Below are 113,513 nucleotides of genomic sequence, written 5' to 3'. Positions count from 1 at the left end.
CGGCGGGGTCCACAGGTGAGCCCGGATCCCATGGCTCGGCGGGACAGTCCCGGTAGCCGGGCACGATCATCAGGCGCCTCCGGAGGTGTCGAGCGACGAGGGATACCGGAGGTTCGCACGGCCATGCATGGGCCGAATCAGACAGGCTGTGCGACAAAAACGACGCAGCCCACCCGATTGGGTGGGCTGCGTCGTTTTTATTCGTTTATTCGCCAGGCGTGGACTTGGCGATCTGCATCAAGAACTCGATGTTGGTCCGGGTCTGCTTGAGCCGGTCCATCAGCAGGTCCAGGGCGGCGCCGGACTCCAGCGAGCTGAGCACCTTGCGGAGCTTGTGGATGATCGCCAGCTCCTCCTTGCCCAGAAGGATCTCTTCCTTACGGGTGCTGGAGGCGGAGACGTCCACGGCCGGGAAGACCCGCTTGTCGGCGATCTTGCGGTCGAGCTTGAGCTCGGCGTTACCCGTGCCCTTGAACTCCTCGAAGATCACCGTGTCCATCATCGACCCGGTCTCCACCAGCGCGGTCGCGAGAATGGTGAGCGAGCCACCGTTCTCGATGTTGCGCGCGGCGCCGAGGAAACGCTTCGGCGGGTAGAGCGCGGTCGAATCGATACCACCCGACATGATGCGGCCGGAAGCCGGCGCCGCCAGGTTGTACGACCGGCCGAGACGGGTCACCGAGTCGAGCAGCACGACCACGTCGTGACCCAGCTCGACCAGCCGCTTCGCCCGCTCGATGGCGAGCTCGGCGACCGTGGTGTGGTCCTGCGGCGGACGGTCGAACGTGGCCGCGATGACCTCGCCCTTCACCGTGCGCTGCATGTCGGTGACCTCTTCGGGCCGCTCGTCCACGAGCACGACCATCAGGTGGCACTCGGGGTTGTTGCGGGTGATCGCGTTGGCCAGGGCCTGCAGCACCATCGTCTTACCGGCCTTCGGCGGGGAGACGATCAGCGCGCGCTGGCCCTTACCGATCGGCATCACCAGGTCGATGATGCGGGTGGTGAGGATGTGCGGCTCGGTCTCCAGCCGCAGGCGCTCCTGCGGGTAGAGCGGGGTGAGCTTGTAGAACTCGGGACGACGACGGGCTTCGTCCGGCTCCATCCCGTTGATGGTGTCCAGACGGACCAGCGGGTTGTACTTGTCCCGCCGCTGTCCGTCGTTGCCACCGTCACGCGGAGTGGACCGCACGGCGCCGGTCACCGCGTCACCACGGCGCAGGCCGTACTTCTTGACCTGCGACATCGAGACATAGACGTCGTTCGGGCCGGAGAGGTAACCGGTGGTCCGCACGAACGCGTAGTTGTCCAGCACATCCAGGATGCCGGCGACCGGGACGAGCACCTCGTCCTCGGACACGTGCGGCTCCCGGCCCTCACGCTGGCCGCCACTGCGTTCCTCGCGCGGGTTGTCGTCACGGTCGCGGCCGCGACGACGGTCCCGGAAACGGCTGCGCCGGCTCCGGCGGCCGCCGTCGCCGTCGTCGTCACCGTCGTCGTGACCCTGCCCGTCACGCGGGCCACGGTCGTTACCGCGGTCGTCGCGCTGCTGGTTGTTGTCACGCTGCTGGTTGTCGCGCTGACCGTCGCGCTGCTGGTTGTCGCGCTGACCATCACGCTGGTTGCGCTGCCGGTCCCGGTTGCGCTCGGGACGCTCGCCCCGCTCGGGACGCTCGGCCCGCTCCGGGCGCTCGGTGGGCTCGGCGGCGGGCGCGGACGCCTCGGCCGTCACGACGGCGGCGGGAGCCTCGGCTGCCGGAGCGGCCACGGTCTCCTGCTGGCGCGGAGCACTTTCCCGGGAGCCCCGCTCACGGCGGCTCCGGGACGGGCGCTCGGCCGGCGCGGTCTCGGCCGGGGCCGCTGCGGTCTGCGGCACCTCGACCGGAGCGACCTGGGCGGGAGCCTGGGCGACGGCGTCGGAGCCGTTGGTGCGCGGGCGCGGCGCCGTCTCGGCGGCAGCGGCGGCGGGGGCGCCGCCACTCTGGCGCTCGGTGATCGCGGCGATCAGCTCGCCCTTGCGCATCCGGGCGGTGCCGGAGATGCCGAGGGAGGCGGCGAGGCTCTGCAACTCGGGCAGCAGCATCGCGGACAGCCCGGTGCCGCCCCGGCGACGCTTCGTAGCGGTCGCGGTGGTGCCTGCGCCGTCAGCGACGTCAGAAACACCCGACGTCACGTCGGTGGTGTCGCTCAATGGATTCCTTCCGTCGGAAAAAGCCCGAGTCCACCCGGAACTTCAGCCTTGGGCCGGGTGCCCTCGGAACCCGCTTCGCAACAGCGGCGCGGGAGTTCGTGCAGCACGGCAGCTCGACGGTATCCCTGCCCGTCGACTGCCGGCGGGTAGGTCTCGGCGAGTGCAGCGATCCATGGATGCTGCCCGGCGTTTGCCTTGATGAGAGTTGAGAAAGGCCAGAAGGCCCAGAAATCTCGGGGGTGCGCCGAACCGCAGAGATCGCTTGCTTCGCGGCTGTGCTAGGTCTTGAGCGTAGTCAACTCGTGCGACCTGCGGCAACAGGACCCCGCTCGGCGTGTTCCACCATACCCCCTTTCACACGAGCACCGGCGTCATCCACGCCCAGCACTTCGCTGTGCCAGTGCGCACCGGGTGCGAAATCGCCCGGGACCTCGGTCAACGCCAGCACGGAGGGACCGGCACCGCTGACCACGGCGGCCACCCCGGCCGAACGCAACGCCGTCACCAGGGCCGCCGAGGCCGGCATCCCCGGGGCACGGTAGCCCTGGTGCAGACGATCCTCGGTGGCCGGGAACAGCAGCGACGGATCGCTGGTGAGAGCGTGCGTGAGCAGCGCGGCCCGCCCGGCGTTGAACGCGGCGTCGTGATGCGGCACCTCGGCCGGCAGCGCGGCGCGAGCGGAAGCCGTGAACCCCAGCTCGGCGGGAACGAAAACCGTCGGGCGCACACCCTCGGCCGGCGTCAGCTTAACCGCCCGCGCTCCACCCGGCTCCGTCCAGGCCACCGTGAACCCGCCGAGCAGGCATGGAGCGACATTGTCGGGGTGGCCCTCGATGCGGGCCGCGATGCGCAGGGCGGCCTCGTCGTCGATCAGATCGAGACCACCGGCGATCAGGCCCCGGGCCAACTGCACGCCACCGACGATCGCCGCCGACGAACTGCCCATGCCACGCGCTTGCGGGATCCGGTTGACGCACTCGACGGCCAGACCCGGCGGGCGCACGCCCACCTCGTCGAAGGTGGTCAGCATGGCCCGGACCACCAGATGGTCCTCGCCGGTCGGCAGATCCCCGGCACCCTGACCGAGCACCGTCACGGTGAAACCGCCGTCGGTCACCCGCGCCGACAGGTCGTCGTACAGAGTCAGCGCCAGGCCGAGAGCGTCGAAGCCGGGGCCCAGATTGGCGCTGGTCGCCGGCGTGCTGACGGAGACCGGCCCGGTGACGAAGGTCAAACCCATCGTCACATGCTAGGGCGTGATCATTTCGGGGAAGCTCCCCGGTACCGGTAATCCCGAATGTCGGCTCGGCCGAGGGACGAAGCCGACGGGTCGCGATCCGCCACCCGATCGCGTAGGTGAGAGTGATCGACGCGCAGCCCGCGATGATCCAGCGTGGCTCGACCCGGTCGATGGCCGCGCCCGCGACCAGCTGACTCACCGCGATGGCGAGCGTCGCCAGCATCATGTCGGTGGCGAAGACCCGGCCGCGCAGCGCGTCCGGAACCTCGCCCTGAAGGGCGTAGTTGGACAGCACCCAGTTACTGCCACCGGCGAAGTGCGCGACGAAGACCAACCCGGCCACCAACGGAAACCACTGCGTGAACGCGACACCCAGATAACCGAGACCGTACAGCCCCATCGACAGGGCCAGGCCGGGCAGCAGCCAGGACGGGCGGTTCAGCACCGGGCGCATCACCAGCGGGCCGACCAGCGCGCCCGCGCCGCGCAGCGCGAACAGCAGCCCGGCCCCCAACGCGCCCACCCCGTGCGCCGCCGCGATCAGTGGGAACACGGTCAGCACCCCGTTGCCGAGCCCGACCGCGGACTTCACCGTCACCAGGGCGCGCAGGCGCGGGCGGGCGCCGATGTAGCGCAGCGACTCCATCAGTGCGGCCAGAGCCCGGACCGGCTCGCCGCCACCGCTGCGCGGTGCCTGCATCGGCCGTCGGATCAGGGCGGTGAGAAGGCTTCCGGTGAGCAGGCAGACGGCCGTCACGGCGAAGCAGACGTACGGGCTGAAAGCGCTGCTCACGACTCCACCGAGCGACGCGCCCACCACTGTCATGGTGCCCCAGGCGGACCCGGCGACGGTGTTCGCCGCGGCCAGGTCCGCCGGGTCCACGAGGTTCGGCAGCGCGGCCGACGCGGCCGGTGAGTAGAACGCCTTGGACACCGCGATCGCCCCGACCGCGACGAGTGCCAGCGGGGCGGTGGCCGCCGACCGGACCCCGAACAGCAGCAGCACCGACAGGAAGGCCGCCGCGTTCGAGACGATCAGGATCTTCCGGCGGTCCACCCGGTCGGCGACCGTGCCCGTCCACGGGAGCAGCAGCGCCAGGATGCCGGTGTCCACGGCCAGCACCATCGCACCGAGGGTGCCGCCGCCGGTCAGCTCCGGGAGCAGCACCAGCAGCGGGACCATGACGAACCAGTCGGCGCCGAAGACCACCAGCTCGGCCGCGAACAGACGGCGGAAGTCACGGTTACGGGTAAGGACCGGGAAGGCTGCTGGCACGTACCTGACCATATGACGATGCCCGGCCCCACCGGGGACCGGGCATCGATTCGGTACCGCTTACTCAGCCGGATTGGCCGGCTTACGCGGCATCTTCAGCACTTCGAACTGATCGGTGAAGCCCCGCAGCGCCGATCGACCGCCCTCCGGCCGGGCCTCGTGGGCGCCGCCGCTGGAGTCCGGCGCCACCCCGGCCGGCACCAGGTCGTCGGCCGGCTCGTCGGCGGCGTGCTTCGGCGTCCCGGCCGCCTGTCCCTTGCGCAGCCGCCTGGCCTGACGCTTGGCCCGGCTCTTCTCCTTGCGGTTCTCCACCATGGTGTAGAGCGTCGGGACCAGCACCAGCGTGAGCAGCGTCGAGCTGACCAGACCACCGATCACCACGATGGCCAGCGGCTGCGAGATGAAGCCGCCCTCGCCGGTGAGACCCAGCGCCATCGGGATCAGAGCGAAGATGGTCGCGATCGCGGTCATCAGGATCGGGCGCAGCCGGTGCCGGCCGCCCTCGATCACGGCCTCCTGTACGCCGTACCCCTGGGCCCGGTAATGGTTGATCAGATCCATCAGCACGATGGCGTTGGTCACCACGATGCCGACCAACATCAGGACACCGATCAGCGCAGGTACGCCGAGCGGGGTGCCGGTGATCAGCAGCAGGCCGATCGCGCCGGTCGCCGCGAACGGGATCGACACCAGCAGGATCACCGGCTGGAGCACGCTGTGGAAGGTCGCGACCATGATGATGAAGACGATCGCGATCGCGGCCAGCACGGCCAGGCCGAGCTGCTCGAACGCCTCCGCCTGGTCGGCACCGACGCCGGCGACGGTGATCTCCGCGCCGGGCGGGGTCTGGAGGGCGTCCAGCGCCTTGGTGAGGTCGGCGTTGACCTGGCGCAGGTCGGAGCCGACGACCGCACCGGTGACGCTGGCGATCCGGTTGCCGTCGCTCCGGCTGATCGTGGGCGGCCCGCCGACCTCCTTGACGTCGGCGACCTGGTCCAGCGGCACGATGCCGCGTGGGGTGGTCAGCGGCAGGGCCCGCAGCGCGGCCGGGTCGGCGGGCGCCGAACCGAACGAGATCACCACGTCCTCGCTGTTGCCGTCGACGCTGATCCGACCGGCCGGGACGCTGCGGAACATGCCGGCCACGGTCTGGCCGATCTGCGCCTCGGTGAGCCCGGCGGACGCGGCGGCCTTGCGGTCCACCTCGACCTCGAGCCGCGGCACGGTGGCCACCAGGGTGGTGTCCACGTCGGTGACACCGGCGATCCCGGCCATCGCGGCCCGCACCTGCTCGGTGGCCGAGGCGAGCACGTCGTTGTCGGCCGCCGAGACCTGCACCGAGAGCTGGCTGCTGCCCAGCCCCGAGCTCTCCTGGCCGATCTTGATCTCGCCCTTGTCGGTCAGCTGGGCGAACTGCTCGCGCAGCGCGTCCGAGACCTGCTCGGCGTCGGCGTCCTCCTTCAGCGCCACGTTGTAGGTGGCGGTGCCGGAGCCGCCGCCGCCGGCGAACGGGTTGGCCGAGTTGCCGCCGACGTTGACCTGGTAGGTCTCGATCTCGGCGCGGGCCGCGAGGACGCCCTCGACCTTCTTCGCCGCCTCGTTGGTGGCCTCCAGGCTGGTGCCGGGCGGCATCTCCTGGGTGATGGTCAGGCTGTCCTGCCCCGACTCGTCGAGGAAGTTGGTCTCCAGACGGGTGGAGAGCGCGAACGTCCCGATCAGCACGCCGATGCCGATCAGCACGGTGGTCCAGCGCCAGGTGGTGGCGAACCGGATCACCGGCAGGTAACCGCGCTGAAGCGGGTTGCGCAGTTCCTTCTCCTCGGCGGCCCGGCGGACCGCCTCGTTGTCGGCGCCCGCGGGCTGCGGCTTGAGGAACCAGTACGCCAGCACCGGCACGATGGTCAGCGAGACGAACAGCGAGGCCAGCAGCGCCACCGTCACGGTGATCGCGAAGGACGAGAAGATCTGCCCGACCAGACCGCCGACCAGGGCGATCGGGGCGAATACGGCGACCGTGGTGAGCGTCGAGGCGACCACCGCACCGGCCACCTCCTTGACCGCGCCGAGGATGGCGTGCACCTTCTCCTCGCCGTACTCGAGGTGGCGCTTGATGTTCTCCAGCACCACGATCGAGTCGTCCACCACCCGGCCGACCGCGATCGTCAGCGCGCCCAGGGTCAGCAGGTTGAGGGTGTAGTCACCGACCCACAGGGCGATCAGCGCGACCAGCACGGAGAGCGGGATGGAGACCGCGGTGACCAGGGTGGAACGGACGCTGAGCAGGAACACCAGGATCACCACGACCGCCATCGCGAGGCCGAGCAGGCCCTCGGTGGTCAGGCTCTCGATGGACCTCTCCACATACGGCGCCTGGTCGGTGATCACGGTGAGCGTGGCGCCGGAGTTCTTCTGCAGTTCGTCGAGCATGTCCCGGACCTCGTGGGAGATCGAGACCGGGTTGCCGTCGGGCCGGGCGGTGACCGCGATACCGAGGCTGTCCACCCCGTCGGTCCGCGTGTACGACTCGGCGGGCGGCAGCTTGCTCTCGACGGCGGCCACGTCACCGAGTCGGACCGGGCCGCGGGAGCCGGTCAGGTAGACGTCCTTGAGCTGGTCGACCGAGGTGAGCGGGGTGCCGACCTGCACGGTCAGCGACTTGTCGTCCCGAGTGACCGCGCCGGCCGGGATCGAGACACCGTTGGCCTGCAGCACCGTGGTCAACGAGGACGGGTTGACGCCCGCCGCACCCATCTTCGGCAGGTCGGGCGTGATCACCACCTGCTTGGCGCGGGCCCCGGTGACCTGGGTGTCACGGACGCCCTCGATCCCGTTGAGCTCCGGCACGACCGTCTCGTTGAGCCGGCGGAGCAGGTCGGCCTCGTCGGAACCGCCGGACGCGGCGAGCACGATGGCCGGGATGTCGTCGGTGCCACCGGCGAAGACCTGCGGGTCGACGTTCTCCGGGAGCTGCGCCTGGATCCGGTTGATCGAGGTGGTGACCTGGTTGACGGCGGACTCGATGTCCGTACCGAATTCGAACATCACCACGACGCTGGAGACGTTCTCGCGGGAGGTCGACGTCACGGTGTCGATGCCGTCGATGCCTTTGACCGCGTCCTCGATCGGCTTCGTCACCTGCTCCTCGACCGTCTCCGGCGAGGCTCCGGGCAACACCGCGCTGACGAACGCGGCGGGCAACTCGATCGAGGGGAAGAGCTGCTGCTTGAGGGACGGGATCGCATAGAGCCCGAAGCCGCTGATCACCAGAGCGATCAGGGCGACGAGACCTCGGTTGGCAAGGCTGAGCCGTGTCAGAGCTGACATGGGCGCTCCCCCGAGATTGGTTCGGTCGATACTGATAGTTTGCATGACACGAACAAATGGTTTTTCACCGGGCCCCCTGGTACCGTCCAGCAACAGGAACGTCACAAAAGGAGCGGGCGCTGGGCCAGAAAGAGAAGCTCATCGCGGACATCATGGGTTCGTCGATCCAGCTCGAGCACCTGTTCGCCGACGACCGGTCGGACCCGCTCTTCTCGTCACATCTGACGATGTCGCAGCTCAAGATCATGCTGCTGCTGTCCCGGCACGGGACCCTCGCCGGCGGCGAACTCGCCCGGATGCTCGGTGTCGGCGCCGCGGCGCTCAGTGGCATGGTCGACCGCCTCGTCGTGCAGGACCTGATCACACGCACGGAGGACGTGAACGATCGGCGGGTACGCCGGATCGGACTCACGAGGGCGGGCACCGAGGTCATCGATGGCATCATCACGGCAGGAGTGGCGAAGCAGCGCGAACTCCTCAGCCGGCTCTCAGCGGAGGAGCTCACGATCGTGGCCCAGGCCATGGAGTTGCTGGTCCGCGAAGCGGGATGCCAGGCAGCCGAAGAGGCCGCAGCCAGTCTGTCAGACCACGCTGCGGCCGATCCGGGAACCGGGGAAAACTAGGCCAGGTCGAGGGCCTTCGCGGCGAGCAGTGCGTCGTTCGCGATGACGGTCGGCGACGGGGCCGTCGAGATCGCCCATTCCGGGTCCTTCAGGCCGTGCCCGGTCACCGTGCAGACCACCCGCGAGCCGGCCGGGATCTTCCCCGCCTCGGCCTGCTGAAGCAGACCCGCCACGCTGGCCGCGCTACCCAGCTCGACGAAGACGCCCACCTCACGGGCCAGCAGCCGGTACGCGTTCAGGATGTCCCGGTCGGTGACCGCCGAGATCAGGCCACCCGACGCGTCTCGCGCGTCCAGTGCCTTGGTCCAGCTGGCCGGGTTGCCGATCCGGATCGCGGTGGCGATCGTCGACGGGTGCTCGACCACCGCCCCGTTGACGATCGGGGCCGCACCGGAAGCCTGGAAGCCGTACATCTTCGGCAGCTTCGAGCTGTTCCCGGCCGCCTTGTCCTCCTGGTAGCCCATCCAGTAGGCGGAGATGTTGCCGGCGTTGCCGACCGGCAGGCAGTGGATGTCGGGCGCGTCCCCGAGCGCTTCGACGATCTCGAAGGAGGCCGTCTTCTGCCCGTGCAGGCGGAAGATGTTCACCGAGTTGACCAGCGCCACCGGATAGTCCTGGGACAGCTTCGAGGCCAGCGCCAGGCAGTCGTCGAAGTTGCCGTCCACCTGGAGCAGGCGGGCGCCGTGCACCAGAGCCTGGGCCAGCTTGCCGAGCGCGATCTTGCCCTGCGGCACGAGCACCGCACAGGTGATGCCGGCCCGGGCCGCGTAGGCGGCCGCGGAGGCGCTGGTGTTACCCGTGGACGCGCAGATGATCGCCTTGGCGCCCTCCTCGACCGCCTTGGAGACGGCCATCGTCATGCCGCGGTCCTTGAAGGAACCGGTCGGGTTGGCGCCCTCCACCTTCAGGTAGACGTCCGCGCCGACCCGCTGGGACAGCACCGGCGCGGGCACCAGCGGCGTGTTGCCCTCGTGCAACGAGACCACCGGTGTGGCTTCGGAGACCGGCAACCGGTCCCGGTACGCCTCGATCAAACCCCGCCACATGGCGGTACTCCTCACTCGCATGTCAATCTTCGGGATTTGCAGGCCATTATTCAGGACGGTGGCAGACGGCCTCGACGTTGTTCCCGTCCGGATCGCGGACGAAGACGCCGTAGTAGTGCTCGTGGTACTCCGGGTGCAGGCGGGGTTCGTGCAGCACCTCGGCCCCGGCCGCGACCGCGGCCCGGTGAAACTCGTCGACCGCGGCGCGGTCGGTGGCGGCGAACGCGATGTGGGCCTCGACGAAACCCTCGCCCTCGTTCAGCTCACCGATCCAGAAATCGGCGTGGTCGGTGCCGTACCCGATGGCGACCTTGAAGTCCATCAACCGGGAGCCGCCCAGCGGCGCCAGCACCGCGTCGTAGAACGCGGCGCTCGCCGCCAGGTCGCGGCACTGGAAACCCACGTGATCGATCACTGGCCCGCGCCGCCCTCGACGCGTAGCACGCTCGCGATCGACCGAACGATGTCGAGAGTCGACAGCGCCTCCACGGTGGCCGCGAGAGCCGCGTCCGGAGCGCTGTGCGTGACGATGACCAGCTTCGCGTCGTCCTCCCGGCCGGACTGCCGGACCGTCGCGATCGACACCTCGTGCTGGGCGAAGACACCCGCGACGGTGGCCAGCACACCCGGTTTCTCGGCCACGTCCAGGCTGATGTGGTAGCGGGTCATCGACTCACCGATCGGGCGGACCGTCAGCTCGGCGTAGTTGCTCTCGCTCGGCGCACGGGTGCCGGTCAGCTTGTTGCGGGAGGCCGCGACGATGTCGCCGAGCACCGCGCTCGCGGTCGGCCGGCCACCGGCGCCCCGGCCGTAGAACATCAGCGGGCCGGCCGCCTCGGTCTCCACGAACACCGCGTTGAAGGCGTCACCGACACTCGCCAGCGGGTGGGTCAGCGGGATCATCGCCGGGTGCACGCGGACGCTGACCGAATCGGCCGTGCGCTGCGCGATGCAGAGCAGCTTGATCGTGCAGCCCATCTCCTTGGCGCTGGCCATGTCACCGGCGGTCACCCCGGTCATGCCCTCACGGAACACGTCGGCGGCGGTCACCCGGGTGTGGAAGGCGAGCGAGGCGAGGATGGCGGCCTTCGCGGCGGCGTCGAAGCCCTCCACGTCGGCTGTGGGGTCGGCTTCCGCGTACCCCAGCTCGGTCGCCTCCTCCAGGGCCTCGTTGAAGCCCGCGCCGGTCGACGCCATCGAGGAGAGGATGAAGTTGGTCGTGCCGTTCACGATGCCGGTGACCGCGGTCACGCGGTCACCGTGCAGCGACTCGCGTAGCGGGCGCAGCAGCGGGATCGCGCCGGCCACCGACGCCTCGTAGTAGAGATCCGCACCGCCCTCGGTGGCGGCGTCGTGCAGCGCGCCGCCGTCCTCGGCGAGCAGCGCCTTGTTCGCCGTGACCACGCTCTTGCCGGCTCGCAGCGCCTCGATCAACCACGTCCGGGCCGGCTCGATGCCGCCGACGACCTCGATCACCACGTCCACGTCGTCGCGCTTGACCAGGCCCAGCGCGTCGGTGGTGAACAGCGACGGGTCGACCGGGAGGTCACCACGCTCGCGGCCGGCCCGCCGCACCGCGATGCCGACGAGCTCCAGCGGGGCGCCGATCCGGGCCGTCAGGTCGTCGGCCTGTTCGTGGAGCAGCCGAACCACTTCAGTACCGACGACACCGCAGCCGAGGAGGGCGAGGCGGATCGGCGATTTCGAGACGGGGCTCATCCCACATCCAATGCAAGCAGGTCGTCCTCGGTCTCCCGGCGCACGATGACGCGGGCGGCGCCGTCGCGAACCGACACCACGGGGGGCCGAGGAACATGGTTGTAGTTGCTGGCCATGCTCCGGCAATACGCGCCGGTCCCGGGGACCGCAATAAGATCTCCGGGCTGCACGTCGCTGGGCAGGAATTCATCCTTCACGACAATGTCCCCGGACTCACAATGTTTTCCCACAACGCGGGCGAGCAACGGCTCGGCGTCACTACGCCGGTTGGCCATCGTCGCCGAGTAGGACGCGTCGTAGAGAGCGGTCCGGATGTTGTCGCTCATCCCGCCGTCCACGCTCACGTAGGTGCGGATGCCGTCGACATCCTTGACCGTCCCCACCTCGTAGAGGGTGAAGACGGCCGGCCCGACGATGGCCCGCCCCGGCTCGATCGAGAGGTGCGGCTTACGCAGCGACGCCAGCTCGCACTCCGACTCGACGATCTTGTTGATCCGCTTGGCCAGGTCACCAGGCGTCGACGGGTCGTCCTGCGTGGTGTACGCGATACCGAAACCGCCACCCAGGTCCAGCTCGGGCAACTCCACCCCACGCGCGTCCCGGATCTGCGCCTGCAGCTCCAGGATCCGCCGGGCGGCCACCTCGAACCCGCTGGTGTCGAAGATCTGCGAGCCGATGTGCGAGTGCAGGCCGCGCAGGTCGAGCACACCCTCGTCGAGGATCTGCGCGGCCGCCGCGAACGCCGCCCCGCCGGCCAGCGAGAACCCGAACTTCTGATCCTCGTGCGCGGTCGCGATGAACTCGTGGGTGTGAGCCTCGACACCCACGGTGACGCGGAGCAGCACGCCGGGCCGCTTGTTCAGCTCGGTGGCCAGCTCACTCAGCCGGGCGATCTCGTGGAACGAGTCCACGATGATCCGGCCGACGCCCGCCTCCAGAGCCCGACGCAGCTCGGACACCGACTTGTTGTTGCCGTGGAAACCGATCCGCTCGGGCGGGAACCCGGCCGCCAGCGCCACCGCCAGCTCACCACCGGAGCAGACGTCGAGGAAGAGCCCCTCCTCGTCGATCACCCGGACCACGGCCTTGCAGATGAACGACTTGCCGGCGTAGTAGACGTCCGCCTCGGCGAAGGCCGCCTTGAAGTCGCGGCAGCGGGCCCGCAGGTCCTCCTCGTCGAGCAGGTAGGCGGGCGTGCCGTGATCGGCCGCCAGATCGGCGACCGACACGCCGCCGATCTCCAGACCCCCGGCCTCCGACCTGGTCACGGTCCGCGGCCAGAGCTGCGGCACCAGGGCGTTCACATCCTCGGGGGTACGCAGCCAGGCCGGCCCGCGGCTGCCGAGGTCACCGTGCAGGGCCCCGGCCTCGTGTGCGCGCATGCCTTACATCCTCTCCGGCGCGGAGACCCCGAGGAGGTCCAAACCGTTGGCCAGCACCGTACGAGTGGCCTCCATCAGCCACAGGCGGGGTCCCGCGAACTCGGAGGCCGGCTCGTCGCCCTTGGGCAGCACCTGGCAGGCGTCGTAGAACCGGTGGTAGTCGGTCGCCACCCGCTCCTCCAGGTAGACCGCGATCCGGTGCGGCTCGCGCAGCTCGGCGGCGGTGGCGACCACCCCGGGGAAGTCGCCCAGAGTCTTGAGCAGGTTCCGCTCGCGTTCGTGCGAGAGCAGTGCGGGGTCGTAGTCCTCGCCGCGGGCGACCTTCTTGTCCTCGGCGTTCTTCAGCAGTGAACAGATCCGGGCGTGTGCGTACTGCACGTAGTGCACCGGGTTGTCGTTGGAATGCTTGGTGATCTCTTCGATGTCCAGCGTCAGCATGGAGTCGGTGGAGGACCGGGCCAGCGAATACCGGGCGGCGTCCGGACCGACCGCCTCGACCAGCTCGTCCAGCGTGATGATGTTGCCGGCCCGCTTCGACAGCCGCACCGGCTGCCCGCCACGGACCAGGTTGACCATCTGGCCGATCAGGATCTCGATGTTCTTCGCCGGGTCGTCGCCGGCGCACGCCGCGATCGCCTTCAGCCGGCCGATGTAGCCGTGGTGGTCGGCGCCGAGCAGGTAGATGCAGCGGTCGAAGCCACGCTCGCGCTTGTTGATGTAATACGCCGCGTCGGCCGCGAAATAGGTCTTCTCACCGTTGGACCGGATCAGCACCCGGTCCTTGTCATCGGTGAAGTCGGTGGTACGCAGCCAGATCGCGCCGCCGTCCTCGAAGATGTGGCCCTGCTTGCGCAGCTCGTCGATGGCGTGCTCGACCGCGCCGCCGTTGTGCAGCGTCTGCTCCGAGAACCAGACGTCGAAGTGCACACCGAAGCGCTCCAGACTCTCCCGGATCTCCTTGAGCATCAGCTCGTAGCCCCGGGCCAGGAAGATCGGCAGCGCCTGCGCGGCCGGCTGCCCGACCAGACCCGGGTCGGCGTCGGTGATCTCCTTGGCGATCTCGGTGATGTAGTCACCGACGTAGCCGTCCTCCGGGGTGGGCTCGCCGTTGGCCGCCGCGAACAGCGACCGGGCGAACCGGTCCACCTGCGCGCCCGCGTCGTTGATGTAGTACTCGCTGGTCACCTCGGCGCCGGCGGCGCTCAGCACCCGGCGCAGCGAGTCACCGACCGCGGCCCAGCGGGTGTGGCCCAGGTGGATCGGGCCGGTCGGGTTCGCCGAGACGAACTCCAGATTCACCTTCTCACCGGCCAGGGCGGTGTTCCGCCCATACTCGGCACCGGCCGACAGCACCAACCCCGCGAACGCGCCGAGCGCGGCGTTCTCCAGCCGGATGTTCAGGAACCCCGGACCGGCGATCTCCACCGCCGCGATCTCGTCCCGTCGGCCCAGCTCCTCGGCGAGAGCCGTGGCGAGCTCGCGCGGCGCGACCCCCGCCTTCTTGGCCATCTGCATGGCAAGGTTGGAGGCGTAGTCGCCGTGCTCGGGGTTGCGCGGCCGCTCCACCGTCGTCGCGGCGGGCAGCAGCGCGACGTCGAGTCCGCGCGTCTCGAATACGGCACGAGCGGCTGAGAGAACGGTGTCAGCAAGGTTGGCGGGAGTCACCCAGCCATGCTATCGGGGGTAGACTTCGGCGTTCGGCGGCCACCCGAGCCCCGCCCCTTCCCGTTTTGACGAATCGACGAGGCACGATGAGCATGAGCACCCCGGGGCCCGAACGGGTCCCGTCCACCGTCAAGGTCGGCAAGACCACCGGCCAGGGCAAGCCCCCCACGGGCGGCTCCGGCGCCAACAAGCCCGGCGGCTCCCGGCCGACAGGCAAGGGCGGTAAGGGCGGCAAGGGTCGCAAGCCGGTCACGCCGGTCAAGGTCGCCGGCGGGCGCAACTGGGGCCCGATCGCCGTCGCCGGCCTCGTCGTCGTCATCGCGGTCGGCATCATCGGCTGGGGCGTCTACGCCTCGGTCAAGACCGACAAGCAGAACGCCGTGCCGTGGGCGGAGCGGGCCGCCGCCATCACCGGCCTGGTCAACTACCGCGAGTCGAACCCCGACCTGGTCAAGGGCAGCCAGCACAAGAGCGGCGTGCTGAAGTACGACCAGTCCCCGCCGGTCGCCGGTGAGCACAACCCCACCTGGGAGAACTGCAACGGCGTCGTCTACACCGAACCGATCCCGAACGAGCATGCGGTGCACAGCCTCGAGCACGGCACGGTGTGGCTCGCCTACCGACCGGACCTGCCGGCCGACCAGGTCGCCACGCTCGCCGCCAAGGTCGAGGGCAAAGAGAAGACCATGATGAGCCCGTTCCCCGGTCTCACCAACGCCGTCTCCCTCCAGGCCTGGGGCTACCAGCTCAAGGTCGACACGGTGGACGACCCGCGGATCGACGAGTTCATCAAGGCGCTGCGGGTCAACGCCTCGATCGAGGGCCCGACCGCGCTGTGCGACCGCGGCGTCTCGGTCACCGGCAGCACCCCGCAAGGCTGACCCGTGCCCGACTCCCCGTCAGCGGACGACCCCACGCCCACGCCGTCCCGGTTCAGCTACTGGATCCCGGTGGCGCTGGTGGTGGGGCTCGTCCTCGGCGTCGCCATCGGCTTCCTCGTCCCGCGCGGCGAGACGCTGCCGGCTGACGACTCCGCCGAGGCCGGCTTCGCCCGGGACATGACGACCCACCACACGCAGGCGGTCGAGATGGGGCTCATCGCGTACGCGCAGGCCTCCGACCCCGAAGTGCGGACCATGGGTGTCGACATCGCCCTCAACCAGCAGGGCCAGATCGGCATGATGCAGGCCTGGCTCCGCGAGTGGAACCTCCAGCCGACAGGCGACCAGCCCGCCATGGCCTGGATGCCGGACGGCGCGGCGAGCGTGGTCAACGGACTGATGCCCGGCATGGCCACCCCCGAGGAGATGACGAAGCTCCGGGAGTCGAAAGGCATCGAGGGCGACCGCCTCTTCCTCCAGATGATGATCAAGCACCACCTGGGCGGCGTGCACATGGCCCAGGAGGTCGTCGAAGTCTCCACGGACAAAGAGGTCGTCGAAGCCGCACAGCTGACCATCAACAGCCAGCAGCGCGAGATGACCGACATGAAAGCCCTCCAGGAAAAGCTCGGCGCAGCTTCCTGACCAGGCACTATCGACGGGCCGCCGGGATTTTCCGGCGGCCCGTCCGTTTTCGGCGATACCGGTTGGCCGGGTCGCTGGGGCCCCTGCTAGGCTCATCATCACTGAGCCCCCGTAGCTCAGGGGATAGAGCGTCGCCCTCCGGAGGCGAAAGCGCAGGTTCGAATCCTGCCGGGGGCACGAGTCGACGGGTGGCCTCTGTCCGCGGGGAACGCGGACCTTGGTCGCTCGTTTTTCTTTTCTCCTGGGGCCCGAGGCCCCAGACCCCGCGTCACGAATGCTTGCGGTGGTTGCGGCGGCGCCTGCTTAGATCTCGCGTCACGAGCGCTTGCGATGACTGCGGCGGTGCCTGCTCCGACCCCGCCCCACGAACGCTTGCGGTGACTGCGGCGGCGCCTACTTAGACCTCGCCTCACGAATGCTTTCGGTGAGTGCAGCGGCGCCTACTCAGACCCGGGTCATGAATGCTTGCGGTGGTTGTGGCGGCGCCTACTCCGACCCGCGGCACGACATCTGCGGGGGCTGCCGCCAGGCCCGGCTGAAACCGCGCCACGAAGCCCCTCGATGGGCTCCCGCTGGGCCCGGCCCGACCTGCGGCACGGATCTTGCGGTTGCTGCGAGGGCGCGCGTTCGACGGCCCGTCACGGACCTTGCGGGGGCGCCGTGGGCCTGTGCGTGGCGTCGGGTGCGGCGATCGGTTACCGGTCGGCCCGCACGCCGTGGTCGCCGCGGATGATCCGGGCCAGGTAGGACTCGCTGCCGCCGAAGCCGGACGGGAGTTGGTGCCGCAGTTTGTGCACGAACGCCCCCTCCGTGATCGTCTGGAACATCTCCTGGTCGTACGGCCGGAGGAGCACCGACTGGAGCGCATGCGGCGGTGTCGCGTTGAGCCGCAGGCCGGCGTCCCATTCGGTGCGGAACCGGTCGTCCAGCCGATGCAACAGTTCGAAGATGTGGTGGTGCAGGAGCACGTCGACGATCTCGCCGCGCTTCTCCCACCACAGGAACGACGCGGCCCGCCACAGGTGCATGACGTAGCTGTCCGGGCGGCTCGCCAGGAACCAGTTGACCAGGTACGGACCGGTGTAGGTGAAGGCGAACACGCTGCCCTTGGCCAGTGCCCGGTCGATGTGTGGGCGCAGCGGCTCGGTGACCAGGCAGGTGGCGTCGACCCAGATGCCGCCGAACTTCTCCAGCAGCAGCATCCGCAGCAGGTCGGAGAAGTGGTAGTGGTCACCCTCGAGCGCGGCCGCCAGGTCCTCCGGCACATCGACGTAGGCGCCGATGTTGGCCAGTGACAGTTCGTGCACCCGGGAGTCCGGATTGTTGGCCCGCAGCGCGGCCAGACAGGCCGTCACCACCGGGGGCGCGGCGTCGAAGCCCTGCGCCCAGTAGATGAAGATCGGCTGGTCGAACGTGCTGTCCACCGGCCGGTCCAGGCGGTGCCCGGCCTGCACGCGGATCTGGGCGAGATGCTCGGCGAGGAAGATGCCCACCTCCCGGCGGGCGCCGAAGGACGTGACGTCGGAGTCGAGCAGGGCCGTACCGTCGAAGGGCAGTTTCGTGTCGTGGATCAGGGCGGCGGCCGAGGCCTGGCGGCTGTCGTCCCGGCGTTTGAGCTTGTCGTAGGCCAGGGCCAGCGCGTAGCCGCGTTCGAAGGCTTCCGGGCGTTTCGCCACCGCGCCGCGCAGGAGTTGTTCGGCGGCGGCCCAGCGTTCCTCGGCGAGCGCGAGTCGGCCCAGCTCCCAGGCCGCCTCGCCGTCCGGGTCGCCGGCTTTCACGACCTGCCGCAGCGCGCCGACGGCGGCCGCGGTGTCGCCGAGCGCGAGCGCGAGCCGGGCCTCGGCCAGTAGGTCACCGGCGACCATCGCGCCCAGCGCCACCGCCTCCTCCGGCGTCTCGGGAACGAGCGATGCGGAACCGGTGACCGGTACCGAACCGATGACTGCGGCGAGGGTCCGGCGGGAGGGTGAGGCGTTCGGCGCGCCCGTCCAGGCATAGGTGTAGCCGGCGTCATCGGGCGTGAACCCGTCGAAGTGCCGCAGCGGCCGTTCGGTGGCGGTGAGCGCGAAGTCGTACCAGATCGCGTCGCCCGGTCCGGCGCCGAGCCGGATCCGCGCCTCGCGGGCGCCGTCCGGAATGGTGAACGTGACCGCGATCCGGTGGTGCCCGTGCTCGTTGCGGGCCGGCATCGAACGGACCGAAGCCGGTTCCTCGAGCGCCCATTCGGCGGCCACCCGCGGCGGCGGGCCGTCCAGCGGCGTGGCGAGGTAGACCGACACGCTCGCGGTGTAGGTGCCGGCGGACAGGGCGGTCAGGGCGGGTGTCACGGCGGCACCGCCCCCGCCGGGCACGGTGACCTTGAGGCCGGTCACGCCGGGCCGGCCGGGCACCTCGACTCGCTCGGCGGAGACCGGATCGGGCACGTCGACGCCGTGCGGCGCGACCCGGAAGCCGGGATCGGGGGCGAGGTTGAGCACCGACGGCGGGGCCGCGGCGGGCGCGGACTGTGGCTGCGGGGCACGGCGGAGCACCGCCCGGAACCGGGTGAGCCATTCGTCGGGTGCGGTCGCCGTCATCGATGTCCCTTTCGCAGCGTGCCGCCGCAGTTTAGTCGGACATCCGGCACGGCTCGGCAGTGCGCGGACGAACCGACCTACAACGGCAGGACCACCCCGGACGGCCGTCCGCTGACGCAGTTCACGGTCATCCGGTAGCGCGCCAGGTCGCCGGTGAAGACCACGTCCACGGTCAGGTCGGGGCCGGGGTAGGCGCGCTCGGTGACGAATCCGGGGCGCGGTTCCCAGGCCAGCAGTTCGGCGCCGGCGGTCACGCACTTCGCGTAGACCGACCCGCCCGCCGAGTCCAGGCGGGTGCCCTGCGGCACCGGCACGGTGCCGGATGGCGAGGCGGACACGGTCACGCTCGGTTTCGGACCGGGCTTCGACGGAACCGCCGGCTCCGGCACGGGCGGTGGGACACTTCCCGCCGAGACGGTATTCGCGCTGGTCGGCTGGATGCGGTCGGGGTGGCTGATCGCCTCGGTGGGCCGGTCTCGGGCCGGGGCGGCCGACCCGCTTCTGGTCACCTTCGGTGAGGCGGCGGGCGGGGCGGCCACACCGGGTGATCCGGCCGGGTCATCGTCGCCGGCGGCGAGCGAGAACGGCACGGCGAGGGCCAGGGTCACCACGACGGCTGCGGCGGCCAGCCTGGCCTTCTTCGAATCTCTCGGTACGGCCACCCGCCCCGTGCCGATGCCGGCAGCCGTCCCGCGCGGCCCCGGTGTGAGCGATGTCATGCCCTGGATCACGGGGTCGGTGCCGGCCCCGGATCCCTCGGAGGTTCCGCCTGAAAAGCGAGAGCCGTTCGACGCCTCATGTGCGAAATCGGGCGCGTTCGGCCGTACCAGATCAAGGGTTGCCGCCTCGGCCGCGTCGCCCAGCAGATCCGCCACCTCCGCCGCGTCCGGCCGGATGGCCGGGTCCTTGGCCAGGCACCGGGTGACCAGGTCGATGATCTCGTCGGGCACCCCGGTCTGGCCGGCCAGCGGAATGGGTTCCTGGTAGATGTGCGCCTTGAGCATCTGCGTGGTGGTCTCGACGCTCCACGGCTGGACGCCGGAGAGGAGCCGGTAGAGCAGCACACCGAGCGCGTAGATGTCGGAGGCGGGCTCGATGGCGCCGCCGGTGAGGCGTTCCGGAGCGAGGTAGGCGGGCGTGCCGAGCAGGGCGTCCTCGGGTGCCGCGGGTCCGGCGACGGCGGCGATGCCGAAGTCGACGACCTTGGCCCCGGCCGGGGTGACCATGATGTTGCCGAGTTTGATGTCGCGGTGCACGAGCCCGTCCTCGTGGGCGACGGCGAGGGCGGTGGCCACCTCGCCACAGATCCGGAAGACGGTGCGCGGCGGAATCGGCCCACGGTTGACGCGCTGCTGAAGGGTGGGGCCGTTGACCAACTCCATCACCACATAGGGGACCGCCGGCCCGTCGTCGTCGCACTCGCCGAAGTCGTAGATCTGCGCGATGTTCGGGTGCGACAGGGTGGCCGCGGTCCGTGCCTCGTGCAGGATCCGGGCCCGGAACCGGTCGTCACCGGCGTAGCGCCCGGCGAGCACCTTGACCGCGACCGGGCGGTCCAGCACCTCGTCGAGGGCACGCCAGACGACCGCCATACCGCCACGGCCGAGTTCGTTCTCCAGCCGGTACCGGCCGCCGAGTTTCCGATCCGCCTCCACTCGACGAAGTTTGCCGAAATGGCGGCGAATTCGCACATCCGAGCTCCACTCGAATTCCATTCATGTTTCACATTCACATTTATTCGGACGGTTCCTGCATCCACCATTCAGTGAATTGCCGGGCCTGACACGTGAGGTCCAGGCGCAGCACCCACAGGTTGCGGAAACGTCGCCGCGGATAGCTGGTGGACGCCTCGATCACCGACATCTCCTCGGTGACGATCAGCGGGTGCCAGGCGAAGCCGATGCTGTGCGGGCGGTCCTGCCGGGCCGGCCAGTTGGAGACGATCGCCTCCCGGCCGATCCACGGTTTCGCGTAGGGCGCCGTGAAATAGGCGGCGTCGTCGGCGAACAGTTCACGGATGTCGTGCGGGTCGTTCGACTCCCACGCCTTGCGGTACTTCTCCACCCAGGCGGTCACCGCGTCCAGGCTCGTCATCCCCGTCTCCCTCCCGGTACCCATCCCACCCTGCCAGTCGGACGGCCGTAGGGTCTCCTCCATGACGGATAGCCAGCGGCATCTACCCGCACCGGCCCGCCCGATCGCGGCCGCGGCCACCGCCGGGGTCGCCGCGGTCCGGGCCGCCGACCATGCCGCACTCGACGAGGCGACGGCGGATCTGGCGGCGCTCGACCCGGCCCGGACCGGCCTGGTCCTGGGTACGGCGGTTCGGCTGCTGCTGGAGGACGGGCATCCGGACGGGCTGACCGCCGATGACGTGCGCGCCGCGCTGGCGAGTTGTGTGCGGTCGTGGCCGGAGGCGGATCCGCAGGTGGTCCTCTGGCTGCTGGCCGCCGCGCTGGGCGTGCTCGACGAGGACGGGACGACTCCGCCGAAACCGAACGCGCTAGCCCGTAACGCCGTGGTGTTGCTCACCGACCTGCTGGCCGGCCGGGAGGTCGGGCCGTGGTGGACCGCGTCGCTGGCCGAGATCGAGCGGGCTCAGCTCAACGATTAAAACTTTGCAGAAACTGCAAGCTCGCATCTAACCTCGCGGGGTGGACGCGGACCCGACCCTGCCCGGACGCCGGGAACTCAAACGCCGGCAGACCCGCCTGGCCCTGATCACGGCCGCCCTCCGGCTCGCCGACGAGCGCGGCGCCGACCGGGTGACCACCGACGAGATCAGCGCGGCCGCCGAGGTGTCGCCGCGTACGTTCTTCAACTACTTCGCCACCAAGGAGGACGCCCTCGTCGGCGATCCCCTGGCCGACTGTGGCGACCCGCTCCTCCCGGCCGGACGGCCGCTGCTGGACGCCCTTCTGGAGGCACTGGCACCGGCCTTCGAGCAGATCCAGCGCGATCGTGACCTCTGGCTGCTCCGGATGCGCGTGATCGCCGCCAATCCACAGCTGCTGCCGCTGCTCATCGCCGCCGCGGCCTCGGCCGAACAGCGGCTGTCCCATGCCGTCGCCGAGTTCTGCGGTTGCACCCCGGACCACACCCGTCCGCAGGTCGTCGCCGCGGTCGCCAACGCCGCCGTCCGGGTCGCGCTGATCCGCTGGGCCGAGGCGGGCGACGCCCGCCCGCTGATCGAACACGCCCGTGAAGCCTTCGCCATCCTCCACGATCTGAAAGAAAGCCGATGACCGCAGTAGAACCCGAAACCGCCGAAGCCTCCGGCCGGATGTCCCACAAGGAGGTGGTGCAGGCCCTGTCCGGCCTGATGCTCGGCATGTTCGTCAGCATCCTGGCCTCCACCGTGGTCGCCAACGCGCTGCCCCGGATCATCGCCGACCTGGACGGCAGCCAGTCCGTCTACACCTGGATCGTCACCACCGAGCTGCTCGCCATGACGGCCACCGTCCCGCTCTGGGGCAAGATGGCCGACCTGTACAGCAAGAAGCTGCTGATCCAGCTCTCCCTCGGCCTGTTCGTGGTCGGTTCGCTGGTCGCCGGCTTCACCCCGAACGTCGAGGTGCTCCTGGTCAGCCGGATCATCCAGGGCGTCGGCGCGGGCGGCATGACCGCGCTCGCGATGATCGTGATGGCCGCGATGATCCCGCCGCGCGAGCTGGGCCGCTACTCGGGCATGTTCGGCGCGGTGTTCGGTGTCGCGACGATCGCCGGTCCGCTGATCGGCGGCGTCCTGGTGGACACCTCATGGCTCGGCTGGCGCTGGTGCTTCCTGGTCGGCGTCCCGTTCTCGCTGATCGCGATCGCGCTGCTGCAGAAGACCCTGCACCTGCCGGTGGTCCGCCGCGAGGTGAGCATCGACTGGCTGGGCGCACTGTTGATCACCGTGGGCGTGAGCACTCTGCTGGTCTGGTCCACCCTGGCCGGTCAGCACTTCGACTGGGCCTCCTGGCAGACCGCCGCGCTGGTGAGCGCCGGTGTGGTGATCCTCGCGCTGGCCGTCTGGGTCGAGTCGAAGGCCACCGAGCCGATCATCCCGCTCGGCATCTTCCGGCACCGCACGGTCACCCTGGCCATCGTCGCCAGCGTGCTGGTCGGTGTGGCGATGTTCGGCGGGACCGTCTTCCTCTCCCAGTACTTCCAGGTCTCGCTGGGCAAGTCGCCGACCGTGGCCGGGCTGATGGGCCTACCGATGATCTTCGGCCTGCTCGTCTCCTCCACCGTAGCCGGTGCGCTGATCACCAAGTTCGGGAAGTGGAAGGCGTACCTGGTCAGCGGCTCGATCGTGATGACGGCCGGAATGCTGCTGCTCAGCACGATCGACGCGCACACCGCCGTGCCGGTGATCTCGGTCTACATGGCGGTGCTCGGCGTCGGCGTCGGCCTGCTCATGCAGAACCTGGTCCTGGCCGCCCAGAACGACGTGCCGGCGGCCGAGCTCGGCGCCACCACCTCGGCGCTGACCTTCTTCCGCAGCATGGGCGGTTCGATCGGGGTCAGCGCGCTCGGCGCCGTCCTGACCAACCGGGTCACCACGCTCTTCGCCGAGAAGTTCGGCGCCGCCGCCGGTGGCGGCGAGGCGAAGGTCCCCGACCTGGAGACGTTGCCGCCCGAGATCCTTACGGTGATCAAGGAGATCTACGGTACGGCCACCGCCGACCTGTTCCTCGTCGGAGCACCCATCGCGTTCCTCGCGGTGATCGCGGTGCTCTTCATCAAGGAGAAGCCGCTCTCCACCCTTTCCGGTGACGAACGGCTCAAGCAGGAGTCGACCCTGCACTGATCCGTTCCGGAGGCCGGTCGATTTCGGTCGACCGGCCCTCCCCGGACGGGTGAAACAGACCTGACAAAGGTCAGGACGGGCGCAGGCCCACCGACGTGCGCGGGGTGGGCGGCTCGGCACACCCGAGCAGGCCGACCAGCCCGGACACCCAGAGCTGCCGGTAGACCGTGGCACTCGGGTGGCTGACCACCAGCTTCACGCCGCTCGCGGCGGCCGTGTGGAAGCAGGCGACCAGAATGCCGATCCCGATGCTGTCGATCAGCATGACCCGTTGCAGGTCCAGGCAGATCCGGCTCGGCGTCATACCGGTCAGGACGTCGTTGACCGCGTCCCGCATGACGTGAGCGTTGTCCAGATCGATCTCGCCACTCGGGGCGATCTCTACGGTGCCGTCGGCCAGCTGGCGGGTCGTGATCGGCAGATACACAGCTGCCCTCTTCCTGGCGTCCCAGCCTTCTGAGCCGACGCCGATCCTGCCGCGGGACACGGTGGCGCCGACCGAAGAAGTGGGGTCGTGCGCTGAGCGGCGTTCGCTGGGGACGCCGACCGGGAACCCGCGTTCCTACAACAATCCGCTGGTCTGCAAGTTACGCCACGTAGGCGCGGAACGCCAGAGTAGTTCATATGGCCGGAATGTGCTGGAACGGTCAGTGCGTGGCGGGCACGTTGACTGTCCACCCACCTGACCGAATACTCACCGTATGCCTTGGAGCGCCAGGCGGCATGGTTGACGCCCTGCCGCGCGCCACACCGGCGCCGGACACCGTCTACTTCGACAGCGTCGACGGCGATCGGGCCCGACAGGTCCTGAATCGTTTCTACCCCCCGGTGTCCGCCTCCGGAGATCTCAAACTCGGGGTGGAGGTGATCCAACTCGGACCGCTGACCGTCGGCCACCTCACGTTCGCCGCCAGCGCGACCCTGGACTTCCCGGCACTGTCCGCCTACCACCTCACCCTGCCCACCACCGGGCTGGTGCGCGCCTGCCGGGGCGGGCAGGAGGTGGTCGCCACGCCGGCCACCGCGCTCGCCTTCCGGCCCGGTGACCGGGTCCGGCTGCGCCAGGAGCCGAACACCGCGGAGCTGGCTGTCCGGATCGAGAGCTGGGCGCTGGAGGCGGAGCTGGTCGCGCTCCTCGGCCATCCGATCGACGGCCCGATCGACCTGCCGGCCGCCTTCGATCTCACCGAGGGACCGGCACACAGCTGGAGCCGCCTGATCCGGCTGCTCCGCGACGAGCTCGAACACGAGAGCAGCCTGATCTTCGAGCCGCTGATCGCCGAACAGCTGTGCAGCAGTGTGCTCAGCGGGCTGCTGTTGAGCGTTCCGCACCGGTACGCCGCCGAACTCGTGGCGCCGCCCACCCCGGGACCGCCCCGACCGATCCGCCGGGTCCTGGACGCGATCAGCGGCGAGCCGGAACACGCGTTCACCGTCGGCGAACTGGCGGCCATCGCCGGGACCAGCATCCGCTCGCTGCAGTCCGGGTTCCGTCGGCACATCGGCAGCGCGCCCATGGCGTACCTGCAACAGGTCCGGCTCACCCGTGCGCACGAAACGCTCCGCACCGGCGACCCGGCCATGATCACCGTGGCCGATGTGGCGCACCGATGGGGATTCGCACACCTGGGTCGGTTCGCGTCCGCCTATCGGAAACGCTTCGGAGAGTCACCGTCGGAGACCCTGCGGACGACCACCTGAACGGGTGTCACTCCCCCGGGTCACCACAGCGCCGCGGCTGGGCCACATCGTCGGACTGACGGTCCGCGCCCGGCACCCCGAACAGGTGGCCGCGTGGTGGAACCCAGTCGCGCCAGGCCGCCAGCCGTGGCGGCACGGTGGCCATCTCACCGTCACCGGGAGCGCATTGCCGGCGCAGGTACGCCACCACACGCTCGGCGGCCGCCCCGCCGTTCTCGGCCAGGCTCCGCAGCACGCGGGGGTCGGCGGGCGCCTCTTCCCGCAGCAGGGCGGCCAGGCCGGCCAGCGCCTGCGCGACCTCGGAGGCGTCTCGCTCGGCATCCCACAGGCCGGTCACGACCGCGCTCCCCCGCGACGGACCGGAACGTCCATACCTCTGGCTGTGCGGTCGGTCATGCAGTGCATCCCCTCACCCCGACACGTACTCGGCAGCGTTCGCGGGCCCGCGGACGCCACCGCCGGGCGATTCGGCCCCCGGTGCACGTGACAAGGCGAAAATGTATTCGGCTCGCTACTATGCGTCCATCCGTAACGCGCAGGTTCTGTCCAGTTAGCGCTCAGTTCGGCTAAGGAGCGATCAATACGCCCATTACACCGCGTGTCCGCCGGGCCGCCACGACCGTGTCGCGGCAGCACCCACGACCAGCCCGGTCAGATGGTGACCGTGGCGCCTTCGGCGAGGGAGCGCTCGGCGGCGGCCAGGACCGCGGTCACGGCCGCACCGAAACGGACGTCGACGGCGGACGACGGGCCACCACCGGCCGCGACGAGCAGCTGGTCGATGGCCCGGCCCAGCGCGTCAGCCGGATCCCACCGGCCGCGCGGCACCTCCCGGACTCCGGCGTCCCCGGCGAAGACGGCCTCCTCGCGGGCCGCCGCGGGCGGCGCGTCCACCGCCAAGGTGAACCGGCTGACCGCCCCGCTCACGTGCTTGAGCAGCACGAACGTCAGGTCACGAGGCCCTGCCACGGCGGTCACCTCGGCCACCGGCCCGAGCACCGGCAGCACCACGGCGAGCGCGTGCGGACCGACATCCCAGAGACCGCCGCGTTCCCGCCGCCACGGTGACGCGCCGAACGGATTGTCCGGCACGAAGATCGAGCCGAGGTGGTCGATCCGGGCTTCGGCCCAGCCGCCGGTGGCCGCCGCCTCGGTGACGAAGCCGTCCAGCTCGGGCGTGAACCGGCGGGTGAAGAAGACCACCGAAGCCACCTCACCCGCCGCGTCGGCCAGGGCTTCGGCGTCCTCGGTACGCAACGCGATCGGCTTGTCCAGCAGGAGGTGCCGGCCGGCCCGGGCCGCCCGCAGCGCGAGTGGCGCCTGCACGTCCGGCGGGAGCGCGATCGCGACCGCGTCGACGTCGGCGATCAGCGCGTCGGCGTCGCTGTACGCCGGAACGCCGTAACGGTCGGCCAGGTCGGCCGCCTTCCGCGGGTCCCGCCCCCAGACGCCGGCGAACTCGACGCCGGAATGCGCGGCCAGCCCCGGCGCGTGCGCCAGTTGAGCCCATGGTCCCGTACCGAATAGTCCGAAGCGCACCGGTTAGCCCCGCCCTCGCGTTCTTGATCTCCCGGGCCGGAAGTTACCAGGCCGGAACGGCCTCAGTAACCTGGCCGGGTGAACGGACCCCTGTCGACGGCGACAATCGTCGCCGCCCTCGTCCTGGCGGCGTGGTATCTGATTCGGACAGCACTCGACCGGGCGCCGAGCCGCATCGACATGATCGCCGGCGCCGCGCTGACCGTACTGGCCACGATTCTCATCGTGGTCGCGGTGGCCGGCCTGTTCGGCGACGAGCAGCCCGCCGACATCGGCACGTTCGCCGGCTATCTGGTCACCACGATCGGGTTGATCCCGACCGGGATGATCCTGGCCAAGATGGAGCCGACCCGCTGGGGCAACCTGACCCTCGGGATCGCCTGCCTGATCCTGCCCGTCCTCGTGCTGCGCCTGCAGCAGATCGCGTCGGTGACCGTTGCCTGAGAACACCACCGTCCGTCCGGCCGACGCCGCTCTCGGCTCCGGCGTCGGCCGTGTCCTGCTGCTCGTCTACGGCGTGTTCGCGCTGTCCGCGAGCGCCCGCGCCCTGGTGCAGATCACCACGCACTTCGCCGAGGCGCCGCTCGCCTACCTGCTCTCCGCCTTCGCCGGCCTGGTCTACATCGCCGCCACCGTGGGCCTGGCCCGGGGCGGCCCCAGCGGTCGCCGGATCGCCCTGGTCAGCTGCACCATCGAGCTGATCGGCGTACTGGTGATCGGCACGCTGAGCATCGTGGACGCGGTGGCCTTCCCGGACGACACGGTCTGGTCGCACTTCGGCAGCGGGTACGGCTACGTGCCGCTGGTCCTGCCGTTCGTGGGCCTGTGGTGGATCTGGCGGCACAAGCCGGTCAGCTGATCACGTGGGGTAGGAAGTTGCAGGTGTTCGTGGTCACCAGGCCGGCTGTGCCCAGGCCCTCTCGGATGCCCATGCCGGCCGGTTCGCCGTCGATCAGCCAGGCGCCGATCACCGGGTGCACCGGCCCTTCCAGGCCGTCGAAGGTGGGCAGTTCACACAGCTCCTGGACGACGTAGCGCCCATCCGAACCGTACTCGGAGGGCACGTCGGTCACCGGGACGCCGTCGCGGACCAGCGTGACCGAGCCGCCCTCGCGGCCCCACACCGGTTTCTTCGCGTAGGACGTCAGTTTCGCCGCCCCGGACGACTCGGCGAAGTAGGCGGGCAGGAGGTACTTCCCGCGCTCGGGGTCGTCGCCGAAGAGCTTCCACAGCACCGGCAGCAGCGCCTTGTTGCCGAGCAGTGCCGCCTTGTAGGGCGGCTCCATCCAGACGGTGCCGCGTTTCTGCGGGTCGGCCATGTTCCGGAAGAAGGCCTTGCCGCCCTCCTCGTGCCAGAACCACTCCCACGGGTAGAGCATGAAGATCACGTCGATCGGCTCGGCGCGGTGCTCCTGACCCGGCGCCGGGACGAAGAGGACCCGGTCCCCGGCGACGTCCCAGCCGATCTGGCTCATCGCGATCAGCTCGACCGGGAACCCGGCCTCCTCCGCGGTGGCCATCAGGTACGCGACGTTCATCCGGTCCTCACCCGAGGTCTCGGACGTCTCGTACGCAAAGAAGATCTTGGGTTTCTCCGGCAGCCACGGCCGTGCCTCGCGGAGTTTGCCGATGTTGCGGCGCCAGGCGCCCGGATCACCGGGCTCACCCGGGGTGGCCTCCCAGCCGACCAGGCGCTCGTGGATCGAGTTCCACTGGCGCCACTCGTGCCGGGCCACCCCGGTCTGGTCCATCCAGTGCCACTGGATGACCGCGGCCTCGATCAGCGAGGTGGGAGTCTGCGCGTTGAACTCGAGCAGCCGCGGGACGGTGCCGGCCCCGTTGTACCAGAGATCGAAACGCCCGTAGACGGTCGGCGAATAGTCCGGCGTCTGCATCGGCAGCCGTCCGTCCGGGTCCTTGTCCTGGTGGGTCCAGGTCTCGGCGTCGCCGTCGAACCAGGTACGCAGGATCTGCTCGTGGGTGTACTCGGGGATCCCGATCCGGGTCAGGAAACACGACTCGGCGGTGCAGATCGAGGTGAAGTATCCCTGCCTACGGCCTTCGACGGTACGCCGTGGGCACTGACCGGCCATCCAGTCGCCGGCCTCCAGGCACATCGCGTAGAGGGTCGAGCTCGCCGTCTCCAGTTCCTCGATCTCGGCCGCCGTGAAGTCGTAGTACGGCCCCTCCTGCCAGTACGAATACGTCGTCCCGTCGGGCAGGACGTCGTCGTTGTAGGTCAGGCCGAGGCTGTAGTTGGTGAGCCGCCACCCGTCACGCACCGGCCCGTGCGGAATCCGCCGCAAATGTCAGCCCCCCGACGACGATCCGCTGCCGCCCTTACCCACGACACTCGTCTTCACCGTGCCGTTGCTGATCTTCCCGCTGGACGGGAGACCGAACTTGGATCGGGACGCCGCGTCGTTGTAGGCGAATTTAGTGCCACCGGCGGGCAGTTTGGAGCCGACCGGGTAACCCGACCGGTACCCCGACGAGTGCCAGATGAAGAAACCACCGCCACCGCCGCCGCCGCCGTCGTCGTCGCAGAGGTCCTCGTCGACGATCGTCCCGTCGGCGTCGGCACAGTAGAAGCCCTCGTCCACATATTCGTCGGTGTCGCACGCGGCCAGGCCACCCGCTGCCAGCAGCAGGAACGTGCTGGTGAGCGACACGGTCCGGGAGCTCATGCGTCGGTTCATGATTTCTTTGTAACTCTTCTCAGCAAGTTGCCAGTAACCATTAACCTGTCAGTCCCTCGGCCCGCCCGCGACATATACGACCTGTCCGGAAACGAACCCGGCGCCTTCGCTCACGAGGAACGACACGGTATTGGCGACGTCCTCGGGGCGACCGGCCCGGGCGACCGGAATCTGACTCACCGTCGCCTTCTCGAAGTCGTCGAAGTCGACCCCGATGCGGGCCGCGGTGGCCCGGGTCATGTCGGTCACGATGAAGCCCGGCGCGACCGCGTTCGCCGTGATGCCGAACTTGCCGAGCTCGATGGCGAGCGTCTTGGTGAAGCCCTGCAGGCCGGCCTTCGCCGCGGCGTAGTTGGCCTGGCCCCGGTTGCCGAGCGCGGACGTGCTGGACAGGCTGACGATCCGGCCGTACTTCGCGGCGACCATGTGCTCCTGGACGGCCTTGCTGAACAGGAAGGCACCGCGCAGGTGGACGGCCATCACGGTGTCCCAGTCGTCCTCGGACATCTTGAAGAGGAGGTTGTCACGCAGCACCCCGGCGTTGTTGACCAGCACGGTCGGCGCACCCAACTCGGCCACGGTCCGGTCGACGGCCGCCCGCACCTGATCGGAGTCGGCCACGTCCGCACCGATCGCGATGGCGGAGCCGCCCGCCGCCGCGATCGCGTCGACGGTCTCGGTGCCGGATTTCTCGTCCAGGTCGACGACCGCGACCGCCATGCCGTCGGCGGCTAGTTTGCGGGCGACCGCCGCGCCGATGCCGCGCGCGGCTCCGGTCACGATGGCGACACGAGGTACGGACTGCGACATTGCGGCCTCCGGAAGTTGTCCACGCTGCTGGAAGGTGGTGATCCACGCTGCTGGAAGCCGATGCTAAACCGGGTCAGGCGGTTCTGCGCATCCGGATCCACCGGTATCCGTACCCCGCAACGCTGATCTTGTCGAATTTCCCCGGTTCCGGATACTCCTGGTCGGCCAGCACGTCGTTCGGGAACTCGGCCTCGGCGGCCAGGCTGCTCAGGTCGACCTCGCCCGCCTCGGTACCCAGATTGTGCACGAACAGCATGGTTCCGGTATCGGCGTCGGCGCGATGCACCAGGATGCCCCTCGGTGCGGGGACGTCGACGTGGGTGCAGGCGCCGCTGCCGATCTCGGGCGCCTCGCGGAGGGTACGGATCATCCGCTCGAACCACGACAGCAGCGATTTCGGATCGTGCCGCTGGAGCGTCGCGTTGACCGTCTCGTAGCCGTATTCGCCACCCGAGATCACCGGCCGGATCACCTGTTTCGGATCCGCGCTGGAGAACCCGCCGTTCGGCAGGTTGTTCCACTGCATCGGGGTACGGATGGCATAGCGCCCGTCCAGCTCCAGGTTCTCCCCCATCCCGATCTCCTCGCCGTACCGCAGCACCGGCGTGCCACGGAGGCTGAACTGAAGCGCGTACGCCAGCTCGATCCGCCGACGGTCGTTGCCGAGCATCGGAGCCAGGCGACGACGGATGCCGCGGCCGTACAGCTGCATGCTCTCGTCCGGTCCGAACTGGTCGAGGACGTCCTTGCGCTGCTCGGCGGTGAGCCGGGACAGGTCGATCTCGTCGTGGTTGCGCAGGAAGGTGGCCCACTGGCCGCCGTCCGGCAGTTTCGGCGAGTCCCGCAGCGCGTCGATGATCGGCTCGGTGTCCTGCCGGGCCAGACCGAGCACCAGCCGCGCGTTGAGCATGAAGTCGAACAGCATGTGGATGCGGTTGCCGGACCCGCCCTCGTCGCCGAAGTAGGTCACCAGCTTGTCCGGCTCGACATTGGCCTCGGCCAGCAGGACCGCGTCGCCCTTGCGCCACTGCACGTGCTGGCGCAGCTCGCTGAGGAAGCCGAAGTCCATCGGCGCGGTCGGGTTGCCCGGCTCGGTCTCCTCGATGATGAACGGCACCGCGTCCATCCGGAACCCGGACACCCCGAGCTGCAGCCAGAACGCGCAGATCTTCTTGATCTCGGCCCGCACCTCGGGGTTCCGGATGTCCAGGTCCGGCTGGAACTTGTAGAACCGGTGGTAATACCAGAGCTTCGCCGTCCGGTCGTACGACCACGTCTCGGCCTGCTCGCCGGGGAAGACCATCCCCTGGTTGCGGTCGGCCGGCGCGGTCTCGCTCCAGACGAACCAGTCACGGTACGGCGAGTCCGGCGACGATCGTGCCGACTGGAACCACGGGTGTTGATCGGACACATGGTTGACCACCAGGTCGATGATCACCTTGATGCCCCGGTTGGCGGCCTGGTGCAACAGCTCGGCGAAGTCACCCAGCGTGCCGAACCGGGGATCCACGTTATAGAAATCGGACACGTCGTAGCCGTCGTCCTTACCCGGCGACGGGTGGATCGGGTTGAGCCACAGGCAGTTGATCCCGAGCCGGGACAGGTAGTCGAGCCGCCCGATCAGGCCGCGGATGTCACCGCAGCCGTCCCCGTCGGAGTCGGCGAACGAGTCGATGTCGAGGCAGTAGACGACGGCCTTGGAATACCACCGGTCACTCATGCGCCCTTACATGTCCGGCTCTGGTCGAGGCGAAACGCGTCCAGCCCCGTAGCAGGCCGACACCGGCGACGAGGACCACGATCGGGATCAGCGCCGCCGGCACCACGTCGATCAGATAGAGCGACGGCGGCGGCACCACACAGACCGTGGCGAGCACCGCGGTCAGCACGCCGATCCGGCCGAACACCCCCGGACCGGGGCGGCGTAGCACCGCACGAGGGGTACGCCCCCGCGCGGCGACGACGGTGAGCGCGAGGGTCGCCGCCCCTGCGGCGAAGGTCCAGCTCACGCTCAGATACCACCACGGGAGCGAACTCGCCCACAGTGGACCCGCCCACAGGGCCACGACGATCGTCTGGGCCAGCACGCCGCCGGCAGCGAGGCCGACGGCGGCCCGGCGCATGCCGAGCACCGCGGCGACCACGAGCAGCGACCAGGCCAGGGTGCGCAGCGCGGGGTCGAGCAGGATCAGACCCTCGACGCCGCGCAACCGCATCGGGTCGCCGTCGGCCCACAGCGTCAGGCCGGCGACCAGGCGATTGATCGCGGTGCCGGCCAGCAGCATGGCGCCCAGCAGGGCCGTCACAGCGGCGGCGTCGCGCCAGCCCGTACCCCTCTGGAGGTGGACGGCCCGGCCGAATCGGGCGGTGAGGCCCGCGCGGACCAGGTCGATCGCATCGGCCGGGGAGGGAAAGCGGCGGCCGGGCTCGGCACCGGACATCAGGACGCCGATCATCTCCTCCTCGTAGGCGGCCCGGTGGCCGGCCGGATAGATCCGCATCAGGCGGCGGTAACGAATCTCCAGGCTGCTCACGTGGTGGCTCCCCCGAGTCGGGTCTGGCGGGCGTGCAGGCGGCGCTCGGCGATGGTCGCCTGGGCGCGTAGGCGGGCGGTCTCGGTGGCCAGGCTCTGCTCGCCGGCCCCCGTGAGCCGGTAGTAGCGCCGCAGCCGGGACTGCACCACCTCTTCGCGGTCGACCTCGATCAGGCCCTCGGCGCGTAGCCGGTCGAGGGCGGCGTAGAGGGTGCCTGCGCGCAGCCGCACCCGCCCACCGGTCATACCGGCCACGTCCTCGATCACGGCGTAACCGTGGCGTGGCTCCTCGGCCAGGGCGGTGAGCACGAGAAACGTCGGCTCCCGCATCGGCGTCTCAGTCATAGCCGAAGCATATACCGATGATCGGTATATACGGGAGGGGGTTCGAGAGGCCGCTCACGGGTAACTCTCAGAAACCGCCTGCACAGTGTGTGGGGACTGGTTGGCGACATTTCGAAGGGCGGGCGCATGGCCGACGGCGATCTCAGCAATCTCGGTGGACTGACCGGCTGGGTGGCCTCGGTGATCGACTCGCTCGGCGAGGTCGGCGTCGGGATGCTGGTCGCGCTGGAGAACCTGATTCCGCCGATCCCGAGCGAGATCGTCCTGTCGATGGCCGGGTTCCTGGCCGGCGAGGGACGGGTCAACCTGGTGCTGGTCTGGGTGACCGCGACGATCGGCGCCCTGGTCGGCGCGGTGGCGCTCTACTGGCTGGGCCGGGGGCTCGGCGAGGAGCGGCTGAAGCACTGGCTCGACCGGATCCCACTTGTCGACGCGGACGATCTGAACAAGGCCGACCGCTGGTTCGAGAAGCACGAGCGGGCGGCGGTGCTCTTCGGGCGCTGCGCCCCCGTGGTGCGCAGCCTGGTCTCCATCCCGGCCGGCGCCAACCGGATGCCGATGGGGCAGTTCATGCTCTACACGACGATCGGCAGCGGGGTGTGGAACGCGCTGTTCATCGGCGCCGGTTACGCGCTCGGTTCCCGCTGGTCGGACGTGGAGCAGTACGCGCAGTGGTTCGACTACGCGATCATCGCGTTCTTCGCGCTCGCGATCGGGTCCTGGGTGGTGAAGAAGGTGCGCAAGCGGCGGCAGCGCGCCGCCGCCCGCGCACGCTGACTCACTTGCGGAACTGGATCCAATTGACGTTCACGAAGTCGGCCGGCTGGCCGCTGGTGAAGGTCAGGTAGACGGTGTGCGAGCCGGTCACGTTCGACACGTTGGCGGGGACCGAGGTCCAGGTCTGCCAGCCGCCGGTGTTGGCGAGGGCGAAACTGCCGATCGGGGCGTTGCTGCGACTGTCCAGGCGTACCTCGACCAGACCGCTGATCGCGGTTCCGGCACCGGACGCGACCCGGCCCACGAAGTCCTTCACCCCGCCGGTCCCGAAGTTGACGTTGTTGAACTGGAGCCAGTCGCCGTTCGCGATGTAGCTGACGTTCTGGCCGCCCTCGGAACAGGTCTCCACCTGCACGCCGGCGGAGCCGTTGAACGACTCGGCCTCGATCCGGGAGTACGCGTCCCGGCTGGTCCCGCCGGTCGCGGTCGGGGTCGGGCTGGTCGGCGTGGTGCCACCACCGGACTGGTAGACGGCCACGTAGTCGATCACCATCGGCACGCCGGACTGGGTGGCCGAGGTCGGACCGCCGCCGAACGCCGCCGGGAACCCGCCACCGATCGCCACGTTGAGGATCATGAAGAACCCGTGGTGCAGGGCGTTGTTCCAGGTGGTCGAGTCGACCGCGTTCGAGGTGAGCGTGAAGTAGTTGTTCCCGTCCAGGTAGAAGCGCAGCTGCTCGGGCGAGGTGCTGCGGTCGTACTCCATGGCGTACGTGTGGAAGGCGCCGAGGCAGCCGCTGCAAGCGCGTTCGCCGCTGGTCAGACCGGTGGTCTCGTTGCACGGGCCGCCCGGGTTGCTGCCGCAGTGCAGGGCCGAGAAGACGCTGGACCGGCCGTTGATGTTCTCCAGGATGTCGATCTCACCGATGCTGGGCCAGTTGGTCGCGCCGACCGGGCGGGCCGCCGCGCCGAGCGCCCAGAAGGCCGGCCAGTAACCGGCCGCGGCCGCGCCCGTCACGTTGGGCTGCTGGATGCGGGCCTCCATCCGCATCTTGCCGCCGGCCGGGGCGGCGAAGTCGGTGCGCTGGGTCTCCACCCGGCCGGAGGTCCAGCGGCCGGCCGAGTCCCGGATCGGTTTGATCACCAGGTTGCCGGCGCCGTCCTGGTAGACGTTCGCGGTCGAGTCGGTCATCGTCTCGATCTCGCCGGTGCCCCAGTTGGCGGCGCCGCCGGGATATCCGGTGCCGGTCGAGTAGAGCCAGTTGGACCGGTTGAGGCCGGTACCCGAGGCGCCGGTGAAGTCGTCGCTGAAGACGAGTGACATGCCGGCCGGTGCGGCGGGGACCGCGGCGTCGGCGTTGGCCACGAAGGTCACCGAGGCGCCGACGGCGAGTATCGCCGTGGCCACGGCCAGCAGTTTTCGGGGGATTCTCATGGGGGACGCGCCTTTCCTGGGGAGTCGAGAGAGCGCTCTCACAGATTGCACGCTTGTTTCCAGGGGTTGTCAATATGGAAGTACGCCGATCGTTTCCGAAGAGATCAGCTCGGGTATCCCGGCCGCATGGAGACCGCCATCTCGCCCGAGCTCGCCGCGAAAGCCGAGCGTGACGACCTTCTCACCCTCGGCGTCGAAGAGGAGTACCTTCTCGTCGACCCGGTCGAGCCCCGGGCGGCGGAAGCGGTGGACGCGGTCTTCGCCGAGCTGCCCGGCGACCTGCGCGAGGGAGTGCAGCACGAGTTCTACCGGACCCAGATCGAGGTGGCCAGCCCGCCACAGCTCGAACTGGACGGCCTCGCGACGTCCCTGCGCCGGCTGCGCACCGGGGTGGCGGCCGCGGCACGGCGGGCCGGCGCCCGACTCGTCGCGGTCGGCACCGGACCGGCCGCCGGCCACAACGCACGGATCGTCGACGACGAGCGGTACCACCGGATGCGGGACCGGTTCGGTGACCTCTCCCCCGGCCAGGGCATGTGCGGCACCCACGTGCACGTCAGCATCCCCGACCCGGAGACCGGTGTGCGGGTGCTCAACCACCTGCGCCCGTGGCTGCCGGTGCTCCAGGCGGCCACCGCCAACTCGCCACTGTCCGGCGGACGCGACACCGGCTACGCCAGCTGGCGCTCGATGCTCTGGGAACGCTGGCCGACCGTGGGCCCGACGCCGTACCTGCGCTCGCACGAGCACTACCTGACCCTGATCAGCGACCTCGAGGCGAGCGGCGCGATGCTCGACGCGGGGATGCTCTACTGGTATGCCCGGCTGTCGGCGAACTATCCGACGGTGGAGATCCGGATGGGCGACGTGATGCCCACCGCCGACGACGCGGTGCTGCTGGCCGCGCTGACCCGGGCACTGGTCGGCACCCTGCTGCGCGAGGTCCGGGCCGGGACCGAGGCGCCGGACGTCGAGCACCCGCTGCTCATGGCGGCACACTGGCGGGCCGCACACGACGGCCTGGAGGGCTTGAACATCGACATGGCGACCCGCGAGCCGCGCCCGGCGTGGCGGCTGATGCGGCAGCTGTTCGACTACGTACGCCCGGAGTTGGAACGTCACGGCGACCTCGCCACCGTGACCGTCCTGTTGGAACAGCTGCGGGAACGGGGCACCGGCGCGGCCCGACAGCGGGCACTGCTCGCCGGCGGGGCATCGATAGGTGACGTGGTCGATTGGCTGGCCCGCACGACGGCCGGTGAGCACGCTCCCACGGATTAGGTGACGCCCGAAGCGGCTTCAATCACAAATTGCACTTATCGGTATCACTGCGGGTGAGCAGGGGGTATCGCCCTATGTGATCAGTCGGTGACCTATTCGGTATCGCGCGAGATCTTGCGGCACGGTAGGCATGACGAATGTCGCCGCACGCCCCCCTCTCACCTGCGCCGACGTCCCGCGCGATCAGCCCGGCCACCGGGCGGCACCGAGCACCCGATCCGGTCGCCGACGACAACCCGGCTCCGTCCACGGCGTCCAGGCTGAACAGCCTGCGCGCCGCGATCGTCACCGCCTCCGGCGCGACCATCCCGGCTCCCCGGTCGGCACGGCACCGCGCGGGCGCGTACGAATCGTATGGAACCGCCCGGACCGTCGTCCGCGTCGACGAAACCGGCCGCGCCGCCCGCCGTCGTTCGCAGAACCGCCGGTCCCCATCGGACCGGTCCGCCGGAGGCGCGCACCGCGCGCCCTCGACCATGCCGGTCGAGGCCTGGGTCGCCGCCGCGAAGAGCCGGCCACAGGTGCTGCTCGGCACTCTGGTCGCCGCCGGCCTGCTGCTCACCGCCGTGCCCACGATCCCGCAGGAGGACGGCGGCAGCGCCTCGGTGATGACCGCCGCCGCCGAGGCGGTCGGTGTGATCAGCAAGCCGGAGCGGAAGAAGCCCGCGCCGGACCGCGAGCCGGACCCGGTCGCCGCCGCACCGGCCGCCACCCGCACGGACGAGCCCGAGTCGCCGGATCCACAGTCGACACCGACCGCCAAGCCCACCGAGAAGGCGCAGCAGGTCGTGGTGCCGGCCGGTGACGGGCCGTTCAACTCGTTGCGGACCACCGGTTCCGACGTGGTGATGCTCAGCTTCGACGACGGGCCCGACCCGGTCGAGACACCGAAGATCCTGGCGATGCTGGACAAGTACCAGGTGAAGGCGGTGTTCTGCCTGGTCGGCACGCAGGCCCGGCGGCACCCCGACCTGGTCCGGCAGATCGTCGAGGGCGGTCACGTGCTGTGCAACCACACGTGGAACCACGACCTGAAGATCGGCGGCAAGAAGGCGAACCAGATCAAGGCTGATCTGGAACGGACGAACGCGGCCATCCGTGCGGCGGTTCCGGACGCCGAGATCCCGTACTTCCGGGCACCCGGCGGCAACTTCACCGACCGGCTGGTCAAGACCGCCTACGTCGACGGCATGACCTCGCTCTACTGGGAGGTCGACCCGCGTGACTGGGAGCACCCGGAGGGCGAGACCTCGGCGGAGCACATCAAGCGGGTGATCGCCCAGGTCAAGAAGGAGACCCGGCCCGGCGCGATCGTGCTGTCGCACGACTTCAACCAACCGGACACCACCGCGGCGTACGAGGAACTGCTGCCCTGGCTGGTGGCGAACTTCAAGGTCGGCATCCCCGGCGCCGAGACTCCGGAGCCCACCCCGTCGACGCCCACGCCGGATCCGACGCCGTCGGTCACCCCGTCGACCGAGGCACCCGCGGCCACCCCGAGCGGCGCCGCGACCGTGTGACCGGCTGGCAGACCGGGCACCAGTAGAGGTTCCGGCCGGCCAGCTCGTCCCGGGCGATCGGGGTGCCACAGACCAGGCAGGGCCGGCCGGGGCGACGGTAGACATACACCTCTCCGCCGTGCCGGTCGACCCGCGGCGCCCGCTGCATCACCTCCGGGGTGTGCTGGGTGTGCACGGTGTCGATCCGGCCGCGCAGCACACCCTCCTTCATCAGCGACCGCAGATCGTCCCAGATCGCCGTCCAGCGGTCGGCGTCGATCGCGGCACCGGGCGTCTCCGGCGACAGCCCGGCCCGGAACAGCGTCTCGTTGGCGTAGATCAGGCCGCACCCGGCGACGATGGACTGGTCCATGAGCAGGGCGAACAGCGGTTTGGTGCTGGCACGGACCCGGGCGAAGGCGGCGGCCGGGTCGGCGTCGTCACGCAGCGGGTCGGCGCCCAGCCGGGACCGCAGCACGTCGACCGCGCCCGGGTCGAGGACCTCGCAGGCGGTCGGGCCACGCAGCTCCAGCCAGTGATCGGAACCGGTCAGTGCCATCCGGACCTGACCCACCGGCACGGGCGCGGGCAACTCCCCGTCGGCGAACTTGCCGTAGAGGCCGAGGTGCACGTGCAGGGTGCGCTCGCCCTCGTAGTGGTGGAGCAGATGCTTGCCGTACGCCTCGGTGTCGAGGAGTCGCCGCCCGTCGATCAGTGCGGCGCCCGCGGTGAAGCGGCCCTGCGGGCTGACCGCGGTGACCGGATCCCCGGCGAAGAGCTCACGATGGCGGATCGCGAGGCGGTGAATGGTATGTCCCTCCGGCACGCACCAAAGGTAGCCGGGCATTATGCCGTGAGCGGATTCGCCCCTGAGGCGAATCGCTGGGATCCGCGGCCCGGCTGGGAGAAAGTGTTCCCATGAGCATTGAGACGACCATGCGGGGCGGCGGCGCGTCCTTCGACGATCAGGTGTTCGACCGGCTGCTGCGCGAGCGGATCATCTTCCTCGGCAGCGAGGTGAACGACGAGGTGACCAACCGGATCTGCGCGCAGATGCTCCTGCTCGCCTCCGAGGACTCCGAGCGGGACATCGCGCTCTACATCAATTCGCCGGGTGGTTCGATCAGCGCCGGCATGGCGGTGTACGACACCATGCAGTACATCAAGAACGACGTGGCGACCATCGCGATGGGCATGGCCGCGTCGATGGGCCAGTTCCTGCTCTGCGCCGGCACCCCCGGTAAGCGGTACGCGCTGCCGCACGCCCGGGTGATGATGCACCAGCTCTCCGGCGGCATCGGCGGCACCGCGGCCGACATCGCCATCCAGGCCGAGAGCATGCTGCACATCAAGCAGGTGATGAACGAGCGGATCGCCTTCCACTCCGGCCACACCCCGGAGGAGATCGAGCGTGACTCCGACCGTGACCGCTGGTTCACCGCCCAGCAGGCCAAGGACTACGGCCTGGTCGACCACGTGATCAGCAAGGCCACCGATGTGAACGCGGTGAACTCGCTGGTCTGACCCGTTCTCGAAAGGGCACGTCCCCCTCGGGGGCGTGCCCTTCGTGTCGTTTCCGGGCAGTGGGGGTATGTACCTCGGTCAAACCTGACAAGGAGGTTCAGACGTGAGGCTCCCTACCTTCCCCCGCCAGACGACCGTCGACGACGCGAACACCGAGCGGACTCCCGTGGTGCCGCGACGCGACGAACCGACCACCGCCTCTCTCACCCCGGTCCGCCCGGACACCTCGGTCACTCCGCCGCCGGCCCGTCCGCAGACGTTCCAGCCCGCCCCCCTTTCGGAGACCCAGCGTGCCAAGGCCGTCTCCGAGCCGGTCGCCGTTCCGGTCAACGCGCCCGCTCCGCGGGCCCGGGCGAGCCTCGTCGCGACCCTCGGCCTGGTCCTTTCGGTCGCCGGTGCGCTTCTCGTGCTGTCCGGACCCCTTCTCGGGTACGGCGTGGGCGTGTCCGCGGTGGCGCTGGTCCTGTCTCTCGCCGGCGTCTTCGCGACCCGCAAGCGCCATGTGGCGGGCAAGACCGGCGCACTGATCGGCGTGGTCCTCTCGCTGGCCGCCGTGGTGATCGGTGTGCTCGCGCTGGCCGGGCAGCTGTGGTGGCTGGGCACCGACACGCAGACGGTCTCCGAGTTCCGGACGTGGCTTGACACACAGTTTGAAACGCGGATTTGACGGGTATCTGACATTCACCGCCGATGATGTGGCGGCGGACATACCCATCGGAACCGGGTCGGCGCAGGCCGACCCGCCCCGAAAACCCTCCGGCGGTGCGCCGGAGATCGTCGAGGCCCCGGCAAGGGCGGCGGTTCGCCGTCCCGCCGGGGCCTTTGCAATGAATCGCCGCGGACCTCGGAGATCACGCAACGATCCGCCGGTGCACGCATGGTTACGCCCTGGGGATCGTCGGTCACCCCCGCATACCGTTTTTCTCCATGAGCCTGAAGCGCCGCTACCTGATGTGCCGGCCCACCCACTTCGCCGTCACATACCGGATCAACCCGTGGATGGACCCCACGGCGCCGTACGACAACGCGCTGGCGGTCAGCCAATGGGAGAACCTGCGGCAGGCGTTCCTCGGACTCGGCCACACCGTCGAGCTGATCGACCCGCTGCCCGGGCTGCCCGACATGGTGTTCGCCGCGAACGGTGGCACCGTCGTCGACGGCCGCGTCCTGGGCGTGCAGTTCCGCGACGCCGAGCGGGCCGACGAGGCCCCGGCGTACGCGTCCTGGTTCCGGGAGCGCGGCTTCGAGGTGCGCGAGCCCAAGCACACCAACGAGGGCGAGGGCGACATCCTGCTCGCCGGAGACGTGCTGCTGGCCGGCACCGGGTTCCGGACCGCGCACGCGTCGCACGCCGAGACCCAGGAGTTCCTCCAGCGCCCGGTGATCTCTCTGCAGCTCGTCGACCCGGCCTACTACCACCTGGACACCGCGCTCTGCGTGCTCGACGAGCGCACCATCGCGTACCTGCCGCAGGCCTTCTCGCCGGGTTCACAATCCGTGCTCCGGCAGCTCTTCCCGAATGCGATCATCGCAACGCCGGAGGATGCCGCCGTGCTCGGCCTGAACGCGGTCAGCGACGGCGAGACCGTCGTGCTGCCCGAGCAGGCCACCCACCTGGCCGGGGCGCTGCGCGCGGCCGGCTATCAGACCATCGGGGTCGACCTGTCCGAGCTGCGTAAGGCCGGCGGTGGTCCCAAGTGCTGCACGCTGGAGGTCCGGTCATGATCGACTGCACCGAGCGACGCGAGAGCCGGGAGAGCATGACGAGGAGGCACAGTTCGTGACGACCGTGGAATTCCGTACCCCCGAGGCCCTCGCGGATGCCGAACGCTGGACCGCCCACAACTATCACCCGCTGCCGGTGGTCGTCACCGAGGCCGAGGGCGCCTGGGTCACCGACGTCGACGGGGTCCGCTACCTCGACTTCCTGGCCGGGTACTCGGCGCTCAACTTCGGGCACCGACACCCCGGACTGATCGCCGCCGCGCACGCCCAGCTCGACCGGGTCACCCTGACCAGCCGGGCGTTCGTGCACGACCAGTTCGGCGCGTTCTGCCGCGGGCTCGCCGAGCTGTGCGGCAAGGACATGGTGCTGCCGATGAACACCGGCGCCGAAGCCGTCGAGACCGCGATCAAGGTGGCCCGCAAGTGGGGTTACCGGGTCAAGGGGGTGGCCGACGGGCAGGCCGAGATCATCGTCGCGGCGGACAACTTCCACGGGCGCACCACGACCATCGTCAGCTTCTCCACCGATCCCGACGCTCGGGCGGACTTCGGGCCGTACACGCCCGGGTTCGTGGTGGTGCCGTACGGCGACCTGGACGCGGTCCGGGCGGCGATCACCCCGAACACGGTGGCCGTGCTGATGGAACCGATCCAGGGTGAGGCGGGCGTGCTGGTGCCGCCGGCCGGATTCCTGGCCGGGGTCCGTGAGCTGTGCACCGACCAGAACGTGCTGATGATCGCCGACGAGATCCAGTCGGGTCTGGGGCGTACCGGCAAGACCTTCGCGATCGAGCACGAGGGCGTCGTCCCGGACATGTACGTGCTCGGTAAGGCGCTCGGCGGCGGCATCGTGCCGGTCTCCGCGGTGGCGGCCGACCGGGCGGTCCTCGGTGTGCTGAAGCCGGGCGAGCACGGCTCCACCTTCGGCGGCAACCCGCTTGCCTGCGCGGTCGGGGCCGAGGTGGTCAAGCTGCTGGAGACCGGTGAGTTCCAGGAGCGGTCGGCGCGGCTCGGCGCCCGGTTGCACGCCGGGCTGGAGGCGCTGATCGGCCAGGGCGTGATCGCGGTCCGCGGACGGGGCCTCTGGGCCGGCGTGGACATCGACCCGGCGCTGATGACCGGCCGGCAGGCCTGTGAGCGGCTCGCCCGGCGCGGGGTGCTGGCCAAGGACACCCACGGCTCGACGATCCGGCTGGCCCCGCCACTGGTGGTCACCGAGGAGGACCTGGACCACGCGCTGGCCCAGCTCGCTGTGGTCCTGCGCGGCTGATCGGTTGTTGCGAGGGGCGCCGCCTGCGGCGGCGCCCCTCGACGTCAGCGGCCGACCGGGCGGAACGCCATCGTCGGGGCCTCGCCCATCACCGACTCGGGCTGGACGTTGCCGCCGCTGGCCCAGAGTTTCGACCGGCCGATCAGCACGGCGTGGTAGAGCTCGACGATGTCGTCCTCGGCCAGCACCCGGCTCTCGTCACGCCGCAGGGTGATCCGCGCGTCGTCGTCCATCGACCCACCCGGCCGGACCCCGGACCCGTTCATGCTGATGTCGGTCACCGTCACCTGACCACCGCGCAGGGTGAACTGCACGTGGCCACGGCTGATCCATTTGCGGGCGTCGTCGGTCAACCACTGGCCGAGCATGACCCCCGAGCCGCCCTCCGGTGCCCGGCCGACGACCATGCCCCGGTCCTCGGAGACCACGAACCGCTGCCGGATCACGCCGTCGATGCGGACCGAGAAGACCTCGGTCGCCGGGCGCGGGCCGACATCCTTGAGCCGGTCACCGTGCCGGGGACAGGTCGGCGCGCCGGCCCGCAGGGTGGGCGGCGGCTGCGAGACGGGGCTCGTGTATGTCCGCATGTCCGCGAACGGGCTGTCCGAGTCACCGCCGTCGCCGTAGCTGTTGCAGCTCAACGACGGGCAGCGCCACACCCGGGCGAGCAGGCGCTCACCCAGCGGCGAGCGCGGCACCGGCGGTGTCGCCTCACCCCGGCCCACCCGGGCCACCAGGGTCGGGCCGCCCTGCGCCGACACCAGGGCCAACAGCCGGCCCGGCTCGGCCACCCACGGACGGGTGGCCCGGAACCGATCTTCCCGGTCACGGGTCAGCACCGGCAGGCCGAGCATCTCGGCCACCTCCAGCACCCGGTCCTCGACCTGGGGCACGACCTCGACCTTGCCGTCGTCGGCCCAGCGGCGGACCACCATCCGCTCGTTGGACGTGAGATCGGTGTCGGAGAGCAGGCCACGCGGTGTCACCACGTAGACCGGAACATTCTCCTCGGAGACATAGCGCCCGAGCGCGTCCACCAACAATCCGAGGCGGACCAGGCTGGCCGGACGACCACCATCGAGATCCGCATAACGGACTACTTCTGCCAGATCCACCACAGCCCGGGCGAGGGCCGGGTCGGTGGTGAGCCTCGCCTCGATGGCGTCGAGGACCTTGCTGACCTCGAATCTCACGAGCCCTCCCCCTGTAGATACGCGTGCGGACTCCTCCGATCCATCATGCCCCTCTCATGATCGCCCAGGAAATCGGCCCGGGATTTGTCGCACCTGCCCGCTATGGTGGGCCCCGTTCATAACATTGACGAGGAGATACACATGAGTTTCCAACGCGTGGCCGTCGCATCGGTGACGATCGCCGCCATCGTCGGGCTCGGTGCGTGCAGCTCCGGGTCCCAGAATTCCGGCTCCACGGGAGCCGCACCGGTCGCCACCACCACGGCCGCGGCCACTCCGCTCGAGGATTTCGTCGCCGCGTCGAAGAAGCTCGGCACCGAGACGATGAAGATGAAGATGGCGATGCCCGGTGGCATCGAGGCCAACGGCTCGGCCGACCTGGCGAACAAGAAGCTCGACATGACCATGAAGATGAGCATGGGCACCGAGTCGCTGGACATCGCGGTCCGCCTGGTCGGCCAGACGATGTACATGAAGATGGGCCCGACCGGCGACAAGTGGATGTCGCTCGACGTGTCGAAGCTCCCGGCGGGCAACTCGCTCAACCCGGAGAACATGGCGAACGCCGAGGCGTTCGCGGCAGCCGCGGTCGACGTGAAGCGTGACGGCGACAACTTCAGCGGCACGCTCGACATGACCAAGTCGCCGACCGCCGACCCGCAGTCGCTGAAGGCTCTGGGCGCCAAGGCGACCGCCGTGCCGTTCACCGCCAAGCGTGACAGCGAGGGCCGACTCACCGAGATGGTCATCGACATGAGCGGGATGGGCGCCGGCGCCGGCAAGATCACCACGACGTACTACGACTTCGGCACCAAGGTCGACGTGGCGGCCCCGGCCGCGGGCGAGGTCACCCCGATGCCCGAGGAGATGCTCAAGGCGTTCACCTCCCAGGGCCAGACCGCCGGGGCGTAACGGCTGATCCTGGTGGGCCCCTATCGTGCGCGAGCCGTCCACAACGGACGCGGCGCGGGCCGGTTCTCATCGATCCACGCGTCGATGCGGGCCCACCAGTCGTAAAGCCACTCGGTCCGTTCCTGCTCGCCGGTGGGCACCTCCTCCGGCGGCACACTCCAGAAACGCATCACCAACCGCTTGTCCATCGGCAGCTCACGCCACACGTCGGCGACGCTCACCATCCGGTCCAGCCCGGTGTGCGCAACGAAGATCACCCCGGCGTCCGGAGCGGCGTCGATCGCGGCGAGCAGGCCGCCCGGTTTCGGTGGCAGCAGATTCCGCAGGTTCTCCGCTCGGACCGCCATGTCGTGCAGGCCACGGGCCCGGAGCCGGGCGATCGCGCTGATCTTGCGGCGCGGGGTGAAATTGCCACCCTCCGGGAAGATCACGAAGGCGTCGTTGTCGTCCAGGCCGGTGGCCAGGTCACCGATCTGATCCTCCAGCGTCGCCGTCCGGGTACGCCCGGGCGAGATGAACCGGTTGGGCAGACGGTTGAGCAGCACGTCGACGGCCGGATCCCACTGCAGAGCGGCCTTCAGCACGATCCGCGGCTCCCGGGCGAACCAGTTGACCAGCGCGTGGATCAGGGTGAACGAGTCACCGGGGCCGGCGTGCCGACTCACCACGATCTCCGGCCGCCCCGGCTGCGCGGTGTCCGGATCGGTGCCCACCACGTCGATCTCCAAGTGCAACGACCAGCGCGCGAACCAGAACAGCACACTCAGGAACCGGCCGGTCACGACGTAGTGGGCACGCTGGAACCACGAACCGCGGATCCACAGACCGAACCCGGACACGATCCAGAGCAGCCCGAGCGACACCAGCGCGACCGCGTCCCACACCAGGTAGACGATCACCAGGAAGACCAGCCGCGGCACCCGGAGCCGACCCGGCACCAGCGGGGAGACCGCGAGCGCCAGGATCAGCCAGATCGGCAGGGTGGTGAGCAGCGTGACCGCCAGCAGCACCACGGCCGGCGCGATCACCAGGCGCCGGACCCAGACCGGAGGCAACCCCATCACGGCCCCGGCAGCGGATGCACGTTGGCGGCCAGATAGCGCCGGGAGGCGGTGTAGGCGCGGCTGATCCGGCGACCCACCGCGGCCATGTCCCGGTACGCCCACGGCGAATCGTCCCGTCCCTCACCACCACCGCTCGGCAACACGTGCACACGGACGTCGTCCGGCAGGGACGCCATCTCACGCGCGAATCGGTGCCGGCGGGCGATCTCGAACGCCACCTGCGCCACCTCCCACGGTCGTTTCGGCACGCTGAGCTGCCGTTCCACCCGCCCGACCTGGAGCACGAAGATCAGTTTCGCGCCGATCCGTACCGCCTCGCCGATCGGGATCGAATTCACGATGCCACCGTCCACATAGTGCTCGCCACCGATCTCCATCGGCGGCAGCAGACCCGGCACGGCCGACGACGCGAGCACCGCGTCGACGAGCGGTCCACTGTCGAACCAGTGCTCGGCGGCCCGCTCGATGCTCGCCGCGCAGCAGTGGAACGGCACCTTCAGATCGGCGAACGTCGCCGCCTCGCCCAGCTCGCCCTCCAGCAGGCGGCGCAGCGGACGAGGCGAGTGCAGGTGGGTGCGGGCGGCGAACCGGCGCATCTGGCGGCCGATCGAGTCGCCGTAGACCGCCGCGGCCTCCGGCGACGTCCAGAGCCGGACCAGGCGCTCGGTGACCGGCTCGGACGGATCGGACGCGACCAGGGCGCCGTTGACCGCGCCGATCGACGTGCCGACCACCAGGTCGGGCCGGAACCCGGCCCGGAACAGCGCCCGCAGCATGCCGACCTCGACCGCACCGAGAACACCGCCGCCGCCGAGCACGAACGCCACCGGACCGTCGACCATGTGTCCATCCTCGCACGATCTTGGGCCCGTGCCGCAGGTCACGGCCTTGCCTTGACGCCGGTGTCAGGGCCTACCGTCGAACCCATGCTGATCGGAGAGCTGGCCGAACGGGCCGGCACCAGCCCGCGCACGCTGCGCTACTACGAGGAGCACGGGCTGATCCACCCGAGCCGGGACGCCAACGGCTACCGGCAGTACGACGACGGCGAACTCCGCGTCGTGCACGAGATCCGGGCCCTGCTCGCCGACGGCTACGGCGTGGACGACATCAAGCCGTTCGTCGCCTGCCTGCGGGCTGGAAACAGCTCCGGCCACGTGTGCCCGGACTCAGCCGCCGTGCTGCGTCGCCGGCTGGCCGAGGTGGACGGCTTCCTCGATCAGCTGACCGCGGTCCGGCACCGCCTGCAGACCCAGTTGGAGGAGATCAAATGCCAGATGACGCCCTGATCACGGTGACCGACGCCACCTTCGCCGAGATCGTGCTGGCCTCGCCGACACCGGTGCTCGTCGACTTCTGGGCGACGTGGTGCCCGCCGTGCGGCCCGGTCGCCCGGATCCTGGGCGAGCTGGCCGAGGAGTTCACCGGCCGGATGCTGGTCGCCAAGCTGGACGTGGACGCGAACCCGGCGACCACCATCGCCTACCGGGTGCACTCGATGCCGACCCTGCTGCTCTTCAACGGCGGCATGGTGACCTCGACGATCGTCGGCGCCCGCCCGAAGACGATGCTGCGGCAGGCCATGACGAACGCCCTCAGCCCGTACGTGAACTCCTGACCGTCTAGTCCAGTTCGGGCATGGCCACCGGCTGTGGCCGGGGATGGCAGGCGCCGCACTGCACCGCGTCCTCGACCACCAGCGCCTCGGCCCGGTCCCGCCGCACCGACCTGGTCACCTCCAGGATGTACGGCCCGAACCGCGCGTGCTCGGCGCAGACGCCACGCCCGCAGAACCGGCACGTCGCGCGTGCCCCCTCGGCACAGAACCAGCAGAGCATGGGCGGCCACTCCTCGTTTCTCGTCGGCGTGGCCGCCCGCTGTCACTCAGTGGACGGATCCGCCGATTGCTCCGGGATGCTCGGGGACGGGGACGGAGGGTCGGTAGACGGCGACAGCGACGCGCTCGGCGAGTTGGCGGACGGAGACGCCGCTTTCGAGGGACTCGTGCTCACCGACGGCGACGGCGTCCGGCTGCGGCTCGGACGGATACTCGGCGTCGTGCTGGTCGAGGTGCCGTTGGCCGGCTCGCTCGAGGTCTCGGTGGCCGGGGAGGACGATTCCACGTTAGTCGGAGACCCCGACGGATCCACAGAGGGCGGAAGGCTGGATTCCTCGATCGGGGTCGACTCCTCGGTCGGTTCCTCACTCGGCTGGGTCTCGGTCGGCGGCTTGACCGTCACGCCGTCGCCGCAGTTCAGCTCCTTGCCGTCGGCCGGGCTCTCGGCCCCGCCGACGGTGACCGCGCCGGACGAGACGGCGACCGCGCCCGGGTCGACCGAATACCAGGCCCGGCCGCTGCTGACGACGTCGCCCTGCCCGCGCAGCACGGTCAGGTCGAGCGGCGCGAACGCCCCGCTCGGGCTGCTCGTGTCGGCCAGCAGCCGGCCGTTCTCCAGGGCCAGATTCGCGGACGGGGTGGACGTACGGCCGTGCTCGACCCCGACACCGTTGACCGCGACCCGCGAGTTGCCGCACAGCACGACCGCGGCACCGCCGGGGAAGGTCAGCAGGGCCACACCCTTACCCGGCACCTCGATCTTCGAGCCGGACTTCAGATAGCGCTGCTCACCGACCTGGAGCGAGAACGCGGTACGGTCCGCATCCGCCGTGACGGCGCCGCGCTGAACGCTCAGCAGGACCCGCTCGGCGGGCATCTCGGCCCAGGCCGGGCCACTGCGCACGTTGATCAGCAGGCTGCCGAGCGCGAACACCAGCAGCATGCTGACGAAGCCCCACATCCGGCGTTCGAAGTGCCGGTCCACGTCGTACTGCTCGTCGGCGTCCGGCGGGCCGGGGGGAACCGCGAGCGGTGGGTGCGCGGATCCGGGGCGGGCCACCGCCGGGGTGCTCGGGCGCAGCGCCGGCATCGGGACGCCGGGGCCGTACGAGCCGATCAGGGGTGGTAGGTCGGAGGCGTCCGGGATGACCCAGAGCCGCACCGGGGTGCGCGCCTGCGCCACCATGCCGGGGCTGCCGTCACCGACCGGGCCGACCAGGGTGCCCCGGCGCAGCTCGACGCCGTCCGGCATGGCGATCACACCGGATTCGACGACCACGGCGTGCGTCGGGCCGGGCAGGATCACCGGCGCGCCCGGGTCCAGATCGACCGGGTGCGCGGCGGCGATCAGCGCGAGCCGCTGGTCCTCCTCCAGCGCGGCCAGCGCCGGGGTGTCGGCGAACAGCGCCTCGCCCTCGGCCCGTTCCTGCGGCGGCGGCCCGGGCATCGGCCCGACCACGGTCGTCACCGTCGAGGTGGGAATGGCGAGCAGGGTGACACCGGCGGTGTGCCAGTCGAGCTGGGCGCTGCGCCCGGTGAGCGCGGTGGCCAGACCGACGACCCCACCCGGGCCGACGTGGTGCCGGATGGTGCCGCCCGGGTCGCCCGGGCGACGGCCGTGCAGCGCGCCCTCGACCACCACGTGCACCGCGCTGTGCGTCTCACCGGCGAGTACCAACTGGCGACCGGTCGGCGGACGCATCCAGCGGGCGCGAGCGGCCAGGGCCTGCAGTGACGGCTCGGGCAGGCCGCCCAGCTCGGAGGCGCGCAGGGCGGCCACCCGGCGGGGTAGGTCGGCCTCCCGGTCGCGTTCGGCGGCCCGCTGCCGCATCCGGCGGAACGCCCGGGCCAGCCGGCCGAGCAGGAACCACATCGGCGGGGCGACCACCCCGAGGACGATCACGATCAGCAGTAGGCGGGACCCGAGCCCCTCGTACCAGAGACCGACGGCCAGACCGTGGATCCGGTCGGTCCACAGGCGGTAGCCCAGGCCGGCCGCGCTGACCAGCCAGAGCAGGCCCAGCACACCGTAGAGGGCGACCAGGCGGCCCTCCCGGTCCAGCCGCCGCCAGCGGGGGCCACGGCGGCGCAGGCGGCCGGACAGCCAGGACAGGCCACGGGCCCGGACGTCCGGGATCTCCAGCCAGTCCATCAGCAGGTACTTGCCGTCCAGCGGCAGCAACGGGCTCAGGTTGAAGAAGGTGTGCAGGTAGAAGAGGAAGGCCAGCTTGAAGGCGAGCCCGGCGAAGGTCGGCACCAGGAAGCCGGTGACCTGGACCAGACCGGCGAGGCCGAGGGCGGTGGCCGGCCCGGCCGCGGTGACCGCGATCCGGGCGCGTCGACCGGCCATCCAGACGTCGCTGGTGTCGACGAAGACCGAGGGGACGCCGAAGCGCAGCATCAGCCCGGCGGCCGGGACCTCGCGCCCGACCCGTTTCGCCGCGAGCGCGTGGCCGAACTCGTGCACTCCGAGCACCAGCATGTTCAGCAGTACGAGCGAGACGGCGCCGAGCAGGTAGGAGTCGCCGACCAGGAAGAGCGACTCGCCGCCCTGCTGCCAGGCGCCCGCGAACAGGAGCAGGCCGGCCGCCGACAGCAGTGCGCCGATCCAGACCGCGACCCGGGTGAAGAGGAATCGCCCCACGGTCCGGTAGAGCGTGGCGACCAGCCCGTCGACCGGCACGGAGAGCACCACGCGGCCACTGCCGGCCGTGGCCAGGGGCTCGTTGCGCAGCTCACGCAGCGGGCGGAAGGCGTCCATCGGGAGCTCTTCGAGCATCCGGTTGGCGGCCAGGTCGGCGACGACCCGGCGGACCTGGTCGGGAGCGAGGCGGCCGGCGATCCGGGCGAACTCGGCGACCAACCGGGCCACCGTGCTGTCGCCGTCCATCATCAGGGCGAGCTGGTACTCCTCGGGGGTGAGCCGCAGGTACGAGCTGCGACCGCCGTCCTCGGGTGAGCGGAGCATCACATAGCGGCCGCCTCGGACCGCGGTCCGGTGCCGGACCTCGATGCCCGAGCGCAGGACCGGGCGGGCGCTGGCCGGGTTCAGCCGGTCGGCGACGGTGTGCCAGAGCCCGGTGTCAGCCGGGCCCGACGGGACTCCCGGAGCCCGTCCGGCCAGGGCTTCCCAGACGTTCGTCCGGGTCTCGACGTAGGTCAACTGAGGGGGCCTTTCACTCCGCCGTGGCGAACACCGCGCGACCGCACCGACGGACGATGGCTTCGCCGATGGCGAATGGAGATTAGGCGCTTGCCTGCGTGAACGCGAGTCCTGCGCGCTAAATCCGTCCCCTTCCCCCGAAAGGTCCGGAATCCCAGGCACACATGATCACGGCGGGTGACGCGCCCACCCCCGGGCACGTCACCCGCCGTAGCGGAAGGGGAATGTCTACTCGGACTCCTGGAGCGTGACGGTGACCGTCTGCTCCGCGCCGTTACGGGTGAAGGTGAGGGTCATCTGCTGGCCGACGGCGCCCGCCTGAACGGCTGCCACCAGGTCGTCCGAGTCGCCGATCGCCTTACCGTCGACCTTGGTGACGACGTCGCCCCGCTGAAGCTTGGCCTTGGCGGCGGCGCTGTCCTCGACCACCGCACTGACCGCGGCCCCACCGTTCTCCGCGTTGGTGACGCTGACGCCGAGGGCCGGGTGGCTGACCTTCTTGCCCTGCATCAGGGCGTCGGCGACCTGCTTGGCCTTGTTACTCGGGATGGCGAAGCCCAGGCCGATGTTGCCGGTGTTGGAGCCGGAGGTGGCGATCGCCGAGTTGATGCCGATCACCTCGCCGTTGGTGTTGACCAGGGCGCCACCCGAGTTGCCCGGGTTGATCGGGGCGTCGGTCTGCAGCAGGCCGGTCATCGTGGTCGGCGCGGACTGCTGCTGCTGGCCACTGCCCCAGGGGGTCTGCTGCTGCTCCTGCTCGCTGGACGACTGGATGCTGCGGTCCTTGGCACTGATGATGCCGGCGGTGACCGAGCCCTCCAGGCCGAGCGGGCTGCCGAGGGCGAGCACGGTGTCGCCGACCTCGATCTTGGAGCTGTCTCCGAAGGTGGCGGCCTTGAGGCCGGACACGTTCTCCGCCTTGATCACGGCGAGGTCGGTGCGCTCATCCGTGCCGACGATGGTGGCCGATGTCTTGGTGCCATCGGCGAAGATCACCGTGACGGTCGAACCCTGCGCGGTCGAGACGACGTGGTTGTTGGTGACGATGTAGCCGTCGGTGGTCAGTACCACGCCGGAGCCCTCGCCCGAGCCGGTGGTGATCGACACGACGTTGTCCTGCACGGCGGCCGCGATCTGGGCCAGCGACGAACGGTCCACGACCCGGGTGACCGAGGAGTTGCCGGTCTGCACGGCCGCGGTGGGGTTGTCGGAGTCCATGGCCACCGCGGTGGCGGCGCCGATCCCGCCCGAGACGAGCGCGATGAGCAGGGCCGCGGCGCCGGCCAGGAAGACCTTCCGCCCGCGGCCGGGGGGACGCCCGGAGCCGCCGGCGCCGGGGACCGGGGTCCAGCCGGGCGGGACGTTGCCGCCGCCGGCCGCCTGCGCCGCGGCGGCCGCGTGCCAGGCCTGGTACGCCGCCTGCTGCTGCGAGTAGTCCGGGTACTCCCCGGTGGCCTGCTGCCCGTAGCCGGCCTGCGGGGCCTGGTACGCGTAATGCGGGTGGCTGTAGGGGACACCGCTGGCGGGCTGGGCCGTCACCGGCTGGCCGGACACCGGATGGGCGGCAGCGGGCTGGGCCGACACCGGGTGGCCGGCCGACGGCTGCTGCCAGGGCGACTGCTGCGCCCAGGGGGTCTGCTGAGTGGGTGCCGCGGACTGGGGAGCACCCGACTGCGGGGCAACCGGCGGCTGCGCAAGCGTCGGCTGCTCAGACTCCACCCGCTCCGCGCTGGTGTTGTCAGCGGCGGCGTCCGCGGGCCGCGGGTTGGTCTCGTTCTCGTTCATGCGACTAACTCTGCCCCGTCGGACTCGTACCGAACTGTGTTACTCCTGGACGTTTTCTGTGAACCCTTTATCCGGATTTATGGTGGGCAAAGAGACGCGGAATGTCGCGCCCTGGCCCGCCTCGGAGATCACCTGGACGGAACCTTCGTGCGCCCGCACGATGGCCGCCACGATCGCCAACCCCAGACCGGTACCGGTGGCCTCCCGCTCGGTGTTCCGGGTCCGCGCCTCGTCCGCCCGGTAGAACCGCTCGAAGACCCGCTGGGTCTGCGCTTCGCTCAGGCCGGGGCCGCTGTCCGACACCTCGACCACCCCGACGTCACCCTCACCGGCGTACAGCCGCAGGGTCACCGACGCGTCCGGCGGGGTGTGCACCAGGGCGTTCGTCATCAGGTTGCCGATCACCTGACGCAGGCGGGCATCGTCCCCGTACGCCACCAGGCGCTCCGCGGAGTCGCGGACCTCCAGCTCGATCGTCCGGTCCGGGGCGGTGGCCTGGGCCGCCTCCACCGCGTCCATCGCGAGTACCGGCAGCTCCACCGGAGCCAGGGTGAGCGGACGTTCCCGGTCGAGGCGGGCCAGCAGCAGCAGATCCTCGACGAGCAGCCCCATCCGGGCCGCCTCGTCCTCGATCCGTCGCACCAGCGAGGCCACCTGCTCCGGGTCGGAGACCGCGCCCTGCCGGTACAACTCGGCGAAACCGCGGATGGTGGTGAGTGGGGTACGCAGCTCATGCGAGGCGTCCGCGACGAACTGCCGCATCTTCCCCTCGGACTGGAGTGCCCGCGACTCGGAGGCCAGCGCCCGCGCCTCGGACTGCTGCGCCGCGTCGGCCGCGAACCGGGCCGCCTGCTCGGAGTCGGCCCGGGCCTGGAAGGCGGCCTCGATCTGGGCGAGCATCGCGTTCAGCGCCTCGGAGAGCCGGCCCAACTCGGTGGTCGGATGGCCGCCGGACTCCTCCGGGTCGGGCACCCGCCGGGTCAGGTCACCGGCCGCGATGGCCGCCGCCGTCCGCTCCACCTGGCGCAGCGGGATCAGGCTCTGCCGGACCAGCGCGGCACCGACCGTGGCCAGGGTGATCAGGACACCGACCCCGACCAGCACGTCCACCAGGACGAGCCGGGCGATCACGTCGTCGACGCCCTTCAGCCGCTGACCGACGTGCATGACGGTGTCGTCGGGCAGGCGGAACACCAGCATCCGCCACATGTACTTGTTGTTCCGGCTGGGCGCGGTGTACGCCGTCCGCTCCTTCTTGGAGACCTCGCTGGCGCCCTTGATCAGATCCGGAAGGTCGTCCTTGGACAGACTGGCGGCCGGGAACGCGAACCCGCCGCCCTCGACCGCGGTGAACGCGACGAAGTAGTCGGCCGGCGTGAAGACGTAGTCGTAATGGATCTTGTCCAGATTGGCCTCGGCGTTCCGGGCCATGTCCCAGAGCTGGGTGTCGACCCGGGCGACCATGTACTGGCTCAGGAAATACGTACTGGCCGCGCTGATCAGCGTCAGGGCGGCGAACACCAGCACCAGGACGGACGCGACCAGCTTGGTCTGCAGCGAGATCCGGCGCAGCCCCGCATTGCGCGGCATCCGCTCGCGGACCCGCTCGGTCAGTGTCACCGCCGGGCCTAGACGGCTGGCTTGCGGAGCACGTAGCCCACGCCACGCAGAGTGTGGATCAGCCGCGGCTGCACGTTGTCGACCTTGCGGCGAAGATACGAGATGTAGGACTCGACGATGTTGTCGTCACCGCGGAAGTCGTACTTCCACACGTGGTCCAGGATCTGCGCCTTGGAGAGCACCCGGTTGGCGTTGAGCATCAGGTAACGCAGCAGCTTGAACTCGGTCGGCGAGAGCTGCACGCGGGAGCCCGCCCGGTAGACCTCGTGGGTCTCCTCGTCCAGCTCCAGGTCGGCGAAGACCAGCCGGGAGGGCTGCTCGTCACCGGCGTTGGTCCGGCGCAGCACCGCCCGGATCCGGGCGGTGAGCTCCTCCAGGCTGAACGGTTTGGTCACGTAGTCGTCGCCACCCAGGGTCAGGCCGCGGATCTTGTCGTCGGTGCCGTCGCGGGCGGTGAGGAAGACCACCGGCGTGCGCTGCCCGCCCTCCCGCATCAACCGGATCACCTCGAAGCCGTCCAGGTCGGGCAGCATGACGTCGAGAACGACCAGGTCAGGGGTGGAATTGCGAGCGGCGCTGACGGCCGCGCTGCCGCTCATCGCGGTGGTCACCTCGAACCCGGCGAAACGCAGGCTTGCGGAGAGGAGCTCGAGAATGTTCGCATCGTCTTCGACGACGAGCAGCTTCGCTTCGCTCTGCTTGGGCTGGGTCTGGGTGGCCATGGCGCCATTCTTCTCCGGCCCGCTGCGCCTTGCCTGCACACTCGCTGAAAATTTTCTGTGAGACATCCCGGCATGGTCAGGCCGCCAGGTGATAGCCCCTCCCGGCCAGGCTGGACTGAGCCGCCCGGGCCAGCGCCCGCCGGTCCGCGCCCGGGTCCGGCCGCAACGCCGGGGCCGCCGCCAGGGTCACCGTGAGGCCCCGGGTCCGGGCGATCCGCAGAATCGACTCACCGAGCGTGTCCTCGCCGACGAACGCCGCCTCGGTCGAGTCGTAGCCGACCGAGATCGGCACCACCGGGGCACCGGCGTCGATCGCCGCCTGGAAGAGGGCCGACCGGAAACGCCCGCTCTCGGTGCCGCAGTACGTCGTACCCTCCGGAAAGACGACGACCGAACGCCCGGCGCGCAGCGCGCCGGCCACCTCGGCCACCGTCTGCGGCAGCGCCCTCGGCCGCGTGCGGTCGATGAAGATCGTGCCGGCCCGCTCCGCGGTGCCGCCGATCGCCGGCCAGGCCTGGACGTCGTGTTTGGCCACCATCCGCATCGGCCGGACCGCGGTCAGCGCGACCACGTCCAGCCAGGAGACGTGATTGGCGACGAGCAGGCTGCCCGGGCGCGGCTCGGCGCCGCGCCAGACCAGACGAACTCCGAGGACCGCGAGGATCCCCCGGGACAGCGTCCGCAGCGCGGCGCTGCTCACCATCACCACCAGGACACCACCGAGGAGTACGGCGGCGAGCGCCACCACCCGCACCACGACGCCCACCGGGCCCCGTCGGCCGGTGGCCTCGTCACGGCAGCGGTCACCGCACCCCGAGGCGGGCTGCCACAGGGTGCCGGCGGTCGGGACGGACGCGGTCATCGGGACGCGCCGAGGAAGTGCCGGCGGTACCGAGGGTCCAGCCGGTCCATCGAGAAGAGCACGTAGAAGTCGGCGCACCCGAAGTCCGCGTCGTAGGCCGGCTCGCCGCACACCCAACTGCCGAGCCGCAGGTAGCCGCGGAGCAGCGCGGGCGGGAGCGCCTTGGGGTCGGCCTCGACGCCCTCCGGCGGCGTCCACGGGTTGCGCGGCCGGACCCGCAGCGCGGGCGGGGAGAGATGCTTGGCGTTGACCCGGGCCCGGACACCGGCGGCCAGCCGGCCACCGTCGCCGAGCGGCACCGAGGCGCAGCCGCCGAGCCAGCGCAGGTTGTTGAGGTGCAGGTAACGGGCGATGCCGGCCCACATCAGGTTGACCACCGCGCCGGACCGATGGTCCGGGTGCACGCAGGAGCGGCCGATCTCGACCAGGTGATCGCGCAGCGGGCGCAGCGCGCTCAGGTCGAACTCGGAGTCCGCGTAGCGGCGGCCGGCCAGTTCCGCCGCGCGCGGCGGCAGCATCCGGTAGGTGCCGACCACCTCGCCGGTCGCGTCGTCGCGCACGATCAGGTGGTCGCAGTAGGCGTCGAACTCGTCCGCGTCGATACCTTCGGCGGTGGAGGTGAGCCGGGCTCCGAGCTCCCCGGCGAAGACGTCGTGGCGCAGGCGCTGCGCGGCCTCGACCAGACCGGGTTCGTCGGCGAGGAGGAGCGTGTAGCCGCTGGTCCCGGTGGGTGCGGCGGCCGTCATGAGAACTGCCATGTGATCTGTGTAAGGCTGATGTCTGCCGATGGCGTGTCGCTGTAGGTGGCGATGTGTGACCGGTTGATGAACGACGTGTGCGAAGGTCGGGCAATGCTCATCCCCGCTCGCTTCAACGGCCCGCCCGGCTCCGGAAACGGGGGCTGGTGCTCGGGTGTCTTCGCCGCCGCGTCGGGTGCCCGGATCGGCGGGCCGCCGGTTCAGGTGACCCTCCGGGTGCCACCTCCGCTCGACACCGGGCTGGAGCTGGTGAACGGCTCGGTCCGGGCCGGTGACACCCTGGTCGCCGAGGTGACCGAGGCCGCGGACACGGGCGTGCCGGTGCCGCCGGTCCCGCTCGCCGAGGCGGCCGCCGCGTCGAAGGGCTATCCCGGCTTCGTCACCCACCCGTTCCCCGGCTGCTTCGTCTGCGGCCCGGACCGCGCGCCCGGCGACGGTCTGCGGATCTTCCCCGGCCCGCTGCCCGGCGACCGGACCGCGGCGCCGTGGACCGTGCCGGACGACGTGGCGGCGGAGACCCTGTGGGCGGCGCTGGACTGCCCCGGCGGCTGGACCGCGATCGGCTCGTCCGGCCGTCCCTTCGTGCTCGGCCGGATCACCGCGACGGTCGCCGCGCTGCCCGCCCCGGGCGACGAGTGCGTGGTGGTCGGCGCGCTGTCCGGAATGAGCGGGCGCAAGGCCGTCGTGGACTCCTCGGTGTACGGGCCGGACGGCCGTCACCTGGCACAGGCTCGGGCCACCTGGCTCTCGCTCGTCCAGTAAGTTGATCGTTTCGAGCGGACGGGGGAGGGAGCCGTGACGATGAGCCGGCCCAGCTACGCGGAGATCAGCGTCGACCGCCTCACCAAGCACTACACCACGGTGCGGGCGGTCGACGATCTCTCCTTCACGGTGCACGGCGGCCGGGTCACGGGATTCCTGGGCCCGAACGGAGCGGGCAAGACCACCGCGCTGCGGATGATCCTGGGCCTGGTGACGCCCACCTCGGGCACCGCCACCATCGGTGGGGTGCGGTATGTGGACATGCCCGACCCGATCCGGCAGGTCGGCGCGGTCCTGGAGGCGTCCAGCGCACACCGCGGCCGCAGCGCCCGCAACCACCTGCGGATCATCTGCCGTGCGGCCGGGCTGCCCGATCAGCGCGCCGACGAGGTGCTCGCGATGGTCGGCCTGCACACCGTCGGGACCCGCAAGTTCAAGGGCTACTCGCTCGGCATGAAGCAGCGGCTCGGGATCGCCGCGGCGATGCTCGGCGACCCGCGGGTGCTGATCCTGGACGAGCCCACCAACGGTCTCGACCCGGAGGGCATCCGGTGGATGCGTGACCTGCTCAAGGCGCTCGCCGCCGAGGGCCGCACGGTGCTCGTCTCCAGTCATCTGCTGGGCGAGATGCAGCAGCTCGCCGATGACGTGGTGATCATCGCGGCCGGCCGGCTGATCCGGCAGGGCCCGGTCGCCGAGGTGCTCGGCGCGACCGCCGGGACGGCCCGGGTGCGGGTCCGCACGCCGCAGGCGGAGCAGTTCGCCGCCACCCTGCGCGACGAGCGGCTGGAGGTGGTGGTGTCGGCGGACGGCCTGCTCCAGGTCTCCGGCGCGGACGCGGCCCGGGTCGGGCACCTCGCCTTCACCGCCGGGATCGAGCTGCACGAGCTGACCGGGGAGAGCGCCGACCTGGAACGGGCCTTCCTCGACCTGACTGCTGGAAAGGCGGGGCACGATGAACCTGATCAGTGCCGAGCTGCTGAAACTCCGTACCACCTCGCTGTGGTGGATCTTCGCGATCACGCTGGTGCCGTTGTACGGGCTGGCGATCGGCTACAACTGGCTCACCGCCAATGTGTTCCTCGAGATGGACGTGCCGGACGAGGGCCCGTTCGGGTTCGTCAGCCTGCAGTCGATCGTCAGCAACCTCTACACCAGCGGGCAGTTCGCCGGGGTGCTGCTGGTGCTGCTGCTCAGCGCGATCCTGGTGACCAACGAGTTCTTCCACCTCACCGCCACCGCCACCTTCCTCACCACCCCGCGCCGGGAGCTGGTGATCCTGGCCAAGATGGCGGTCTCGGTGCTGATCGCGGTGACCGTCTGGCTGTTCACCACCGTGCTCAGCCTGGTCCTCGCGCCCCTGGCACTCAGCTCGATGGGTAAGGAGACGTATCTCGGTGAGACGTTCGTCTGGCAGGCGATCTCGCTGAACCTGCTGGTCCACGTGCTCTGGGCGCTGGTCGGCATCGGCTGTGGTGTGCTGATCCGCAGCCAGATCGGCACGACCATCACGCTGGCCGTGCTCTACGTGGTCGGCACCCAGATCTTCACCGCGGTCTTCGCCGTGCTGGCCTCGCAGGTCGACGAGGTCTTCTCGAAGCTGCGGGTGCTGGTCCCGACGCTCGCCTCGGACCTGCTGGTCTCCGGCCCGCAGGGTCCGGACGACCTGCCCCGCTGGGTGGGTGCCGTGGTGCTGCTGACCTATGCCGCGGTGGCCGGGGTGCTGGGCACGCTCATCACCAGGCGGCGGGACATCGCCTGAGGCTCAGAGTATGGGCAGGCTCCGGGCCTGATTGGCCACAGAGCGGACGTCCGCACCGACAGCGCCTGCGCACGGCGTAGCCTGGACACCGAATCCTACCCGTCCCGCGTGACGGAGCAGTCACGTGATGACAAAAACGGTGAAAGAGGCGAACGCGGCAGTGTCGACGCAGCAGACTTCGCAGGACAATCCACTCGCGGACTTCGGTCCCAACGAGTGGATCGTCGATGAGATGTACCAGCGATACCTGGCCGATCCGACCAGTGTCGACCCTGCCTGGCACGATTTCTTCGCCGACTACAAGCCGGCGACGTCCCAGGGCTCGATCGCGACCCCGGACGAGGCCACCGCGGCCAACGCGACCGCGACGGCGGCCAAGGCCGGCACCGACGCCCCGGCCGCCGCCACGGTCGCCCCGGCCAAATCGGTGACCCCGCCCGCCGCGAAACCGGCCGCTCCGGCCGCCAAGCCCGCGGCCAAGCCGACCGCCGCCGCCGAGGCTCCGACCGGCGCCAAGACCGTCACCCTGCGCGGCGTGGCCGGCAAGATCGTGCAGAACATGGAGGCCTCCCTCCAGGTTCCCACCGCCACGTCGGTGCGCGCGGTCCCGGCCAAGCTGATGGTCGACAACCGCATCGTCATCAACAACCACCTCTCCCGGGGCCGGGGCGGCAAGGTCAGCTTCACCCACCTGATCGGCTGGGCGCTGGTCCGCGCGGTCGTCGCCCACCCGGAGATGAACAACACCTACGCCGAGATCGACGGCAAGCCCACCCTGGTGCAGCCGGAGCACATCAACCTCGGCATCGCGATCGACCTGGTCAAGAAGGACGGCTCGCGCACCCTGGTGGTGCCCTCGGTGAAAAACTGCGAGACGCTCGACTTCCGCGGGTTCTGGCAGGCCTACGAGGACATCGTCCGGCGGGCTCGGCGCAACGAGCTCACCATGGAGGACTACGCCGGGACGACGATCTCTCTGACCAACCCCGGCGGCATCGGCACCGTCCACTCCATCCCGCGGTTGATGAACGGGCAGAGCGCGATCATCGGTGTCGGCGCCATGGAGTACCCGGCGCCCTACGCCGGGATGAGCGACGAGACCCTCACCGAGCACGGCGTGAGCAAGGTCACGACGCTGACGAGCACCTACGACCACCGGGTCATCCAGGGCGCGCAGTCCGGCGAGTTCCTCAAGGTGATGCAGGAGCTGCTGCTCGGCAACCACGGCTTCTACGACGAGATCTTCACCTCGCTGCGGATTCCGTACGAGCCGGTCCGCTGGGTGCGCGACGTGGCCCGGACCTCCGAGGGGCAGATCAGCAAGGCGGCCCGCGTCGTCGAGCTGATCCACGCGTACCGGGTCCGCGGTCACCTGATGGCCGACACCGACCCGCTCGAGTTCACCATCCGCAAGCACCCCGACCTGGACGTGCTGCAGCACGGGCTGACCCTGTGGGACCTGGACCGCAGCTTCCCGGTCGGCGGTTTCGCCGGCAAGGAGAAGATGCGGCTGCGCGACGTGTTGGGCGTCCTGCGCGACAGCTACTGCCGCCGGATCGGCATCGAGTACATGCACATCCAGGACCCAGAGGAGCGCCGCTGGGTCCAGGAGCGCATCGAGGTCAAGTACACCAAGCCGGACGCCGACGAGCAGAAGCACATCCTGCACCGGCTGAACGCGGGTGAGGCGTTCGAGACGTTCCTGCAGACCAAGTTCGTCGGTCAGAAGCGGTTCTCGCTGGAGGGTGGCGAGTCGCTGATCCCGCTGCTCGACGCGGTGCTCCAGTCCTCGGCCGAGGCGGGGCTGGACGAGATGGTGATCGGCATGGCCCACCGTGGCCGGCTGAACGTGCTCACCAACATCGTCGGCAAGCCGTACGAGAAGATCTTCAACGAGTTCGAGGGTCAGATGGACCCGAAGACCGCGCACGGCTCCGGTGACGTCAAGTACCACCTGGGCCAGACCGGGAAGTACACGACGCCGGACGGCCAGTTCTCGACGACCGTCAGCGTGGTGGCCAACCCGTCCCACCTGGAGGCCGTCGACCCGGTCCTGGAGGGCATCGTCCGCGCCAAGCAGGACCGTCTCGACCTGGGCCTGCACGGCTACACGGTGCTGCCGGTGCTGGTGCACGGCGACGCCGCGTTCGCCGGTCAGGGTGTGGTCGCCGAGACGCTGAACCTGTCGCAGCTGCGCGGGTACCGTACCGGCGGCACGGTCCACGTGATCGTGAACAACCAGGTCGGCTTCACCACCGCCCCGGAGTACAGCCGTTCCTCGATGTACTCGACCGACGTGGCCCGGATGGTCGAGGCGCCGATCTTCCACGTGAACGGTGACGACCCCGAGGCCGTGGTCCGGGTCGCGAAGCTGGCCTTCGAGTACCGGCAGGCGTTCAACAAGGACGTCGTGATCGACATGATCTGCTACCGCCGCCGTGGTCACAACGAGGGCGACGACCCGTCGATGACCAACCCGCGGATGTACCAGATCATCGACACCAAGCGCAGCGTGCGGAAGCTCTACACCGAGGAGCTGATCGGCCGCGGTGACATCACCGTGCAGGAGGCCGAGGAGCAGCTGCGTGACTACCAGGGCCGGCTCGAGGAGGTCTTCAAGGCCACCCGCGACGCCGCCGGCAGCCCGCCCCGGCCGCACATCATCGCCGAGGAGCCGGAGCCCCAGGTGGATTCGGCGATCGACCCCAGCGTGGTCCGCGCGATCGGCCAGGCGCACGTCGAGCTGCCCGAGGGCTTCACCCCGCACAAGCGGGTCCAGCAGCTGCTTGACCGGCGGGCCAAGATGTCCACCGACGGCGGCATCGACTGGGGCTTCGGTGAGCTGATCGCCTTCGGCTCGCTGCTCAACCAGGGTGTCACGGTCCGGCTGGCCGGCCAGGACTCGCGGCGTGGCACGTTCACCTCGAGGCACGCGGCCATCGTGGACTCGAAGACCGGCAAGGACTTCCTGCCGCTCAGCTCTCTGGCCACCGGCAGCGCCCGGTTCTTCGTGCACGACTCACTGCTCAGCGAGTACGCGGCGATGGGTTTCGAGTACGGCTACTCGGTGGAGAACCCGGACGCGCTGGTCCTCTGGGAGGCCCAGTTCGGTGACTTCGTCAACGGCGCCCAGTCGATCGTGGACGAGTTCCTCTCCTCCGGCGAGGTGAAGTGGGGCCAGCAGTCGTCGCTGGTGCTGCTGCTCCCGCACGGCATGGAGGGCCAGGGCCCGGACCACTCGTCCGGCCGTCCGGAGCGGTTCCTGCAGCTCTGCGCACAGGACAACATGCGGGTGGCGAACCCGACCACTCCGGCGAACTACTTCCACCTGCTGCGCCGTCAGGCCCTGTCGACCAAGCGCAAGCCACTGGTGGTCATGTCGCCGAAGTCGCTGCTGCGGCACAAGCTGGCGACCTCCGCGGTGAACGACTTCACCGAGGGCACGTTCCAGCCGGTGCTGGGCGATGCCGGCGTCAACGGCCAGCCGCTCGACGGCGACTCGGTGAAGCGGGTGCTGCTCTGCTCGGGCAAGGTCTACTACGACCTGTTCCAGGCGCGGGCCGACCGGGGCATCACCGACACGGCGATCATCCGGATGGAGCAGATCTACCCGCAGCCCGTCGAGCACCTGAAGGCGGAGCTCGCGAAGTACCCGAACGCCGAGGACTTCGCGTGGGTCCAGGAGGAGCCGGCCAACCAGGGTGCCTGGTCGTTCGTGGCGCTCAACCTGCTGGAGCACCTGGAGGGTGTCCGGCTGCGCCGGATCTCCCGCCCGGCCGCGGCCGCCCCGGCGGTCGGCTCGGCCAAGATGCACGACGCCGAGCAGGCCGCGCTGATCGAGGCCGCGCTGCCGCGCCCGTGACGCGCTGATGCGAAGAGGGCCGCTCCGGGTTTCCCAGGGCGGCCCTCTTACCATCCAGGGCATGTACTTCACCGATCGTGGTATCGAGGAACTGGTCCAGCGGCGCGGCGAGGAGACCGTGACCCTGGAGTGGCTCGGTGAGCAGCTGCGCACCTTCGTCGACATGAACCCGGAGTTCGAGACTCCGATCGAACGGCTCGCCACCTGGCTGGCCCGCGACGACGAGGACGACGAATGATCCGGTGACCCGGCTCGTCCGGTGACCCGGGTCATCCGCGGATCGGGACTTTCGGCCCGGCCGCCCCGGTTCCCGGCCGGTAGGTTGAAGGCGTGGCACGCAGTGTGTACGTCGCGGGTTTGGGTCCGTCCGTCGGCAAGGGGACAGTCGCACTCGGCATCGTCGAGGTGCTGTCCCGTCAGGTGGCGAAGGTTGCCGTCTTCCGGCCGCTGGTCGCCGGGGCCGGGCCCGATCCGCTGATCACCGTCCTGCGCGAGCGCTATCCCGGGCCGGTCGGCGTCGAGGAGTCGTCCGGTGTCACCGTGGCCGAGGCGTCCGCTCTGGTCGCCGACGGCCGGCGGGAGGAGCTGGTCGGCCGGATCGTCGAGCGCTACCGCGAGGTCGAGCGGCGCAGCAGCGCGGTCGTGGTGATCGGCAGCGACTTCAGCGACAAGCCCGAGGAGGGCCGCGAGGAGCTGCCCCGGGAGCTGGCCTTCAATGCCCGGCTGGCGACCGAGTTCGGCAGTGTGGTGATCCCGGTGGTCAGTGGCGAGGGGCGGTCGGCGGAGTCGCTGGCGGCGGCCACCCGCAGCGCGTACCACTCGCTGGTGGATCTCGGCGCGACGGTCGCCGCCGTGATCGCGAACCGGGTGCCGCAAGGGATCGCGATGTCCCGGCCCGAAGGGCTGCCGGTGCCGTTCTGGGCCATGCCGGAGGTGGCGGCGATCGCCGCGCCGACGGTGGGTGAGGTGGCCGCCGCGTTGGACGCGACGGTGCTGGCCGGCTCGCCCGGTGCGCTGGAGCGGGACGTGCTCGATTACGTCGTGGGCGCCGGGCAGGTGCCGACCGTGCTGGGCGCGTTGACCGACGGGGCGCTGCTGATCACCGCGGGCGACCGAGCCGATCTGCTGGTGGCCGCGAGCGCCGCCCACGCGGCCGGGAGTGTCACGCTGGCCGGGCTGGTGCTGACTCTCGGCGAGCCGGCCGACGAACGCGCGGTCCGGGTGATCGAGCGGCTCAACACCGGTCTGGCGATGCTCGTCACCCGGACCGACAGCTATCACACGATCGCCGCGGCGGACCGGATCACGGCGCAGCTCAGCACCCCGCGCAAGATCGAGGCGGCGCTCGGCGTCTTCGAGGAGAGCGTCGACACGGCCGAGCTGTCCCGGCTGCTCGACGTGGCCCGGTCCAGCCGGGTGACGCCGCTGATGTTCGAGAACGATCTGATCGACAAGGCCCGCACCGACCGCCGGCACCTGGTGCTGCCGGAGGGCACCGAGGAGCGGATCCTGCGGGCCACCGAAACGCTGCTGCGGCGTGGTGTGGCCGAGCTGACCCTGCTCGGCGACCCGTCCGAGATCAACCGTCGGGCCCGTGAGATCGGCGTGGAGATCGGCGGGGCGCACCTGGTCGACCCGGCTTCCAGCGAGTTGCGGGAGCGGTTCGCCGAGCGCTATGCGGAGATCCGCAAGCATCGTGGGGTGACGCTCGATCTGGCGTACGACGTGGTCCGCGACGTCAACTACTTCGGCACCCTGATGGTCGCCGCGGGGCTGGCCGACGGCATGGTCTCCGGTGCCACCCACACCACCGCGGCCACCATCCGCCCGGCCTTCGAGATCATCAAGACGGTGCCCGGCCTGACCGTGGCGTCCAGCGTGTTCTTCATGCTGCTGGCCGACCGGGTGCTGGTCTACGGCGACTGCGCGGTCAACCCCGACCCGGACGCCGAGCAGCTCGCCGACATCGCGCTCTCCTCAGCCCAGACCGCGGCCGCGTTCGGCATCGAGCCGCGGGTCGCCATGCTGTCCTACTCGACGGGCAGTTCCGGGGCGGGCGCCGATGTGGACAAGGTGGCCGCGGCCACCGCACTGGTCCGCGAGCGACGGCCGGATCTGCCGGTCGAGGGCCCGATCCAGTACGACGCGGCGGTCGACCCAGCCGTCGCCGCAGCGAAACTGCCCGGCAGCGCGGTCGCCGGGAAGGCCACGGTCTTCGTCTTCCCCGACCTGAACACCGGCAACAACACCTACAAGGCCGTCCAGCGGTCGGCGAACGCGGTGGCGGTCGGGCCGGTGATGCAGGGCCTGCGAGCGCCGGTCAACGACCTGTCCCGGGGCGCGACCGTGAAGGACATCGTGAACACGGTCGCCATCACGGCGATCCAGGCGGGAGCGAGATGAGCAGGGTACTCGTGCTGAACAGCGGCTCGTCGTCGCTGCGCTACCGGCTCTTCGACGGCTCGGAGGTGCTGGCCAAGGGTCTGATCCAGCGGATCGGCGAGGCCGGCGGCGACGCGGCCGACCACGGGGCGGCGCTACAGCGCCTGATGGACGAGCTGGACCTGTCCGGGCTGGCCGCGGTCGGGCACCGGGTGGTGCACGGCGGCGACCGGTTCACCGCGTCGACGGTGGTGGACGACGAGGTGCTGGCCACCATCGAGGAGCTGATCCCGCTCGCCCCGCTGCACAATCCGGCCGCTCTGACCGGGCTGCGGGTGGCCCGACGGCTGCTGCCCGAGGTTCCGCAGGTGGCCGTCTTCGACACCGCGTTCCACTCGACGATCCCGCCGGAGGGTGCGCTCTGGGCGATCGACCGGGCGGTGGCCGGCAAATGGGGGCTGCGGCGCTACGGGTTCCACGGGACCTCGCACGCGTACGTGTCCCGCGAGACCGCCCGGGTGCTGGGCCGGCCGGTCGACGAGACGAACGTGATCACGCTGCATCTGGGCAACGGCGCGAGTGCGACAGCGGTACACGGCGGCCGCAGCGTGGCCACCTCGATGGGGATGACACCGTTGCCGGGGCTGGTGATGGGCACCCGGTCCGGTGACATCGACCCGAGCCTGATCTTCCACCTGCACCGGGTGGCCGGGATGCCTATCGACGAGATCGAGGACCTGCTGACCAGGCGCTCCGGGCTGCTGGGGCTGGCCGGTGACAACGATCTGCGGTCGGTGCAGGAGCGTTACGAGGCGGGCGATCCGGACGCGACAATGGCCTTCGACGTCTACTGCCGGCGGATCCGCGAGTACACCGGCTCCTACCTGGCCGTGCTGGGCCGGGTGGACGCGATCACTTTCACCGGCGGGGTCGGCGAGAACTCGCGACCGGTCCGGGCGAACACGCTCGCCGGTCTGGAGCCGCTCGGGATCGCCGTCGACCCGGACCGCAACGAGCGCAACGCCACGATCATCTCGCCGGACGGGTCACCGATCGCGGTGTGCGTGGTGCCGACCGAGGAGGAGCTGGAGATCGCCTCGGAGGCGCGGAAGGCGATCGGGTCAGCGGACTAGCAGCACCACGACGAGCGCGATCACCACGACCGCCACGAGGCCGCCGATCACATACGGGATCTTGGAGGGCGTCTCCGCCTCCGGTCCCGTGCGGGTGAACGCCCGGAACGCCTCGGTGTTGCCACTGGGGTCGACCTGGTTATCTGACATGGGCACGACCCTAGCCAACCGGTTGCGGATGCGCTAAGCGCAGCACCTGTTCGGCGGACCCCGTGTGATGTCGGCAACGCCCCTCTACCAGGGATTTCTGATCTTCGGGCGGCACAATGGCCCGGGTGTTACGCCGTTCGTTCCTGACCCTGTTCGCCGCCGCCGGGCTGAGCGCGTGCTCCAGCTCGCCCTCGCCGGCCTCACCCGCGTCATCGGCTCCGGCCTCGGAGTTCGTGTTCGACCGCGGCGGTGACCGGCCCCTGCCGACGAAAGTCTGGCTGCCCGCCGGAGACGGTCCGCACCCGCTGATCTATTTCAGCCACGGGCTGACCTCTCAACCCGACGACTACGCCGAGCTGCTGGCCGCCTGGGCGGCGGCGGGTTTCCTGGTGGCCGGACCGAGATATCCACATACCTGGTACGAGGCACCCGACTACGACGCGGACGACGTGGTCAACCAGCCCGCCGACGCGCAATATGTGATCACCGAGCTGCTCAGGTCACTCGGCGGCCGGGTCGACTCGCAGCGGATCGCCGCGGCCGGGCACTCGGCCGGCGCCATCACCACGGTCGGCCTGTTCAGCGGCACCCGGGACGACCGGCTCAAAGCGGGGCTGATGATCGCCGGGCGCCAGATGCCCCAGCCGGCCCCGTTCACCGGCCCGGCCGCGCCGGTGCTGTTCGTTCAAGGCGGCAAGGACGACACGGTCACCTACGAGGAGGCGTTCGGGGCGTACAACGAGGTGCCCTGGCCCAAGGGTTTCCTGGAGATTCCGAAGGCCGGGCACCTGCCGCACCGCGACGAGCCGGCGCTGGTGGCCGCGACCACCACCGACTTCTGGCGCTGGACCCTGAACGGTGATCAGGCCGCCCGGCAACGACTCCCGCAGGACGGCCTGACCAGCACTTTCTAGGGCTCGATCACGATCTTGCCGAAGATGTCGCCGCCGGCCAGTCGGGCGAACGCCTGATCGGCCTCGGCCAGCCGGTATGTCGAGTCGATCACCGGGCGCGCCTTGCCGGACGCCACCAGTTCCAGCAGACCGGCCAGTTCGTCCGGGGTGCCCATGCTGCTGCCCAGGATCTCCAGCTGCATGGCGAACACCCGACGCAGGTCGATCTCGGCCCGATGACCGGCCGTCGCGCCGCACACCACGATCCGGGCGCCGGGGGCCGAGCACTTCATCGAATGGTCGAAGGTGGCCGCACCGACCGACTCGATCACCAGGTCGACCCGCTCCGGCAGCCGTGCGCCGGGTTCCACCGCGGTCGCGCCGAGCTCGGCGATCCGCTCCCGCTTACCCGGGTCGCGGCTGGTCGCGTACACCCTCTTGCCCAGACCTACGGCGAGCGCGACCGCCGCGGTGGCGACGCCGCCGCCGGCGCCCTGGACCAGCACCGCTCCGGCTTCGGCGACCCGGCCGCGGGTGACCAGCATGTGATAGGCCGTGAGCCATGCGGTCGGCAGACAGGCCGCCTCGGCGAAGGACACCCCGGCCGGCTTGGGGATCAGGTTCTCCCGGGGCGCGGCCAGACGCTCGGCAAGGGTGCCCGGGTGCCGCTCGGAGAAGAGCGAGAAGCCCCGCGGATCGGCCTTGTCCTCGACCACCGGGTAGACGACCACCTCGTTGCCGTCCGGGTCGACGCCCGCCGCGTCGCAGCCGAGGATCATCGGCAGCCGGTCGGCGGGCAGGCCGACGCCCCGCAGGGACCAGATGTCGTGGTGATTGAGGGAGGCGGCCCGCACGTCGACGGGCACCCATCCGTCCGGGACGGCGAGCGGCAGCTCGCCCAGGGCCAGGCCGCTGAGCGGCTCCTCCGGATTCAGGGCGGAAGCATAGGCAGCGCGCATCTCCCGACCTTAGCGACCGTTAACGCGGCACGCCGCCCGCACCGGTTCCGGCGAGGGCGGCGTGACACGTGTCGATCGGTCAGGCGCGCTGCGCCTCAACCGCCGCCTGCGCGGCCGGCGACGCGGCCGGCGCGGTGACCGGTGCCTGGGTGGGTGCGACCGGTCGGCGCGCCACCCCGTCCTCGATGGCCGCGGCGGCGACCGCGGCCGCGACCGCCGGAGCGACCCGCGGGTCCAGCGGCGACGGCACGATCGCATCGGCCCGGAGCTCGTCGGCGACGATCGCGGCGATCGCGTCGGCCGCCGCCACCTTCATCCGGTCGGTGATCGTGGTGGCCCGGACGTCGAGCGCTCCACGAAAGATCCCCGGGAACGCCAGGACGTTGTTGATCTGGTTGGGGAAGTCGCTGCGCCCGGTCGCGACGATCGCCGCGTACTTGTGCGCGATCGTCGGGTGGACCTCCGGCGTCGGGTTGGCCAGCGCGAAGATGATCGCGCCGGGCGCCATGCCGGCCAGGGCCTCTTCCGGGACGTTGCCGCCGGAGACGCCGACGAGCACGTCGGCGCCGATCAGCGCCTCGGTGATCCCCCCGGTACGTCCGGAGACGTTCGTGGCGGCCGCGATCTCCGCCTTCATCCCGCTGAGGTCGCCGCGCTCGGCGTGGATGATGCCGCGCGAATCGACGACGATCATGTTGGCGCCCTCGACACCGGCCGCGATCAGGGTGTTCGTGATCGCGACCCCGGCCGCCCCGGCACCGCTGATGACCACGCGCAGGTCACCGAAGGTGCGACCGAGCAGTCGGGCGGCGTTGCGCAGAGCGGCCAGCGTGACGACCGCGGTGCCGTGCTGGTCGTCGTGGAAGACCGGGATGTCGAGCTCGGCGTCCAGCCGGCGCTCGATCTCGAAGCAGCGCGGCGCGCTGATGTCCTCGAGGTTGATGCCACCGAACGACGGGGCCATCGCCTTGACCGTCGCGATGATCCCCTCGACGTCCTGGGTGTCCAGCACGATCGGGATCGAGTCGACCCCGCCGAACTGCTTGAACAGGACCGACTTGCCCTCCATGACCGGCATGGCGGCCTTCGGGCCGATGTTGCCGAGCCCCAGGACGGCGGATCCGTCGGTGACCACGGCGACCGTGTTCGACGTCCAGGTGTAGTCGGGGTAGAGCCCCTCGTCCTCGGCGATCGCCTCACAGACCCGGGCGACCCCCGGGGTGTACGCCAGCGACAGGTCGTCGCGGCTGGCCAGCGGGACGGTCGCGCTCATCGTCATCTTGCCCCGGCGGTGCAGGTCGAAGACGGGATCGGCGGCCAGGGCGGGATCGAGTTCGAAACTGAAGAAAGACACGGTGAAACTCCACACTGCATCGACATTGATACGTGGCACCTGCTGAAATCCCGGTCGCGAGTATGCGCCGGAACCGCGGTGCGATGCGGGGATCACCCGGTACAACCACCTCCAGCGCGGGTGTGCGCTGGGGATCAGAGGACACTAACGTAACCGGAACGGTCTCGGGTAGTAGCGAAATATCACACGCCCGATGACATCGGCGACGCCGTGAGCACGTGAATCGTCCTCGACGAACTCATTGTCGCCCAGTAGCCACCATCCGCCGTCCCTCTCGGCCACCGCCCGTTTGACGACCAGCAGGCCCGGCCGCGTCCGGAACTCGGCCACGACGACGTCACCGGGGCGCACCCGGCCACCGCGCCGGACGATCAGGGCGTCACCGGCACGCAGGGTGGGGACCATGGAAGGCCCCCGGACGAGTACGGCGAACAGTGGTAATTGCCACCGCACGGCATCAAGCCTCCGTCGCGTTACCGCAAGGGCGTAAGGGGTAGTGTCAACCTCGGATCATCGCAAACTCTATGGAGGAGTCCTGATGCGACTTCCGCGTTTCCTCACCCCGAGCACCGTGGTCAGCGCCCACTGCGACCTGCCGTGCGGTGTGTACGACCCGGCCCAGGCCCGGATCGAGGCCGAGTCCGTCAAGGCGATCGCCGAGAAGTACCAGGCGAACACCGACCCCGAGTTCCGCACTCGGGCCATCCTCATCAAGGAGCAGCGGGCCGAGCTGGTCAAGCACCACCTGTGGGTGCTGTGGACCGACTACTTCAAGGCCCCGCACTTCGAGAAGTACCCGCACCTGCACCAGCTCTTCAACGAGGCCACCAAGCTCGCCGGTGCGGCCGGCGCCAAGGGCCAGGTCGACCCGGCGGTCGCCGACCAGCTGCTCGGCAAGATCGAGGAGATCTCCAAGATCTTCTGGGAGACGAAGCAGGCCTGAGCACTCCTTACCGAGTGCCTGCCGCCGACGGCGCGACCGGGCGGATCATCCGGTCGCGCCGTTCAGCCGCTACAGTCTCTCCATCGGGAGGAGGGCTCGGGTGACCCAGTTGACGGAGATGGACCCGGACGTCGGAGACGACGTCGTACTGCTGACGGTGCCCGCCGACGGCGGCTATCTGGGCGTCCTCCGGACGGCCACCGCGGGCCTGGCCGCCCGCCTGCACTTCGCCCTCGACGAGATCGAGGACCTGCGCATCGCCGTCGACGAGGCCTGCGCCATGCTGCTGGCCATCGCCACCCGTAACGCGGAGCTCGAGTGTCGTTTCGCGGTGACCGACGACGCCCTCACCGTCGAGGTGACCGTGGCCACCGTCCGCGGGGCGCGCCTGCCTTCGGAGTCGTCCTTCGCCTGGAAGGTTCTGACGGCCCTGACCACGTCGGCCGCCGCCGAGGCGAACGGTCGCCACGCCACGATCCGCCTGCTGACCCGCCGCACCGAGTTCTGACCCGGCCGGCGGCGTTCTGACCGCGACCGGCGGTCGATGATTCCGGTCAGCGGACCGCGGACGCGATGTAGTCCAGGTGTGCCGAGGCCGAGCGCGTGGCCCCTTCGGCGTCCCCGGCGGCGATGAAATCGACCAGATCCCGATGATCACTGTCGATCTGGGTCCAATACCCCTCGGGCAGCGACCCGATCACCTCTTCCCCATAGGTCGCCTGGTAGAGGGGCCGCCCGACAAGCTCGAACAACGGATTCCCGGTGGCTTTGGCGATAGCCCGATGGAATGACGAATGCGCGGCGAGCATGGTGTCGAAATCGTCGATATCAGGATCGAACAGGGCACTACGCAATTCCCCGAGATGCACCTCCTCCCGGCGGACGGCGGCCAACCCCGCAGCCGGCACCTCGAGTGCCCGCCGCAGCTCCAGAAGATCGACGAGCCCGACCGCGGCCGAGTGGCTGAGCAGGGCGAACCCGGTGGACAGCCCATCCGCGAGCTGTTCCGCATCGGGATGCGCGACGAAACTGCCACCCGTGACTCCACGGGTGGTCACGATGAGGTGCTGGCTGGCGAGCAGGCGTAGCGCCTCCCGGACCGTGCTTCGGCTGACGCCGATCTTCACGCACAGTTCGGGTTCGGGTGGGAGTCGCTCGCCCGGTTGCAGACGGCCGGACGTGATCTCCGCCCGCAACTCGTCCGCCAGCTGCTGATAGGCGGGTGGGCGCACCGTTGAGCCGGTCACCCGTCCAGGTTAGGCCCTGATCCGCTTCCGGAGACCCGCTAATCGACGCCCAACGCTCGACTGCTGGGTGGAACGAGGATCAACCCGGCGGTCACGGTGGCGAAAACGAGCAGCCCGACGCCCGCCCAGACGGTGCCGTACTGCACCAGGAACCCGCCGGTCGCGAGCAGGAACAGCTGCACGACGACGGCCGGCCCGCGAGCGCGGACGGAACGGCGCCCGAGGGCGCGCGCGATCAGGAAGAGCGAGGCCGCGGCCAGAGCGGCCATCACGGTGAGCGACGCGGCTACCGCGATGACGACCTCATCGCGGGTCAGATCAAGGACGATGAGGTACGCGGTGAGCGCGCTCAACCCGATGCCTTGCAGGTAGAGGAGCCGAACCCCCCATTCGAGGGTAACGGCGCGGGTGGTCGCGGGTTTCTCACCTGTCACTGCTGCACCATACCGACAGTGTTCCGGCGCTCCGCCGGGTACAGTCCCGCGCATGCGCGCACTGTTGGTGGTGAACCCCCGGGCGACGACCACCACGGAGCGGAGCCGCGACGTGCTGGTGCGTGCGCTGAGCAGTGCCGTGAAACTTTCGGTGGCCTATACGGAGCGGCGCGGTCACGCTACGACGCTGGCCCGGGACGCGGCCGAGAGCGGTGTCGACGTGGTGGTGACACTGGGTGGCGACGGCACCGTCAACGAGGCGGTCAACGGTCTGTTGACCACGTCGGCCGCGCTCGCCGACCGACCGGGCCCGATCGCGGACCGTCTTCCGGCGTTGGCCGTGGTCCCGGGCGGATCGACGAACGTGTTCGCCCGCGCGCTCGGCATGCCCGGCGACTGGGCGGACGGGACGAGCGTGATCCTGGACGGGTTACGCGACGGCCGGCACCGGGTGATCGGACTGGGCCGGGCCGACGACCGCTATTTCACGTTCACCGCCGGCATCGGCTGGGACGCCGCGACGATCCGCCGCGTCGAACAGGCTCGGCGCCGGGGTCGCACGTCGACGCCGGGGCTGTACCTGCGGTCGACGGTGAGCCAATTCTTCCTCGGGATGGATCGAGCCGATCCCCCGCTGACCCTGGAACGGCCCGGTGAGACTCCGGCCACGGAGTTGAGCACGGTCATCGTGCAGAACACCGCGCCCTGGACGTACCTCGGTGACCGTCCTGTCCATTTAAATCCGGACGCCTCGTTCGAACTCGGGCTCGATGTGGCGGCTCTGCGACGTCTGACGATCCCGGGCAGTGCGCGCACGGTGACACAACTCGCGTGGCGGGCGGGTGATCCGCGAGGTAAACAGGTGTTACGTCTGCATGACATCACCGAGTTCACCGTGATGGCGTCCCGGCCCCAGGCATTCCAGCTGGACGGTGACTACCTAGGGGAGCGGCAGAAGGTGCACTTCGTGTCCGTTCCATCTGCGCTACGTGTGATCTGCTGACTTCGGGGTACGTGTTCCGGACACGTGCTCACGATCCGTTACAGAAACACCGGCAAAAGGTCTGCGAAACGGCCGAGACCGTACTACATTGATGGGAGCGTTCGTCAACCGGCTCTAGCAGCAGCGGCGGAACCGGACATATGGGTGCGTGAGCCAGCTCACCCACCGGGAGAAACTTCCGGCGCTACCCTTGACATCGCGTGAGTTCGTGAAAGCATTCACAAGCGATAAGAAGTAACCGGTTGCCACATGTGCGCGTTCCTAATCAAGAAGCGCAGAACGGTACCGACAACAAAAGCTTGCTGACGCACCGGTGAGCGTACGGGCACAAGCCGTCGCCAACCACTGCGCTCGCATATAGGTAAACAGCACTGTTTTCATTACCCCATCCGAAACAAGGAGTTTGCCGCCATGGACTGGCGTCACGATGCGATCTGCCGCGACGAGGACCCCGAGCTGTTCTTCCCGATCGGGACGAGTGGACCGGCGCTCCTGCAGGTCGAGCAGGCCAAGGCCGTGTGCCGGCGGTGCCCGGTGACCGAGGAATGCCTCTCGTGGGCACTCGAGTCTGGACAGGACGCCGGCGTATGGGGCGGGATGAGCGAAGATGAGCGGCGCGCGGTCAAGCGTCGTGGCGGCCTTCGGGTCGGAGCTCCCACCGCCTGAAATCAATCCCCCACACAGCATTCGCGCCCCGGGCCTTCGGCACCGGGGCGTCTTGCTGTTTCGGAGTCCTCACAGCGCGTGCCACTCCATTGTGCGGTAATTCGATCACGGTACGTTTCCGTGGCCGCGCTTAATGATCTCGAAATGCCGCGGCTGACGCTTTGAGTCGCGACTCCCACACACTCCGCATAGGACGATCACGTAAGCCCGCGATTCAGCGCCGGATCATTGCATAGCGCAGAGTGATCGTTACCCAGAGCAACGAAGTCAAGCGAATATTGCCAGCCATCTCTCAGAAACATCTCCGGCCGGTCCCCCGGGCTGTCCCAGCCCCGCCGAAACAGCTCTGGAAGCCGGCCGACGAACCCAGCCGGCCCTCCGAACTGTCCACACGCGAGCAGGACAGCCCCGCAGAACCATCCGGGGTTCGGGCCGTTCTCAGGGCCGGGCGGCGGGATCAGGCGGCGGTGGCGAGCGAGCCGGACAGGGCCGGGCGGCGGGATCAGGCGGCGCTGGCGAGCGAGCCGGACAGGGCCGAGTCGACGCGGGCGGCTACCAGCCGTACCAGATCGGGGGTGTCGCCCAACGGATCGGCGACGGCGACCGCCCCGGCCTCCCGGGCGGCCCGCACCGAGGCGTCATAGAGAAGCCCCGGCGCCAGGAAGTAGGCGGCCATCCCGACCCGCCGCGCACCGGCGTCCTGAAGCCGCCGCACAGCCTCGTCGGCACGCGCACCCGGCCCCGAGGCATAGGAGACCGCCGACGGCAGCCTCAGACGGCGTCCCAGGGCCACTGCGGCGTCCGCGACGGTCTGCCGGGCCCGGTCGTCCCGGGTTCCGGCGGCGGCGAGCACCACAGCGTCGAGATCGGTGGACGGCAGCCGCCGGGCGACGGCGGAGAGCAGAAGCGGCGACGCGGGCCCGAGGACGTCGGTGGCGGTCACCCGGACCGGCAGCGACGAGGCGTCCCGGATCACCGCGGGCAGGTCGACCCGCCCGTGGTAGGCGGCGGTCAGCAGCAGCGGCACCAGAACCGCGCGGGAACCGCCGGGCAGCGCGGCCAGCACGTCCAGCGGACGCGGCCCGGCGTGGTCCAGGTACGACGCCCGGACCAGCCACTCCGGCCGGGCCCGGGCCACCGCCCGGGCCAGCGACGAGGTCGACGCGGCGGCCCGGGGATCACGGCTGCCGTGTGCGACCAGGACGACGGTCAGACGTGCAGACCGCATTCGGTCTTCTCGAACATCGCCCAGCGCCCGGCCCGCGGGTCCTCGCCGGCCTTGGTGCGACGGGTGCACGGCCAGCAGCCGATCGACCCGTAGCCCTTCTTGAACAGCTCGTTGACCGGCACGTTCCAGCGGCTGATGTAGGCGTCCACGTCGTCCTGGGTCCAGGCGGCGATCGGGTTCACCTTCACCTTGCCCTTCTTCGCGTCGAACGCGACGACGGGCGTGTTGGCGCGGGTCGGCGACTCGTCGCGGCGCAGCCCGGTGGCCCAGGAGTCGTATTCGGCGAGGGCGCGCTCCAGCGGCTCGACCTTGCGCAGGAAGCAGCACTCGTCGGGGCTGCGGGCGAAGAGGCGCGGGCCGTACTCGCCGTCCTGCTGGCCGACGGTGAGGCGCGGGCGGATCGAGCGCACGTTCACGTTCATGGTGCGTACCACCGTGTCCCGGACCTTGAGGGTTTCCGGGAAGTGCAGGCCGGTGTCGAGGAAGACCACGTCCACGCCGGGCGCGACCCGGGAGAAGAGGTGGGCCACGACGGCGTCGGCCATCGAACTGGTGACGCAGAACCGCTCGCCGAAGGTGTCGGTCGCCCATTTGGCGATCTCCTCGGCGGGCGCGCCCTCGAGAGCCTCGGCGGCCGCGAGAGCGAGCGCCTTCAGCTCCTCAGGTTTACGACGTTCGGGATCAGCGCTGACGACGGGCCCGCCCAGATTGACCAGGCCCAGACCGGAGGCGTTGAGGAGGCTGCTCATTTGCTGCTCACTCCCTTGGACAGAAGGCCGATGAACTTGACGGAGAAGACACGGACACACGAACGGCACTCCCACGCGCCGTGTGCGGCCTCGTTGGGGCGGAGGTCCTCGTCACCGCAGTAGGGGCAGTACAGGGGCGGCTGCCGGTTCTCGCTCATTTCAGGAGCTCCTCGTCGGCCCGCAACACCCAGTTGGCGAACGTCTCGCTGTCGTCGCGGCCGTCCAGATAGTGCTGGGCGACGCGTTCCACGTACTCCGGAAGCTCTTCGGCCGTGGTCTTCAGACCGCGGACCTTGCGCCCGAAACCGGCGGTCTCGCCCTTGGCCATGCCGAGGGCACCGCCGAGGTGAATCTGGAAGCCCTCGACCTGCTCGCCGTGCGAGTTGAGGACCAGCTGGCCCTTGAGGCCGATGTCGGCGACCTGGGTGCGGGCGCAGGCGTTGGGGCAGCCGTTGATGTGGATCGACAGGTCGCTGTCGAAGCCCTTGAGCCGCTCCTCGAGCCGGGCCACCAGCTCCTCGCCGCGCGCCTTGGTCTCGACGATCGCGAGCTTGCAGTACTCGATGCCGGTGCAGGCCATCGTGCCGCGGCGGAACGCCGACGGCCGGGCCTCCAGCCCGATGGCGCGGAGACCTTCGATGAGCGGTTCGACCTGGTCGTCGGCGACATCCAGGACCAGGAGCTTCTGGTACGCCGTGAGCCGCACCCGCCGCGACCCGTGCTTCTCGACGAGATCCGCGAGCCTGGTCAGCTGCTCGCCCGAGGACCGGCCGACGACCGGAGCCGCGCCGATGTAGTTGAGCCCGTCGTTCTGCCGGTGCACGCCGATGTGGTCGATCGGCTTCTCCGGCAGCGCGGGCGCCGGTCCGTCGATCAGCGCGCGGCCGAGGTATTCCTTCTCCAGGACCTCGCGGAACTTCTCCACGCCCCAGTCGGCGAGCAGGAACTTGAGGCGGGCCCGGTGGCGCAGGCGGCGGTAGCCGTAGTCCCGGAAGATCCCGACGACGCCCTCCCAGACGTCCGGGATCTCGGCCAGCGGCACCCACACGCCGAGCCGCTCGGCCAGACGCGGGTTGGTGGAGAGGCCGCCGCCGACCCACAGGTCGAAACCGGGGCCGTGGTCGGGGTGCTCGGCGCCGACGAAGGCGATGTCGTTGGCCTGGTACGGCCCGTCGGGCAGCCAGGAGATGACCGACTTGAACTTGCGCGGCAGGTTCGAGTAGCGCGGGTCGCCGACGTACCGCTTGACGATCTCGTCGATCGCCGGCGTCGCGTCGATCACCTCGTCGACGGCCACCCCGGCGACCGGGCTGCCCAGCACGATGCGCGGGCAGTCGCCGCACGCCTCGGTGGTCTGCAGGCCGACCGATTCGAGCCGACGCCAGATCTCCGGCATGTCCTCGACCCGGATCCAGTGCATCTGGATGTTCTGCCGGTCGGTGATGTCGGCGCTGTCCCGGGCGAACTCGGTGGCGATCCCGGCGATGACCCGGAGCTGGTCGAGGCTGAGCGCGCCGCCGTCGATGCGGACCCGCAGCATGAAGTACTCGTCTTCGAGCTCCTCCGGCTCCAGCACCGCGGTGCGGCCGCCGTCGATCCCGGCCTTGCGCTGGGTGTAAAGGCCCCACCAGCGGAAACGACCACGCAGGTCGGCCGGGTCGATCGAGGAGAAACCACCGTGCGCGTAGATGTTCTCGATCCGCGCACGCACGTTGAGGGGGTTGTCGTCCTTCTTGCTGCGCTCGTTCGGGTTGAGCGGCTCGCGGTGTCCGAGCGCCCACTGACCCTCGCCGCGCGCCTTACGGGGGCGGGCGGCCGGCCTTGCAGCGGGAGTGTTGCTGGGCGCCATTTCGGCGATCCTCCGGGTTTTGTGGGCGTGCGGTGCCGCCCACGGCCCTGAGGGAGGCTCGTGACATCTGTGTCAGGAGTCGGGCCCGGCGGTCGCACACCCGAACGGGAAATCGGGCGTCGTCAGAAAGCCGGACACATCGCGCTGCGGACACGGCCGTAGTCCACGTGGCGGCGGGCCACGAAGCGGCGGTCAACTGCAGCGGTCATGTCGATAAGACTCTCACGCGAACGTAAAGTCGGCTAGAGAGGTCCAGATTCCGGGAGTGTGGTCAACCGCACCGTCACGCCCACCGGTGTTCGCCCCCGCGTCGCCGGGTTCTCATCCATCGACCATCGCCCGGTAAGGTTCGCTTCGCATTCCGCCTCCTGCCCCCGGACGCACCTCGAAAGTCGGAGATGGCTGTTCAAACCGTGAGCGACGACTCGCCGTCGCGGACCCTCGCGGGCCCGGCGCCGCGCCGTGTGCCGACCACCGCGACTCTCTGGACGCTGGCCCCGTCGCTGATCCCGGCCCTGCTGATGCTGGTGGTCGGCCGGTTCCGACTGGGTAATCCGTCACTGGGCTGGGATGAGAACGCGAGCTGGCTGGTCAGCCAACGGACTCCGGCACAGATCGTGGACCAGGCCGGGCACTTCGACGGCGTGATCGCGCCGTACTACATGTTCCTGCACTACTGGACGGCGCTGTTCGGCGACTCCGAGGTCTCGATGCGGATGCCGTCGCTGATCGCGGTCGCGGTCGGTGTCGGTGTGGCCGGCGAGCTGGGCCGACGGCTGTTCAACCCGGGTGTCGGCCTGTTCTCGGCGCTGCTGCTGGTGGCGATCCCGCAGCTGAGCCGCTACGCGCAGGAGGCCCGGGCGTATGGTCTGGCCTTCCTCTTCGCGACCACCGCGACCCTGCTGCTCTACCTGGCGGTGGACCGGCCGCGTAGGAAGCTGCTCTGGTTCTGCTACGGCCTGACCGTGGCGCTGACCGGTCTGGCGCACATCTTCGCGCTGCTGATGCTGGCCGGTCACCTCTACATCGTGGTGTCGCGCTGGTGGCTGAGCCGCGACAAGGCGCTGTTCGTCTGGTTCCCGGTCACTTTCGTGGCGCTGTTGCCGGTGCTGCCGTTCGTCTATCTCGGCGCCACCCAGCGCGGCGGGCAGTTGGCCTGGATCGCCGAGATGAACCTGGACACCGTGCTGGACGCGCCGGGCGCGATGTTCGGCGCCACCATCGGCGGCCTGGTGATCATCGGGCTGGCGCTGGCCGCCCGCTGGCCGGACCGGGCGCTGATCCGCGAGCTCGGTGTGCTGGCGGTGATCCCGCCGGTGGCGCTGATCGGCGTCTCGTTCGTCACCGACTCGGTCTGGGTGCCGCGGTACGTGCTGTTCGTCCTGCCCGCGCTCACGCTCTGCGCCGCCGCCGCACTGCACGGCCTGCGGTTCCGCAGTCTGGTGGTGTTCGTCCTGGTCGCCGCGACCGCGGTGCCGGCTCAGCTGGGGCTGCGCGGACCGGCCACCCACATGGGCGCCGACTTCCGGGCCCTGTCCAAGGTCATCCTGAAGCACCAGAAGCCGGGCGACGTGATCGTCTACGCCGCGCTGGGCAACTGGTCGCTGCGCGCGGGCATGGATTACCAGCTGCGCGGCCGGACCCGCCCGACCGACGTCCTGCTGCAGACGCCGTCCGCCGAGATCGGCCAGCTGGCCGCGGTGGAGTGCGCCGACCCGGCCGCATGTCTCGGCAAGGCCGGGCGGGTCTGGTATTTCCGGCAGTGGAAGACCGGCGAGCCGCTGGACGACGTCGGCCCGATCGGTGCCACGCTGGAGAAGGACTACCGCCAGATCGACATCTTCAAGAAGACCAAGGGCACCCTGGTGCTGTTGGAGCGCCGGCCCGGCTAGCGCTTCTCCAACGGCACGACCAGGACCGCCTCGGTGCCGCCACCGGCCCGGTTGCGCAGCTCGATGCTGCCGCGCAGCTCGCCGGTGGCCAGGGCCCGCACGATCTGCAGGCCGAGCCGGTTGCTGCCCTCGAACTTGAAGCCCTCCGGCAGGCCCTGCCCGTTGTCGGCCACGGTGACGTGCAGCTGTTTGCGGAACCGGTGTGCGGAGACGACCACCTCGCCCTCGCCGGTGACCGGGGTGGGCTCGGTGTCCTCGTCCGGCGCCGGGAAGCCGTGCTCGACCGCGTTGATCAGCAACTCGTTCAGCACCATGACGAGCGAGGTGGCGATCTCGGCGGGCAGCACGCCGAAGGTGCCGTCCCGGCGGATCTTCACCGGGGCACCGGTGGTGGCCACCTCGGTGGCGGCCGACGCGACCCGGTCCACGATGCCGTCGAACTCGACCGCCTCGTCGCTGGACATCGACAGGGTCTCGTGGACCAGGGCGATCGACGCGACCCGGCGCACCGACTCCTCCAAGGCCATCCGGGCCTCCGGGGCGTCCACCCGACGGGCCTGCAGGCGCAGCAGTGCGGCCACGGTCTGCAGGTTGTTCTTCACCCGGTGGTGGATCTCCCGGATGGTGGCGTCCTTGGTCATCAGGGCCCGTTCCCGGCGGCGCACCTCGGTCACGTCCCGGACCAGGACGAGCGCGCCGATCGGCACGCCCGCGGGCAGCAGCGGCAGCGCCCGGGTGAGGACGGTGGCGCCACGCGCCTCCACCTCCATCCGGGCCGGGAACTCGCCGCGCAGGGACGCCAGGATCCGCTCGGCGGCGTCGTTGCCCTCCAGCGGGTCGCCGGACAGGCGGCTGGACAGTTTGGCCAGCTCCTCGCCGACCAGGTGGGCGTTGAACCCGAGCCGGCGATAGGCGGACTGCGCGTTGGGGCTGGCGTAGGTGACCTTGCCGGAGGCGTCCAGCCGGATCAGGCCGTCACCGACCCGCGGCGCCGAGGTGATCTCCCCGGGCAGGCGGGGCGGCGGGAACGTCCCGTCCGCCACCATCTGCGCCAGGTCGTCGGCGGTGGTCAGGTAGTTGAGTTCGAGCTGGCTGGGGGTGCGCGCGGTGCTCAGGTTGGTGTCGCGACCGATCACCGCGATCACCTCGCTGAGCGCCTCCTCCAGGTCGGTGGCGTCACGCAGCCGGACCGGGATGGCCTCGTGGCGGGCGGGGGTGTCGCCGTACCAGACCGGGTCGCCCTCCCGCCAGATGCGCTCCTGCGTGATGGCGACGTCGAGGTGGGCCACCTCCGGCCCGCCGACGATCTTGCCGACCTGGTCGTCCTGGTACGCCGTGGGCGCGGTGGTGGGTCGCACCTGCGCGACGCAGAGGAACTCCCGTGGCCGTCGCGGCTCGCCCTTGATCGGCACCCAGAGCAGCAGGTCCGCGAAGGACAGGTCGGACAGCAGCTGCCAGTCACCGGCGATCCGGTGGAGGTGGTCGATGTCGGCGGGGCTGAGGCTGGTGTGTTCTTCGACTAGATCGCGCAGGGTGGACACCGCCCCAGCCTGCCATGCCCGTGTTTCTAAAGAGTCGTGGTGACCTTCTTGAGTCCGCGCGGCGCGTCCGGGTCCTCGCCGCGGGCCAGCGACAGCGCGAGCGCGAGCTGTTGAACCGGCAGGATGTCGAGCAGCGGGGCGTACCGCTCGTCGACGGACGGGACGGCGAGCCGGGCCGAGGCGCCGTCGACGTCGGAGCCGCCGATGGTCACCACGTCGACGCGGCGTTCACCGAGCCGGGCCACCACGTCGCGCATCGACCGGCCGCCGGGGCCGTCGCCGACCACGGCCAGGACCGGGATGTCGTGGTCGGTCATGGCGAGCGGACCGTGCAGCAGGTCGGCGCCGGAGAACGCGAGCGCCGGCAGGTAGGAGGTCTCCATGAGCTTGAGGGCGGCCTCCCGGGCGGTCGGGTAGGCGTAGCCGCGCCCGGTGGCGACGAGGCTGGCCGCGAACCGGTAGCGCTGCGCCAGCTCGGCGGCGGAACCGTCGGCCAGCACGTCGGCGGCGAGCTGCGGCAGCTTCTCCAGCGCGGCGCGCTCCTCGGCGGGCAGGTGACCGTCACCGGCGCGGACACCCTCGATCAGCATCAGCAGGGCGAGCAGCTCGGCGGTGTACGTCTTGGTCGCCGCGACCGCGCGCTCGTGCCCGGCCACCACGTCGATCGAGAGCTCGGCCGCCCGGGCCAGCGGCGAGTCGGGGTTGTTGGTGACCGCCAGGGTCAGCGCGCCGGTCTCCCGGGCCACCTTGAGCACCCCGGTCAGGTCTGGCGAGCCGCCACTCTGACTGACCCCGATGACCAGGGTGCCGGTCAGGTCCGGCCGGGCGCCGTAGAGCGTGATCGCGCTCGGGGAGGCGCTGGCGACGGGCAGGCCGAGCCGGATCTCGGCCAGGTAGGCGGCGTAGAGGGCGGCGTGGTCGGACGTGCCCCGGCCGACGAAGAGAACGCTGCGCGGCGCCCGTCGGGCGACCTCGGCGGCGACCTCGGCGATCGCCGTGGACGGCCCGGTCTCGAGCAGCCGTGCGAAACCGGCGGGTTGTTCCGCGATGTCCTCCGACATCCCCAGGCCTCGCTGTGTCACGTGATCCTCCCCTTCTCACGCGCCTCATGCGCATTCTGTGCGCAGTCTTGCAAGAACAAGCTTACTTGGTCAAGGTTTCGTGCACGAATGAGCAAACGTGAGGACTGACAATCTGGCCCTCTTCCCCTAGGGTCTTCACTCGTGGATTCCCGCCCATCGGCCCGTCGTGACCTCGCGCGCGCACGCGCCGCCCTGGAGGTCGGCGAGACCGGCCCCGCCGCCGGTCATCTCGCCGCGGCGCTGGCCCACACACCCACCCTGCCCGAGATCCACGAGCTGCTCAGCCGCTTGGCGGCCGGGCACGGAGGCGGGCTCGACCTCTTCCCGCCCGAGCCGCACGCCTCGGCCGGCCGGCTCGCCGCCCGGGCCCATCTACTCGCCGCCGCCGGCCGCCCCGAGGAGGGCCTGCCACTGCTCGCCGCGGCCAGTGGGCACAATCCGGCGCTCGACTGGGCCGGCGTGCCGTGGGTCGCGGAACCGGCACTCGGCGCCCGCATCGATCCGGGGCAGCTCGCGCGTACCGTGATGCGCCTCTGCACCGCGGTCGGCGACCCGGCGCCGACCGAGACCGTCGGACCGCTGCGGCCCTATCTGGCGCTGGTCCGACACGCCGTGACCGCGCACGGCGAGCACGCGATGCTGCTCGGGGCCGGCTCGGCGCTGGCGCGCCGGCTCGGCGAGGTCCGCCTGGCAGTCGACTGGGCCGGCCGCGGGGCACGCTCGCAGCCGTCCAAACTCGGTGAGATCTGGCTGGGGTACGCGCTGCGCAGCGCCGGCCGCATGCCGGAGGCGCTGGCCGCCCTGCGCCGGGCCGTCGCCTACGACCCCGACGACCTCTCGGTCTACGCCGACGTGGCGGCCACGCTGGCCGACCTGGGCCGGCTGGACGAGGCACTGCGCTGGACCGAGCTGGCCCTGGAACGTGACCCGGCCTTCGACTGCGTGGTGCACACCGCCCACCGGCTGCGGTACCGCGCCGACGGCGACGTCGTGCACCTGGTCGACCTGGCCGACTTCATCCGCGACCACCCGGACGACGCGCACGAGCACACCGATCTCGAGGAGTGCTGCCGGAACACGCCGTGGCTGGGCGGGCTCCCGGCCGGCTCACCGCTGCCCGCGGGTCGCGCCCCGGTCAACGCGGAACCGTCCGCGGACGCGCTGGGCCGTCTCCAGCGGATCGCCGGTCAGACGTGGCCGCACCCGCCCGGCGCCTACGACCGGGCCCTAGGCCTGGTGCTGGTCGAGCCGTGGGAGCTGCTGGCCCTGCTCGCCCACCCGGAGACGGCTCGGCCGGACCAGCAGAACGGCCTGGAGGTGTGGGCCTGCCTCGGGCTGCTGCATCACGGGACCGAGGAGCCGTGGCTCGATTCGAGCCGCCGCCGGCTGCTGCTCGGACTGCTCGACGGCGACGTGGACCGGGTGACCCAGGCAGCGATGTTCGCCCTGGTCGCCTACGCCTGGGTGGACCCGGAGGCCCGCGCCGACATCGCCACCGTGGTGGCCGGGCGGCTCACCGAGACCGCCTCCGGCCCGTCCGCCCGCGCGGTGGCCGAGCTGGCACTGGCCACGCCCGGCCTGGACCGGCCGACCCGGGAGCTGGCCGCGGCCACGCTCCGGGTGCCGGCCGTCCCCCGCCAGCGAGGCCGGGGACGGTCACTGCTGCGCTGGCGCCGCGACTAGGAGATCACGGCGATCAGGTCGCCCTCCTGGACCACATCGCCCTCGTTGACAGCGAGTTCGGAGACCGTGCCGTCGGTCTCGGCGATCACCGGGATCTCCATCTTCATCGACTCGAGGATGACCAGCGTGTCCCCCTCGGCGACGGTGGCGCCGGGCGCCGTCACGACCTTCCACACATTGGCCACCATCTCGGCACGGATCTCGTCCGCCATGGTCAGTGCCTCCCTCATCATCAACCGGTGACGCCATCAAACCACGGTTCCGGTGCGGGTGAGTCCTGCCCGGCCCGACGCGCCCATTACGATCGGCAGCGAGTTCAAGCACCACGGAAGGAGAGCCGGCATGGCGAAGAAGGCCCGTAAGAAGAAGGCCCGTAAGAAGAGCGGCGCGAACCACGGCAAGCGCCCCAACAGCTGAATCGAAAAGGCCCGGCGGATGCCGGGCCTTTTGGCTGCTCAGGGCAGGTATTCGCGGGTTTCGGTCTGGACCTCGAGCTGGCCGAGTTTGCTGCGCAACCGCTCGCGCAGCTCCACCGGCGCCCGCTCGTCGCCGCAGCAACGGCCGACCAGGGCCTTGACCTCGTGCTCGATGCCGAACTCCCGCAGACACCCGGAGCACTCGTCGAGGTGCTTCTGGATCAGCAGCCGCCGCTCCTCGGAGCACTCCAGGTCGAGGTAGAGGTACACCTCGCTGAGCACCACGCTGCAATCGGTGTCGTGCTGCTCGGTCTCGTCGTGGCCCATGTCGTCACGCCCCCTGCGGCTCGGAGGTCGCGGTCCGGGTGATGCCCCGGTCCACCGCGTACTGCTCGAGGAGCTTGCGCAGGTTACGCCGGCCGCGGTGCAACCGCGACATGACCGTTCCGATGGGCGTGCCCATGATGTCGGCGATCTCCTTGTACGAGAAACCCTCGACATCGGCGAGGTAGACGGCGAGCCGGAAGTCCTCCGGCAGGGACTGCAGCGCTTCCTTGATGTCGCTGTCCGGCAGCCGGTCCAGCGCCTCGGTCTCGGCCGACCGCAGACCCTGCGACGTGTGCGACTCGCTCGACGCGAGCTGCCAGTCGGTGATCTCCTCGGTCGGCGCCTGCACCGGCTGCCGCTGCTTACGCCGGTACGAGTTGATGTACGTGTTGGTGAGGATCCGGTAGAGCCAGGCCTTCAGGTTCGTACCCTGCTCGAACTGGTGGAACGCGGAGAACGCTTTGAGGAACGTCTCCTGCACCAGATCCTCGGCATCGGCCGGGTTGCGGGTCATCCGCAGTCCGGCGGCGTACAACTGGTCGACGAACGGCAACGCCTCACGCTCGAAGCGCGCCCGGCGCTCGTCCGTCCGTTCCTTCTGGGCCACCCTGGACTCTCCCCTCGACCGCCCCGCCGAGGATACGGGTACTGCCCGTGTAACGCTCTCGAAAACCGCCGGTGTGCTCACGCTCACCGGCTGCGGCACCGGCGTCGTCTCCACCGCGGGCCATTCGGGGGAACCCAGAAGGTCCCGCACCCGGACCGCCTCACGGCCGTCGCGCTCGACGCTCCCGACACCCACTGGCCAACCCCTTCCGCTGACGTCTGTCCAGCTGGATAACGTCTGCGGCGGGTCGGTGCATTCCCGTCACGTCCGCTCAGCGCGCCCAGGCGTGCCGGCGCAACCACTCCAGCACGATCGCCACCGAGCCCGGAAGATCTTTTCGCAGATCGTGCACAGCACCGGGCCGGACGGCCACCTCGACCACCCCACCGGGGGACGGCACGCCGAACGGATCACGATCCCCGTTCACCGCCAGCGTCGGCACCGTCTCCGGCAGCTCACCGGCCCGGCTCTTCTCCGGCTTACCCGGTGGGTGCAGCGGGAAGGCCAGAGCGAGAACCCCCGCGGCACCCAGCGTGGTCGCGGTCCGGCACGCGACGCGCGCACCACTGGAGCGACCACCGACGATCAACGGCAGCCGCGGTACGCGCAACGCGCCCACGATCGAGATCCAGGCCTCGTCGAGCTGCCCGGCCGGAGCGGGCGCACGCCGACCGGCCACCCGGTACGGCTGGGTGACCAGGGCCACCCGCACGCCGGCCGCCACCGCCGCGTCGTGCACCGCGACCAGGTCGGGCGCGTCGACACCGCCCCCGGCGCCGTGGCCGAGGACGAGCTGACCGAGCGCCGGCCCGGACGGGTCGGTGACGGTCGCGGCGGCGGGGCCGCGTGGGGTTTCCAGCGTCAAGTCGAAGCGCGACACGCGCTCCGTTCTATCAGCGGCTGACCGGGATCAGAGTCAGAAGACGCCGATCCTCGTCGTCCGGCGAGTCGTCGACCTCCTCGCCGTCCGCCTGGATCCGTTCCCGCCAGGCGACGAGCATGGCCCGCCGCTCGCGTGGCGTGGTCCCGCCCCAGACTCCGTGGCAGTCGCCGACCTGTAGCGCCCAGGCCAGGCATGGCCCCTGCACATCACAGGTGCCGCAGAGTGCGACGGCTCCGCCCGACGGCTCGTTCGGCGCGGGAAAGAACGTTTCCGGGTCGACCGCGCGGCAGGCGCCTCGTGTGCGCCAGGCCTCGTCTGTACGGCGTTGCGCGATCGCCTCGAGCAGCCGCGGGTCGCGTCGCGCGATAGCCACCTCGTGCGGACGCGGCATGCGTGCTCGTGTCATCAGCCCACCTCCCCCGTGGGACCGGAACTGCATGTGGCGGCCGGGCCGCACCTTACGGTCCAGCACCACTCCGGCGCTGGTTTGTACCGCAAGCTACAAGATCAGAACAAGGGGTCTATCGATCTGCAAAGAAAGTTGCCAGCCGGAAATCACTACATATCCCGACAAATATTCCCGTTGATCTTTGAGAGTTCAAAAAAGCGTAATGTTCGTGGTCGGCTCGATCAGCTCGGGGCCGTTGTTCCGCACATTGCCGACGGCGGCGCCCACCGGACGTACCTCGATGGCCTCCAGATCCCGCTCGGAGAGCGGGCGAAGCAGCTCCTCCGCATCGCCGCCGCCGGCCAGCCAGTCGGACCACCGATCAGCCGGCAGGATCAGCGGCATCCGGTCGTGCACCCTCTTCAGGCCGCCCAGCGCCGCCGTGGTGATCACGCTGCAGGTGAGCACCGACTCCGGACCCCAGGCCGACCAGAGCCCGGCGAAGACCAGCGGCTCGGAACCCACCGGGGTCATGTAGAAAGCCTGCTTCTCCTTGCCGTCCCGAACCCACTCGAACCAGCCGTCGGCCGGGATCAGGCAGCGCCGCTTCGCGAACGACGGCGCGAACGACCGCAGCTCGGTGACCGTCTCGGCCCGCGCGTTGATCATCCGGGCGCCGGCCCTGAGGTCCTTGGCCCAATGCGGCACCAAGCCCCAGCGGGCGGTGTCCAGCACCCGGCCGTCGTGCTCCTTCGAGATGCGCACCAGCGGCACCGGGTCGGTCGGCGCGACGTTCCAGCTGGCGCGCAACGGCTCGGCGACGTCCACGGCCTCGAACAACTGACTGAGGTCGGCGTTGCTCTTGGTCGTCGCGTATCGCCCGCACATGAGCAGCAGGCTACGCCGCCCACCGGACACCCGTCCGCCCCGAAGCACCCCCGAGTGGCTGGTTCTCACCGGTCGGTCCCGGCGAGCGGAGAGGTCACACGGGCGGGGGTACGGCGCCGGAAATGTCTCGCGGGGCGGGAACTCGGGCCGGGAATGTCAGAGGGCGACGGCAGAATGGCGGCGTGACTGCTGAACTCCGTCCCTGGCTCGCCCCGTCCGCCACCGGCCCGGTCACGGCGACCGTGCGGCTGCCCGGCTCGAAGTCGATGACCGCCCGCGCCCTGATCCTGTCCGCCCTGGCCGACGGCCCGTCGGTGATCGAGGCCCCGCTCCGGGCCCGTGACACCGTGCTGATGGCGGCCGGCCTGCGGGCGCTCGGCGTCGAGGTGGACACCTCCGACGACACCCGCTGGGTGGTGACTCCCGGTCCGCTTCGTGGCCCGGCCCGGGTCGATGTGGGGCTGGCCGGCACGATCACCAGGTTCCTGCCGGCGACGGCCGCGCTGGCCGACGGGACGGTCGAGTTCGACGGTGACCCGCACATGCGGAAACGGCCGCTGCGCCCGATCGTCGAGGCGCTGCGGGCGCTCGGCGTCACGATCGACGCGTCGCCGATCGACGGCCTGCCGCTGACCGTGCACGGTTCCGGGGTGGTCGCGGGCGGCGAGGCGGTGATCGACGCGTCGGCGTCCAGCCAGTTCGTGTCCGGGCTGCTGCTGTCCGCGGCCCGGTTCGCCAAGGGGCTGACCCTGCGACACGAGGGCCCGCCGGTGCCGAGCGCCCCGCATCTGCGGATGACGATTCACATGCTGCGGGCGGCCGGCGCGGTGGTCGACGACAGTGTGGCCGACGTGTGGACCGTCGAGCCGGGTCCACTGAGCGGCCGGACCTGGACGATCGAGCCCGACCTGTCCGGCGCGGCCCCGTTCTTCGCGGCGGCCGCGGTGACGGGTGGCGCGGTCACCCTGGCCGGCTGGCCGGCCGACAGCTGGCAGCCGGTCGCCCAGGCGGTGGAGATCTTCCGGGCGCTGGGCGCCGAGGTCACCCAGTCGGCCGAGGGGCTGACCGTTCGGGGCACCGGTGCGCTGCGCGGCATCACCGCCGACCTGTCCGAGGTGGGCGAGCTGACCCCGGTCGTGTCGGCGCTGGCCGCGCTGGCCGAGGGCCCGTCCGAGCTGCGCGGGGTGGAGCACATCCGGGGCCACGAGACGGACCGGATCACCGCGCTCGCCACCGAGCTGGGCAAGGTCGGGGCGCGGGTGGCCGAGTTCCCGGACGGGCTGCGGATCGAGCCGGGGCCGCTGCGCGGGGCCGATTTCGAGACCTACGCCGACCACCGGATGGCGCATGCCGCCGCGGTGATCGGACTCGCCGTGCCGGGGGTGCACCTCGCCGACGTAGGTTGTACGTCGAAGACGTTGCCCGAGTTCCCCGAACTCTGGGCGGGACTCGTGGCGAGGAGCTGAAGCTGCCAGCGCGTAAGCGGGAGTACGACGAGGACGATGTCCGGATCCGGCCGGGCAGGTCGTCCCGGCCGCGTACCCGGACGCGCCCGAAACACGACGACGCCGTCGACGCCCTGGTGATCACGGTCGACCGCGGGCGGTATGGCTGTGTGCGGGAGGACGGCGGCGGCACCGAGGTGATCACCGCGATGCGGGCCCGGGAGCTGGGCCGCAAATCGGTGGTGGTGGGCGACCGGGTGGCTCTGGTCGGCGATTCGTCCGGAGCGGCGGGCACGCTGGCCCGGATCGTCCGGATCAGTGAGCGGACGTCGGTGCTGCGCCGCACCGCGGACGACGACGACACCACGCCCGAGGGCCGCCTGGAGCGGGTGGTGGTGGCCAACGCCGACCAGCTGGTGATCGTGAGCGCGCTGTCCGACCCGCCGCCCCGGACCGGGTTCATCGACAGGTGCCTGGTCGCGGCGTACGACGCGGACATCGAGCCGTTGCTGTGCCTGACGAAGGCGGATCTGGCCGGTCCGGAGCAGGTGCTCGGCTACTACGCCGAGCTGGACCTGCCACACGTGCTGGTGCGCCCGGGCAGCGATCTGGACGAGTTGCGCGGCCGTCTGGCGGGCCGGATCTCGGTGCTGGTCGGCCATTCCGGGGTGGGCAAGTCGACGCTGGTGAACCGTCTGGTGCCGGATGCTCTGCGGGCGGTCGGCGTGGTCAGCGCGATCGGCAAGGGCCGGCACACGTCGACGAGCGCGGTGGCGTTGCGGCTGCCTCCGGTCGGGAAGTCGCGCAAGGATCCGGGCTGGATCATCGACACCCCGGGGATCAGGAGTTTCGGCCTGGCCCACGTGAGCGCGGAGAGCCTGCTGCACGGGTTCCCCGACCTGGTCGAGGGCACCCTGGAGGATCAGCCGAACTGCGGTCACACGGCCGCTGACGGTGACTGCCGGTTGGACGCCTGGGTGGCCGAGGGAAAGGCGGACGAGCGCCGCCTGGTGTCGTACCGCCGATTGCTCTCCAGTCGTGCCGGTGAGGGTGACGTGCGGGACAACATCGCGGAGGAAGTCTGAAAGCGGGAAGCGGGGTTGATGGACTAGCTTTCTGGCATGGCCGGATATGCCGATGATCTTGCGCTCGCCCACGTTCTCGCCGACTCGGCCGATGCCATCTCGATGGCCCGGTTCCGGGCTCTGGATCTGAAGGTCGAGGAGAAACCCGACCTGACCCCGGTGTCCGACGCCGACACCGCGGTGGAGAAGGCGATCCGCGCGACCCTGGCCCGGGCGCGGCCACGCGACGGGGTGCTCGGCGAGGAGTTCGGCCGGACCGCCGCGACCGCCGGACCGGGTAACCGGTATTGGGTGATCGACCCGATCGACGGCACCAAGAACTTCGTCCGGGGCGTGCCGATCTGGGCCACCCTGATCGCGCTGATGGAGGGCGACACCCCGGTGGCCGGGCTGGTCTCCGCGCCGGCGCTGGGCCGCCGCTGGTGGGCCGGGCGCGGGCTGGGCGCCTTCGCCGGGAGGAATCAGCACTCGGCGACCCGGATCAGCGTCTCGTCGGTGCGGAAGCTGACCGACGCCAGTTTCTGCTACGCGAGCCTGAACGGCTGGGCCGACAACGGCCGCCTCGACCAGATGATGGACATCCTGCTGGGTGTCTGGCGCAGCCGGGCGTACGGCGACTTCTACGGCTACATGCTGCTGGCCGAGGGCGCGCTGGACGCGATGGCCGAGCCGGAGCTGTCGCTGTGGGACATGGCCGCGCTGATCCCGATCGTCACCGAGGCGGGCGGCAAGATCACCGACCTGGACGGGCGGCCGACCGCGGACAAGAGCTCGGTCATCGGCACCAACGGCCTGCTGCACGAGAGCGTGCTGACCGCGCTGGCCCGACGCCCCTGACGAAGCATGACCGCCCCGCTCCGGGGTAACCGGCACGTGCCCGTGCGCTCGAAATGCGCATGGTTCCCGGGCTATGCACGATGGAGCGATCATGCCGAGCGAGGTTCGTCATCTGGTGGATCGCGGCCAGGCCTATCCTCTGGTCCGGTTGTCCGGGGTGCTCGACGACACCACCGTCGGGCTGCTGCGCTCGGCACTGCTCGACGTGCTCGCGTCCCAGCCCGAGGCGGTGGTGGTCGACGTCGGCGGATTGTGGCTCGCCGAGTCGGACGCGGCCGGGGTGCTCCGGGATGTGCTGGCCGAGACCCGTGACTGGCCGGGCAGCCATCTCGTCCTGTGCGGCACGCCGGACGCCACCGTGTGGCGGGCCACCGGCTGGCCGGTCTGGCCGGACGCGACAGACGCCTTCGCCGCGCTCGGCGCCCCGCTGCCGGCCGGTCATCGGGTCGTGGCCGACCTGGAGCCGGCGGTCGGCGCGGCCCGGCGCGCCCGCGAGGTGATCACCGAGGCGTGCGGGCGGTGGGACCGGCCGGAGGTGGTGGGCAACGCGAGCATCGTGGCCACCGAGCTGGTCAACAACGTGGTCGCGCACGCCGGCACCGCGATGTGCCTGATGCTGGCCCGGCATGGCGCCTCGGTGAGCGTGGCGGTCCGAGACTTCTCGGCGAGCCCGCCCCGATTCGGCGGCGCGGTGGCGCCGACCTCGTACGGCGGCCGGGGCCTGCTCCTGGTCGACACGGTCGCGTCCCGCTGGGGCCATCTGGCGCTGGCCGACGGCAAGATCGTCTGGGCGCTGCTGGACGGCGATCCCGGGCCGGCATGACCGGCCCCGCTCGTGGGTAGTCAGCGGGCATGCGAGACAACGACTACCCCGCCGAGGTCACCGATCCGGAGGCGTCCGGCCTGCCGGACACCGCCGATGACGACTCCACCGCGTACGACGAGGTGAACAGCTCCCGATGGGCGGACGGGCCGGACCCGGCCGCGCTGGCCGGAGTGGGCCCGGGCGGGTCGAACCGGTTCGGCGAGACCGCCGAGGAGCAGTTGCACGGTGAGTCGCTGGACCGGCGGCTACGGCAGGAGGAGCCGGACTTCGGCGCGGAGCCCGGTGGCTCCTTCGACGAGACGGTCGGCGATTCGCGGCAGCGCGAGTTCGACCGGGACGTGTGGGAGCCCGGCCCGACCTCGGATCCGTCGTCGCCCGTGTCGCTCTACGACGACGGTCAGCTCGACGGCGACTCGCCGCGCCCGGTGGGCCGCCTGGTCGCGCCGGACGAGGGCTCGGGCTGGGACGACGAGGCGGAGAGTGTCGCCTACGACGCGGGAGCCTCGGGTGGTGGCGCGAGCGCGGAAGAGCTGGCCATGCACGAGACGAACGCGCCGGACTACCGCTGACCGAACTTTCAGTCACAGTCCCGTAAAAACTATTGCCGGTAGCGCTCCCAACTCAGCAGAGTGCCCACCTGATCTTTCTTGGTGGGGGGAGCCATGCGAGGGCGGGTTCTGGCCGCGGCAGTGCTGATGCTCGTGGCGGCCACGATGACCGGCAACGGTGCCGCGGCCGAGGCGGCCACGGTGACCAGGACCGTGCTCAGCGACGGTTTCACCGGCGCCCGCGGAGACCGCCCGGCCGACGACGTCTGGGCGGTCTCCGGGGGCCGGGGCAGTTTCGCGGTGCTGGACGGGGAGGGCCGGCTGGCCCTCAACGCGGTGCTGCGCACCGAGAAGACCTTCAGCCAGGCGTACGGCCGCGCCGAGGCCCGGATCCAGGCCTGGCGGGTGGACGGGGCCTGGCGGGCGCTCGGGGTGCTGGACGAGAACGGCCGGGTACCGGCCGGCTCGCTGGAGACACTGGCGTCGGACCAGGTGGACGGCGACGACTTCCACACCTACGCCATCGACTGGACGCCGACGACGCTGACCTGGTCGCTCGACGGCCGCAAGGTGCTCCGGTTCACCCGGGCCGAGAAGGGCACGCCGCTGACGGTCGTGCTGAACATGGCCTCCGGGGGCTACTACTCGAACGGCATGCTCGTCGACTGGGTGACGGTCCGGACGCGGGTGGAGGTCGACGCCCCCAAGTGGAAGGCGTTCACCGACTACGAGCCCGGCAAGCTGGTCGAGTACAAGAAGGTCGTGTACAAGGTCCGTGAGGCGCACACGTCGCTGCCCGGCTGGCAGCCCGACCTCGTACCGGCCCTGTTCGCGAAGGTCTGATCAGCCGCTCAGGGTGTACCTGTCGCCGTAGACCGACCAGGTCAGCGGGGTGGTCAGGTCCAGGTTGCCGGCGTCCAGCAGGACCCGCTGTGCGGTGTCGATCCGGCTGGTGTCACTGTGCGCCGCCTCGGTCCGCATCTCGGTGGCCCGAGCGTCCAGGAACGCCGTCAGATAGACGATCTCGTCGCCGCCCTGCACCGGAGTCCGCTGGTGGGCCACCACCCGCTCGCGGATCGATCGCAGTCCGGAGATGCCGTGCATGACCGCCGCGTCGTAGTAGGCGAACTGGCCGAGCGCGCGCAGCCCGTCGGCCTCGGCCAGGCGGACCGCCGGAGAGAAGTACATCCGGTCCCGGGCCTCCTCCTGGATCTTGCGGAACACCGGGTCGCTCGCCGCCGCCACCCGCCAGGCGTCCGGGAAGCCCGGGTCCAGGCCGTCGTGCGAGTCGGTGCCGTCCACCGCGCGCAGCGCCGGGAGATAGCCGGCCAGTACGTTGTCCGGCTTGCGACGGGTGTATTCGGTGACCACGGCGAGCAGGTCGGAGGTGCCGGAGCAGAAGCCGACGATCCCGGCCGTGTAGCCGCGGCCGTCACGCAGGTCCTCGATGTAGCCGTACTCCGAGCGCCACTCCAGTGTCGAGTTCTCGGCGCTGGAGACCAGTTTGAGGGCGATCTCCTTCTTCGGGCCGGCGGTCAGCCCGGCGGCCACCGGTGGGATCGCCGCGATGGCCGGTGACGGACGGGCGGGCGCGGGCCGGCCGGGACCGTACGCCTGCACGTCCCACAGCGAGTAGCCCTCCGGGGTGCCCCGCTGAGTGGCCAGCACCCGCAGGTGGCGGGCGGTCGCGGAGAGGCCGCGGACGTCGTCGACCCCACCGTCGCCGGTGGACGTGCGGTACAGGTCCCGCCACGTCGCGCCGTCGTCGGACACCTGGATGCGGTACGCCTTCGCGTACGCCCTCGCCCAGTGCAACCGCACCCGGCGGATCTCCTGGGCCGTACCGAGATCGATTTGGATCCATTGGGTGCCGGAGCCGGACGCGCCGCTGGACCATCGGGTCGCGGGATCGGTGTCGGTGATGCCGGAGGCGGGCCAGGCGACGCTCTCGGTGGCCGAGGCGAGGGCCGGGCGCTCCCTGGTGATCACCGCGTCGGAGGAGGCGCTGGCCGCCACCGAGATACCGAGGGGCACGCACAGCACCGCAGCGATCCCGCCGCCCAGCACCACCGATCGCATGGCTCAACGCTAGGCCGGGCGGCCTCAGCGACGCCTGCGGTTCCGGGAAATCAGCATCACGACGACCACGATGATCGCGATGACGGCGAGGCAGCAGACGAGCCCGAGGATGCCGAACACGCCGAAGCCGCCACGCCGGGACCTGGTGGCCGCCTCGACGACCATCTGCGCGGTCCCGTTGGAGGCCGCCCAGGCCTGCGCCGGGACCAGCACGCCGAGGGTCAGGCCCGCCAGGGCCGCGGTGAACCACATCCGAAGTCTTCGAGCCATGTCACCCATGTGCCCCATGCTGACCGATGTACGCAATGGGTAAGAACATCGTGTACCGAGGGGATGGGAGAGGCATGGACGCGGATCTGGTGGCCCTGGCCGAGGCGCACGGGGTGGCCACACGGTACGAGAACTGGCAGCGGCAGGACACCGAGGTGGCGGCCGAGTCGGTGATCGGGGTGCTGGGCATGCTCGGTGTCGACGCGAGCACACCGCGGGCGGTCCGGGCGGCACTGGCCGACGCCCGCCGCCGGGACTCCGGTGACCGGTTGCCCGGGACGATCGTGGTGCGCGCCGGGCAGGGCCGGGAACTGCCGGGCCCGGCCGAGGTCACCCTGGAGGACGGAACGGTTCGGCGGTTGGATCGGCTCCCACCCGACCTGCCGCTCGGCTGGCACCGGCTGCGGCACGGGGATCAGGAGGTCACCCTGGTCGTGGTCCCGGAGCAGCTGCCCGAGCCGCCGGACACCTGGGGCTGGATGCTGCAGCTCTACACGCTGCACTCGGCCGGCTCGTGGGGGCTCGGGGATCTCGGTGATCTGCGTGACTTCGTGGCCGGGTCGGCCGGGGCCGGACTGGTGGTGCTGAATCCGTTGCACGCGATCACCCCGGTCGCGCCGGTGCCGGCTTCGCCGTACTCGCCGTCCAGCCGGCGTTTCGCCAACCTGCTCTACCTGCGGGTGACCGACACCCCGGAGTACCGGCGGGCCACACCGGCGCTCAAGAAGAAGGTCGATGAGCTACGGCCGGCGACCGACGACCTGATCGACTACGACGCGGTGTTCACCGCCAAACTGGGCGCGTTGGAGCTGCTCTGGCCGTCGGCCGGGCCGGTCGACCTGGACCAGGATCCGGGCCTGACCGACTTCGCCCGCTTCTGCGTGCTGGCCGAGGAGCACGGCGCCGACTGGCGGGAGTGGCCGGTGGAACTGCGCCGCCCGGATGCTCCGGCCGTGCGGGCGCTCGGCGGCGACCGGGTCGCCTTCCACGTCTGGATCCAGAAGCTGCTGGAGGAGCAGTTCAAGGCCGCGGATCCGGGTGGCCTGCCGGTCGGGATCGTGTACGACCTGGCGGTGGCCGTGGAGCCGTCCGGCGCCGACGGGTGGCTGCTGCAGGACGTGCTGGCGATGGAGGCGCGCACCGGCGCACCGCCCGATGCGTTCAACCAGCTCGGCCAGGAGTGGGGCGGGGTGGCGTGGCGGCCGGACCGGCTGGTCGAGACCGGCTACGACGCGTACCGGGACATGCTGCGGCGGATCTTCAGGTACGCCCGTGGCCTGCGTGTCGACCACGTGATGGGGCTGTGGCGACTGTGGTGGGTGCCGGCCGGGCTGGGTCCGGCGAACGGCACGTACGTCCACTACGACCCGGAGGCCATGCTGGGCATCCTGGCGTTGGAGGCGTACCGGGCCGGTGCCGTGGTGATCGGCGAGGATCTGGGCACGGTCATGCCGGTGGTGACCGAGGGCCTGCAGCGGACCAACATGCTGGGCTCGGCGGTGCTCTGGTTCACCCGCGACGACGAGGGCGGTTACCGTCCGTCGGCGGGTTACCCGCGCAACGCGCTGGCCAGCGTCTCCACCCATGATCTGCCGACCGCGGCCGGCTTCCTGGCCGGTGAGCAGGTGGAGGTGCGGGCCGCGCTGGGCCAGCTGGCCGGGCCGGTCGAGCAGGAGCGGGAGTCGTGGCGGGCGGACCGGGCGCTGCTGCTGGATCGGCTGCGCGAGGAGGGCCTGATCGGCGCCGAACCGGCCGATGAGGAAGTGGTGGTGGCGATGCACGAGTTCCTGGCCCGGACCCCGTGCCGACTGGTGACGGCGTCCCTGCACGACGTGCTGCTGGAGCGTCGCCAACCGAACCTGCCGGGCACCTTCGACGAATATCCGAACTGGCGTATCCCGCTCGGCCGGGATCTGACCGAGGTGCTGGCCGACCCGCTGTTCCGTAAGGTCGCCGGGATCCTCGGAGGCCGGCCGGGGCCGCTGCCCGGGCGGCACCCGGGAGCGGCGAAGCCGGGTCAGATCGCCAGTGGCTCCGGCGGCGGGTCGTCGTCCAGCGCGTAGAGCATCGGGTGCAGCGGGAGGTAGGTGTGCGGTTCCCGGCAGCGGGCCGGGGGCAGCAGTGAGGAGCGGTGGTCCGGGTGCTCGTGGCAGTGCCGTAGTGCCCGGGTCACCGCGTCCTCGTGGTGCCGCCCGCCGCCGTACTCGCCGCAGCCGGAGCAGTCCCACCGCCAGAACGGCGCGCCCTCGTCGGAGGTGTGCCGCCTGATCAGCAGGGGTGGGCCGGCCGGGTCCACCCGCGACGGTTGCCGCTGTGCGCCGATGATCTCGGCAAGCGAGTTGCTGGACATGCGAATCAGTGTGGAACGCGCCGATCCGCACTGATAGCCGTTTTGCGGGAATATAGCCGTTTTCAGCGTGCGGTGACGATGCCCAGACTCGACGTGGTCACCCCCGGGAACACGCTCGACAGGTCGCCGACACCGCACCTGGCGCGCAGGATCTCGCCGATCACCGCCCGATAGTCGGTGGTCACCGCCAGGTCGCCGTCGCGGAGCTGTGCCGTGGTGAGGCCGGGCCACTGGCCGTACACCTTGCCGCCCTTGACCGAACCGCCCAGAACGAACATGGCGTTGCCGTAACCGTGGTCGAGCCCACCCGAGCCGTTCTGGGTCACCCGCCGCCCGAACTCGCTGATGGTGATCAGGGTGACCCGGCGCAATCCGTCCGGACCGAGGTCGGCGGCGAACGCCGCGAGCGCCGTGGCGAGTGCCTTGAGCTGGTCGAACATCCGCCTGCCGGCGACCGCCGGACCGAGGTTCTCGTGCATGTCCCAGTCGCCGGAGTCGACCGTGGCGGTCATCAGCCCGATCTCCGACTTGATCAGCCGGGCCACGTCACGCAGCGCGTTGCCCAGGTCGGTGCTCGGATAGACCGCCCCGTTGGCCGGCTTGTACCCGGCGGCCCGCATCCGCGCGGTCCGCTGGAGCGCGCCGTTCAACTGCCCGGCGGTCTGCTGGAGCGCGGCCGGCGCGCCCGCGTAGAGCTTGGCCATCGTCGCCGAGATCGGACGGCCGTCCTGCTCGCCGGTCAGGACCGTCTTGTCGATCGAGGTGATGCCGAGGTAGGGCGCCGGACCGGCGAGCACCCGGGCCGGCATCGCGGTCCCCATCGCGACCGCCCGCATCGGATCGGCCGATCCGGTCAGCCCGAGCATCCGGTTCAGCCAGCCGGTCCGGATCGAGGTCCCGGGCGCGGCCCGTTCCAGATCCTCCATCGCCGAGAAATGCGATCGGTTCGGCGCCGGCTGCCCGACCGCCTGAATCGCGGCCAACTGGCCGCCGGTCCAATACGGCAGCAGCGGCGCCAAAGCGGGATGCAGACCGAAAAAGGATCCACCCCCGATCAACTGCGCTTTCGGTACGGCAATCGAGGGCCGCGCCGAGTAATAGGCGGCGTCGCCCGCCGGAACCACGGCCGACAACCCGTCGAAGCCGCCGCGCAGCGACAGCAGCACCAGCACGTCTCCGGTGTATCCGGGGTCGGCCGCAAAAGCCAGACTCGTGTCCAGGGTCGCCCCGGCCACCCCGGCGAACGTGCCCGCCAGCAGGGTTCGCCGGTTCAGCAGCCGGTTCTCCGCACATCCACACTGTTCGCTCATCGCCACCTCAACGCTCATCTCAACGCGAAGGACGGGGAGTTCAACAGCATCCCCATCAGGTACGGATACATCCAGCCGGCCACCGGATCGTTCGCCTTCAGCGGCGACGTCGGGGTCTTGCCGTAGAACTCGGCCAGCGCCGCCGTCTGTGGGGCGGTCGGCGCGATCCCGAGCAGCCGCACCGCGGTCGCCGTGATCAACGCGCCATACGTCGCGGGCAGCGCCCCCACCATCCCGGCCGGCAGGTTCGTCGGCCGGACCAGGGTGTCCGGCCACCATCCGGCCGCGATCGAGAGGTGGAAGTTCCACCGGACCAGTAGCCCGGACGGCGAGGCCCAGGCGGCCGCCACATCCGGGTAGCCGTTCGGCGGCCCCCAGTTCAGCGGGGCCTGCCCGGCGTCGCGGGTCATCCAGTAGAGGCTCTCCAGGAACTTCGCGCCGGTGGCGGCCGGCCCGTAGCCGAGGGTCCGCACGGTCGCGGCCAGATCCTCGAAGGGCGTCCGGGTCTTGGCCCCGACCGCGGCGGCGAACTCGGCGGAGGTGAAGAGCGCCCGCAGCACCGGTACGATCGCCGTCCGGTTGTCCAGGTAGACCTTGATCAGCGTGGTGATCAGCGACGCCGGCGGCTCGTCGGCGACGAACCTGACACACAGCTTGGTGACGATCCGCCGGGCCGTCGCCTGGTGCATGGCCAGGTAGTCGAGCAGCTCCAGGACGGCCGCCTCACCACCGGCCGCGGTCGTGTTGGAGTGTTGGAAGGCCAGCACCCGGACCGCTCCGGTGGCGTGGATCGCCTGGTCGTACCGGTACTTCCCGGTGCTGTTGTCCACGGTCAGGCCGGTGAGCAGACGCGCCGCGTGCTGTACGTCCGCCTCGGTGTAGGTCATCCCCACGGTGTGCAGTTCCAGCAGCTCACGGCCGTAGTTCTCGTTCGGCGCGGCCTTGGTGGAGAACCGGTTGTCCAGGTAGGTCAGCATCGCCGGATGCCGGGCCGACGCCTTGAGCAGACCGGCGAACGTGCCGAGGGCGTTCTGCCTGATCATCGTGTCGTAGTCGATCCGGCTGTCCCAGACGTCCCCGTGCGGGCACGTCACGTTGAGATGGTTGCTCCAGAAGTCGGCCATCACCTCCAGCAGTTGCCGCTCGCTCCAGATCGCCCGGGCCACCGCCGCCCAGCTGAGCTGCCACATCGGGTCCCAGCTGTACTGCTTGAGGGTGCCGGCGGACACCCGGGACCGGATCTCGGCGGCGGAGAGCCGGGCCAGCGGCAGCCGGGCGACCACCTCCTCGGCCACCTGGTCGGTGATAGCCGACGGGCTGAGCTGCCGGTCCAGCCACGCCGTGGCGCCCAACCGGCGGATCTCGGCGATCGAGGCCGGGCTCGGCCCGAAGGTGGCCCGGCGCAGCAGATGCAGCAGCGGGTCGGCGGGCAGGAGAGCGGCCGGGGACGGTTCGGCGGCCGCCGCGGCGGCGGGTGCGCCGGTGGCCAGGGCGGCCGCGACACCGGTGGCGGCGACCCCGCCCATCACCGTGCGCCGCGTCATCGTCTGCGGTAGCGAACTCATGCGGGTAAACGTCGGAAGTTTCCGGCGTCACTTGTGCGTTCCCGCACCGGCGCTACCGATCTGCTACCGGGATACTTGCGCGATGGCACAGCGCAGGGCATCGCGGACCCGGGTCGAGACGGTCGCCTCGGGCGTCGCCGAGCTGGTGCCCGACCCCGACCGGGACACCGCCTGGACGCTGCTGCTCGACGGGGCGCCGCAGTCCCACGTCGACCTGGCCGACCCCACGCACCTGGAGTTCGAGTACATCAGGCGGATGGCGGCCGCGATCGATCTGGCCGCACCGGCCGGCCGCCCGCTGCGCGTGCTGCATCTCGGCGGTGGCGCACTGACCCTGCCGCGGTATGTGGCGGTCACCCGGCCCGGTTCGGCGCAACGGGTGGTCGAGATCGACGGTCCGCTCGTCGAGCTGGTCCGGTCGGCGCTGCCGCTGCCGAACAACAGCAACATCCGGGTACGGGTCGCCGACGCCCGAGCCGCGGTCGAGGGGATGCGGGACGCCGGGTACGACGTGGTGGTCCTGGACGTGTTCGCCGGCGCCCGTACCCCGGCGCACCTCGCCTCGGCCGAGTTCGCCGAGCAGGTGGCCCGGGTGCTGGACCCGGCCGGCCGGCTGATCGCGAACGTCGCCGACGGGCCGCCGTTGCGGTATGCCCGGGCACAGGTGGCCACGATCCGGGCCGCGCTGCCGGAGGCGTGTCTGGTGGCGGACTCGGCGGTGCTGCGCGGGCGGCGCTTCGGCAATCTCGTGGTGGTCGCCGGGCGTACCCCTCCGCCGATCGCCGAATTGTCCCGGCGGGCCGCCGGTGACTGGTTCCCCGGGCGGGTCGAGACCGATCTTGATCGCTTCACCGGTGGAGCGTCTCCCGTTCCGGACGCTGCGGCGGTACCCTCTCCCCTACCCCCCGAAGGGCTCTTCGGTAACCGTAAGTAATTGTGGAGTCGGCCGTTGGTGTATCCCTGATCACCGTCCTGTGTCGATTCCGCGAGTTCCGGTGTGATTCACGCCCGGTGACTGGCGACACCGCCGGTACCCGGTTGTAATCGTTGCGGCCGTTGTTCACGAGATCGCGGCAGGCACGGGGAAGGCAACCATGTTCCACCAGCACTTCCTGTCCCCAGAGGGCACGGACCTCGGACCGCTCGACGGCGGTGAGCGCGTCCTGTGGCGCGGTCGATGCGCCGTGGCCGAATACGCGTTCGACGAGGCGTCGTCACTGCCCCGGTGGACGCTGCCGGAGGAGACGGACGTCATCGTCACGGACCGCCGGGTGCGTTACGTACATGACAGCGAAAGCACGCACAGTAGTGGCGAGCTGTTCTGGCTCTGGCCGCAGCACCTGCGTGTCCAGCCGGGCAACCGGGAGACCGGCCGCAACGGCACGGTCACCCAGATCCAGCTGGTCTGCAAGGGGCCGGAGGGTACCTTCCCGGCCTTGGTCTTCGCCGGTGGCGAGCTGAGCAAGATCAGCGCGGCCGATCATCTGGCCAACACCATGCGGCAGGCGATCGCCCGGTTCCGAGTGGAGAACGCCGATCTCATCGGGGTGCCGGCCGTACAGGCGCGGATGCTGTCCCGGCTGGTCATCGGCCCGGAATTCAGTAACCACCTGGGTGGTCAAGGGCAGACCGTGACGATGCTCGGCGAGGTTCCGGTGCCCGCTCCGGAGGTCAAAGAGCCCGCCTACACCGAGCCCGCATATGCCGAGCCCGCATATGCCGAGCCCGCTCCCGCCTACGCCGAGCCGGTCTACCAGGAGTACCAGGACTACCAGGAGCCCGTCTCCGGTCCGCGGGACTACTCCGACCGCCCCGGGGTGGAGGCCGACGCGCTGCGCGCCGAGGAGGCTCTCCGCGCCGAGCTGGACTCCCGGCAGTCCGAGCCGGACCTGGCGTCGCGCGCCGCGAGCCTGGCCGCCCGGGTGGCGAACCTGGTCTCCCAGTCCCCCGACGACGGGCAGACCACGAACCTCTCGTCTTACCTCAACCGGGACCGCTGACGGCGGTTCCGGTCTAGGTCGTCGCCGGCACGAAGCAGTGCCCGGCGGCGACCCGCTCGTCGTGCACCCGGTGCGCCCGCTCCAACAACGTCGTCAGCTCGGCCTCCTGCCGGAGCAGGGACCGCTGCTTCGGCGTCAGCGCCTCGAATTTCTTCTCTTCGGCGAGCATCCGGTGGAAGACCTCGTCGCAGTACTCCGGATCGGTCTCCACGTCGAGGAACTCGTGTGCCGACCGGCGGACCGCCGCCGCCACCGTCCGGGCCTGGCCCTTCGGGCTGAGCAGTGACGCGACCACGGTGATCAGCAGGACCCCGACGATGGCGCCGAGCGAGACCGCGGTCGGAATCTCCACCACGTCGACCGGCTCACCGTCGTTGATGAACGGCACATTGTTCTCGTGCAGGGCGTGCAGGACCAGCTTCACGCCGATCAGCCCGAGGATCGCGGCCAGGCCGTAGGAGAGGAAGACCAGACGGTCCAGCAGGCCGTCGATCAGGAAGTACAGCTGCCGCAGCCCCAACAGGGAGAAGGCGGTGGCGGTGAAGACCAGGTACACGTTCTGAGTCAGCCCGAAGATGGCCGGAATCGAGTCCAGCGCGAACAGGATGTCGGTCCCGCCGATCGCCACCATGACCAGCAGCATCGGGGTGAGCACCCGCTTGCCGTCCTGGTAGGTGAAGAGCTTGTCCCCGTCGTACGTCTCCGAGGTCCGTAGGAAACGCCGGGCCAGCCGGATCACGATGTTGTCCGGCGCCTCGCCTTCGTCGTGTTTCTGCTTGAGCAGATTGCCCGCGGTGACCAGCAGGATCAGCCCGAACAGATAGAAGATCCAGGCGAACGAGTTGATCAGTGCCGAACCGAGCAGGATGAACCCGGTCCGGGCGAGTAGCGACACCACGATCCCGAACAGCAGCACCTTCTGCTGGTCGGCGCGCGGCACCTTGAAACTGCTCAGCAGCAACAGGAACACGAAGAGGTTGTCGACCGACAGCGCCTCCTCGGTGACATAGCCGGCGAAATACTCCTGGCCCATCGTGGAGCCACCGAAGATCCAGACGCCGACACCGAACAGGATCGCGATCGACACGTAGATCGACGTCCACAGTGCCGCCTCACGCAGTTTCGGCACATGGGCCTTGCGCACGTGAAAGAAGAAGTCGAAGAGCAGCAGGCCGACGATGCCGGCAACGGTCAGGGCCCACACCACACCGGACACCGGTTGCATGCGCCCCATCCTAAGGGTGATCGTCCCCCGTCACTGCCGCCCGGAGCTGCGACGCGGTGAGAAAGATCGCTCCGTCCAGGTTCGCGCCGCGCAGGTCCGTACCCCGCATGTCGGCGCCGGTGAAATCGGCTCGGCGTAGATCCGCGTCACGCAGATCGGTGCCGATCAACAGGGCGCCGCGGAAACTCGCGCCGCGCAGATCGGCGCCGCGCAGGCGGCGCCCGATCAGCTGGGCACCACTGTGGTCCGGACGGCGCCCACCGGCCCGCGACCGGGCCATCTCACTCGCCCTCCGCAACAACGGCACAACCCGGACGCGGTACGCCTCCACGTCCAGTTTCCGCAGGCCACCGGGATCGCTTCCGGCCAGTACGTCGGTCTCGTCGAGAGCGGCCCGCAACTTCGGGTGCAGCCGGCGCGCCTCGTCCAGCTTCAATGCCTCGGTCAGATACCACATCAGCTCGTGCAGCTGCCGCACCACCGGGAGTACCGCGAACATGTCACCGGCCAGCTCCGGCGCGGAGCGCCAGTCCCGTCCGCCGAAGGTGTCCTGAGTGATCCGCTGCCCCGCCCCGAAACAGTCGAACACCACACAGCCGGGGAACCCGCGTCGCGGCAACTCCTCATGAATGGTGCAGCGGAAATCGTCGCCCAGATTCCGGCACGGCTGCCCGGCCGGTTTGTCGACCGCAAAATCGGACGACTTGGCGAAGGCGGGGGCAACGCAGCACAACGCGGCGCACCGAGAACAATCGGCGGCTAGTTCAATCATTCCTTGCACAATCCCTCGGTCGGAGCTGCCGATAACTTTACCGACACCCGGGCAAACAGCTTCTACCTGCAGCTTTGCGGGTAGGGTGCGCAGACGGGATGAACGATGACCACCTCGAATCGCTTTCGATAACCTCATCGTCCGGCCGCACAATGGAGGATTTTCAACACCATGTTCAGACGACCGAAAACAGTTTTCGGTACGGGTTCCGCGCTGGGCGTGCTCATCGCGGCTACCGGCGTATTCGGGACCACGCCCGCCTGGGCCGCAGCGCCGACGTTCGACACGCCACCGGCCCAGGTCGGCTTCGGCACGGTGACCCTGACCGGCACCGCCACCGCGAACGCCACCGTCACACTGCGTGAGGCCGCCTACAAGTGGGGCAAAGACGCCACTCAGGGTTCGGAGCTGTCACCGGCCACCCAGTTCGAGACCGACATGCCCACCACGGTCACCGCCGGCAGCAACGGCCGGTGGACCATCCGCCGGGTGATGGACTCCGGCTTCGTGTGGGCCGTCGAATCCGGCGGACAGTACTCGCGGATCGTGCAGGCCCCGCTCAAGGTCGGTGCCACGTTCACGGTCAGCTCGACCGGTTCCGGCAGCATCAGCTTCAACGTGCACACCAGTCCCGACCAGCCGTACTTCCCGGTCCGGGTGGAACGGCAGAGCGGCGGTAGCTGGGTCGCGGTCGCGTCGGGCGTCACCGACGGTCCGGCCGGTGAGGGCGGCGCCACACCGCCCAACGACGACGGCGACGACAACGCCGAATTCCAGGGCACCGCCACCGGGCAGCCGGGCGGGCAGCAGACCTACCGGGCGGTCATCGCCGAGACCGGGAACGCGGCGTACGCCTCCGCCGAGAACCTGATCACCAGCAACACGTACACCCGGACCGTGGACGTCGGCGGCTCCGGCGGCGGCACCACTCCGCCGACCACACCGACCAACCCGACCAACCCGCCCACCACCACACCCGCCGTCGGCTCGATCCAGTTCACCCGGATCCAGTACAACTCCCCCGGTGTGGACAGCCGCACCAACAAGAGCATCAACGGGGAGTACGCGCAGCTCACCAACAAGAGCAGCAAGGCGGTCAACCTCAAGGGGTGGACGGTCCGTGACGCCGCCGGCAACCTCTACCGGTTCACCAGCAGCTACACGCTGGCCGCCGGCAAGAGCGTGATCGTCCGTACCGGCAAGGGCACCAACACCACCGCCACCCGTTACTGGGGCAAGAGCTACCACGTGTGGAACAACGGCGGCGACACCGCGACCCTGCGGACCGACGCCGGCAAGACCATCGACAGCTGCCGGTGGACGACCGCAGGCAAGGGCTACACCACCTGCTGAAACGACCCGGCGGGGACACTCCTTTTCAGCCTCGACCCGTTCGGTCCGGCCTTTTCGGCCCTCGGCCCGCTCGATCCTGGCCCGTTCGGCTCTAGGACCGTTCGCTCCTAGAGCCGTTCGGTCCTAGAGCCCGGCGGTCCTAGAGCCCTGCGGCCCTAGAGCCGTTCAGTCCTAGAGCCGTTCGGTCCTAGAGCCGTTCGGTCCTAGTACGGCAGCCGCCGTTCGTGAGGTGACCTCGGATCCTGCGGGAACAAGGACGGCCACCGCATGATCGTCTGTGCGTTGTGGACACAACATCAGACCTTGCGGTGGCCGAGAGCCACAGCGTAGAGCCTGCTCGGTGGCGACGAACCATCGACCTGGTGATCGACTCGTTCGCGGGCCGGTTCTGCCGGGTTGAGCCCCGCCGGGCGGCGGCCGGGTTCGTCACCGGGCTGCTTGCCGACCTGGAGGTCAAGACGTGTTGGCAGGTGGCTGAGCAGGCCGGACATGCCCGACCGGATGCGATGCAACGGCTGCTCTACCGGGCCAAGTGGGACGCTGACGCGGTGCGTGACGACGTTCGCAAGGTCGTCGCTGACCGACTCGGTGACCCTGACGGTGTCCTCGTGGTCGACGAGACCGGCGATCTGAAGAAGGGCGTGCACTCGGTCGGTGTCCAGCGTCAATACACCGGAACCGCCGGGCGGATCGAGAACGCCCAGGTCGGAGTGTTCCTCGCCTATGCGAGCAGGCACGGTCACACTCTGATCGACCGCAGGGTTTACCTGCCGAAGTCCTGGACCGATGACCGTGACCGGTGCGAGCGGGCCGGCATTCCGCAGGACGTCACGTTCGCCACCCGCTCGGAGTTGGCCGACGACATGATCAACGCCGCGGTGAATGCCCTGGTCCCAGCCCGGTGGGTCGCCGCGGACGAGGCCTACGGCAATAACACCCGGCTCCGCAGTGAACTGCGCAAACTCCGCCTCGGCTACGTGCTGGCAGTCTCCTGCGATCACCTCGTGCCGATCGACGCAGGCAAGACCCGCTGCCGCGTCGACCGCCTCGCCGAGAACCTGCCCGCCACCGCCTGGACCCGGCGCAGCGCTGGTGACGGCTCGAAAGGACCACGGTTCTACGACTGGGCCTGGCTGGCCGACGTCGGCGCCGACGGTGACCCCGACGACGATGGCCGGCACAGCCTGCTCATCCGACGTAACACCACGACCGGTGAGCTGGCTTTCTACCGCTGCTGGGCACCGGGGCCGGCCACCCTCGCCCAGTTCGTGCGGGTCGCGGGAGTTCGCTGGATCGTGGAGGAAAGCTTTCAGGCCGGAAAAGGCCAAGTCGGCCTTGACCAGCACCAAGTCCGCCGGTGGACGTCCTGGCACCGGTTCACCACCCTGGCCCTGGCCGCCCTCGCCGTCCTCGCGATCTGCGCCGCCGACGCCCGCACCGCAGATCGTCGCGGTCAGCCCGACATGATCGACCTGACCGTCAACGAAATCCGCCGTCTGATCAACGTCCTGCTGATCCGGCCAACCCGCAGCATCGCCTACCGTCTGCGCTGGTCAAACTGGCGACGCCGCCACCAGGCACGAGCCAGACGAGCCCACTACGCCCGCCGCCTCACCCTCGAACTCCAACCATGATCACGAATGGCGGCTGCCGTACTAGGACCGTTCGGTCATCGGCCAGGAGCGTCCCCAATGGCGTCGAATACTCGGGGCCGGTTCGGCATCGTTCCGTTCTCGTCATCGGCTTGGTGGCTCTGCTCGGCGAACGGCTACCCGATACGGTCGAGGTCACCTGTGTCGCACCGGCCGGCCACCACGGCCACCGCCTCCGAAATCCGCACCGTCTGGCGGGCCCCGCGGCGGCACCCAGACCGGTCGAGGCCATCGCCGCACTCCAGCAGGCCGATACCTCCGGCGTCGATCACCGGTTCCACCTTCCGGGCCGGTGCCCTCCCAGGTCGATGTCGAAACGGCCGACATCTCCACCGGTGACCATCGCCACCTGGGCATCCGGTGCCTCACCGACCACAATCCGCCCGCCTGCGGCCCGCTGCCCACCGTCCTCGGCAACCCCACCCCGATCCGCCAGGTCCACGACAACCTCACCGGCAACGCCATCGAATACACCCCCGCCGGCCGCGTCGCCGAGATCACCATCCGCGCCACCGCACCAGACCCCGCCACCTGCCGCATCGAGATGGCCAGCCGCGGAATCGGCATCCCGAAAACCAGCGAGCCGAAGTATTCAACCCCTCCACCCGAGCCGACGGCAGCGAACACCACGCCGGAACCGGCCTGGCCATCGGCCAGCGAACGCCACAACGGCACAGTCCGCGTCGATGCCGACCCCGGCGGGAGACAGCCGCATTTCTGGCCCACCCTCGCGACACCGGCCGTCCAGTCCACCTTCACGGGGGGCCGTTTTGCAGCCCTCGAACCCAGTGCGCTAGGGTTTAGCTACCGACGCGGGGTGGAGCAGCTCGGTAGCTCGCTGGGCTCATAACCCAGAGGTCGCAGGTTCAAATCCTGTCCCCGCTACGAGTGCAGGGGGTCTCTGTCCGCGGAATGCGCGGACCGGGGCCCTCTTCGCGTTTCATCAGGGGGCCGAGCCCCCCGAACCCCCGCGTTACGGCTGGTTCGGCGTCTGTGCCCACTCATCGTTACCCCGGCCGTGCGGCCTGGCGGCCGTGCGGCCTGGCGGCCTCGGACCCGGCGTTCGGTGCGGCACCCCTGCGACGATCACTTGCGGGCCGTCCCGGAGTACTCGGACTGCCGCATCCACCGGGCTCCGCGTGCCACGCACCTCGTACCGCTGGCCGTGTGGCTGGCGGCCTTGGCCCTGGCGTCTGGTGCGGCATCTGTCATGCATCGCTATCGCTGAGTTTGCGGCCTGTCTCGGCTTTGGGTGCGGCACTCACGCCGCTCACCGTTGCCGCCGGACGTGTGGCCTTGCGTCCTTGGCCCTGGCGTTCGGTGTGGCATCGCTGCTGCTCGCCGCTACCTTCGCCGTTGGTCTTGTGGCCTGGCGGTCTCGGCTCTGGTGTCTGGGCCGGTGACGGTGTCTCTCATGCGCACCCGGCCGTGCGGCGCGGCTTCGGGGGTGACGCCTGGTGCGGTGAGCTGCCACGCACGAATAACCCGGCCCGCGTGACCTGGCGGCTGGGGGCTCTGGGGGCGCGAAAGGCCCTTGTCGCGTCTTCGCCGACAAGGGCCTTCGGGTGTCACCGAGTTCGGGTTACGAGCTCGGTGACGGACTCACGCACTTGGATGCGGAACTGTTGGGTGTCGGCGAGGTCACAGGCAGGCTGGCAGATGGAGTCGGACCGCTCGGCGCCGGTTCTGGGTCTGACGCTGAAGTCGACGGTTCGACGGGAGGTTCCGCGGGTGGTGAGGTCGACGGCTTGTTGGAGGACGGAACCTGCGGCTCGGTAGGCGGCGGGGTGAACGGTGAGGTGGGTGGAAGTGTGGCCGGCGGGGTCGGCGGTGAGGTGGGAGGAACTGTCACCGACGGAGTCGGCGGTGAGGTGGGTGGTGAAGTTGCCGGCGGCGTCGGTGTGAGGGTGGCTGGTGAGGTTGGTGGAGTGGTGGGTCGTGGGGTGATCGTGGGTGTGGTCGGCGGCCTTCTGCGGCTGAGTGTCTCGATGCCGGGCGTAGCCGTCCACTCCGGCCAGACGCTGGGGTCGTGGTCGCAGCCCGATGCCGGCTTCGGGCTCACCGGACCGGCGGAGGTCGGCCCCGGGCTCATCGGCGTGGATGGCCGCGGTGACGTCGGACTCGGAATCGCCGACGGACGCACCTGACCCGGCGGCGGCCCCTGGGTTCCGGCAAGCACGGGTACGGCACCAGCCGTGCCCCCGAGTAGGAGGCTGCCGCCCAGAAGAACGATGTAAGCGTTGCGACGCAACAGGGTGATCTCCTTGTGTGGTCGCCATGAGGCGAGATCGGCGTGGCGCCCACCGGATCGGAAGTCCACCGCACAGGGGCGCCACTGAAATGATGGCGATCAACCTTTGGGTGCCCTGTCGGTCCGTGTCCCCCGGCACCCGACCAGCTCAGATTCCGGTACCGCCGGTCATCCCACTGCCAGGCGGAGTACCGGTCCCGCCGCCGGTGCCCCCGGCGATCAGCACCGCGATCTCTTCGCCGGTACCGCTGGCGACCAGCGTGCCGGTCTCCCCGCCACCACTACTCGTAACCAGCGTGCCGGTCTCTCCACCGCGCTGAGGGGTCGCCCGCACGAGGCTCCGCGCAGACCCACCCGGAACGAACACCGTGTTCGACCCACTGGCCAGGCCGACTACATCCGAGTCCGGCTCCAGAACGATTCCGCCGCCGCCGCCGACCCCACCGCCTGCGACGAACACGGTGTTCGACCCACTGGCCGCAGCCACCCCACCCGATCCGGAAACGACAAGGCCACCCACGGCCCCGGCCACAAGAAGCCCAGCCACAAAACCCCAACGAACCCGCACAGTCGCCTCCCGGCCCAGCACTCCAACAAAGCCCGAAGAAGATCGCACAGACCGCTTTAGGTGATCTTTGGGTAACCCCGCCGGCCCATCGCGTCAGGCGGCAACAAACACTCTTCGACCTGCCAGAACACCCAGCCGAACAACCCCGACAGGAACAAGAGATCAACCACCGCAGATCCGGTGATCCCCATGGAGGCCCTGGTCCCGAGCCAGGCTCAACCCGAACATCCGTACGCGTTCACTCTGCGCAGACTTTCAAAGACGCCAGAAAGTCGGCCAGCGCACACATAGGAATCCCGGTGCGCGGCCGGCCGTGATGACAGTGACGAGGCCTCCTCGACCGCGGTAGCGGCGAGCAGCAACGATGCCACACCGAACGCCAGGGCCAAGGCCGCAAGGCCACACGTCCAGCGGCAACGGCAAGCGGCGTGAGCGCCGCACCGAACGTCAAAGCCGAGACAGGCCGCAAACTCAGCGATAGCGATGCATGACAGAGATGCCGCACCAGACGCCAGGGCCGAGGCCGCCAGGCCGCACGGCCGACGGTACGAGGTGCGTGGCACGCGGAGCCCGGTGGAGGCGGCAGTGCGAGTACGCCGGGACGGCCCGCACGGATCGTGGCAGGAATAACCGCACCGAACGTCAGGGTCGAGGCCGCCAGGCCGCACGGCCGGGGTAACGATGAGTGGGCAGAGACGCCGAACCAGCCGTAACGCGGGGGTTCGGGGGGCTCGGCCCCCTGATGAAACGCGAAGAGGGCCCCGGTCCGCGCATTCCGCGGACAGAGACCCCCTGCACTCGTAGCGGGGACAGGATTTGAACCTGCGACCTCTGGGTTATGAGCCCAGCGAGCTACCGAGCTGCTCCACCCCGCGTCGGTAGCTAAACCTTAGCGCACGTGCTCCGGGGGCCGCAAAACGGCCCCCGGAGACGATGCTCACCCGCTCGGTGTGGGTGTGGGACTTGTGGTGGTGCCGGCCGGCGTCGCCTTCTGCAGGTTCTGGAACTGCTTGATCGCGTTGTCCAGGTCGATCAGCGCCTGGCCCTCCTTGGCGAGGTCGCCGGAGCGCTTAGCGGCCTTCAGGTCTTCGATGGCCTTGTCGACTGCGGCGGCGGCCGCCGCCATGTCCGCCGGCACCGCGGTGGGCGGCGGGGTGGACGGGGAGACGCTGGTGCTGGGTGATGGTGAGGCGCCCGGGGTGGTGGGCGTGGTCGGCGTGGTCGGGGTGGTGGTGGGTGGTGCGCCGGACTTGCCCAGGGCGGCCAGGGCTTCGAGGCCCTTGGTGAGGTTGTCTTCGAGGACGACGTACGAACCGCCGTCACCGTAGGACATCAGCACCTTCTGCAGCAGCGGCGCCGCGTTGGCCTGGCTGCTCTTCACGTAGACGGGCTCGACGTACAGGATGTCGTTGCCCAGTGGGAGCGAGATCAGGTTGCCGTAGAGGACCGACGCCTGGCCGCCACGGTTGAGCAGTGTCAGCTGGTTGGCGATGTTCTCCTTGTTGACCATCAGCTGATGCACCTGGACCGGGCCGGGCGCGATCGTGTTGTCACGTAGCTGCAGTATCTCCAGCCTCGGTTCGCCGTTGACGTACGAGCCGGAGACCAGGGCCGCCATGTTCTCCCGTTTGAGCGGGGTGACACCGGCGGTCAACTGGAACCGGCTCTCAGTCTGCTCGGGGAGCTTGACGTTGAGGTAGAACGGCGGCTGGAACCCGCTCTGCGGTGCGTCGGGTGCGTTCGGCACCTGCCAGAAGTCCTCGCCGGAGAAGAACGTCCGCGAGTCCTCGACGTGGAACTTGGTGAGCAGGTTGCGCTGCACCTTGAACAGGTCGGCCGGGTAGCGGAAGTGGTCGGCGAGTGCCTGCGGGATCTGGGCTTTCGGCACGATCAGGTCACCGCCGAAGGCCTTGTTCCACGCCTTGAGGATCGGGTCCTTGTCGTCGAACTCGTACAGGGTGACGGTGCCGTCGTACGCGTCGACGGTCGCCTTGACCGAGTTGCGCATGTAGTTGACGTCGTCACGGGCGAGCGCGAACGACCCGGTGCCGGTGAGCCGGTCCTCGGTCTCGGTGGCCAGGTTGATCTTCTGGGCGTACGGGTACGTCTTCGCGGTCGTGTAACCGTCGAGGATCCACACGATGCGCCCGTCGACGACGGCCGGGTACGGGTCGCCGTCGATGGTGAGGAACGGGGCCACCTTCTCGACGCGCTCCCGGGGCTGACGGATGTACATCAGCTTGGAGTTGTCGTTTACCGCGCCGGAAAGCACGAAGTTGCTCTCGGTGTTCTTGATCGCGAAGATCATCCGCCGGAAGAACGAGCCGATCTCGACGCCGCCCTTGCCCGAGTAGGTGTAGTACTCCTCGCCGGAGGTGGTGCTCTGCCCCCGCGGACGGTCGAACTCCACGTTGTTGCCGCCGTCAGCCTGGCCGACGATCGCGTACTCGGTGGATTTCTCGCCGTAGTAGATCCGCGGCTGCTTGGCTTCCAGCTCCTGGGTCGGCGTGATGCACTTGTTGACGTTCTCCTCGCCGCCCTCGCTGCCGAGCAGGCCGGAGGCGAACAGTGGCAGGCCGGTGTCGCACTTCTGGTTGGCCGGCGCCGCCACCAGGCCGTAGCCGTGGGTGTAGACGGTGTGCCGGTTGAGCCAGTTGCTCTGCTGCGCGGTCAGCTTCTCGTCGTCGATCTCGCGGGCGCCGACCACGTAGTCCTGGGTCTTGCCGCCGATCGTGTAACGGTCCACGTCGAGTTTCTCGCCGAAGTCGTAGAAGCCGCGGGACTGCTGCGACACGGTGAACGCCTGCGAGACGAGCTGCGGGTCGATCACCCGGACGTTCTGCGCGCTGGTGTCGTCGGCGAGTTCCGCCGGCGGCCGGCCGTCGCCCGTGGGGTATTCCGAGACCGCGGTGTTCTCCAGCCCGAACGCCGTCCGGGTGGCCTGGATGGACCGCGTTATGTACTCCGCCTCCTTGTCGTAGAGGCTCGGCTTGACCTGGAAGTTCTGCACGGCCAGCGGGTAGATGCCGCCGATCGCGACGGCCGAGATCGCCAACAGTGCCAGCGAGACACCGGGCCACACCAGGTTCCGCATCACGGCGTTGGAGAAGACGATGATCGCGATCGCCACCACCACGGAGATGTAGGCGAGGATCTCCTTGGCCGGCAGCAGCGCGTTCACGTCGGTGTAGCCCGCGCCGTACAGCCCGGGCGACACGTGCTGCTCGAGCAGGAGCGCCCGCCTGTCGAGCACATACGCCACCGCCTTGAGCAGCACGAACACCGCGACCAGCGAGGTCAGATGCGCGCGGGCGGCGGTGGTCATCCGGTCGCCGACACCCTGCAGACGCACGCCGCCGAAGATGTAGTGCACGGCCAGCGAGCCGATCACCGACAGCACCACGGCGGTGAAGCCGAGACCGAGCACGTAACGCCACAGCGGGTACTCGAAGATGTAGAAGGCGATGTCGACCCCGAACTGAGGGTCGGTCTCGCCGAAGGAACTGCCGTTCTGGAACAGCATCCAGTCACTCCACCGGCTCTGCGCGGAGAGCCCCGCGAAGAAGCCGATGACGATGCCGGTGACGGCGATCCAGGTGCCCAGGCGGGGCGCCAGGATCATGCGGTAGCGCTCCAGCGTGGCCTGTTCCGCTGAGTGTGGGCGCAGCAGCGGGCGCAGACGGTACGCCAGGTAGAGGTTGCCGGCGACGATCAGCGTCATCGCCGCGCCGACCACCAGGAAGAGGACGAGACGGGTGGTCAACACCCCGGAGAAGACCGTGGTCTTCTGCACCTCGTCGAACCACAGGTAGTCGGTGTACGCGTCGATACCCCAACCGAGCAGCGTGAAAAGAATGAAGACCCCGACCAGGACGCCGACGGTCACGCGACCGCGCCGGCTCATCCTCGGTAGAGGACTGTTACGCATGACCAACGT

The 113,513-nt window shown here is 70.1% G+C and carries 105 protein-coding genes, 3 tRNA genes and 3 pseudogenes (1 of these 111 running past the window's edge); 49 read left to right on the top strand and 62 right to left on the bottom strand.

The annotated features are described in order from the left end of the window. From Q0Z83_RS48500 to Q0Z83_RS48480, 5 genes and pseudogenes are all read right to left on the bottom strand, one after another. Positions 1-70 carry the beginning of a nitric oxide synthase oxygenase gene (locus Q0Z83_RS48500; protein ID WP_317790351.1) on the bottom strand. The gene continues 1,091 nt to the left of window position 1, outside the view, so the window shows 70 of its 1,161 coding nt (coding positions 1-70); the start codon lies at positions 68-70; its stop codon lies off the left edge, out of view. A 135-nt stretch (positions 71-205) separates the two neighbouring features. Further along, positions 206-2,191 carry a transcription termination factor Rho gene (gene rho, locus Q0Z83_RS48495; RefSeq protein WP_317790350.1) on the bottom strand — a complete coding sequence of 662 codons (1,986 nt, stop codon included), beginning with the start codon at positions 2,189-2,191 and terminating at the stop codon, positions 206-208. 295 nt (positions 2,192-2,486) lie between these two features. Then, on the bottom strand, positions 2,487-3,431 hold the full coding sequence (gene thrB / locus Q0Z83_RS48490) for a homoserine kinase (RefSeq protein WP_317790349.1): 945 nt from the start codon (positions 3,429-3,431) through the stop codon (positions 2,487-2,489). 79 nt (positions 3,432-3,510) lie between these two features. Then, positions 3,511-4,707, bottom strand: a pseudogene (locus Q0Z83_RS48485) (MFS transporter); the annotation flags it as partial. A 60-nt stretch (positions 4,708-4,767) separates the two neighbouring features. Then, complete coding sequence (locus Q0Z83_RS48480; protein ID WP_317790348.1) at positions 4,768-8,031, bottom strand: efflux RND transporter permease subunit; 3,264 nt, start codon at positions 8,029-8,031, stop codon at positions 4,768-4,770. Positions 8,032-8,183: 152 nt separating this feature from the next. Here Q0Z83_RS48480 and Q0Z83_RS48475 point away from each other — a divergent pair, with 152 nt between their 5' ends. Beyond that, entirely contained in the window at positions 8,184-8,654 is a 471-nt protein-coding gene (locus Q0Z83_RS48475) for a MarR family transcriptional regulator (RefSeq protein WP_317790347.1), read from the top strand. On the opposite strand, the gene thrC is transcribed toward Q0Z83_RS48475, so the two are convergent. From thrC to argS, 5 genes are read right to left on the bottom strand one after another with little or no spacing between them, the layout of a single operon-like run. Beyond that, on the bottom strand, positions 8,651-9,700 hold the full coding sequence (thrC, locus tag Q0Z83_RS48470) for a threonine synthase (protein ID WP_317790346.1): 1,050 nt from the start codon (positions 9,698-9,700) through the stop codon (positions 8,651-8,653). The two genes, Q0Z83_RS48475 and thrC, sit on opposite strands and share 4 nt — an antisense overlap. 46 nt (positions 9,701-9,746) lie before the next feature. Then, positions 9,747-10,115 (bottom strand): VOC family protein, encoded by a 369-nt coding sequence (locus Q0Z83_RS48465; RefSeq protein ID WP_317790345.1) that lies wholly within the window; start codon positions 10,113-10,115, stop codon positions 9,747-9,749. Beyond that, a complete protein-coding gene (locus Q0Z83_RS48460) occupies positions 10,112-11,419 on the bottom strand; it encodes a homoserine dehydrogenase (RefSeq protein WP_317790344.1) in 1,308 nt (435 codons plus the stop codon). The genes Q0Z83_RS48465 and Q0Z83_RS48460 overlap by 4 nt, the downstream gene beginning before the upstream one ends. Then, a complete protein-coding gene (gene lysA, locus Q0Z83_RS48455; protein ID WP_317790343.1) occupies positions 11,416-12,801 on the bottom strand; it encodes a diaminopimelate decarboxylase in 1,386 nt (461 codons plus the stop codon). Before lysA ends, Q0Z83_RS48460 begins: the two co-directional genes overlap by 4 nt. A 3-nt stretch (positions 12,802-12,804) precedes the next feature. Beyond that, the gene (gene argS / locus Q0Z83_RS48450; protein ID WP_317790342.1) at positions 12,805-14,466 is read right to left on the bottom strand and encodes an arginine--tRNA ligase; all 1,662 of its coding nucleotides are present in this window, start codon (positions 14,464-14,466) and stop codon (positions 12,805-12,807) included. Positions 14,467-14,552: 86 nt separating this feature from the next. Between argS and Q0Z83_RS48445 the strand changes: the two genes are divergently transcribed. The 3 genes from Q0Z83_RS48445 to Q0Z83_RS48435 all read left to right on the top strand — a co-directional run bounded on the left by Q0Z83_RS48445 (position 14,553) and on the right by Q0Z83_RS48435 (position 16,169). Further along, positions 14,553-15,347 carry a DUF3105 domain-containing protein gene (locus Q0Z83_RS48445; protein ID WP_317790341.1) on the top strand — a complete coding sequence of 265 codons (795 nt, stop codon included), beginning with the start codon at positions 14,553-14,555 and terminating at the stop codon, positions 15,345-15,347. 3 nt (positions 15,348-15,350) lie between these two features. Then, positions 15,351-15,992, top strand: coding sequence for a DUF305 domain-containing protein (locus tag Q0Z83_RS48440; protein ID WP_378078759.1), 642 nt, complete (start codon positions 15,351-15,353; stop codon positions 15,990-15,992). A gap of 105 nt (positions 15,993-16,097) precedes the next feature. Further along, positions 16,098-16,169 (top strand) — tRNA-Arg (locus Q0Z83_RS48435). 518 nt (positions 16,170-16,687) lie between these two features. Here the strand turns inward: Q0Z83_RS48435 and Q0Z83_RS48430 are convergent. The 3 genes from Q0Z83_RS48430 to Q0Z83_RS48420 form a co-directional block, all read right to left on the bottom strand. Further along, the gene (locus Q0Z83_RS48430; RefSeq protein WP_317790339.1) at positions 16,688-18,568 is read right to left on the bottom strand and encodes a capsular polysaccharide synthesis protein; all 1,881 of its coding nucleotides are present in this window, start codon (positions 18,566-18,568) and stop codon (positions 16,688-16,690) included. A 77-nt stretch (positions 18,569-18,645) separates the two neighbouring features. Next, positions 18,646-20,223 (bottom strand): serine/threonine-protein kinase, encoded by a 1,578-nt coding sequence (locus Q0Z83_RS48425; protein WP_317790338.1) that lies wholly within the window; start codon positions 20,221-20,223, stop codon positions 18,646-18,648. Between the two features lie 79 nt (positions 20,224-20,302). Beyond that, positions 20,303-20,662 (bottom strand): SgcJ/EcaC family oxidoreductase, encoded by a 360-nt coding sequence (locus Q0Z83_RS48420; RefSeq protein WP_317790337.1) that lies wholly within the window; start codon positions 20,660-20,662, stop codon positions 20,303-20,305. 61 nt (positions 20,663-20,723) lie between these two features. Here Q0Z83_RS48420 and Q0Z83_RS48415 point away from each other — a divergent pair, with 61 nt between their 5' ends. Genes Q0Z83_RS48415 through Q0Z83_RS48405 form a run of 3 tightly spaced genes read left to right on the top strand, consistent with a single transcriptional unit; the run spans position 20,724 to position 23,363 of the window. Continuing rightward, positions 20,724-21,182 carry a hypothetical protein gene (locus Q0Z83_RS48415; protein ID WP_317790336.1) on the top strand — a complete coding sequence of 153 codons (459 nt, stop codon included), beginning with the start codon at positions 20,724-20,726 and terminating at the stop codon, positions 21,180-21,182. Positions 21,183-21,222: 40 nt separating this feature from the next. Next, entirely contained in the window at positions 21,223-21,813 is a 591-nt protein-coding gene (locus Q0Z83_RS48410; RefSeq protein WP_317790335.1) for a TetR/AcrR family transcriptional regulator, read from the top strand. After that, entirely contained in the window at positions 21,810-23,363 is a 1,554-nt protein-coding gene (locus tag Q0Z83_RS48405) for an MDR family MFS transporter (RefSeq protein ID WP_317790334.1), read from the top strand. Before Q0Z83_RS48410 ends, Q0Z83_RS48405 begins: the two co-directional genes overlap by 4 nt. 70 nt (positions 23,364-23,433) lie before the next feature. On the opposite strand, the gene Q0Z83_RS48400 is transcribed toward Q0Z83_RS48405, so the two are convergent. Further along, positions 23,434-23,790 carry an STAS domain-containing protein gene (locus Q0Z83_RS48400; RefSeq protein WP_109591156.1) on the bottom strand — a complete coding sequence of 119 codons (357 nt, stop codon included), beginning with the start codon at positions 23,788-23,790 and terminating at the stop codon, positions 23,434-23,436. 296 nt (positions 23,791-24,086) lie between these two features. Between Q0Z83_RS48400 and Q0Z83_RS48395 the strand changes: the two genes are divergently transcribed. Next, entirely contained in the window at positions 24,087-25,064 is a 978-nt protein-coding gene (locus Q0Z83_RS48395) for an AraC family transcriptional regulator (RefSeq protein ID WP_317790333.1), read from the top strand. A gap of 7 nt (positions 25,065-25,071) precedes the next feature. Here the strand turns inward: Q0Z83_RS48395 and Q0Z83_RS48390 are convergent, their stop codons facing one another. Together Q0Z83_RS48390 and Q0Z83_RS48385 are read right to left on the bottom strand one after the other, a co-directional pair. Next, complete coding sequence (locus Q0Z83_RS48390; RefSeq protein WP_317790332.1) at positions 25,072-25,401, bottom strand: hypothetical protein; 330 nt, start codon at positions 25,399-25,401, stop codon at positions 25,072-25,074. Positions 25,402-25,715: 314 nt separating this feature from the next. Further along, positions 25,716-26,603, bottom strand: a complete 888-nt coding sequence (locus Q0Z83_RS48385) for a Gfo/Idh/MocA family protein (protein WP_317790331.1) — start codon at positions 26,601-26,603, stop codon at positions 25,716-25,718. A 78-nt stretch (positions 26,604-26,681) separates the two neighbouring features. Between Q0Z83_RS48385 and Q0Z83_RS48380 the strand changes: the two genes are divergently transcribed. Further along, a complete protein-coding gene (locus tag Q0Z83_RS48380; protein ID WP_317790330.1) occupies positions 26,682-27,047 on the top strand; it encodes a hypothetical protein in 366 nt (121 codons plus the stop codon). Next, entirely contained in the window at positions 27,040-27,462 is a 423-nt protein-coding gene (locus Q0Z83_RS48375) for a hypothetical protein (protein ID WP_317790329.1), read from the top strand. Before Q0Z83_RS48380 ends, Q0Z83_RS48375 begins: the two co-directional genes overlap by 8 nt. Here Q0Z83_RS48375 and Q0Z83_RS48370 read toward each other — a convergent pair. The 6 genes from Q0Z83_RS48370 to Q0Z83_RS48345 form a co-directional block, all read right to left on the bottom strand. Further along, the gene (locus Q0Z83_RS48370) at positions 27,455-28,885 is read right to left on the bottom strand and encodes a glutathionylspermidine synthase family protein (protein ID WP_317790328.1); all 1,431 of its coding nucleotides are present in this window, start codon (positions 28,883-28,885) and stop codon (positions 27,455-27,457) included. The two genes, Q0Z83_RS48375 and Q0Z83_RS48370, sit on opposite strands and share 8 nt — an antisense overlap. Positions 28,886-28,912: 27 nt before the next feature. Continuing rightward, positions 28,913-29,302, bottom strand: coding sequence for a hypothetical protein (locus tag Q0Z83_RS48365; protein WP_317790327.1), 390 nt, complete (start codon positions 29,300-29,302; stop codon positions 28,913-28,915). Between the two features lie 48 nt (positions 29,303-29,350). Next, positions 29,351-30,112, bottom strand: a complete 762-nt coding sequence (fabG, locus tag Q0Z83_RS48360; protein ID WP_317790326.1) for a 3-oxoacyl-ACP reductase FabG — start codon at positions 30,110-30,112, stop codon at positions 29,351-29,353. A 73-nt stretch (positions 30,113-30,185) separates the two neighbouring features. After that, positions 30,186-31,832: an alpha-amylase family protein gene (locus tag Q0Z83_RS48355; protein WP_317790325.1), complete on the bottom strand. Its 1,647-nt coding sequence runs from the start codon at positions 31,830-31,832 to the stop codon at positions 30,186-30,188. Beyond that, entirely contained in the window at positions 31,825-32,646 is an 822-nt protein-coding gene (locus tag Q0Z83_RS48350; protein WP_317790324.1) for a hypothetical protein, read from the bottom strand. Before Q0Z83_RS48350 ends, Q0Z83_RS48355 begins: the two co-directional genes overlap by 8 nt. After that, positions 32,643-32,990, bottom strand: coding sequence for a PadR family transcriptional regulator (locus tag Q0Z83_RS48345; protein WP_317790323.1), 348 nt, complete (start codon positions 32,988-32,990; stop codon positions 32,643-32,645). Before Q0Z83_RS48345 ends, Q0Z83_RS48350 begins: the two co-directional genes overlap by 4 nt. A 126-nt stretch (positions 32,991-33,116) precedes the next feature. Here Q0Z83_RS48345 and Q0Z83_RS48340 point away from each other — a divergent pair, with 126 nt between their 5' ends. Continuing rightward, complete coding sequence (locus Q0Z83_RS48340; protein WP_317790322.1) at positions 33,117-33,767, top strand: DedA family protein; 651 nt, start codon at positions 33,117-33,119, stop codon at positions 33,765-33,767. Position 33,768: 1 nt separating this feature from the next. Here the strand turns inward: Q0Z83_RS48340 and Q0Z83_RS48335 are convergent, their stop codons facing one another. Next, positions 33,769-35,142 carry a carbohydrate-binding protein gene (locus Q0Z83_RS48335; RefSeq protein WP_317790321.1) on the bottom strand — a complete coding sequence of 458 codons (1,374 nt, stop codon included), beginning with the start codon at positions 35,140-35,142 and terminating at the stop codon, positions 33,769-33,771. Positions 35,143-35,268: 126 nt separating this feature from the next. Here Q0Z83_RS48335 and Q0Z83_RS48330 point away from each other — a divergent pair, with 126 nt between their 5' ends. Further along, positions 35,269-36,423 carry a carboxylate-amine ligase gene (locus Q0Z83_RS48330; RefSeq protein ID WP_317790320.1) on the top strand — a complete coding sequence of 385 codons (1,155 nt, stop codon included), beginning with the start codon at positions 35,269-35,271 and terminating at the stop codon, positions 36,421-36,423. A gap of 137 nt (positions 36,424-36,560) precedes the next feature. Beyond that, a complete protein-coding gene (locus Q0Z83_RS48325; protein ID WP_317790319.1) occupies positions 36,561-37,943 on the top strand; it encodes a polysaccharide deacetylase family protein in 1,383 nt (460 codons plus the stop codon). Here Q0Z83_RS48325 and Q0Z83_RS48320 read toward each other — a convergent pair. Further along, entirely contained in the window at positions 37,888-38,748 is an 861-nt protein-coding gene (locus Q0Z83_RS48320; RefSeq protein ID WP_317790318.1) for an Fpg/Nei family DNA glycosylase, read from the bottom strand. The genes Q0Z83_RS48325 and Q0Z83_RS48320 overlap by 56 nt on opposite strands. 92 nt (positions 38,749-38,840) lie before the next feature. Here Q0Z83_RS48320 and Q0Z83_RS48315 point away from each other — a divergent pair, with 92 nt between their 5' ends. From Q0Z83_RS48315 to rocD, 4 genes are all read left to right on the top strand, one after another. After that, complete coding sequence (locus tag Q0Z83_RS48315; protein ID WP_317790317.1) at positions 38,841-39,446, top strand: ATP-dependent Clp protease proteolytic subunit; 606 nt, start codon at positions 38,841-38,843, stop codon at positions 39,444-39,446. A gap of 103 nt (positions 39,447-39,549) precedes the next feature. Then, positions 39,550-40,113, top strand: a complete 564-nt coding sequence (locus Q0Z83_RS48310; RefSeq protein WP_317790316.1) for a hypothetical protein — start codon at positions 39,550-39,552, stop codon at positions 40,111-40,113. Positions 40,114-40,373: 260 nt separating this feature from the next. After that, the gene (ddaH, locus tag Q0Z83_RS48305; RefSeq protein ID WP_317790315.1) at positions 40,374-41,171 is read left to right on the top strand and encodes a dimethylargininase; all 798 of its coding nucleotides are present in this window, start codon (positions 40,374-40,376) and stop codon (positions 41,169-41,171) included. 55 nt (positions 41,172-41,226) lie between these two features. After that, positions 41,227-42,441, top strand: coding sequence for an ornithine--oxo-acid transaminase (gene rocD, locus Q0Z83_RS48300; protein WP_317790314.1), 1,215 nt, complete (start codon positions 41,227-41,229; stop codon positions 42,439-42,441). Between the two features lie 44 nt (positions 42,442-42,485). On the opposite strand, the gene Q0Z83_RS48295 is transcribed toward rocD, so the two are convergent. Beyond that, complete coding sequence (locus Q0Z83_RS48295; protein ID WP_317790313.1) at positions 42,486-43,634, bottom strand: FHA domain-containing protein; 1,149 nt, start codon at positions 43,632-43,634, stop codon at positions 42,486-42,488. 141 nt (positions 43,635-43,775) lie between these two features. Here Q0Z83_RS48295 and Q0Z83_RS48290 point away from each other — a divergent pair, with 141 nt between their 5' ends. Continuing rightward, positions 43,776-44,546 carry a hypothetical protein gene (locus Q0Z83_RS48290; protein ID WP_317790312.1) on the top strand — a complete coding sequence of 257 codons (771 nt, stop codon included), beginning with the start codon at positions 43,776-43,778 and terminating at the stop codon, positions 44,544-44,546. 20 nt (positions 44,547-44,566) lie between these two features. Here Q0Z83_RS48290 and Q0Z83_RS48285 read toward each other — a convergent pair whose 3' ends face one another. Continuing rightward, a complete protein-coding gene (locus Q0Z83_RS48285) occupies positions 44,567-45,607 on the bottom strand; it encodes a 1-acyl-sn-glycerol-3-phosphate acyltransferase (protein ID WP_317790311.1) in 1,041 nt (346 codons plus the stop codon). After that, complete coding sequence (locus Q0Z83_RS48280) at positions 45,607-46,452, bottom strand: patatin-like phospholipase family protein (RefSeq protein ID WP_317790310.1); 846 nt, start codon at positions 46,450-46,452, stop codon at positions 45,607-45,609. Before Q0Z83_RS48280 ends, Q0Z83_RS48285 begins: the two co-directional genes overlap by 1 nt. Positions 46,453-46,536: 84 nt before the next feature. Here Q0Z83_RS48280 and Q0Z83_RS48275 point away from each other — a divergent pair, with 84 nt between their 5' ends. Further along, positions 46,537-46,899, top strand: a complete 363-nt coding sequence (locus Q0Z83_RS48275; protein WP_317790309.1) for a MerR family transcriptional regulator — start codon at positions 46,537-46,539, stop codon at positions 46,897-46,899. Next, on the top strand, positions 46,881-47,228 hold the full coding sequence (locus Q0Z83_RS48270; protein ID WP_317790308.1) for a thioredoxin family protein: 348 nt from the start codon (positions 46,881-46,883) through the stop codon (positions 47,226-47,228). The genes Q0Z83_RS48275 and Q0Z83_RS48270 overlap by 19 nt, the downstream gene beginning before the upstream one ends. Before the next feature lie 4 nt (positions 47,229-47,232). Here Q0Z83_RS48270 and Q0Z83_RS48265 read toward each other — a convergent pair whose 3' ends face one another. The 7 genes from Q0Z83_RS48265 to Q0Z83_RS48235 all read right to left on the bottom strand — a co-directional run bounded on the left by Q0Z83_RS48265 (position 47,233) and on the right by Q0Z83_RS48235 (position 56,357). After that, entirely contained in the window at positions 47,233-47,448 is a 216-nt protein-coding gene (locus Q0Z83_RS48265; protein WP_317790307.1) for a hypothetical protein, read from the bottom strand. Between the two features lie 42 nt (positions 47,449-47,490). Next, positions 47,491-50,610, bottom strand: a complete 3,120-nt coding sequence (locus Q0Z83_RS48260) for a cyclic nucleotide-binding protein (RefSeq protein WP_317790306.1) — start codon at positions 50,608-50,610, stop codon at positions 47,491-47,493. Positions 50,611-50,838: 228 nt separating this feature from the next. Beyond that, positions 50,839-52,395 (bottom strand): S1C family serine protease, encoded by a 1,557-nt coding sequence (locus Q0Z83_RS48255; protein WP_317790305.1) that lies wholly within the window; start codon positions 52,393-52,395, stop codon positions 50,839-50,841. 39 nt (positions 52,396-52,434) lie between these two features. Beyond that, the gene (locus Q0Z83_RS48250; RefSeq protein WP_317797327.1) at positions 52,435-53,985 is read right to left on the bottom strand and encodes a sensor histidine kinase; all 1,551 of its coding nucleotides are present in this window, start codon (positions 53,983-53,985) and stop codon (positions 52,435-52,437) included. Positions 53,986-54,023: 38 nt separating this feature from the next. Then, complete coding sequence (locus tag Q0Z83_RS48245) at positions 54,024-54,737, bottom strand: response regulator transcription factor (protein ID WP_093619114.1); 714 nt, start codon at positions 54,735-54,737, stop codon at positions 54,024-54,026. Positions 54,738-54,813: 76 nt separating this feature from the next. Continuing rightward, positions 54,814-55,599 (bottom strand): lysophospholipid acyltransferase family protein, encoded by a 786-nt coding sequence (locus Q0Z83_RS48240; RefSeq protein WP_317790304.1) that lies wholly within the window; start codon positions 55,597-55,599, stop codon positions 54,814-54,816. Further along, complete coding sequence (locus Q0Z83_RS48235; RefSeq protein WP_317790303.1) at positions 55,596-56,357, bottom strand: GNAT family N-acetyltransferase; 762 nt, start codon at positions 56,355-56,357, stop codon at positions 55,596-55,598. The genes Q0Z83_RS48240 and Q0Z83_RS48235 overlap by 4 nt, the downstream gene beginning before the upstream one ends. Before the next feature lie 93 nt (positions 56,358-56,450). Between Q0Z83_RS48235 and Q0Z83_RS48230 the strand changes: the two genes are divergently transcribed. The 7 genes and pseudogenes from Q0Z83_RS48230 (at position 56,451) to Q0Z83_RS48200 (ending at position 66,258) form a co-directional block, all read left to right on the top strand. Then, positions 56,451-57,119 carry a hypothetical protein gene (locus Q0Z83_RS48230; RefSeq protein ID WP_317790302.1) on the top strand — a complete coding sequence of 223 codons (669 nt, stop codon included), beginning with the start codon at positions 56,451-56,453 and terminating at the stop codon, positions 57,117-57,119. Positions 57,120-57,158: 39 nt separating this feature from the next. Then, a pseudogene (locus tag Q0Z83_RS48225) lies at positions 57,159-58,070 on the top strand (ABC transporter ATP-binding protein); the annotation flags it as partial. A 4-nt stretch (positions 58,071-58,074) separates the two neighbouring features. Beyond that, entirely contained in the window at positions 58,075-58,881 is an 807-nt protein-coding gene (locus tag Q0Z83_RS48220) for an ABC transporter permease (protein WP_317790301.1), read from the top strand. Positions 58,882-59,041: 160 nt separating this feature from the next. Further along, a complete protein-coding gene (locus Q0Z83_RS48215) occupies positions 59,042-62,743 on the top strand; it encodes a multifunctional oxoglutarate decarboxylase/oxoglutarate dehydrogenase thiamine pyrophosphate-binding subunit/dihydrolipoyllysine-residue succinyltransferase subunit (protein WP_317797326.1) in 3,702 nt (1,233 codons plus the stop codon). 61 nt (positions 62,744-62,804) lie between these two features. After that, positions 62,805-62,981: a DUF6104 family protein gene (locus Q0Z83_RS48210; protein WP_173476669.1), complete on the top strand. Its 177-nt coding sequence runs from the start codon at positions 62,805-62,807 to the stop codon at positions 62,979-62,981. Positions 62,982-63,073: 92 nt separating this feature from the next. Beyond that, a complete protein-coding gene (gene pta, locus Q0Z83_RS48205) occupies positions 63,074-65,146 on the top strand; it encodes a phosphate acetyltransferase (RefSeq protein WP_317790300.1) in 2,073 nt (690 codons plus the stop codon). Beyond that, positions 65,143-66,258, top strand: coding sequence for an acetate/propionate family kinase (locus tag Q0Z83_RS48200; RefSeq protein WP_317790299.1), 1,116 nt, complete (start codon positions 65,143-65,145; stop codon positions 66,256-66,258). Before pta ends, Q0Z83_RS48200 begins: the two co-directional genes overlap by 4 nt. Here the strand turns inward: Q0Z83_RS48200 and Q0Z83_RS48195 are convergent. Further along, positions 66,247-66,408, bottom strand: coding sequence for a hypothetical protein (locus Q0Z83_RS48195; protein WP_317790298.1), 162 nt, complete (start codon positions 66,406-66,408; stop codon positions 66,247-66,249). The two genes, Q0Z83_RS48200 and Q0Z83_RS48195, sit on opposite strands and share 12 nt — an antisense overlap. A 125-nt stretch (positions 66,409-66,533) precedes the next feature. On the opposite strand from Q0Z83_RS48195, the gene Q0Z83_RS48190 reads away from it, so the two are divergent. Then, positions 66,534-67,322 carry an alpha/beta hydrolase family protein gene (locus tag Q0Z83_RS48190; protein WP_317790297.1) on the top strand — a complete coding sequence of 263 codons (789 nt, stop codon included), beginning with the start codon at positions 66,534-66,536 and terminating at the stop codon, positions 67,320-67,322. Here Q0Z83_RS48190 and Q0Z83_RS48185 read toward each other — a convergent pair. From Q0Z83_RS48185 to Q0Z83_RS48175, 3 genes are all read right to left on the bottom strand, one after another. Beyond that, on the bottom strand, positions 67,319-68,260 hold the full coding sequence (locus tag Q0Z83_RS48185; protein WP_317790296.1) for a zinc-binding dehydrogenase: 942 nt from the start codon (positions 68,258-68,260) through the stop codon (positions 67,319-67,321). The genes Q0Z83_RS48190 and Q0Z83_RS48185 overlap by 4 nt on opposite strands. A gap of 79 nt (positions 68,261-68,339) precedes the next feature. Then, positions 68,340-69,614 carry an NAD(P)-dependent malic enzyme gene (locus Q0Z83_RS48180; RefSeq protein WP_378078744.1) on the bottom strand — a complete coding sequence of 425 codons (1,275 nt, stop codon included), beginning with the start codon at positions 69,612-69,614 and terminating at the stop codon, positions 68,340-68,342. Between the two features lie 144 nt (positions 69,615-69,758). Continuing rightward, positions 69,759-70,067 (bottom strand): S26 family signal peptidase, encoded by a 309-nt coding sequence (locus Q0Z83_RS48175; protein ID WP_317790295.1) that lies wholly within the window; start codon positions 70,065-70,067, stop codon positions 69,759-69,761. Between the two features lie 85 nt (positions 70,068-70,152). Here Q0Z83_RS48175 and sodN point away from each other — a divergent pair, with 85 nt between their 5' ends. Beyond that, positions 70,153-70,557, top strand: coding sequence for a superoxide dismutase, Ni (sodN, locus tag Q0Z83_RS48170; protein ID WP_317790294.1), 405 nt, complete (start codon positions 70,153-70,155; stop codon positions 70,555-70,557). Between the two features lie 118 nt (positions 70,558-70,675). Next, positions 70,676-71,065: an ATP-binding protein gene (locus Q0Z83_RS48165; protein ID WP_317797324.1), complete on the top strand. Its 390-nt coding sequence runs from the start codon at positions 70,676-70,678 to the stop codon at positions 71,063-71,065. 46 nt (positions 71,066-71,111) lie between these two features. Here Q0Z83_RS48165 and Q0Z83_RS48160 read toward each other — a convergent pair whose 3' ends face one another. Together Q0Z83_RS48160 and Q0Z83_RS48155 are read right to left on the bottom strand one after the other, a co-directional pair. Next, positions 71,112-71,804 carry a FadR/GntR family transcriptional regulator gene (locus Q0Z83_RS48160; protein ID WP_317790293.1) on the bottom strand — a complete coding sequence of 231 codons (693 nt, stop codon included), beginning with the start codon at positions 71,802-71,804 and terminating at the stop codon, positions 71,112-71,114. Positions 71,805-71,842: 38 nt separating this feature from the next. After that, positions 71,843-72,238 carry a hypothetical protein gene (locus Q0Z83_RS48155; protein ID WP_317790292.1) on the bottom strand — a complete coding sequence of 132 codons (396 nt, stop codon included), beginning with the start codon at positions 72,236-72,238 and terminating at the stop codon, positions 71,843-71,845. A 52-nt stretch (positions 72,239-72,290) separates the two neighbouring features. Here Q0Z83_RS48155 and Q0Z83_RS48150 point away from each other — a divergent pair, with 52 nt between their 5' ends. Both Q0Z83_RS48150 and Q0Z83_RS48145 read left to right on the top strand, forming a co-directional pair. Then, positions 72,291-73,241, top strand: a complete 951-nt coding sequence (locus Q0Z83_RS48150; RefSeq protein WP_317790291.1) for a diacylglycerol/lipid kinase family protein — start codon at positions 72,291-72,293, stop codon at positions 73,239-73,241. Positions 73,242-73,652: 411 nt separating this feature from the next. After that, positions 73,653-73,907, top strand: coding sequence for a WhiB family transcriptional regulator (locus Q0Z83_RS48145; protein WP_093619131.1), 255 nt, complete (start codon positions 73,653-73,655; stop codon positions 73,905-73,907). A gap of 502 nt (positions 73,908-74,409) precedes the next feature. Here Q0Z83_RS48145 and Q0Z83_RS48140 read toward each other — a convergent pair. Genes Q0Z83_RS48140 through Q0Z83_RS48125 form a run of 4 tightly spaced genes read right to left on the bottom strand, consistent with a single transcriptional unit; the run spans position 74,410 to position 77,733 of the window. Continuing rightward, the gene (locus Q0Z83_RS48140) at positions 74,410-75,135 is read right to left on the bottom strand and encodes a sirohydrochlorin chelatase (RefSeq protein WP_317790290.1); all 726 of its coding nucleotides are present in this window, start codon (positions 75,133-75,135) and stop codon (positions 74,410-74,412) included. After that, complete coding sequence (locus tag Q0Z83_RS48135) at positions 75,117-75,884, bottom strand: phosphoadenylyl-sulfate reductase (protein ID WP_317790289.1); 768 nt, start codon at positions 75,882-75,884, stop codon at positions 75,117-75,119. The genes Q0Z83_RS48140 and Q0Z83_RS48135 overlap by 19 nt, the downstream gene beginning before the upstream one ends. Continuing rightward, on the bottom strand, positions 75,881-76,042 hold the full coding sequence (locus Q0Z83_RS48130) for a hypothetical protein (protein ID WP_317790288.1): 162 nt from the start codon (positions 76,040-76,042) through the stop codon (positions 75,881-75,883). The genes Q0Z83_RS48135 and Q0Z83_RS48130 overlap by 4 nt, the downstream gene beginning before the upstream one ends. Next, the gene (locus tag Q0Z83_RS48125) at positions 76,039-77,733 is read right to left on the bottom strand and encodes a nitrite/sulfite reductase (RefSeq protein WP_317790287.1); all 1,695 of its coding nucleotides are present in this window, start codon (positions 77,731-77,733) and stop codon (positions 76,039-76,041) included. The genes Q0Z83_RS48130 and Q0Z83_RS48125 overlap by 4 nt, the downstream gene beginning before the upstream one ends. A gap of 398 nt (positions 77,734-78,131) precedes the next feature. Here Q0Z83_RS48125 and Q0Z83_RS48120 point away from each other — a divergent pair, with 398 nt between their 5' ends. Next, on the top strand, positions 78,132-79,625 hold the full coding sequence (locus tag Q0Z83_RS48120) for a glycosyltransferase family 39 protein (protein WP_317790286.1): 1,494 nt from the start codon (positions 78,132-78,134) through the stop codon (positions 79,623-79,625). On the opposite strand, the gene Q0Z83_RS48115 is transcribed toward Q0Z83_RS48120, so the two are convergent. Continuing rightward, entirely contained in the window at positions 79,622-81,166 is a 1,545-nt protein-coding gene (locus tag Q0Z83_RS48115) for a sensor histidine kinase (RefSeq protein WP_317790285.1), read from the bottom strand. The genes Q0Z83_RS48120 and Q0Z83_RS48115 overlap by 4 nt on opposite strands. A 26-nt stretch (positions 81,167-81,192) precedes the next feature. Next, positions 81,193-82,227 carry an SIS domain-containing protein gene (locus tag Q0Z83_RS48110; RefSeq protein WP_317797323.1) on the bottom strand — a complete coding sequence of 345 codons (1,035 nt, stop codon included), beginning with the start codon at positions 82,225-82,227 and terminating at the stop codon, positions 81,193-81,195. Positions 82,228-82,389: 162 nt separating this feature from the next. Between Q0Z83_RS48110 and Q0Z83_RS48105 the strand changes: the two genes are divergently transcribed. Beyond that, positions 82,390-83,931 (top strand): tetratricopeptide repeat protein, encoded by a 1,542-nt coding sequence (locus tag Q0Z83_RS48105; protein WP_317790284.1) that lies wholly within the window; start codon positions 82,390-82,392, stop codon positions 83,929-83,931. Here the strand turns inward: Q0Z83_RS48105 and Q0Z83_RS48100 are convergent. Continuing rightward, entirely contained in the window at positions 83,928-84,149 is a 222-nt protein-coding gene (locus Q0Z83_RS48100) for a biotin/lipoyl-binding carrier protein (RefSeq protein ID WP_177319965.1), read from the bottom strand. The two genes, Q0Z83_RS48105 and Q0Z83_RS48100, sit on opposite strands and share 4 nt — an antisense overlap. A 124-nt stretch (positions 84,150-84,273) precedes the next feature. Here Q0Z83_RS48100 and Q0Z83_RS56005 point away from each other — a divergent pair, with 124 nt between their 5' ends. Further along, a complete protein-coding gene (locus Q0Z83_RS56005) occupies positions 84,274-84,348 on the top strand; it encodes a 50S ribosomal protein bL37 (protein ID WP_369700219.1) in 75 nt (24 codons plus the stop codon). Between the two features lie 38 nt (positions 84,349-84,386). On the opposite strand, the gene rsrA is transcribed toward Q0Z83_RS56005, so the two are convergent. From rsrA to Q0Z83_RS48070, 5 genes are all read right to left on the bottom strand, one after another. Continuing rightward, positions 84,387-84,674, bottom strand: coding sequence for a mycothiol system anti-sigma-R factor (gene rsrA / locus Q0Z83_RS48090; RefSeq protein ID WP_317790282.1), 288 nt, complete (start codon positions 84,672-84,674; stop codon positions 84,387-84,389). Positions 84,675-84,678: 4 nt separating this feature from the next. Next, positions 84,679-85,476, bottom strand: a complete 798-nt coding sequence (locus tag Q0Z83_RS48085; RefSeq protein ID WP_317790281.1) for a sigma-70 family RNA polymerase sigma factor — start codon at positions 85,474-85,476, stop codon at positions 84,679-84,681. Positions 85,477-85,552: 76 nt separating this feature from the next. Then, positions 85,553-86,161 (bottom strand): alpha/beta hydrolase family protein, encoded by a 609-nt coding sequence (locus tag Q0Z83_RS48080; protein ID WP_317790280.1) that lies wholly within the window; start codon positions 86,159-86,161, stop codon positions 85,553-85,555. A 13-nt stretch (positions 86,162-86,174) separates the two neighbouring features. Next, positions 86,175-86,570 carry a WhiB family transcriptional regulator gene (locus Q0Z83_RS48075; protein WP_317790279.1) on the bottom strand — a complete coding sequence of 132 codons (396 nt, stop codon included), beginning with the start codon at positions 86,568-86,570 and terminating at the stop codon, positions 86,175-86,177. Positions 86,571-86,762: 192 nt separating this feature from the next. Further along, positions 86,763-87,440, bottom strand: coding sequence for an SOS response-associated peptidase (locus Q0Z83_RS48070; RefSeq protein WP_317790278.1), 678 nt, complete (start codon positions 87,438-87,440; stop codon positions 86,763-86,765). 122 nt (positions 87,441-87,562) lie between these two features. Between Q0Z83_RS48070 and aroA the strand changes: the two genes are divergently transcribed. The 6 genes from aroA to Q0Z83_RS48040 all read left to right on the top strand — a co-directional run bounded on the left by aroA (position 87,563) and on the right by Q0Z83_RS48040 (position 93,024). Next, positions 87,563-88,906 (top strand): 3-phosphoshikimate 1-carboxyvinyltransferase, encoded by a 1,344-nt coding sequence (gene aroA, locus Q0Z83_RS48065; RefSeq protein ID WP_317790277.1) that lies wholly within the window; start codon positions 87,563-87,565, stop codon positions 88,904-88,906. 2 nt (positions 88,907-88,908) lie between these two features. Next, positions 88,909-89,970 carry a ribosome small subunit-dependent GTPase A gene (rsgA, locus tag Q0Z83_RS48060; protein WP_317797322.1) on the top strand — a complete coding sequence of 354 codons (1,062 nt, stop codon included), beginning with the start codon at positions 88,909-88,911 and terminating at the stop codon, positions 89,968-89,970. Positions 89,971-90,006: 36 nt separating this feature from the next. Continuing rightward, positions 90,007-90,807: a histidinol-phosphatase gene (hisN, locus tag Q0Z83_RS48055; RefSeq protein WP_317790276.1), complete on the top strand. Its 801-nt coding sequence runs from the start codon at positions 90,007-90,009 to the stop codon at positions 90,805-90,807. Positions 90,808-90,898: 91 nt separating this feature from the next. Then, positions 90,899-91,630 (top strand): anti-anti-sigma factor, encoded by a 732-nt coding sequence (locus Q0Z83_RS48050; protein ID WP_317790275.1) that lies wholly within the window; start codon positions 90,899-90,901, stop codon positions 91,628-91,630. A gap of 29 nt (positions 91,631-91,659) precedes the next feature. Continuing rightward, positions 91,660-92,202 carry a DUF5709 domain-containing protein gene (locus Q0Z83_RS48045; RefSeq protein WP_317790274.1) on the top strand — a complete coding sequence of 181 codons (543 nt, stop codon included), beginning with the start codon at positions 91,660-91,662 and terminating at the stop codon, positions 92,200-92,202. A gap of 93 nt (positions 92,203-92,295) precedes the next feature. Then, positions 92,296-93,024: a family 16 glycosylhydrolase gene (locus Q0Z83_RS48040; protein WP_317790273.1), complete on the top strand. Its 729-nt coding sequence runs from the start codon at positions 92,296-92,298 to the stop codon at positions 93,022-93,024. Here the strand turns inward: Q0Z83_RS48040 and Q0Z83_RS48035 are convergent, their stop codons facing one another. Both Q0Z83_RS48035 and Q0Z83_RS48030 read right to left on the bottom strand, forming a co-directional pair. Beyond that, a complete protein-coding gene (locus Q0Z83_RS48035; protein WP_317790272.1) occupies positions 93,025-94,260 on the bottom strand; it encodes a chitosanase in 1,236 nt (411 codons plus the stop codon). A gap of 24 nt (positions 94,261-94,284) precedes the next feature. Then, complete coding sequence (locus tag Q0Z83_RS48030) at positions 94,285-94,530, bottom strand: hypothetical protein (RefSeq protein ID WP_317790271.1); 246 nt, start codon at positions 94,528-94,530, stop codon at positions 94,285-94,287. A 74-nt stretch (positions 94,531-94,604) separates the two neighbouring features. Between Q0Z83_RS48030 and malQ the strand changes: the two genes are divergently transcribed. Next, a complete protein-coding gene (gene malQ, locus Q0Z83_RS48025) occupies positions 94,605-96,593 on the top strand; it encodes a 4-alpha-glucanotransferase (protein WP_317790270.1) in 1,989 nt (662 codons plus the stop codon). Here the strand turns inward: malQ and Q0Z83_RS48020 are convergent. From Q0Z83_RS48020 to Q0Z83_RS48010, 3 genes are all read right to left on the bottom strand, one after another. Beyond that, positions 96,548-96,880, bottom strand: a complete 333-nt coding sequence (locus tag Q0Z83_RS48020) for a hypothetical protein (protein ID WP_317790269.1) — start codon at positions 96,878-96,880, stop codon at positions 96,548-96,550. The two genes, malQ and Q0Z83_RS48020, sit on opposite strands and share 46 nt — an antisense overlap. A gap of 62 nt (positions 96,881-96,942) precedes the next feature. Continuing rightward, the gene (locus tag Q0Z83_RS48015; protein ID WP_317790268.1) at positions 96,943-98,190 is read right to left on the bottom strand and encodes a DUF1501 domain-containing protein; all 1,248 of its coding nucleotides are present in this window, start codon (positions 98,188-98,190) and stop codon (positions 96,943-96,945) included. Positions 98,191-98,204: 14 nt separating this feature from the next. Continuing rightward, on the bottom strand, positions 98,205-99,755 hold the full coding sequence (locus Q0Z83_RS48010) for a DUF1800 domain-containing protein (protein ID WP_317790267.1): 1,551 nt from the start codon (positions 99,753-99,755) through the stop codon (positions 98,205-98,207). Between the two features lie 82 nt (positions 99,756-99,837). Between Q0Z83_RS48010 and Q0Z83_RS48005 the strand changes: the two genes are divergently transcribed. Then, positions 99,838-100,689, top strand: a complete 852-nt coding sequence (locus Q0Z83_RS48005) for a spermidine synthase (RefSeq protein ID WP_317790266.1) — start codon at positions 99,838-99,840, stop codon at positions 100,687-100,689. Positions 100,690-100,849: 160 nt separating this feature from the next. Continuing rightward, the gene (locus Q0Z83_RS48000; protein ID WP_317790265.1) at positions 100,850-101,755 is read left to right on the top strand and encodes a translation initiation factor 2; all 906 of its coding nucleotides are present in this window, start codon (positions 100,850-100,852) and stop codon (positions 101,753-101,755) included. A 241-nt stretch (positions 101,756-101,996) separates the two neighbouring features. On the opposite strand, the pseudogene Q0Z83_RS47995 reads toward Q0Z83_RS48000, so the two are convergent. Both Q0Z83_RS47995 and Q0Z83_RS47990 read right to left on the bottom strand, forming a co-directional pair. Then, positions 101,997-102,971 (bottom strand): annotated as a pseudogene (locus Q0Z83_RS47995) (TerC/Alx family metal homeostasis membrane protein); the annotation flags it as partial. 19 nt (positions 102,972-102,990) lie between these two features. Next, positions 102,991-103,599 carry a pentapeptide repeat-containing protein gene (locus Q0Z83_RS47990; protein ID WP_317790264.1) on the bottom strand — a complete coding sequence of 203 codons (609 nt, stop codon included), beginning with the start codon at positions 103,597-103,599 and terminating at the stop codon, positions 102,991-102,993. Between the two features lie 324 nt (positions 103,600-103,923). Here Q0Z83_RS47990 and Q0Z83_RS47985 point away from each other — a divergent pair, with 324 nt between their 5' ends. From Q0Z83_RS47985 to Q0Z83_RS47970, 5 genes are all read left to right on the top strand, one after another. Further along, the gene (locus tag Q0Z83_RS47985) at positions 103,924-105,105 is read left to right on the top strand and encodes a lamin tail domain-containing protein (protein WP_317790263.1); all 1,182 of its coding nucleotides are present in this window, start codon (positions 103,924-103,926) and stop codon (positions 105,103-105,105) included. A gap of 353 nt (positions 105,106-105,458) precedes the next feature. Further along, positions 105,459-106,739, top strand: coding sequence for an IS701 family transposase (locus tag Q0Z83_RS47980; protein WP_396349889.1), 1,281 nt, complete (start codon positions 105,459-105,461; stop codon positions 106,737-106,739). 310 nt (positions 106,740-107,049) lie between these two features. Then, on the top strand, positions 107,050-107,607 hold the full coding sequence (locus Q0Z83_RS56000) for an ATP-binding protein (protein WP_378079244.1): 558 nt from the start codon (positions 107,050-107,052) through the stop codon (positions 107,605-107,607). Further along, positions 107,569-107,642, top strand: a tRNA-Met gene (locus tag Q0Z83_RS47975). Before Q0Z83_RS56000 ends, Q0Z83_RS47975 begins: the two co-directional genes overlap by 39 nt. 725 nt (positions 107,643-108,367) lie before the next feature. Further along, entirely contained in the window at positions 108,368-108,904 is a 537-nt protein-coding gene (locus tag Q0Z83_RS47970) for a hypothetical protein (RefSeq protein ID WP_317790262.1), read from the top strand. Between the two features lie 252 nt (positions 108,905-109,156). Here the strand turns inward: Q0Z83_RS47970 and Q0Z83_RS47965 are convergent, their stop codons facing one another. The 3 genes from Q0Z83_RS47965 to Q0Z83_RS47955 form a co-directional block, all read right to left on the bottom strand. Continuing rightward, on the bottom strand, positions 109,157-109,342 hold the full coding sequence (locus Q0Z83_RS47965; RefSeq protein ID WP_317790261.1) for a hypothetical protein: 186 nt from the start codon (positions 109,340-109,342) through the stop codon (positions 109,157-109,159). 1,035 nt (positions 109,343-110,377) lie between these two features. Then, positions 110,378-110,451 (bottom strand) — tRNA-Met (locus tag Q0Z83_RS47960). Between the two features lie 62 nt (positions 110,452-110,513). Continuing rightward, positions 110,514-113,480, bottom strand: a complete 2,967-nt coding sequence (locus tag Q0Z83_RS47955) for a UPF0182 family membrane protein (protein ID WP_317790260.1) — start codon at positions 113,478-113,480, stop codon at positions 110,514-110,516. Between the last annotated feature and the right edge of the window lie 33 nt (positions 113,481-113,513).

It is taken from the genome of Actinoplanes sichuanensis (assembly GCF_033097365.1).
Taxonomy (GTDB): Bacteria; Actinomycetota; Actinomycetes; order Mycobacteriales; family Micromonosporaceae; genus Actinoplanes; species Actinoplanes sichuanensis.
This window is presented reverse-complemented; position numbering and strand designations above follow the sequence as displayed.

Coding starts and splice junctions, on each gene's coding strand:
- Q0Z83_RS48420 (WP_317790337.1), bottom strand. CDS start 20,662: ATGACGAGCCTGGACGCGGTGACCGCCTGGGTGGAGAAGTACCGCAAG.
- Q0Z83_RS48040 (WP_317790273.1), top strand. CDS start 92,296: ATGCGAGGGCGGGTTCTGGCCGCGGCAGTGCTGATGCTCGTGGCGGCC.
- sodN (WP_317790294.1), top strand. CDS start 70,153: ATGCGACTTCCGCGTTTCCTCACCCCGAGCACCGTGGTCAGCGCCCAC.
- Q0Z83_RS48290 (WP_317790312.1), top strand. CDS start 43,776: ATGAGTTTCCAACGCGTGGCCGTCGCATCGGTGACGATCGCCGCCATC.
- Q0Z83_RS47955 (WP_317790260.1), bottom strand. CDS start 113,480: ATGAGCCGGCGCGGTCGCGTGACCGTCGGCGTCCTGGTCGGGGTCTTC.
- Q0Z83_RS48200 (WP_317790299.1), top strand. CDS start 65,143: ATGAGCAGGGTACTCGTGCTGAACAGCGGCTCGTCGTCGCTGCGCTAC.
- Q0Z83_RS48035 (WP_317790272.1), bottom strand. CDS start 94,260: ATGCGATCGGTGGTGCTGGGCGGCGGGATCGCTGCGGTGCTGTGCGTG.
- Q0Z83_RS48240 (WP_317790304.1), bottom strand. CDS start 55,599: ATGACCGCGTCCGTCCCGACCGCCGGCACCCTGTGGCAGCCCGCCTCG.
- Q0Z83_RS48445 (WP_317790341.1), top strand. CDS start 14,553: ATGAGCATGAGCACCCCGGGGCCCGAACGGGTCCCGTCCACCGTCAAG.
- Q0Z83_RS48145 (WP_093619131.1), top strand. CDS start 73,653: ATGGACTGGCGTCACGATGCGATCTGCCGCGACGAGGACCCCGAGCTG.
- thrB (WP_317790349.1), bottom strand. CDS start 3,431: ATGGGTTTGACCTTCGTCACCGGGCCGGTCTCCGTCAGCACGCCGGCG.
- Q0Z83_RS48345 (WP_317790323.1), bottom strand. CDS start 32,990: ATGACTGAGACGCCGATGCGGGAGCCGACGTTTCTCGTGCTCACCGCC.
- Q0Z83_RS48475 (WP_317790347.1), top strand. CDS start 8,184: ATGGGTTCGTCGATCCAGCTCGAGCACCTGTTCGCCGACGACCGGTCG.
- Q0Z83_RS47985 (WP_317790263.1), top strand. CDS start 103,924: ATGTTCAGACGACCGAAAACAGTTTTCGGTACGGGTTCCGCGCTGGGC.
- Q0Z83_RS48030 (WP_317790271.1), bottom strand. CDS start 94,530: ATGGCTCGAAGACTTCGGATGTGGTTCACCGCGGCCCTGGCGGGCCTG.
- rsrA (WP_317790282.1), bottom strand. CDS start 84,674: ATGGGCCACGACGAGACCGAGCAGCACGACACCGATTGCAGCGTGGTG.
- Q0Z83_RS48285 (WP_317790311.1), bottom strand. CDS start 45,607: ATGGGGTTGCCTCCGGTCTGGGTCCGGCGCCTGGTGATCGCGCCGGCC.
- Q0Z83_RS48245 (WP_093619114.1), bottom strand. CDS start 54,737: ATGGCCACCCAGACCCAGCCCAAGCAGAGCGAAGCGAAGCTGCTCGTC.
- Q0Z83_RS48135 (WP_317790289.1), bottom strand. CDS start 75,884: ATGAGCAGCCTCCTCAACGCCTCCGGTCTGGGCCTGGTCAATCTGGGC.
- Q0Z83_RS48330 (WP_317790320.1), top strand. CDS start 35,269: ATGGAGACCGCCATCTCGCCCGAGCTCGCCGCGAAAGCCGAGCGTGAC.
- Q0Z83_RS48355 (WP_317790325.1), bottom strand. CDS start 31,832: ATGAGTGACCGGTGGTATTCCAAGGCCGTCGTCTACTGCCTCGACATC.
- Q0Z83_RS48235 (WP_317790303.1), bottom strand. CDS start 56,357: ATGGCAGTTCTCATGACGGCCGCCGCACCCACCGGGACCAGCGGCTAC.
- malQ (WP_317790270.1), top strand. CDS start 94,605: ATGGACGCGGATCTGGTGGCCCTGGCCGAGGCGCACGGGGTGGCCACA.
- Q0Z83_RS48110 (WP_317797323.1), bottom strand. CDS start 82,227: ATGTCGGAGGACATCGCGGAACAACCCGCCGGTTTCGCACGGCTGCTC.
- Q0Z83_RS48340 (WP_317790322.1), top strand. CDS start 33,117: ATGGCCGACGGCGATCTCAGCAATCTCGGTGGACTGACCGGCTGGGTG.
- Q0Z83_RS48075 (WP_317790279.1), bottom strand. CDS start 86,570: ATGACACGAGCACGCATGCCGCGTCCGCACGAGGTGGCTATCGCGCGA.
- Q0Z83_RS48140 (WP_317790290.1), bottom strand. CDS start 75,135: ATGCGGTCTGCACGTCTGACCGTCGTCCTGGTCGCACACGGCAGCCGT.
- Q0Z83_RS48070 (WP_317790278.1), bottom strand. CDS start 87,440: ATGTGCGGGCGATACGCGACGACCAAGAGCAACGCCGACCTCAGTCAG.
- Q0Z83_RS48000 (WP_317790265.1), top strand. CDS start 100,850: ATGTTCCACCAGCACTTCCTGTCCCCAGAGGGCACGGACCTCGGACCG.
- hisN (WP_317790276.1), top strand. CDS start 90,007: ATGGCCGGATATGCCGATGATCTTGCGCTCGCCCACGTTCTCGCCGAC.
- ddaH (WP_317790315.1), top strand. CDS start 40,374: ATGAGCCTGAAGCGCCGCTACCTGATGTGCCGGCCCACCCACTTCGCC.
- Q0Z83_RS48480 (WP_317790348.1), bottom strand. CDS start 8,031: ATGTCAGCTCTGACACGGCTCAGCCTTGCCAACCGAGGTCTCGTCGCC.
- Q0Z83_RS48280 (WP_317790310.1), bottom strand. CDS start 46,452: ATGGTCGACGGTCCGGTGGCGTTCGTGCTCGGCGGCGGCGGTGTTCTC.
- Q0Z83_RS48270 (WP_317790308.1), top strand. CDS start 46,881: ATGCCAGATGACGCCCTGATCACGGTGACCGACGCCACCTTCGCCGAG.
- Q0Z83_RS48220 (WP_317790301.1), top strand. CDS start 58,075: ATGAACCTGATCAGTGCCGAGCTGCTGAAACTCCGTACCACCTCGCTG.
- Q0Z83_RS48250 (WP_317797327.1), bottom strand. CDS start 53,985: ATGCCGCGCAATGCGGGGCTGCGCCGGATCTCGCTGCAGACCAAGCTG.
- Q0Z83_RS48265 (WP_317790307.1), bottom strand. CDS start 47,448: ATGCTCTGCTGGTTCTGTGCCGAGGGGGCACGCGCGACGTGCCGGTTC.
- Q0Z83_RS48120 (WP_317790286.1), top strand. CDS start 78,132: ATGGCTGTTCAAACCGTGAGCGACGACTCGCCGTCGCGGACCCTCGCG.
- Q0Z83_RS48255 (WP_317790305.1), bottom strand. CDS start 52,395: ATGAACGAGAACGAGACCAACCCGCGGCCCGCGGACGCCGCCGCTGAC.
- Q0Z83_RS48430 (WP_317790339.1), bottom strand. CDS start 18,568: ATGACGGCGACCGCACCCGACGAATGGCTCACCCGGTTCCGGGCGGTG.
- Q0Z83_RS48005 (WP_317790266.1), top strand. CDS start 99,838: ATGGCACAGCGCAGGGCATCGCGGACCCGGGTCGAGACGGTCGCCTCG.
- Q0Z83_RS48150 (WP_317790291.1), top strand. CDS start 72,291: ATGCGCGCACTGTTGGTGGTGAACCCCCGGGCGACGACCACCACGGAG.
- Q0Z83_RS48125 (WP_317790287.1), bottom strand. CDS start 77,733: ATGGCGCCCAGCAACACTCCCGCTGCAAGGCCGGCCGCCCGCCCCCGT.
- Q0Z83_RS48275 (WP_317790309.1), top strand. CDS start 46,537: ATGCTGATCGGAGAGCTGGCCGAACGGGCCGGCACCAGCCCGCGCACG.
- Q0Z83_RS48210 (WP_173476669.1), top strand. CDS start 62,805: ATGTACTTCACCGATCGTGGTATCGAGGAACTGGTCCAGCGGCGCGGC.
- Q0Z83_RS48165 (WP_317797324.1), top strand. CDS start 70,676: ATGGACCCGGACGTCGGAGACGACGTCGTACTGCTGACGGTGCCCGCC.
- Q0Z83_RS48335 (WP_317790321.1), bottom strand. CDS start 35,142: ATGAGAATCCCCCGAAAACTGCTGGCCGTGGCCACGGCGATACTCGCC.
- Q0Z83_RS48050 (WP_317790275.1), top strand. CDS start 90,899: ATGCCGAGCGAGGTTCGTCATCTGGTGGATCGCGGCCAGGCCTATCCT.
- Q0Z83_RS48020 (WP_317790269.1), bottom strand. CDS start 96,880: ATGTCCAGCAACTCGCTTGCCGAGATCATCGGCGCACAGCGGCAACCG.
- fabG (WP_317790326.1), bottom strand. CDS start 30,112: ATGTCGCAGTCCGTACCTCGTGTCGCCATCGTGACCGGAGCCGCGCGC.
- Q0Z83_RS48230 (WP_317790302.1), top strand. CDS start 56,451: ATGCTCATCCCCGCTCGCTTCAACGGCCCGCCCGGCTCCGGAAACGGG.
- Q0Z83_RS48415 (WP_317790336.1), top strand. CDS start 20,724: ATGACGGATAGCCAGCGGCATCTACCCGCACCGGCCCGCCCGATCGCG.
- Q0Z83_RS48325 (WP_317790319.1), top strand. CDS start 36,561: ATGTCGCCGCACGCCCCCCTCTCACCTGCGCCGACGTCCCGCGCGATC.
- lysA (WP_317790343.1), bottom strand. CDS start 12,801: ATGCGCGCACACGAGGCCGGGGCCCTGCACGGTGACCTCGGCAGCCGC.
- Q0Z83_RS48315 (WP_317790317.1), top strand. CDS start 38,841: ATGAGCATTGAGACGACCATGCGGGGCGGCGGCGCGTCCTTCGACGAT.
- Q0Z83_RS48185 (WP_317790296.1), bottom strand. CDS start 68,260: ATGCGCGCTGCCTATGCTTCCGCCCTGAATCCGGAGGAGCCGCTCAGC.
- thrC (WP_317790346.1), bottom strand. CDS start 9,700: ATGTGGCGGGGTTTGATCGAGGCGTACCGGGACCGGTTGCCGGTCTCC.
- Q0Z83_RS48195 (WP_317790298.1), bottom strand. CDS start 66,408: ATGTCAGATAACCAGGTCGACCCCAGTGGCAACACCGAGGCGTTCCGG.
- Q0Z83_RS48010 (WP_317790267.1), bottom strand. CDS start 99,755: ATGAGTTCGCTACCGCAGACGATGACGCGGCGCACGGTGATGGGCGGG.
- aroA (WP_317790277.1), top strand. CDS start 87,563: ATGTCTCGCGGGGCGGGAACTCGGGCCGGGAATGTCAGAGGGCGACGG.
- Q0Z83_RS48365 (WP_317790327.1), bottom strand. CDS start 29,302: ATGAACCGACGCATGAGCTCCCGGACCGTGTCGCTCACCAGCACGTTC.
- Q0Z83_RS48045 (WP_317790274.1), top strand. CDS start 91,660: ATGCGAGACAACGACTACCCCGCCGAGGTCACCGATCCGGAGGCGTCC.
- Q0Z83_RS48460 (WP_317790344.1), bottom strand. CDS start 11,419: ATGAGCCCCGTCTCGAAATCGCCGATCCGCCTCGCCCTCCTCGGCTGC.
- Q0Z83_RS48395 (WP_317790333.1), top strand. CDS start 24,087: ATGGTTGACGCCCTGCCGCGCGCCACACCGGCGCCGGACACCGTCTAC.
- Q0Z83_RS48015 (WP_317790268.1), bottom strand. CDS start 98,190: ATGAGCGAACAGTGTGGATGTGCGGAGAACCGGCTGCTGAACCGGCGA.
- Q0Z83_RS48405 (WP_317790334.1), top strand. CDS start 21,810: ATGACCGCAGTAGAACCCGAAACCGCCGAAGCCTCCGGCCGGATGTCC.
- Q0Z83_RS48130 (WP_317790288.1), bottom strand. CDS start 76,042: ATGAGCGAGAACCGGCAGCCGCCCCTGTACTGCCCCTACTGCGGTGAC.